Here is a 92695-nt window from a genome sequence, read left to right as displayed (position 1 = left end):
GCAGACTTCCTCCACACCTACAACCACCACCGCTGCCACACCGCACTCGGCGGCCACCCACCGATCACCCGCGTTAACAACGCTTCAGGTCAATAGCTCACAGTGCGATGATCCTGCGCGCCGCCTCCTGCACCGAGGCGCGCAGGCGGGCGCGGTCGGGGCCGTCGGCGCCGACGAGGATGCGGCTCATCTGCGGGACGACGGTGACCCAGTTCGCCAGGGCGATGAGCAGGAACAGCAGGTCCGCGGGCGGGATCGCGTCGCTGATCACGCCGCGTTCCTGACCGTCGCGCATCGCGGCGACCTTGGCGGCGTAGTGGTCCTGGCGCTCGGCCTCGTCGGGCAGCTCGTCGGTGCCGTACTCGATGCCCTCCCAGTAGAGGAGGCGCAGGAGTTCCGGGTGGGCGGCGTGGTAGTCCATGAGGCGGTCCAGCCAGCCCTCGATGTCGTCGGGGTCGACGGGCACCGCGGCGGCGAGGTCGACCATGGAGCGGCCGAGGACCTGGGAGAACAGCTCCGCCTTGTTGCCGAAGTAGGCGTAGATCAGCTGCTTGTTGGCCTTCGCCTCGCTCGCGATGCGGTCGATGCGGGCGCCCGCGATGCCGTGCCGGGCGAACTCGGCGACGGCTGCCTCGAAGATGCGGGCCTTGGTGGCCTCGGGGTCCCTTGCTGCCATGGGCGACAGGGTAGCCGCTCGGGTAACCAACTGTTTGGTTGACAGGGAATCGACCGGACCTCCAGACTGTTCACCCACCATCCAACCAACCAGTTAGTTGTGAGAGCCGGCTCGAAGGAGTCCCTCCCCATGTCCTCGACCCCCATGTCCTCGACCCCCGTGTCCTCGACCCCCGTGCCCTCGGCACCCCTGTCCTCGGCGCCCCACGGCGTCCGCCGCCCCGTGGGGCGCGACGCAGGCCCCTGCACCCCCTCCTCCGCGCTCTTCCTGATCCTCATCGCCGTCTGCACCGCGGTCACGGCCGCCAACATCTACCTCGCCGCGCCGCTGCTCCCGCTGATCGCCCACGACTTCGGCTCCACCCCGCCGGCGATCGCCTGGGTCGCCTCCGTCGCCCAGCTCGGCTACGCCGTCGGCCTGCTGTTCTTCGCCCCGCTCGGCGACACCGCCAACCGGCGCCGGCTGGTCACCACCCTCACCGTCCTCACCGCCCTCGCGCTGGCCGCCGGGGCCGCCGCGCCCGGCATCGGCGCGCTCGCGGGCGCGGTGTTCGTCGCTGCCGCGGCGACCGTCATTCCGCAGCTGCTGGTGCCGCTGGTCGCCGAACGGGCGCCCGCCGACCGCCGCGCTTTCCACGTCGCCGCCGTCATCGCGGGCCTGTTCACGGGCATCGTCGCCGCTCGCGTGGTCGGCGGCCTGGCCGGGCAGGCGTTCGGCTGGCGCTGGGTGTTCGCGGGGTCGGGCGTCCTCACGCTCACGCTGGGCCTGGCGGCCGCGGTCGTCCTGCCGTCGACCCGCAAGGGCGGCGCCGGCTTCCTCGCCGGGATCGCTGCGCTGCCCGCCCTGGTGCGCCGCTCGCCCGACCTGTGGCGGGCGTGCGTGCGGCAGGCGGGGATGTTCGGGGCGTGGAGCGCCCTGTGGACCTCGCTCGCCCTGCTGCTGACCGGTCCGGTCTACGGCCTGTCGACCGCGACGGCCGGGCTGTTCGGCCTCTTCGGGCTCGCGGCCAGCGTGGTCGCGCCGCTGGCCGGTGGCCTGGTCGACCGGTTCGGCGCGGCGAAGGTCGTCCGCACGGCCTATCTGGTCGCCGCGGTCTCGGTGCCGCTGTTCTGGCTCGGCGGCCATGCCATCGCCGCGCTCTTCGCCGCCGCGATCGCGATCCACGCCGCCCTGGTCGCCTCCCACGTCGCCAACCAGACCCTGGCACTGGCCACCACGACCACCCCGGCCGCCGCCAACACCGCCTACGTGGTCAGCGGCTTCGCGGGCGGCGCGCTCGCCTCGGCCCTGGCGGGCCCGGCCTTCGGCCACTTCGGCTGGGGCGGGGTGTGCGTGGTGGCGGCGGCCTGGCTGGCGATCGGCTGGGGCGCCACGGCGGTACGCCGGTGAGTGTCTCGCCGGGGAGCGGGCGGGCGGTGGGCGCGTCGTCGTCGTACGACGGTGACGCGCCCGCCCCCTGGGTAAGCCGTCGGTGTCAGAGCTGGGTGACGTCCAGCTCGCCCGCCGCGTACTTTCTGCGGAGCACCTTCTTGTCGAACTTGCCGACGCTCGTCTTCGGGACCGTCTCGACGATGGTCCAGCGCTCCGGGAGCTGCCACTTGGCGATGTGACCCTCCTCGGCGAGGAAGGCGCGCAGGGACTCGAAGTCGGCGGTCGAGCCCTCCTTGAGGACGACCGTGGCCAGCGGGCGCTCACCCCACTTGTCGTCGGGGACGGCGACGACGGCGGCCTCGGCGACGTCCGGGTGGGACATCAGCGCGTTCTCCAGCTCGACGGAGGAGATCCACTCGCCGCCGGACTTGATGACGTCCTTGGCCCGGTCGGTGAGGGTGAGGAAGCCGTCGGGGGAGATGGTGCCGACGTCACCGGTCTTCAGCCAGCCGTCCTCGCTGAACTTGTCGGCGGGGCGCAGTGCTTCGGCGTCGGGGCCGTTGTAGTACGCGCCGGCGATCCACGGGCCGCGCACCTCCAGCTCGCCCGCCGACTCGCCGTCCCAGGGCAGGCGCTCCCCACCGGGGCCGGTGAGGCGGCCCTCCACGGAGGCGGGGAAGCGGCCCTGGGTGAGGCGGTAGCCGAACTCCTCCTCGGTGCCGACCGCATGGGCCGGCGGGCGGGCCACCGTGCCGAGCGGGGAGGTCTCCGTCATGCCCCAGGCGTGGCAGACCCGCATGCCGAGCTGGTCGAAGGCCTCCATGAGAGAGGGCGGGCAGGCCGAGCCGCCGATGGTGACCTGGTGGAGGGAGGAGACGTCACGCGGCTTGGCGTGCAGCTCGGCGAGCAGGCCCTGCCAGATGGTGGGGACGGCGGCCGCGTGGGTCGGCTTCTCGCTCTCGATCATCTCGGCGAGCGGAGCCGGCTGCAGGAACCGGTCCGGCATCAGCAGGTTGACGCCGGTCATGAAGGTGGCGTGCGGCAGGCCCCAGGCGTTCACATGGAACTGGGGCACCACGACCAGGGAGGTGTCCTGGTCGGTCAGGCCCATCGACTGGGCCATGTTGACCTGCATGGAGTGCAGGTAGATCGAACGGTGGCTGTAGACCACGCCCTTGGGGTCGCCGGTGGTGCCGGAGGTGTAGCACATGGCGGCGGCCTGCCGCTCGTCCAGCTCCGGCCAGTCGTACGCCCTCGGCTTCCCGGCGAGCAGCTCCTCGTACTCGTGGACCTGCGGCGCGGCGTCCGCGAGCAGCGTGCGGTCGCCCGGGCCGGTGACCACGATGTGCTCGACGCTCTTCAGGTGCGGCAGCAGCGGGGCCAGCAGCGGCAGCAGGGAACCGTTGACCACGATGACCTTGTCCGCGGCGTGGCCGACGATCCAGGTCAGCTGCTCGGCAGGCAGACGCAGGTTGAGCGTGTGCAGGACCGCGCCCATCGAGGGGATGGCGAAGTAGGCCTCCACGTGCTCGGCGTTGTTCCACATCAGGGTGGCCACGCGGTCGTCGTCGCGTACGCCCAGGTCCTCGCGCAGGGCATGCGCCAGCTGGGCGGCGCGGGCGCCGATCTCGGCATAGGAGCGGCGCTGCGGTGCCCCCTCACCCGTCCAGGTGGTCACCTGCGAGGTCCCGTGGACCGTCGACCCGTGGGTCAGGATCCTTGAGATCAGCAGCGGTACGTCCTGCATCGTGCTCTGCACGGCGTCCTCCCGGGCGACGTCGCCTACGCGGTGGTAACGGATGCGCTGATTCTGCGCACATACCAAGTGGTATGTCACTAGGCAGCGGTGATCGATCACTGCGCCCTGGGTCACGGAACCGGTGTGAGCGACGACTCGGACCGGCTCAGCGCGCCGGTATCAGCTCCGGGTCCTCGCGCAGCTTGCCCAGCGCGCGCGACACCGCCGACTTCACCGTCCCCACCGACACGCCGAGCACCTCCGCCGTCTGGGCCTCGCTGAGATCTTCGTAGTACCTGAGGACCACCATCGCCCGCTGCCGCGCCGGGAGCTTCATGATCGCCCGCCACATCGCGTCGTGCAGCGCCTGGCGCTCGGCCGGGTCGTCGCCGCCGGGGGCGGGGTCGGGCTCGGGCAGCTCGTCCGTCGCGAACTCGTCGACCTTGCGCTTGCGCCACTGCGAGGTGCGGGTGTTCACCAGCGCCCGGCGCACATAGCCGTCCAGCGCGCGGTGGTCCTCGATGCGCTCCCAGGCGACGTACGTCTTGGTGAGCGCGGTCTGCAGCAGGTCCTCCGCGTCGCTCGGGTTCGCGGTGAGCGAGCGGGCGGTACGCAGCAGCGCCGACTGGCGGGCCCGGACGTACGCCGAGAAGGACGTGTGCGGCGGCGCCCACGTCGCGGCCGTCGAAGCGCTGGTGCAGACGGGTGTGGTCATGACTCCACGCTAGGAGCGCCGACCGTCGTCGCGGATCACCCGCAGGTCCCGAAGCGGAGTCCCCCTCAGGTTGTAGGGGTGGGGTTCGCCCCACCTCCCAGAGGTGGACCCACGGGTGGACGCGCCTGCGGGACGAACCCCGAGGATGCCATGCGTCCACGGCCGGGACCAGCGCCGATGCCGGCCCGACGGTCGCCGCCGTCACCAGGGTCGGCCCGGCGGGCGGTGCGTCCGGGCATGTGCGCCTGCTCGCACGCCCGGGCAGCGGCCCTCGCCGTACCTCCGCACACATGTGGCCTGCTCGCGCGCCGCGCCTGCGGGGAGGCCCCCACACCCCGCACCCGCACCCATGTGGCCCGCGCACACGCCTGCATGGCGGTGCCGGAGCCCCGCCGCGCTGACCTTGTGAACCCCCCACAGAGCACACCTCGAACCCGACGACAGGGCCCCTTCCCATCTTCGAACATACGTACGAAAATGAATCCATGGCCCCCACCGACCGGCAGGCCAGGACGCTGGCCCTCGCCCACGCACTGTCAGCCGCCGAACGCGGTCTGGCCGTCATCCCCCTGTCCCGGACGAAACTCCCGGCCCTGCGCTCCCCCCACCGCGACAACCCCGCAGGCACCCCGCCCTGCCACGGCGAGTGCGGCCGCTTCGGCCACGGCGTGTACGACGCCTCCACCGACCCCGCACGCATCCGCGCACTGTTCGCCGCCGCGCCCAGGGCCACGGGTTACGGCATCGCCTGCGGACTGCCCCCGCACCACCTGGTCGGCATCGACCTCGACACCAAGACCGGCACGGACTCCGCCACCGCCCTGCGCGAGCTGGCCCTGCGCCATCTGTTCACGATCCCGCCCACGGTCGTCGTCCTGACCCCCTCCGGCGGCCGCCACCTCTGGCTCACCGGCCCCCCGGACATCGCCGTCCCCAACTCCGCGAGCCGCCTCGCCCCCGGCATCGACATCCGCGGCGCCGGCGGCTACCTGGTCGGCCCCGGCTCCCGCACCGAGCACGGCGAGTACACCGTCGCCCCCGGCAGCGCCCACCTGACGCCGGCACCCTGCCCGCCCTCGCTGCTGCGTCTGCTGCTGCCGCCCCCGCGCGAGGACCACCCGCCTCATCGGCCGGCGCACCCACACGGCCAGGGCCTGGTCCACTTCGTCCTCGCGGCACACGAGGGCCAGCGCAACACCCGCCTGTTCTGGGCCGCCTGCCGCGCCTACGAGAACGGCTTCGGCCAGGCCCTGCTGGCCCCCCTGCTCGACGCGGCCCTGAACACGGGCCTGACAGAACACGAGGCGCGAGCGACGATCGCGTCGGCGGCACGGCTGACAGGACATCGGCCGTGAACCCTTGTGCAGCCGGTGAGCAGGCTCACGCCCGGTCGGTGACGCGCGAGTAGGTGAGAAACAGCGCTCCGCTCTTCAGGACGGTGTGGTCCGACAGTTCCCAGCGACGCGGGTCGAACGTGGCCTTCCCGGAGAACAGCGGTATCCCGGCGCTGATGGTCAGCGGTGCCACCTTCAGGATCAGCTGATCGATCTCCGAGTACAGGGCATCGGCCAGTTCCCCGCCGCCGATCAGCCAGAGGTCCTTGCCGTCCTCCTGCTTCAGCTCCCGCACCTTCGCCACCGGATCGCCGGCCACCACTTCGACGGCGGGGTCCGGGCTCTCGGAGAGGGTGCGCGAGAAGACGAGATGACGCAGATGAGGGAAGGCATCGGTGATCCCGGCCGCGAGGCCGATCTCGTAGGACCGCCGTCCTTCCAGGACGGTGTCGAAGCGCGTCCCTTCGGCCGTGACGGACAGCGCCGCCCGGGCCGGAGCGGGCAGAGTCTCCGGGTACTCCGTCACGAGATGCTGGAGGTAGTCGTCGGCAATCGGCCAGAAGCCGTTCGGGCCGGAGGGATCGGCGCCGTCCGGCCCGGCGATGAAGCCGTCGAGCGTGGTGGCGATGTAGTAGACGAGCCTGCGCACGGATGGCCTTTCGTCGATCGGCTGCGATGTGCGGCTCGAAGCGACCGCCTTCGTGCACAGTTCGCGGCCCCCCGATCGCACGGCGATCATCGCACGGCCCTGTGACATCACACAGGGGACCGGCGCAGCGCAACGGCCCCTGGCCGTTCAACCGGTCAGGGGCCGTTGTCAGTGCTGCTCGCGCGGAGGCGGTGGGATTTGAACCCACGGTGACATCGCTGCCACGACGGTTCTCAAGACCGTTCCGCTCGGCCGCTCGGCAGTCGGCCTCGGCACGCTCTTACCTGGGGCGGAGCGGCTGAGGCATGTGGGAAGCATCGCGTGCGGTGCAGCCATGGTCCACACGGGGTCCATTGGCCACTCTGCTGCGCCGACTTGCGGGACAGGCCTGCTGCCCTCCGCCTCGTTCATCGTCGGCACCCTGCCGGTGCCCAAGTACGCGAACGCCGAGAAGACGCAGTTCGCCGTGGACCGGGAGACCGGTGCCAAGCTCTGCACCATCACCCTCTTCTTCATGGAGGAGGACCGCGCCGAGGCCATGAAGATCACCGTTCCGGAGACCGGTCTCCCCGACGGCCTCAAGCCCGGTGTTCCGGTGATGCCGGTGGAGCTGTTCGCCACGCCGTGGGCGCGGATCTTCAACGGCCAGCTTTCGGACGGCATCGCCTACCGCACCGAGCGCCTCTACCTGCTCACCCCCGTCCCGGCCGCTGACGCCGCATGAGCGTCACCGACTCCTCCCGCACCGCCGCGACGACACGCTTCGGCACGTCGCGGCAGTGCGGAGAGCTGGGCAATCCGGAAACGAGGGGAGGAAGCGACGTGACCCTGAGTGACGTAAGTGAGGTGATGGGCTAGGCCCCGGTTCTGGTCGGGGCGGGCCTGGCCTCTCTCGCCGTGTGGACGGTGGTGTAGGTGGTCCGCTACCTGCTGGCTGACTCGATGATGCGGGCCAGCATCCGCCAGGCCGTACGGGTGCGCCGGGCGCGGAAGCGGTTCGCTCCCATGGCTGGGCTGTCCGTGACGGACAGGACGCCGACCCGCTGGCGTCGCTGTCGAGCACGGGCGGCAAGCCACCCAAACCCCGGGTCCTCACGCCCACGCTGAAGGTGAAGCCTGACCCGTTCGGCGTCGTCGTGCGGGCCAGCTGCCTGCCGAAGGTGAGCCTGGAGGAGTTTCAGAAGGCCGCGCCGTACATCGCCGACGAGTGGCGGTGCACGCGAGTCTCCGTCTCCCCGGACAAGCCAGGTCACGTCCTCATTCGTGGTGTGCGAGTGGACCCGCTGATCACCAAGACCTCCCACACGCCGACCGGGTGAGGCGGCCGGCCTCCGCGAGGACGACTTCACCCTTCCCGAAGAGGGCTGGGGGGAAGTGCTCCTGTCCACGAGCATGCCCCGCGTCGGCTCCGGCTGGACCGACACGGGCGAGTCGTTCGACACGCGCGGCCTGAAGAAGCGGGCCCGCAAGGCGACCCGTCCTGTACCGATTCCCCCCGTCCTCGTGCGCCTGATCCGAGAGCACATCAAGGAGTTCGGTACCGCCGAAGACGGCCGGCTGTTCCGCGCGGCCCAGGGGGCGGCCACTGGTTGTCCAAGGAGTACGGGGAGGTATGGAAAGCGGCTCGACTCGCCGTGCTGACCGAAGCCGAAGCGGCCTCACCCCTGGCTGACGTGCCGTACTCCCTGCGGCACGTGGGTGTCTCGCTCTGGCTTGAGTCCGGCGTCTCCCCGGCCGAGGTGGCCCGCCGAGCAGGTCACAGCATCGCAGTCCTGTTCCGCTTCAACGCGAAGGCCATTCACCGCACCCAGCAGCGCGCGAACGGGCAGATTCAGCGGGCCCTTGAAGCTGCTGAGGAGTAGCAAGCTGCCCTGTGACTACCTAGGCGTCACCCCACCTGCCAAGGGGGTGACGCCTCCGTCTTTCCCTCGGTGTCTCCGGCTGGGATACCACCAAATACCGGCCAACCAGGAACCCCCGCATCCGCCTCTCCATCCTCCTGGCGGGTTCTCGAATTCCGCCCGCTGCCGTATCTGGCATCACCAACCAAACCGCTGGGATCCAGCCAAAGCCTGAAATTTCATTGCTTTTGCCTCAGCTACCAGCGGGTAACCTCAGCGGGTCCCGGAGCCGCATCGACCGCAACACTGGCGGCCGGGAACCATTCATAGGGGGAAGGAACTCCACTCGTGCGCAAGAAGCTCGGCCGTACGATCACCGGCGCAGCAGTGCTCGCCCTTACCGCCACCTGCGCCATCGCAGGAACAGCGAACGCCTCCACAGTCACCCCCGGCGCCACCGGGGTCATCACCGATCCGGCGAACGCCTCTACGGATGTTGCCGACAACGCCCTTCAGACGTTGCCGACGTCCCCTCGACAGAGGTTGCCGCCGTCGACTCCCCGGTCGTTCCCGAGGCAGTCTGGGCCGCACGTGGTTGGGTCGCCCCTTCAGCCGACCCGCACCTTCCTGACTCGAACGGGAACATCCCCGCCAACCAGGAGGATGTGCCGCAGCCGCTCATCGACGAGCACGTCTACGGTCCTGACGCCGGTGCGCCGTCCCCGTCGGCATAGACGGCTGCGGCAGCCGCAGTGGTTGACGGCCATGGGACGGCCGGCTGGGCGTACAACAACCTGGACACCAAGTGGGAGTACAGCACCGACTGCGCGAACTTCGTCTCGAAGGCTCTGTACTACGGGGGCGGGATGCAGATGCGCCCCGGCGGGCGCAAAGCCGATAACGCCTGGTGGCAGGGCAAGTACGGATTCGGTAAGAGCTGGGCTTGGACGAGCGCGGACTACCTCCGGCGACACGTGACGAAGTGGCGCCACAGCGCGGTCATCCCGCAGGAGTACAACGCGAAGGTCGGAGATCTCGTCTTCTTCAAGTGGAAGAAGGAGCCCATCTACAACCACGTAGCCATCGTGTCGGCCATGGTGCAGGGGCACGCGAGGATCGTGTAGCACGGCCTGAAGAACGAGACCACTCTTGCCGAGGTGATCCAACGGTACAGGCGTACCTCCAACCCGATCGAGAAGGTCACGATCGTCAGGCCCAAGGACCGCAACTAACAAGGACGTGGGATGCCCAGGTTGAAGCGGAGCCAGGCAACGGCCGGATGGGTTGCAGCAGCAGCGCTACTTACCTCCGGATGTGCCGTGTTCGGCAACAGCTCAGCTGACGCCGGCAGACCGGACACGTCCTACGAGCAGGCTTACGCCGACCATGAGCCGTTGCACGTGGTCGGCTACCCCTCTACGGACTCCTTGCTGGCAGTGCAAAAGCTGGTCTGGGACATCGCCGACGGCAAGACGGAAGACCTTCGTTCCCTGGCGACCAGTGACAGCAGCAAGACGGAGGCCCGAAAGACCGCCGAGAACTGGGTCAAGGGCTTCGGCGCCGGCGCCCGTGGAAAAGTGACAGGTGATTTCTATGATGGTGGTTCAGAACGCCAGGTCGTAGTCCTGTACTTCCACGACACGCATCAGGTCAAAGACTTCACCGTTCGACTCGATGGCGACGCGGGCAAGGAGGACTGGCGGATCCTCATGAAGTCGACCGACTTCAAGGATGCCACCCACGCTCCCAGCTGGGTGCCCAAGGAGCCGGGAGCAACCAGCTCCCAGATGAAGAACAACAGCTGATCGCGTGAGCGATAAGCCCCCCGTCCTCCGGAACGAGTCGGAAGGCGGGGGGCTTGTCATCTTCCATGTCATGGCGCCCTCCGCCCGCTGGCCCGCGACAACGCCAATCCGCCGACCTCAGCTGACCTGCTGTTTGTCACCCAATGCTGGTCCACGCCTGGTCCACACGCAGTGATCCACAACGCGACAGGACCGGATCAAGGTGAGACAGGCCCCACGCGGAAGGGGCGCCCCTCATCGAGGGACACCCCTTCTGACCGGCACGTCTCTGACCTGCGGAGGCGGTGGGATTTGAACCCACGGTGACATCGCTGCCACGACGGTTGTCAAGATTGCTCACGTGATTTCGGTCCAAGGGCCCGTGGTCTCGGCTTTCGGAATCCAGAGCAGTGGTTGCCCCGTGCGGCAGCGCTCGTCCGCTCCCTCTTCCCAAGGGAACCGCCCGGCCTTGTCCGGCCAGAAAAGCTGCGTGATTGGCAGTGGCGGGTCTGGTAGAAGTCGATGCCTGCGCCGAAGAAGACGTGATACCAGCTGGGATGCACCGGCCGGACGGCCACGTCGTAGCCGTTGAGGACGTCTCCCCGGTGCTGGCCGGGCTCCAGAGGGTTGCCATCCCGTATCGCTGCCCCAGCAGCGTTCGCCACGCGCATCGCGGTCTGCGATGGCAGGCCGAACACGCTTACCTCGGGACTACGCAGTGTGTGCCAGAGACCGATGGAGTAGCCCCAGTCGCCGGGGGCATCACCGCCGGCCACGCCCATGACGTGCCAGCCGAACTCCGCAACGCTCTTCGCTATGCGGCTGTCGCGTTCCTTCGACACGGGGCCGCCCCATTCCGTCGGGGCGCAGAGGAGGCAGAAGCAAGGGGCGTCGTCCATCCGAGGAGAGTAGGCCTGCTCGCACACGGGGCCGTCTCCCGGGGTAGGCGTACAGCAGCGAAGTACCGCAACCTCAGCAGCCGCCCCCGACCGGTACCGTCCCTCCGGGGCCGTGGAGCGACCGGAATGACTGTCGCTGACCGATCCACATAGAGCTACGGATCAGAAGGCTGCAGGTTCGAATCCGCCGAGTGCACACAGAACAGAGGCCCCGGAGAAATCCGGGGCCTCTGGCGTTTCCGGACGTATGCGGCCCGCCCATCGCGCCCCGACCGTGTGCAGTGATCCGGCTCACCCCGTGTCACAGCCGCGCAGGGCCCGGTGTCTTGGGGGTGAACGGTCACCACCACAGACCAGGAGGGCTCATGTCCGAGACCATCGACGTCGTCGTCATCGGTGGCGGGTACGCCGGTGTCATGGCCGCCAACCGGCTCACGCAGCGCGGCGACGTGTCCGTCATCCTGATCAACCCGCGTCCCTCCTTCGTCGAGCGGATCCGGCTGCACCAGCTGGTGGGCGGCAGCCACAGCGCCGTCGTCGACTACCGCAAGGTGCTGGCCGAGCGTGTGCGGCTGGTCGTCGGCAGTGTGGAGCGGATCGACACCGGCGGGCGCCGGGTCGCGCTGGCCGGCGGCGACGCTCTGCGTTACGACTACCTGGTCTACGCCGTCGGCAGCGGCAGCGCCGATCCCCAGGTGCCTGGGGCCGCCGAGTTCGCCCGCCCGATCGCCTGCCTGGAGGACGCCGAGCGGCTGCGGCCGCTGCTCGACACCGCTCCGGCGAAGGCCGCGGTGACCGTCGTCGGGGCCGGGCCGTCCGGTATCGAGACCGCCGCCGAGCTGGCGGAACAGGGGCGGGCCGTGACCCTGGTGTGCGGCGGGGCGCTCGGGCCGTCGCTGCACGCGCGAGGACGGCGCGACGTCGCCCGGCGGCTGGCCCGGCTCGGCGTGCGGGTGCTCGACGGGCCCGGCACACAGGTGACGGAGGTGACCCGCGACGCCGTCACCCTCCAGAACGGCCGTGTGGTGCCCAGCGACGTCACCGTGTGGACCGCCGGGTTCGGCGTGCCGGACCTCGCCGCGCGCAGCGGGCTGCGGACCGACGCCCTGGGCCGGCTGCTCACCGACGAGACGCTGACGAGCGTGGACGACGCACGGGTCGTGGCGGCCGGGGACGCGGCGGCGCCCTCCGGTCTGCCGTACCGGATGGGCTGCCAGTCGGCGGTGCAGCTCGGCCCGCAGGCCGCCGAGACCGTGCTCAGCCGGATCGCGGGCACCGCGCCCAGGCCCGTCCAGGTCGGCTTCGCCGGCGTGTGCCTGAGCCTCGGGCGTCGCGCGGGTGTCTTCCAGTTCGCGCACCGCAACGACGTCGCCGTCCCGTTCCACCTGGCCGGCCGTCCGGGCGCGAAGCTCAAGGAGGTCATCTGCCGCAGCACCGTCTGGCAGCTGGGCTACGAGGCGCGCCGCCCCGGCGTGCGCACCTGGTGGGCGAAGGACGCCAAGCGCCGGCAGCTGCTGCAGTCCCGGCGCGTCGAGGTGCCCGCGACCGCCGGACCGGCAGCCTAGACAGTCGGGACCGACCGCGGGCAGCCGCGACGGAGAGGGGAACGACAGGTGAGCGACCACGCCACCCATCCGGCGACCGAGAGTTTCGTCGCCCACCGCGACCCTGCTGTTCACGGTCGCCTACGAGATGCTCGGCTCGGCCGCCGACGCCGAGGACGTCCTGCAGGAGACCTGGCTGCGCTGGGACAAGGTGGACCTGACGCAGGTCCGCGACCAGCGCGCCTACCTGGTCCGGATCACCACCCGGCAGGCGCTCAACCGGCTGCGCACGATGAAGCGCCGCAAGGAGGCGTACGTCGGTCCCTGGCTGCCCGAGCCGGTGCTCACCGCACCGGACGTGGCCGAGGACGTGGAGCTGGCCGAGAGCCTGTCGATGGCGCTGATGCTCGTACTGGAGACGCTGTCGCCGACCGAGCGGGCCGTCTTCGTGCTGCGCGAGGTGTTCGACCTCGGTTACGACGAGATCGCCGCCGCCGTCGGCAAGAGCCCCGCGGCCGTGCGCCAGATCGCGCACCGCGCCCGCCGGCACGTCGACGCCCGCCGGCCGCGCGAGGAGGTCTCCACGAGCGCGACCCGCACGGCGCTGGAGTCGTTCCAGCGGGCCGTGGAGACCGGCGACCTGCAGGGGCTGCTCGACGTGCTCGCCCCCGAGGTCGTCCTGCTCAGCGACGGCGGCGGCATCAAGCAGGCCGCGCGGCGACCGGTCCTCGGCGCGGACAAGGTGGCCCGCTTCGCCGTCGGCGCCATGCGCAAGACCGGGGCCGAGATCAGCGCCGAACTCACCCAGGTCAACGGCAGCCCGGCGTTTCTGCTGCGCGTCGACGGCCAGCTCGACGGCGTCATGGCCGTGCGGGTCGGGGACGGCCGTATCACCGGCCTCTACTACGTCCGCAACCCGCACAAGCTGTCGCGCGTCGGGGGCGAGACCGCGTTCACCCGGTGAGCGGCCTGCTCACGACCGACTCGAGCTCCATCGTGCGGTTGACCAGGGCGCTCGCGGTGTCGGCGAGGCTCACCCGGCGGCGGGCGGCATGGTCGCCGAGGTGACGGCCGGCCTCCGCGACCGACATGCCGGCGTAGGCGGCGAGCATGCCCTTGGCGATCTCCAGGGTGGCCTTGGCGCCGAGGGCGCTCTGCACGCGGGTGATGACGTCGTCGCCGCGGGCCGGTTCCATGGACCAGTGCATCAGGGACAGCGCGGCGGAGTCGGCCAGCGCCTGTGCCAGGTGCGCGTCGCCGTCGGGCAGGGCGCCGACACAGTGGCCGAGCAGGGTGAGCGCGCCCAGCTGCCGCTCGTGCAGCCGCACCGGCACCGTGTGCAGGGACCAGTACCCGGCGTCGATCATCGCGTCCACGAGCTGCGGCCAGCGCTCGTACTCCGTGCTGATGTCGGGGATGTCCCGCGACCTGCCGGTACGGAAGCACTCCATGCAGGGGCCGCGGCCGGTCTGCATCTGGAGCACCTCGATGAACGCCGCCTCCTCTTCCGTGGCGGCCATCGTGGTCATGGTGCCCCGGGCGTCGGCCATCATCACCGCAGCCGCGGACACGTCGAGCAGCCCCTGACAGGTGTGCACCAGGCGGTCGAAGAGTCGTAGGGGGTCGAATTCCTCCGCATAGGTGTCCGCCAGGTCGACGAACGCCTGCGCCAGCTCTCGCTCGCGGTTCATGCTCGCCTCCCGGGCGGGTTCGGTCCTGTTGTGCGATGGGTCATGTCGTTCTGTGGGTCAGTCGTTCCGGATGTCCATGGTGCGGGCGATGATCGCCCGTGCGATCTCGGTCGTGGTGCGGCCCTGCGCGAAGGCCCGGGCGCGCAGGAGAAGTACGGCCTCGTCCGCCCCGACGCCCAGCTGGACCATGATCATCCCGGTGGCCTGGTGCACCTCCTCCCGGTCTGCTTGTGCCCCCTCCAGCCACGTTACGACTCCGTTGGTCTCCGCAGAAGCCCGGTCGAGCGCAATCACGGCCAAGGTGACCGCGTCGGCGACCAGCAGCGCCCAGCTCGCCTGGTCCTCGCTCAACGAGCCCGTCACCCGCCGGTACAGATCCAGCGTGCCGAGAGGGGTGTCGGCGACCGTCAGCGGCAGCGAGAAGGCGGCCTGCGCGCCCGCCTTGGCGGCCTGGTCGCTGAACAACGGCCACCGGCGGGCGTCGGGCGCCCGGGTCAGATCCGTCGCGAACACCGGGGCGCGCAGCCGGACGGCCTCCGTACAGGGCCCCTCGCCCAGCGTGTACTGGATCTCGGCGATCCGGGTGGCGACGGCGTCGCTCGCGCACAGCACGACTCCGGTGTCCGTGTCACGTCCGCAGACGGACACCGACACGCCCGAGACCCACGGCAGCAGCGTCATGCAGGCCCGGCACAGCGCGTCGGGGACCTCGGCGGGGGGCAGGCCGCGGACGCCGACGATGAGTTCCCGGGCGACGCGGGCGCGCCGGGCGTCGGTCTGCCGTTCGTAGTCGTCGTCCTCGAACGCGCCGTCACCGGCCACCGCCACCGCCCTCACCTCCCCGCGCCCTTGCCGGCCACTGGTTCCACCGATCTTGCCTCACGGACCGCGATTGTGTGGTGGAAGCGACCGGCACGGCATCGGATGGCGGTCCACTCCGCCCGAGTCTCCTGTGGCGCGGCCCGGAAAACCCGGCGGCCCGTGGTCGCGGCGGGCGTTGTCAGTGGCTCCCCCTACGCTCGGCAGTGATGGCACAGGTGTGGCGATGTGTGGGGATGCGCTGGGCGGACGGCAGCCCGCAGCTGGTGTGGGACGGGGGGCGGCGCAGTGCGCTGACCTGGGGGAAGACGGTGGCCTTCGGCGTGGAGGAAGGGGGTGGGCGGACCTGTGTGGGGGCGCGGGGGAATCCGTGTCCGGGGCGGACACAGGTTCCGGCGCGCGGTACGGGCGCGCGGTGCGAGGAGTGCGCGCGGCTGGAGCGGGCGCACTCCGTGGCCGCGGACACGATGGCCGACGACCCGCGGCCGTACCACGTGTATCTGGCCTGGTTCGGGCCCGGCCTGGTGAAGGTCGGGATCACCGCCGTCGAGCGCGGAGCCGCCCGGCTGCTGGAGCAGGGGGCCGTCTGCTTCAGCCGGCTCGGGACCGGACCGCTGATGGCGGCGCGGCGGACCGAGGAGCTGCTGCGGTCCGCGCTGGGTGTCCCGGACCGGATCGCGTACGCCGAGAAGCGGGCCGTTCGGGCGTGGCTGCCGCGTGACGCGGGCGAGCGGGCCGCCGAGGTCGTGGCCCTGCACGCGCGGGCCGTGGCGCTCGGCGGGTGGCCGGAGTCGCTGGCGCGCGAGCCGTGCCGGGTCGCCGATCACGCGGAGGCGTTCGGGCTGTCCCGGCTGTCCGCGCCCGTCGGGGAGGTGCGCGGGCTGGTCGCGGGAGGCGTGGTGCGGGGAGAGCTGGTCGGGGCGGCCGGGCCGGACCTGCATCTGCGCACGCCGCGCGGCGAGGTCGTCCTCGACACGCGGCTGCTGCCGGGGTGGGGGCTCGTCCCGGCGGCGCAGCGCGAACTGTCGGTGCCGGTCGTGCCGTTGAGGCGGGAGGCGCCAGCCCAGGACGGGTTGTTCTGACGGTGGGGCGAGGGGCCGGCCGACCGTGGGTCAAAGGGTCTGCCTGATCGTGGGCCAAGGGTCTGTCTTCCCCTGGGGCAAGGCCTGTTCGACCGTTGGGCAAAAGGTCTGGTGGACGCCGCCGGGAGCGATCACGCTTGGCCCATGAGCGATCCCCAGTCCCTTCCCGGGGACGGGCCCGTCCCCGTCCCCGCCCACGAACCGCCTTACTACGCCGTCGTCTTCACCTCCGTCCGGACCGCGGAAGAGGAGGGGTACGCCGAGACCGCCGAGCGGATGGAGGAACTCGTCGAAAAGGTGCCGGGATACCTCGGCATGGACCACGCCCGCAGCGCCGGTGGGCTGTCGATCACCGTCGGCTACTTCCAGGACGCCACCGCCCTCGAGGCCTGGCGCAGCGACCTCGAACACCGGCGGGCCCAGCAGCGCGGGCGCGCGCAGTGGTACGACCGGTACACCCTGCACGTCGCCAAGGTGGAACGCAGCCACAGCTACGAACGTCCCGCCACCGGCTGACCGCACACCCGGCCCCGGGCCCGGCAGCGCAGGCAGGGCGCGGCCGAGCCGCTTCCTGTCAGCCCCCTGTGCGTTTCTCAGGAAAATCACAGACGGGGGAAAGCCTCCTCTCAGAGCTCCCGGACAGGGTGGTCACCATGACCACGACCTCGCCCCAGGGGCGCACCGAACTGCTGAGGCCGGACGGGAGCCCCGTCCGGGTGCTGGTGGTGGACGACGAGCTGTCGATCACCGAGCTGCTGTCGATGGCCCTGCGCTACGAGGGCTGGCAGATCCGCAGCGCGGGGGACGGGCACGGCGCGCTGCGGACCGCGCGGGAGTTCCGGCCCGACGCCGTCGTGCTCGACATGATGCTGCCCGACATGGACGGGCTGTCCGTCCTCGGACGGCTGCGCCGCGAGCTGCCGGACGTGCCCGTCCTCTTCCTGACCGCGAAGGACGCCGTCGAGGACCGCATCGCCGGTCTCACCGCGGGCGGCGACGACTACGTCACCAAGCCGTTCAGCCTGGAGGAGGTCGTGGCGCGGCTGCGCGGCCTCATCCGGCGCTCCGGCGCCGCCGACCGGCGCTCGGACTCCGTGCTCGTCGTCGGCGACCTCATGCTCGACGAGGACAGCCACGAGGTGTCCCGGGGCGGCGACCACATCCACCTCACCGCCACCGAGTTCGAGCTGCTGCGCTTCTTGATGCGCAACCCGCGGCGTGTGCTCAGCAAGGCGCAGATCCTGGACCGGGTCTGGTCCTACGACTTCGGCGGCCAGGCCAACGTCGTCGAGCTGTACATCTCCTACCTGCGGCGGAAGATCGACGCCGGGCGCGAGCCGATGATCCACACCCGGCGCGGCGCCGGCTACCTGATCAAGCCCGCGGTGTCATGAGCGTCCGGCGACGGCCGCGCACGCGGTGGCGGGGCCGGCAGCCGCGCACCCTGCGGACGCGGCTCGTCGTCGCGTCGGTGACCCTGGTCGCCGTGGTGAGCACGGTGATCGGCACGGTGACCACCATCGCCCTGCGCCAGCACCTCGTCGACCAGCTGGACAGCAAGGTCAAGGACATCGCCGTGCGGGCGGCGGGCGGCCATCTGCCGGACAACCCGCCGCAGACACCCCTTCCGGCGAGCGAACGGATCGACAGGCTGGTCACGCAGGGGCCGGTCCAGCCGAGGACCATCGCCGCCTACGTCACCGGCTCCACCCTCACCAGCGCCGCCGTCGGCGAGCGCACCGACGACAGCAACGGCGCCTACAAGACCATGAACGCCGTCGCGCTGGACGCGGAGCAGAAGGCGGCCCTCGCCTCCGTCCCGAAGGACGACGGCACGCACTCCGTCGACGTGCCGGGTCTCGGCGAGTACCGCGCGCGGTACATCACCGGCTTCGACGGCGGCGAGTCGTACTACGTCGCCCTGCCCACCGCCGACGTGACCGGCACCGTCGACACCCTGGTCCTCGTCGAGGTCAGCGTCACCGCCGCAGGGCTCGTCGCCGCAGGGATCGCCGGTTTCGTGCTCGTCGGTGTCGCCACCCGCCCGCTGCGCAAGGTCGCCGCGACCGCCACCCGGGTCTCCGAACTCCCCCTGCACTCCGGCGAGGTGAACCTCTCCGAACGCGTCCCGGAGTCCGAGTGCGACCCGCACAGCGAGGTCGGCCGGGTCGGCGCCGCCCTCAACCGCATGCTCGACCATGTGCACGGCGCCCTGCACGCCCGCCAGCAGAGCGAGACCCGGGTACGGCAGTTCGTGGCCGATGCCAGCCACGAGCTGCGCACCCCGCTCGCCTCCATCCGCGGGTACGCCGAGCTGACCCGGCGCGGCCGTGAACAGGTCGGCCCCGACACCCGGCACGCGCTCGGCCGTATCGAGTCCGAGGCCGGCCGGATGACCCTCCTCGTCGAGGACCTGCTGCTGCTCGCCCGCCTGGACGCCGGCCGGCCCCTGCGGTTCGAGCACACCGATCTCGTCCCGCTCGTCGTCGACACCGTCAGCGACGCCCGGGCCACCGGACGCGACCACGTGTGGCGCCTGGACCTGCCCCACGAACCCGTCCTGGTGTCCGCCGATCCCGCCCGGCTCCAGCAGGTGCTGGTCAACCTGCTCGCCAACGCCCGCACCCACACCCCGCCCGGCACGACGGTCACGGCGCGCGTGCGGAGGGCCGGGCCCTTCAGCTGCGTGGACGTGGAGGACGACGGTCCGGGCATCCCACCCGACCTGCTCCCGCACGTCTTCGAACGGTTCGCGCGCGGCGACTCGGCGCGTTCCCGCGCCACCGGCTCCACCGGGCTCGGGCTCGCCATCGTGCAGGCCGTCGCGAGCGCGCACGGCGGGGCCGTGAGTGTCGACAGCGTGCCCGGCCGGACCGTGTTCACCGTGCACCTGCCCGCGCTCACCGGGCGGCCGGCGCAGGACTCACAGGCGCAGCACAGCGCCACCACACGGGTACAACAGGGCGCCTGACCACAGTCGTTCGCATGCGAACCGACTCTTCTCCCGGCACTCTGCCGGCGCGGGAGCACCTCCCGGCCGCGCCGGCCGGAACGCCTGTCCTGGACGTCGTGATCCCCGTCTACAACGAGGAGAAGGACCTCCGGCCGTGCGTCGAGCGACTGCACGAGCACCTCACCCGGACCTTCCCCTACGCGTTCCGCATCACCATCGCGGACAACGCGTCGACCGACACCACCCCGCAGGTGGCGGCCCGGCTGGGGGAGCGCCTGGCACAGGTGCGGGTGGTCCGGCTGGAGCTCAAGGGCCGCGGGCGGGCCCTGCGGACCGTCTGGTCCGCCTCGGACGCCCCCGTCCTCGCCTACATGGACGTCGACCTGTCCACCGACCTCAACGCGCTGCTGCCACTGGTCGCACCGCTCATCTCCGGCCACTCCGACCTCGCGATCGGTTCCCGGCTGAGCCGGAGCGCGCGGGTCGTGCGGGGCGCCAAACGTGAGTTCATCTCCCGCACCTACAACCTCATCCTGCGCGGCTCGCTCCAGGCCCGCTTCTCCGACGCGCAGTGCGGCTTCAAGGCCATCCGGAGGGAGGTCGCCCGGGTGCTGCTGCCGCTCGTCGAGGACAGCGGCTGGTTCTTCGACACCGAGATGCTGGTGCTCGCCGAACGCGCCGGACTGCGCATCCACGAGGTGCCCGTCGACTGGGTCGACGACCCCGACTCGACCGTGCACATCGTCAGAACGGCGACCGACGACCTCAAGGGTGTCTGGCGGGTGGGCCGGGCGCTGGCCACCGGGTCGCTGCCGCTGGACCGGCTCGCCCGGCCCTTCGGCGACGACCCGCGCGACCGCGACATCAAGGACGTCCCCACCGGACTCGCCCGCCAGCTCGTCGGCTTCCTCGTGGTCGGCGGCCTGTCCACCGTCTTCTACCTGCTGCTCTACAGCGGCCTGCGCACCGTCACCGGCTCCCAGCTCGCCAACGCGCTGGCCCTGCTGGTCTCCGCGATCGCCAACACCGCCGCCAACCGCCGGCTCACCTTCGGGGTGCGCGGCCGCGGCGGCGCCGTACGCCATCAGGCGCAGGGACTCGTCGTGTTCGGTATCGGGCTGGTGCTGACCAGCGGTTCGCTGGCCGCGCTCGGCGCGGCCACGGCGCAGCCCGCGCACTCCACCGAGCTGGCCGTGCTGATCGCCGCCAACCTCGCGGCGACCGTGCTGCGCTTCCTGCTCTTCCGCGCGTGGGTCTTCCCGGACCGGGAGCCCACGCCCGTCCGCGCCGCAGACGCCGCGAACCCCGCCATGGGGGTCCCCCCGCTCGAGCGAAGCCGAGAGTGGGAGAAGGACGCCACCGTGCAACTGCAGCCGGTGCACCCGTACGACACCGACCCGAGGGACCGCCGATGACCACCCACCGCGCCGACGACGTGGCCACCTGGGGCCCGCCCCCGACCGCTCCCCCCGGACCCGCCCCTTCCGCCCCTTCCGCCCCGGAAGCCGCGGAGTCCCCAGCGGCCGCGGAGCCCCCGGAGCGGCCGCAGGACCCGCGCTGGGCCCGCCCGGCCTTCCTCGGCCTGCTGATGGCGACGGGTCTGCTCTACCTCTACAACCTGAGCGCCTCCGGCTGGGCCAACTCCTTCTACTCGGCGGCGGTCCAGGCCGGCAGCAAGAGCTGGAAGGCGTTCTTCTTCGGCTCCCTCGACGCCGCGAACGCCATCACCGTCGACAAGCCCCCGGCCTCGCTGTGGCCGATGGAGCTGTCGGTGCGGATCTTCGGCCTGAACGCGTGGGCGATCCTCGTCCCCGAGGTGCTGATGGGCGTGGCCACGGTCGCGGTCGTGTACGCGGCGGTACGGCGCCGGTCCGGCCCGGCGGCCGGCCTGCTCGCGGGCGCGGTGCTCGCGCTCACCCCGGTCGCGGCGCTGATGTTCCGGTTCAACAACCCGGACGCGATGCTGGCGCTGCTCATGGCGATCGCCTGCCACCTCCTCGTCCGCGCGCTGGAGGACGGGCGCACCAAGTGGCTGGTGTGGGCCGGCGTCGCGATCGGTTTCGCGTTCCTCGCCAAGACCCTCCAGGCGTTCCTGATCCTGCCGCCGCTGGCGCTGGCGTACGCGGTGTGCGCGCCGGTGCGTCTCAGCAAGCGCCTCGGCCAACTGGGTCTCGCCACCCTCGCGTTGGTTGTCTCGGGCGGCTGGTGGGTGGCGATCGTGGAGCTGTGGCCGGCGTCGTCCCGCCCGTACATCGGCGGCTCGCAGAACAACAGCTTCCTGGAGCTGACCTTCGGCTACAACGGGCTCGGCCGCATCAGCGGCGACGAGACCGGCAGCGTCGGCGCAGGCGGCGGTCCCGGTGGCGGCAACGGCGGCGGGATGTGGGGCGCGACCGGCTGGAACCGGATGTTCAATTCCGAGGTCGGCGGCCAGATCTCGTGGCTGCTGCCGACGGCGCTGATCCTGCTGGCGGCTGCGCTGTGGGCCACGCGCGGGGCCCGCCGTACGTCGGTGACGCGGGGCGCGTTCCTGGTCTGGGGCGGCTCGCTGCTGACGACGACGGCCGTCTTCAGCTACATGGCGGGCATCTTCCACCAGTACTACACGGTGGCGCTCGCGCCCTACCTGGCGGCGGTCACCGGCATGGGCGCCGCCCTGCTGTGGGAGCGGCGCAGGGAGATCCGGGCCGCACTCGCGCTCGCCGCGTCCGCGGTGGCGGCCGCGGTCTGGGGGTATGTACTGCTCGACCGCACGCCCGACCATCTGCCCTGGCTGAAGTGGCTGGTGCTGGTCGGCGGCCTGACCGGGGCGCTCGGCCTGATCTTCGCGGGCCGTGTGACACGACAGCTCGCGCTCGCCGCGGCGGCCGTGAGCGTGCTGGCCGCGCTGGCCGGTCCGACGGCGTACACGCTGAGCACGGTCGGCTCCGCGCACACCGGCTCCATCCCGACGGCGGGCCCGGCGGGCGCGAGCATGAGGGGCGGCCGGGGCGGCCCCGGCGGCGGCGTGCGCGGCGGCTTCCCCGGTGGCGTGATGCCGGGGCAGCAGGGCCGGCAAGGTCAGCAGGGCCAGGGCAACGGCTTCCCGGGCGGCGGCACGCCGGGCCAGAACCAGGGCCAGAACCAGGGCCGGTTGCCGGGCGGCCAGAACGGCAACGGCTTCCCCGGCGGCCGTACGGGCGGCGAAGGCGGGATGGGTGGCGGCGCGGGCGGCCTGCTCAACGGTGCGAACGTCTCCGCCGCGGCCAAGCAGCTGCTGGAGACGGACGCCGCGAAGTACACCTGGGTCGCCGCGTCGATCGGCTCCCAGAACGCGGCGAGCTACCAGCTCTCCACCGGCGACCCGGTGATGGCGATCGGCGGCTTCAACGGCACCGACCCGTCGCCGACACTCGCCCAGTTCAAGGAGTACGTCCAGGAAGGGAAGATCCACTACTTCATCGCCGGAGGCATGGGAGGCATGGGAGGCATGGGAGGCATGGGCGGCGGCAACGGCACGTCGTCCCGGATCACCTCCTGGGTGCAGAGCACCTTCAAGAAGGTGACGGCCGGCTCGGCCACCTTCTACGACCTCACGCAGAAGCAGACCGGCTGAGGAGGGAACGCCGAGCGACGGACGACAGGCCGTACGCATCCAGGAGCCGCGCCGGGCGACGCGGTGCCCTGGCCGTGAGCGTGACCCGCGACGACGTCCTCGACGGCGGCCCCGGTACGGACAGGTGCGACGGCGACGGTGGCCGCAACATCGTGATCGGCTGCGAGACATGACGGCCTGACAGAAGGGGCCCGGCCGGGCCCCTTCTCCCTGCCCCGGCACCGCGAGGGACACGGGCCGCAAGCGACACGGTCCCACGCCCCTACAGTGGGGCCAGTGGCCGGAGTCTCAGGAGGATGCGCCGATGGTCAGGGCAGCGGATCGGCCGGCGCGGTACAGCGTGTGGCGGCAGGAGAAGCCACGGCGGGGCGGCCGGAGCGGCGGGCAGCTGTCCGGGCTCGACCGGGACCGGATCACCGAGGTCAGCGTGCGGCTGCTGGACGCCGAGGGCCTGGCGAAGTTCTCCATGCGCCGGCTGGCCGCCGAGCTGAACGTCACCGCGATGTCCGTGTACTGGTACGTCGACACCAAGGACGACCTGCTGGAACTCGCCCTCGACGCGGCGTACGGCGAGATGGAGCTGCCCGACCCCACGGCGGCCGACGCCGAATGGCGTGCGCAGCTGCGGGAACTGGCCGAGCAGTACCGCGCGGTGCTGGTGCGCCACCCGTGGGTGTCGCCGCTGGTCGGCCGGTACCTCAACATCGGGCCGAACCACCTGGCCTTCTCCCGGGTGGTGCAGCAGGTCGTGCGCCGCACCGGCCTGCCGGTCCACCGGCTCACCAGCACGATCTCGGCCGTCTTCCAGTTCGTGTACGGCTACGGCACGCTCGAGGGCCACTTCGACACGCGCAGCGCGACCCTCGGCATGTCCCGCGACGAGTACTTCCGGCACGCGGTCGCCGAGGTGAGCGAGACCCCGGCCTGCGCCGAGGTCCTCCAGGAGTCCAAGGAGCTCATGGAGGCCCGCGGCGGCGACACGGTCGAGGAGATGATGGAGCGTGACTTCACCTACGCGCTCGACCTGCTGATCGCGGGTATCGAGGCGCTGGTGGAACGCGGCTGAGGAGTCAGCTGTCCTGCTCCGCCAGCCGGGCCGGGAAACCGCCCGTGGCGATCGGCCCCCACCGCTGCGGCGTGATCCGGATGATCGACTTGCCCTGCTTGACCATGGCCTGCCGGTACTCGTCCCAGTCCGGGTGCTCCCCGGCGATGGTGCGGTAGTACTCCACGAGCGGCTCGACGGAGTCGGGCGCGTCGATCACCTCGGCGGTGCCGTCGATCTGCACCCACGGCCCGTTCCACTCGTCGCTCAGCACGACGACGGCGTCCCGCGCGTCCCGCTTGGCGTTGCGGGTCTTGGCCCGCTCCGGATAGGTGGAGACCACGATCCGACCGGAGTCGTCGACCCCGCAGGTCAGCGGGGACGCCTGGGGGCTGCCGTCACCGCGCCGGGTCAGCAGCAGGGCGCGGTGACGGGGCCGTACGAAGTCCAGCAACTGCTCCAGCGGTACGCGGGTGTTGGTCGCGATGTTCGGTGCCATGCCGCCAGCCTAGGCCGCGGGGGCCCGCATCTGCCTGACCCTGGCGTGCCTACGCCTGCGGCAGGGTGTCGCCCTGGACCGCCTGGATGTCCAGCTCCACCTTCAGGGTGGTGCCGATGGCGGCGATGCCCGCCTGGAGGACCTGGTTGTAGTTCATCGCGAAGTCCTCGCGGTGCAGATCGGTCGTGGCGCGGAACGCGGCCCGGGTCCCGCCCCAGGGGTCGGCGCCGGAGCCGAGGTAGGCGAGGTCCAGGTCGACCGGGCGCAGCACACCGTGCATGCCCAGCTCGCCGTGGACGGTCCAGCGGTCCGGCCCGGCGGCGGTCAGACCCGTCGACCGGAAGGTGATCTCCGGATACGTCCCGACGTCCAGGAAGTCCGGCGAGCGCAGATGGTCGTCGCGCATCTTGTTGCCCGTGTCGATGGACGCGGCCTGGATGACGGCCTCGACCCGCGACTTGGTGACGTCGTCCGGGGCGATCTCGATGCCCCCGGCGAAGTCGGTGAACCGGCCGCGCACGCTGGAGATGCCCAGGTGCTGGGCGACGGCGCCCACGGAGGAGTGGACCGGGTCGATCGTCCACGGTCCGGGCGGCGGCAGTTCGGTGCCGCCCTGCCGGGCCAGCGTCACCGTGCCCACCTCGGCGCGCCCGCTCGCGGTGACGATCGCGCTGGCGGCGGCCGGCGCGTAGCCGACGGCGGTGACGATGACGGTGTACGCCCCGGGGGCCAGGGCCACCTCGTCGCGTACGGCGCCCTCGGGGTCGGCCTCGGCGCGCAGCACCTGTGCGCCGGTCATGTCGGTCACCGTGACGACCGCGTGCGACACGGCCCATCCGTCCCGGGTGCGGATCCTCGCGGTCAGTCCCATCCCGTTTCTTCTCCCTGCGAAGCTGTGCAAATCGGTCGTAAGAGTCCGGCCCGCGGCGGGCGCCGCCTCTGGGTCTCAGGGCGCGCGCCCGCCGCGGGCCGGGGCCGTACTACTCGCCGGGGTGGGCGAGTTCGATGTCGTGGCCGTCCACGCCGCCGTTCACGGTGAGGGCGGTGGCCACCGGCGGGTAGCCGGTCGCGATGACGGTGTACTCGCCGCTGTCCAGGTCGGTGAAGGCGTACGCCCCGTCCGATCCGGTGGTCGCGGTGGAGACGACGTTGCCGGCGGCGTCGACCAGGGTCACCCGGGCGTCGGCCAGCGGGCCGTGCGGCGCCCGGACGACGCCCTGGACCTGGGCGCCGGTCTCCAGGTCGACCTCGATACGGGTCACGCCGGTGCCGCCGACCTCGACGGGCAGCGCGCGCGGCCGGTAGCCGGCGGCGTTGACCGCGATGGTCACCGTGCCGGGCACCAGCTCCGCGAAGGAGAACTCGCCCTGCTCGCCGGTGGTGTCGCTGGCCAGCAGATCACCGCGCACATCGGTGACGATGACCATCGCGTCCTTGACCGGCTGCGCCGACCCGACGGCCCGCACCACACCGGTCAGGCCGCTGGTGCCGCTGAGCAGGATGTCGTAGGCGACGGGCTCGTCGCCCACCACGATGGTGGAGGCCTGCGGCTGGAAGCCGTCGGCGGAGGCGATCAGGACGTAACTCCCGGCGCCGGGCGCGTGGACCGCGTAGGAACCGTCGGCCTGCGCCACCGAGCGGCCGAGCTGCCGGCCGGCCAGCGAGATCAGCGTCACGGCGGCCTGCGGGACGGGCGCGCTCTCGGCGCCCCGCACGAAGCCGCGGACCGGGATGCCGCCCATGGGGGTACCTCCCGCTCGAGTGGATTCGAGAGTGGGGGAGGGCTCGTCCCGCTCGATGGTGGCGACGGCGGCGAGCCTCTGCGTGCCGTCCGTCGCGGCCTCGGTGTCCGAGGCGGCGGACGCCCAGCTCGGGGTCTTCTCCTGGACCGGGGCGGCGGTGGCCTCGGCGACCACCGGGGCGGCAGCGGGGGCCGCGGCCTCGGTGTTCGCCTCGGCGGCCTGGGCCAGGGCACCGGTGGTACGCAGCGGGACCTCCTTGATGAACAGGGTCACGAGGAAGGCGAGGAACGCGATCGGCGCGACGTACAGGAAGATGTCGCCGATGCCGTGTCCGTAGGCGCCCTCCAGCCAGGTGCGGATGTGGGCGGGCAGCGCGTCCATGTCGGGCAGCGTGCTGCCGCCTGCGGCCTTGGCCGCGGCCATCTGCTCCTTGGGGCTGAGCTGGCCGATGGTGTCCTTGGCGTAGTGGCTGATGCGGGTGGTCATCACCGAGCCCAGCACGGAGACGCCGACCGCACCGCCCAGGGAGCGGAAGAAGGTGACCGTGGAGGACGCGGCGCCGAGGTCGCTCGGGGCGACCTGGTTCTGCGTGGACAGCACCAGGTTCTGCATCATCATGCCGACGCCGAGACCCATCAGCGCCATGAAGATCGCCAGGTGCCAGTACGGGGTGTCGTAGCGCATGGTGCCCAGCAGGCCGATGCCCGCCGTCAGCAGCACACCGCCGGCCACCAGCCAGGCCTTCCACTTGCCGGTGCGGGTGATGACCTGACCGGAGACCGTGGACGACACGAACAGGCCGCCGATCATCGGGATGGTCATGACGCCGGACATCGTCGGCGACTTGTCCCGGGCCAGCTGGAAGTACTGGCTGAAGAAGACGGTGCCCGCGAACATCGCGATACCGACGAACAGCGAGGCCAGCGAGGCCAGCGTGATGGTGCGGTTCTTGAACAGGCGCAGCGGGATGATCGGCTCGCTGGCCTTGGTCTCGGTGAAGACGAACAGCAGGGCGAGCAGGATCGAGCCGCCGACCATCACACCCGTCTGCCACGACATCCAGTCGTACTTGTCGTCGGCGAAGGTGACCCAGACCAGCAGCAGGCAGACGGCCGCGGTGATGAAGAAGGCACCGGCCCAGTCGACCTTGACCTTGCGCTTGGTCTCCGGCAGGTGCAGCGTCTTCTGCAGCACGAGCAGGGCGATCAGCGCGAACGGCACACCGACGTACAGGCACCAGCGCCAGCCGAGCCAGTCGGTGTCGGTGATGACACCACCGATGAGCGGACCGCCGACGGTGGCGACGGCGAAGGTCGCGCCCAGGTAACCGGAGTAACGGCCGCGCTCACGCGGGGAGATCATCGCGGCCATGATGATCTGCGCCAGGGCGGACAGACCACCGGCGCCGATGCCCTGCACGGCACGCGCGGTGATCAGCATGCCGGGGTTCTGCGCCAGACCGGCGACGACCGAGCCCGCGATGTAGACCACGAGCGCTATCTGGACGAGTGCCTTCTTGCTGACCAGGTCGGCGAGCTTGCCCCACAGGGGAGTGGTGGCCGTCATCGCCAGCAGCGAGGCGGTGACGACCCAGGTGTACGCGCTCTGACCGCCGCCGAGGTCCGTGATGATCTCGGGCAGGGCGTTGGAGACGATGGTGGAGGACAGGATGGCGGCGAACATGCCGAGCAGCAGCCCGGAGAGCGCCTCCATGATCTGCCGGTGCGACATCGGAGCGTGGTCGCCGGCGGCGCCTCCCCCGTGCTTGGCATGAGCCCGCACACCGGCTGGTGTGGTCGTTGCCATGGGCTTCCTTTACTTACGTGCTTGCGGGTGTACGGGTGGTCGTCTCGAACACGGGCGGCGGTGCGGGCGGCCTGAGGGAAGGGGGTCCCCCCTGCTCGAGCGCAGCCGAGAGCTTGGGGGAGCGGCAGTCGTCGAAGCTGGCCCGCAGCCGTTGCATCAGCCGAGTGAGCTGGGCGACCTCCTCGTCGCTCCAGTCGCCGAGCCGCTCGGCCAGCATCTGAGTGGTGGCCCGGGACATGTCGTCGAGCTTGCGGTTCCCCTCCGGGGTGAGCCGCACGATGCGCGACCGCTTGTCCGCCGGGTCAGGGGAGCGCTCGATCCAGCCCCGCTCGGCCACGTGCGCCACATGGCGGCTGGTGACCGACATGTCCACCGCGAGCAGCTCCGCGAGCTTGCTCATGCGCATGTCGCCGTACCGGCCCAGCAGCGTCAGCACGGCGGCCGAGCCGCTCGGGCAGTCGGACGGCAGGATCCGTCCCAGCTCCCTTTTGACGGCGCCGAAGGCGCTGAACTGACGGATCAGCTCCTCGTACTGCGCCTTTGCGGCCATCACGCCTCCTGTGTTCGTTGCTTAGGGCAACCATAGGCTTGGTTGGTTGCCGCAGGCAAATAAAACGGCGGCGCCCCGCACAAAAACTTGGCAAAGACAAGTATTACGGAAGTAAACGCGCAGCTGAGGTCGGCCGCGAGGGGGCTCCGCCCCGCACTTGGGCCGCACGGCCTCATTCGCTAGTGTCTCGGGCCATGGCTAACACCCAGGGCCCCCAGGGCAATTACGACCCGGCCGGCAGCACCCAGATGTTCCGCGCGTTCGTCGAGGACGAGGCTCCCCAGGGCCGCCAGCAGCAGGCCGCCACGGCGTCCTCCGGCCCCCGCATCGGCCTGATCATCGGCGTGATCGCAGCGGTGGTGATCGTGGCGGCGGTGGCCTGGCTGGCCCTGAAGTAACGGCGTCGGCCGACGGCGCCCGGCGTTTCGTGTTGCCCGGCGCCGGTGCCGGCCGGGGGGTGGGTGCGCTCACCGGCGCTGGCGGGGTGCCGCTGCGCCCGCCCGTGCCGCCCTGGGGGTCCCCCCTGCTCGAAGAGCTTGGGGGAGGCACGACTGCCCGCAGCTACGACTGGAGGCAGTCGCCGACGGCGGGAAGGGGACGGGGTGGGGGGTGTCCGCCCGCAGCGGCCGACGCCGGGACACAGTGAGGCCGTCGGAAACGGGCGGCCGGACCGAGGACGGACACCCCCCACCCCGGCCCCGACCCACAACGCACCACAGGCGCGACACCAGCCCACCACGCACCGCAACGGGCCGCCGCAGGCACAAAAAGGGGCGCGGGGAACTGCGCGACCAGCCCCCACGCACCCGCAGACGAACGACGACCTCAGTCCGAGATGAGCCCTTCCCGCAGCTGCGCCAACGTCCGCGTAAGCAACCGCGACACGTGCATCTGCGAGATACCGACTTCCTCACCGATCTGCGACTGCGTCATGTTCGCGAAGAACCGCAGCATGATGATCCGCCGCTCCCGAGGCGGAAGCTTGGCCAGCAGCGGCTTGAGCGACTCCCGGTACTCGACACCCTCCAGCGCGGTGTCCTCGTAACCGAGCCGATCGGCCAGCGACCCCTCGCCACCGTCGTCCTCGGGCGCGGGCGAGTCCAGCGAGGACGCCGTGTACGCGTTGCCCACCGCCAGCCCGTCGACGACGTCCTCCTCGGACACCCCGAGCACGGCGGCGAGTTCGGCGACGGTCGGAGACCGGTCCAGCTTCTGTGACAGCTCGTCACTGGCCTTGGTCAGCGCCAGCCGCAGCTCCTGCAGCCGCCGCGGCACCCGCACCGACCACGACGTGTCCCGGAAGAACCGCTTGATCTCCCCGACGACCGTCGGCATCGCGAACGTCGGGAATTCCACGCCCCGTTCGCAGTCGAACCGGTCGATCGCCTTGATCAGGCCGATGGTGCCGACCTGGACGATGTCCTCCATCGGCTCGTTGCGGGAGCGGAACCGCGCGGCCGCGTACCGCACCAGCGGCAGGTTGAGCTCGATCAGGGTGTCCCGGACGTACGCCCGCTCGGGGCTGTTCTCGTCGAGGGCGGCGAGCCGCAGGAACAGGGAGCGGGACAGCGTGCGGGTGTCGATGTCCCCGGAGACCGGCGGGGCCGCGGGGGGCTCCGTCGGCAGGGCGGGGGCCGGCACGGCCTCGAGGGCCGAGGCGTCATCGAGAGCGTCGAGCGTCTCCGGAGCTGTCTCGCTCTTCGTGAGCGTGAGCACCTTCGAGCTGCCCTGGTCTGCGGACATGCCACCCCCTTTGGGTCGCGGGACGGTCGCGGCGGACGCTCCCACAGAAGGAACGCAGCCTTCACCTGAATACCGGAGCCGGAGCTTCGGCAAACGCGCTTCCCGCAGAATGTCACATGTCGGCAACGCGCCGTAGTGACATGTCGACATCTGAGATGCGAATCGCCCCTGGAATCAGGGCGTCTGACGGCCTGTCGGCCCGAGAACACGGCCATCCGCGCTGATGAGCGATTCGCTCGCGACGGTGAGGGCTCGCTCCCGCATTCGGTTGTGCGCCGGTAGCGCGAACGGGTGACGAAAACACCCCGAACCCTCACCCCGTCCCCGAACCCTCACCCCGTCCCCGTCCCCGTCCCCGCCCCCGAACCCCGCGGAGCGGCTACGCCTCGATCCGGTTGGCCGACCGCAGCCGCTGAAAGGAACGCGCCAGCAGCCGGGACACATGCATCTGCGAGACCCCGAGCTCGGCGCTGATCTGCGACTGGGTGAGGTTGCTGTAGTACCGCAGCAGCAGAATGCGCTGCTCCCGCTCGGGGAGCTGCACCAGCAGATGCCGTACGAGATCGCGGTGCTCGACGCCGTCCAGCGCCGGGTCCTCGTAGCCGAGCCGGTCGAGCAGCCCGGGCAGCCCGTCGCCCTCCTGCGCGGCCTCCAGCGAGGTGGCGTGGTACGACCGCCCGGCCTCGATGCAGGACAGCACCTCGTCCTCGCTGATGCGCAGCCGCTCGGCGATCTCGGCGGTGGAGGGGGTGCGCCCGAACGCGGTGGTCAGATCCTCGGTGGCGCTGTTGACCTGCACCCACAGCTCGTGCAGCCGGCGCGGTACGTGGACGGTGCGGACGTTGTCGCGGAAGTAGCGCTTGATCTCGCCGATGACCGTGGGCATCGCGAAGGTCGGGAACTGCACGCCCCGGTCCGGGTCGAACCGGTCGATGGCGTTGATCAGCCCGATGGTGCCGACCTGGACGACGTCCTCCATGGGTTCGTTGCGGGAGCGGAAGCGGGCTGCGGCGTAGCGCACGAGCGGGAGGTTGGCCTCGATCAGCGCCCCGCGTACCCGGTTGTGCTCCGGCGTGCCCGGCGTGAGCTCCTTCAGCTGCGCGAAGAGCACCTGGGTCAGTGCCCGGGTGTCGGCCCCCCGGCTGCGCCGCGGGGCGGCCTCCTGGGGCGGTGCTTGAGGCGCAGTACTGGCCGGCACGGTCAACTCCACCTCTTCATCCGTCGCTCATCCGTCAACTCATCCGTCAAAAGCGGTCATAGCATCACAAGACATGTCCACTGTGTGCAAGCACCGCATATCTACGTGTTGAGGTAAGAAGTGGTGCATAAAATGACAAAAACCCCACGCCCGTGACGGGTGCGGGGTTGTCGGCGTGGGGCCGGTCGGCTCAGTACGCGTAGTCGGCGATCACCCACGTGGCGAACTCGCGCCACAGGGCCACGCCCGCCTGGTGCTCGGGGTGCTCGACGTAGCGGCGCAGTGCCTCGGCGTCGTCGAAGCCGGAGTTGATCGCGAAGTCGTAGGCGATGGGGCGGTCGCTGATGTTCCAGCCGAGCTCCCAGAAGCGGATCTCGGGGATCTTGCCGTCGAGCGCCTGGAAGGCCTCGACGCCCTTCACGACCCGCGGGTCGTCGCGCTCGACGCCCTCGTTGAGCTTGAAGAGAACCAGGTGGCGGATCATGGGTACTCCCGGGTGTCAGCCCTTGCCTCCATGGGCGACCCACGTCATGAAGTCACCGATGGCCTTGGCGGCGTCCGATATGCCCTCGAACCCTATCTGGACGTAGTCCGCGGCCTTGGCCGGGTCCGTGATGATCACGTACAGCGCGAAGACCACGAGCGCATAGACGGCGATCTTCTTCGCGTTCACCGCCATCGCGGCCTCCCTGTCACCGACGTGCCCTGAGGGTCCCCTGTTGCCGGCGGTGAGTGTAACTTCACGCGTATGCGGGCGACCGAAGGGGGCGTGGGCATGGCCACCGTCGAGGACGTACGGCGCCTGGCACTGGCGCTGCCGCGCACCGAGGAGCATCTGGTCCGGGACCGGGTGAAGTTCCGCATCGGACGGATCGTCTACCTGGCACTCTCCCGGGACGAGACGGTCCTGGGCTTCGCGTTCCCGAAGGAGGAGCGGGCCGCGCTGGTCGCCTCCGAGCCGGGGAAGTTCTCTCTGCCCCGCGCGTCCGACCTGCGCTACAACTGGGCCGAGGCCCGGCTCGCCTCGCTCGCGCCGGACGAGCTGGCGGAACTGGTCACGGAGGCCTGGCGCATGTGCGTCCCGGCGAGCGTGGCCCGTGCGCACCTGGGCGCTGCCTGAAGCGCGGACATCTGAAGCGCGAAAGCGGAACATCAAACCGGAACACCAAAGCAGCACACGAAAAACAGAGCAGGAAAGCAGAACACCCCCTGTCCGTGATGCCACGGTCAGAGGGTGTTGTCAGCGGTAGCGGAGGGATTTGAACCCTCGGTGACTTGCGCCACACTCGCTTTCGAGGCGAGCTCCTTCGGCCGCTCGGACACGCTACCGAGGGAGACCTTACAGCACGGCGCCCCGGGGATCGAAATCGGTATTCAGCGAGCGCGGAAGAACTCCGTGAGCTGCCGCGCGCACTCGTCCGCCAGCACGCCCTCGATCACCTCGGGCCGGTGGTTGAGCCGCCGGTCCCGGATCACGTCCCACAGGGATCCGGCCGCGCCCGCCTTGTCGTCCCGGGCGCCGTAGACCACTCGGTCCACCCGGGACTGGACGATCGCGCCCGCGCACATCGTGCACGGCTCCAGCGTCACCACGAGCGTGCAGCCGGTCAGCCGCCACTCGCCGAGCCGCTCCGCCGCCCGCCGGATCGCGAGGATCTCGGCGTGCCCGGTCGGGTCGCCGGTGGCCTCGCGCTCGTTGTGCCCCGTGCCGAGCACGCCGGTGCCGTCGGGCGCGAGCACGAGCGCGCCGACGGGCACGTCACCGTCCCGGGCGGCCCGCTCCGCCTCGTCCAGGGCGAGCCGCATCGCGGCCCGCCAGCGGTCGCGCACCGGGTCCGGGGCCGGCGTGGTGTCGTACGGGGCGGTCAGCGAACGGCCTCCAGCATCTCCGAGGCGCCCAGGGCGTCGGCGATCTCCGACAGCGCGTCGCCGTCCAGGGCCAGCAGCTCCTTGCCGCTGACGCCCAGGTCGTCCAGGATCGCGGCGTCGCCCACCGGGCCGCTGGGCACGGAGCCGACGCCGCCGTCCTCGTCACCGGCGACGACGTCCTCGGGCTCACCGTCCTCGGTGCCGTCCAGATCCAGGGAGTCCAGGTCGGTGTCGTCGTCACCACCCGGCTCCCGGCCCAGCAACTCGTCGGTGAGCAGCAGCTCGCCGTAGGAGCTGCGGGCGGCGACGGCGGCGTTCGAGACGAAGACCCGCGGGTCCTCCTCGCCGTCCACCCGGACGACGCCGAACCACGCGTCCTCCTGCTCGATCAGGACGAGCACCGTGTCCTCGTCGGGAGAGGCTTGCCGGGCCAGGTCGGCCAGATCCGACAGGGTCTCCACATCATCGAGCTCTGTGTCGCTCGCTTCCCACCCGTCTTCGGTGCGCGCGAGCAGTGCGGTGAAGTACACCGTGACTCTCCCACTGGTCTTAGGCGTGCCGGTTGGGGGTCCCCCCGGCGGAGGTTACGGACGGGGAGAAGCTCGGGCTCCGAGCCCCACCCACTCGGAATCGTGGCAGAAACAAGGCGTTCAGGGGACGTCTTCGGCTCCCTGTGTCCGGCAGTTTTGCACGCGGGTCCGCGGGCACGTCCGTCCGGACTCACCTGGACACTCGTCGCCGCCATCTGCGGATCGTACGCGGCTTTTCACATCTCCTCCGCATGCCCACCCCGGCAACGCGCGCACGGCCCACGGATCTTCCCGCATGCGGCCCGCATCCGCGCCGCGCGTGCGCGCCCACCGGCGGAACGCGCGGTCCGCTCCCCGCAGTCACCGGAACAGAAGTCACCGGTACGGCGCGTCGCGCGCCCCGCCGGGCTCAGCGGTACGGCGCGTCGTGCGCCCGCGTGGGGCGCCGGCGGAAGCGCGGTGCGCTCGCGCGGCTCACCAGCGGAACGTGCGCATGCGCATCGCGTGGCGCAGCCGGGCCACCTTGGCGCGGCGGGGCTGCACCCGGTCGCGCAGCTCCCGCGCCTCGGCCAGGTCCCGCAGGAACTGGGCGCGGCGGCGGCGCCGCTCCGTGTCCGTCTCGGGCGAGTCCCGCTGCGGGGGCTCCGGTTCGTTTCTGGACGCGCGGTCGGGTACGTCGGGTTCTGACAGGCCAGCCATGAGATCACCACCCCCGGTCCGTCCCCACCACCTTCCCCCCGGTAGGCGGTCCGATGCCAGCAGGCGGAAGAAAACGGTCCGCAAAGGCTCACGCAGCGTGCGGACGCCGGGGCCGGGGCGCCCGGTTACTGTTGTGGACATGCGTCTCCACGTCGTCGACCACCCCCTGGTCGCCCACAAGCTCACCACGCTGCGCGACCAGCGCACCGACTCCGCGACCTTCCGCCGGCTCGCCGACGAACTGGTCACCCTGCTCGCCTACGAGGCGACCCGGGACGTGCGCACCGAGGCGGTCGACATCCAGACCCCCGTGGCCCGGACCACCGGCGTGAAGCTGGCCCGGCCGCGTCCGCTGGTGGTGCCGATCCTGCGGGCCGGCCTCGGCATGCTGGACGGCATGGTCCGGCTGCTGCCGACCGCCGAGGTCGGCTTCCTCGGCATGATCCGCAACGAGGAGACGCTGCAGGCCTCGACCTACGCCACGCGGATGCCGGAAGACCTCTCCGGCCGCCAGGTGTACGTGCTGGACCCGATGCTGGCCACGGGCGGCACCCTCGTCGCCGCGATCCGCGAGCTGATCAAGCGCGGTGCCGACGACGTCACGGCCGTCGTGCTGCTGGCCGCCCCGGAGGGCGTCGAGATCATGGAGCGCGAGCTGGCCGGCACACCGGTCACGGTGGTCACGGCCGCGGTCGACGACCACCTCAACGAACACGGCTACATCATTCCGGGCCTCGGCGACGCGGGCGACCGGCTGTACGGGTCGGCGGAGTAACACCGCCTGCCCCAGCCGCGGAGCGCCGAGTGACACCGGGTGCTCAGTCGCAGGGAGGCTGCTGAACGACGCCGTCCGGCGAAGCGTTCAGCAGCCCTTCTTCGTCCCGGTCGCCGCCGGAGTCCTGAGCTTCGCCAGGGCCTGGTCGGCGGCCGGCTTGGCGTCGAGGGACTTGAAGGTGTTGCCGAGGATGAGGTCGATCGCCGGGCCCTTGCGGGCGGCGTCGGTGCGGCGCTCGGCACCGGCCAGCTGTGTGGCCAGCACCGGGAGCGAGCTGTTCAGGGACGACGCCGGGCCCAGCAGCACCGCGGTGCCGGGGACCTTCTTGTCGTACTGCTTGCTCGCGTTGCCCACCTCGCCGATGCGGAAGCCGCGCTTCTTCAGTTCGTCGGCGGTCTGCTTGGCGAGCCCGCTGCGGGGCGTCGCGTTGAACACGTTGACGGTGATCACACCCGGTGCCGGCAGCGCGGCGGTGGTCCCGGGCGACGCGCTCGCCTTGGCCGCGCAGGCCGCCTTGGTGCCAACCGCCGCGGTCTTCTTGCCGCCGCCGGTGAAGACGTCGATGAGCTGCAGCGTGCCCCAGCCGAGCAGCCCGAGCGCGGCGACACAGGCGACGCCGAGGAACACGAGCCTGCCGCGCCGCCGCGGGGGGCGCATGCGCGGGTACTTGTCTCCCGTGATCCGGTATTTACCGCCCATGCCGGGGGGAGTCAGCATGCTCATGGGCGCAGCGTAGTGCGCCCGGGCGGTGATTCCTACTAGATGATCATTCGATCCGCCCAGGAGAACCCGAAAGGGCCAAACCGTAACCGGACGGAGTTCCTCCGTCGGGTCGGTCACTGCTCCCGGGCGCTCGTCAGTCCAGTTCCAGGACGCGCGCGTGCAGCACCTGGCGCTGCTGGAGCGCGGCGCGGACCGCGCGGTGCAGACCGTCCTCCAGGTACAGGTCGCCCTGCCACTTCACGACGTGCGCGAAGAGGTCGCCGTAGAACGTCGAGTCCTCGGCGAGCAGGGTCTCCAGGTCGAGCTGCTGCTTGGTGGTCACCAGCTGATCGAGGCGGACCGGGCGCGGCGCGACGTCCGCCCACTGCCGGGTGCTTTCCCGGCCGTGGTCGGGGTACGGCCGGCCGTTTCCGATGCGCTTGAAGATCACACGGAAAGCCTACCGGTCCTGGCGTTCCGGGCGCAGCCATGGAGGCGGAGTGCGACGCTGGAAAAGATGTTGCATAACTGGGCGAAACGGAAACGAGGGGTCGGCCGATGAGCACCAGTGACGAGCCCCGCGCGGCAGGCGCGAACACCCGTTCCGGTGACGCCGCTTCCGGTGGCACCCCCTCCTCGCTCCCCGCCCAGGCCGCCGGGATCGCCGCCGGGTACGTCTTCACCGGCCCCGCCCTCGACCTCGGCGCCCTGCTGTGGGACGGCGCCTGCCTGCCCGACGCGCCGGTGCGCATCCCGCTGCCCGTGCTCAACCGGCACGGTCTGGTCGCCGGCGCCACCGGCACCGGCAAGACCAAGACGCTCCAGCTGATCGCCGAGCAGCTGTCCGCGCAGGGTGTGCCCGTCTTCCTCGCCGACATCAAGGGCGACCTGTCCGGCATCGCCGCACCCGGACTCGCGGGCGACAAGGTCCGCTCCCGCGCGGCCGAGGTCCGCCAGGAGTGGACGGCGACCGGCTTCCCGGCGGAGTTCTACGCGCTCGGCGGCCAGGGCCACGGTATTCCCGTACGGGCCACGGTCACCAGCTTCGGTCCTGTGCTGCTGGCGAAGGTGCTGCGGCTCAACCAGACCCAGGAGCAGTCCCTCGGCCTGATCTTCCACTACGCCGACACCAAGGGCCTGGAGCTGATCGACCTCAAGGACCTGCGCGCGGTCGTCGCCTTCCTGACCTCCGACGAGGGCAAGGCGGAGCTGAAGAACATCGGCGGGCTGTCCACCGCCACCGCCGGGGTGATCCTGCGGTCACTGACGGCCTTCGAGGCGCAGGGCATGGCCGACTTCTTCGGTGAGCCGGAGTTCGACACGAGCGAGCTGCTGCGGGCGGCGGACGACGGGCGGGGCGTCGTCTCGGTACTGGAGCTGCCCGCCGTACAGGACAAGCCGCAGCTGTTCTCGACCTTCCTGATGTGGCTGCTCGCCGATCTCTTCCACGATCTGCCGGAGATCGGTGACGCCGACAAGCCGAACCTGGTGTTCTTCTTCGACGAGGCGCATCTGCTGTTCCACGACGCCTCGAAGGCGTTCCTGGAGTCGATCACGCAGACCGTGCGGCTGATTCGCTCGAAAGGGGTCGGCGTCTTCTTCGTCACGCAGACGCCGAAGGACGTACCCGGCGACGTCCTCGCCCAGCTCGGCAACCGTATTCAGCACGCCCTACGGGCCTTCACGCCGGAGGATCAGAAGGCGCTGAAGGCGACCGTGCGGACCTTTCCGGACTCCCCTTACGACCTGGAGGAGCTGCTCACCGGGCTCGGTACCGGGGAGGCGGTCGTGACGGTGCTGAGCGAGAAGGGCGCGCCCACGCCGGTCGCGGCGACGCGGCTGCGGGCGCCGGAGTCCCTGATGGCGCCCTACGAGACGGAAGCGCTCGATCGGGCGGTGACGTCGTCGCCGCTGTACGGGCGTTATGCACAGGCTGTGGATCGCGAGTCGGCGTACGAGAAGCTGGCTGATGCGCGGGAGGCGGGGGGTGCGGCGGCCGGCCGGCCGGGGCACAAGGAGGCGCGGCGTGAGGAGTCGCGGGATGAGCCCTCGGTGATCGAGCAGGTCGTGGGCAGCGGGATGTTCAAGTCTCTGGCGCGGTCCGTGGGTACGCAGGTCGGGCGGGAGATCACCCGGTCCCTCTTCGGTACGGCTCGGCGGAGGCGGTAGTCCCACGCTGCCCCCGCCGGGGGCCGGTGCCGGTCGGGCTACGTCCTCTGCGTCTTCGCTTGCTTCTCCGCCTTCGCCGCGGCCTTCATCTCCTGTTTGTGGACGCGGACCTTCGCCAGGGACTCCGGGCCGGTGATGTCGGCGACGGAACGGAAGGACTTCGGTTGGCCGTAGCTGCCGGCGGCCTCCTGCCAGCCGGTGGGGCGTACGCCGAGCTGCTTGCCCAGGAGGGCGAGGAAGATCTGTGCCTTCTGCTTGCCGAAGCCGGGGAGTTCCTCCAGGCGGCGCAGCAGTTCGCGGCCGTCGTCGACGCCCTTCCAGACGAGTTCGGCGTTGCCGTCGTAGTGGTCGACGAGGTACTGGCACAGCTGCTGGATGCGCTTGGCCATGGAGCCCGGGTAGCGGTGCACGGCCGGCTTCTCGGAGAGCAGGGCGGCGAAGGCCTCCGGGTCGGTGGCGGCGATGTCGTGGGCGTCGAGGTCGTCGGCGCCGAGGCGGTCGGCGATGGTGCGGGGGCCCTTGAACGCCCACTCCATCGGGATCTGCTGGTCCAGCAGCATCCCGGTCAGCGCGGCGAGCGGTGAGCGGCCGAGGAGTGCGTCGGCGTCGGCGTCTTGGGCGAGGTGGAGGGTGACGTCCATGTCTTTGATGATGTCGCGTGGGCGGTGTTTTGGCGCGGGGGGTGTGTTCGGGTGTCGTTCGTCCGCGGGTGGGTGGGGGCTGGTCGCGCAGTTCCCCGCGCCCCTTCGTGCGGTCCCACAGCGCCGGGCATCGGTCGACCCACCGGCGGGTGCCTCCTCGCAGTTCAAGTACGATCCCCGGAAAGATTTAATTAGGTTAGGCTAACCTAAAAATAGAAGGGGCTACAGGGTGAGAACCGCACTGCACCGGGACGCCTGGGGCATCCCCCACCTCCGTGCCCCCGGCGTTCTCGCGCTCGCCCGGGCCCAGGGGCTGGTCACCGCTCGTGACCGGTCCTGGCAGCTGGAGGTCGAGCGGCATCGGGCGCAGGGCACCTCCGCGGCCTTCCTCGGTGCCGGCGCGCTGGACTGGGACCGGTTCGCCCGGCGGGTGCGGCTCGCCGACACCGCCCGCCGGTGCTTCACCGCACTGGAGGAGCGCGATTCCGTGAGTGCGAAGTGGGTGCGCGCCTACGTCGACGGCGTGAACGAGGGGCTGTGGGCCGGTGAGGAGTTCCGGCGGGTCGGGCTCTCGACGGGGCGGTGGGAGCCCTGGACCCCGCTGGCCGTGTGGCTGTCCACTCATATTCTGTTCGCCGGTTTTCCCGCCAAGTTGTGGCGTGAGGAGGCGGTCCGGGTCCTCGGGCCGGAGGCCGTCGGCCTGTTCGCCGGTGAGGGGCCCGCCACCGCCGGCAGCAACGGCTGGCTGGTGAGTGGGGAGCGCAGCGCGAGCGGGCACGCGATCATCGCCGGTGATCCGCACCGGTTCATCGAGGACCCCGGTGTCTATCAGCAGATCCGGCTGGCGTGCGACGAGTTCGACGTCGTGGGGTTCGCCGTGCCGGGTGTGCCGGGCATCGCCCACTTCGGGCACACCGGCACCGTCGCCTGGGCCATCACCAACGCCATGGCCGACTACCAGGACCTGTACCGGGAGCGGCTGCGCCGTACCGGTGCCGGGGTGGAGGCGCTGGGCCCGGACGGTCGCTGGCACCGGGCCGTCCGGCACACCGAACTCGTCCACGTGGCCGGGGAGGGGCCGGTCGAGGTCGAGGTCGTCGAGACCGCGCGCGGGCCCGTCATCGCCGGCGGGCCGGAGGGGCTCGACGACGGCACCCCGGGGGCGGTGAGCCTGCGCCACCCGCCCCGGGTCACCGCTGATCTCGGCTTCAGCGCCCTGCTGCCGTTGCTGCGCGCCCGCCGGGTCGCCGACGTCGACCGGGCCCTGGACGCCTGGGCCGAGCCCGTCAACGTCGTCCACGCCGCCGACACCGAGGGCGGCGTGCTGCACCGGGTCGCCGGGCGCGTGCCGGTGCGAAGCCGCGCCAACCGCGTCCGTCTGGTGCCGGCGTGGGAGCCCGGGCACGAGTGGACCGGCTGGCATGCCATGCCCCGGGCGGGCCTGGAGGACGGCGTCGCCGTCATGGCCAACGCACGCGGTGTCGCCGGTGAGTTGGGCACCGAGTTCGCTCCCTCCCATCGCGCCGACCGCATTCGCGAGCTGCTCGGCGGGCGGCGGGAGTGGTCCGCCGCGGACATGGGCGTCGTACACATGGACGCCTTTCTCGGATCCGCGGGGGCGCTGCTCGATCAGGTGGCCGCGCTCGGCGGGCTCGGGGCCGAGGCCGGTGCGCTGCGGGAGCGGCTGCTCGGGTGGGACCGGCGGATGGACGCGGGAAGCCGGGACGCGGCGCTGTACGCCGCAGTGCGGGGCGCTCTGGTGCGGCGGCTGGCCGCGCAGGAGGCGTTCGCCGGGCTCGCCGTCCCGCCCGCCTGTCCGGAGGTCTTCCAGCCCTGGCTCGCCCTCACCCCGCGCATCGGCTTCGCCCTGGAACACCTGCTGCGCTCCGGCACCCTGTACGGCATCGACCGCCCTGCCGTGGTGCGCGCCGCCCTGGAGGAGGTCGCCGCCGCGCCCCCGGCCGGCACCTGGGGCGACACCCACCGCCTCGCTCCCTGGCGGGCGCTGCCGACGGCGCCGTACGAGGAACCGGCGTTGTCCGGGGACCACGACTGCGTGCTGTGCACCTCCGCCGTGCCCGGTGTCACCGACCGGGCCGCGCGCGGGCCCGCCGCCCGTTACGTCTGGGACCTCGCCCGGCGCGACGACAGCCTCTGGGTGGTGCCCTTCGGCGCCGACGGCACGCCCGGCTCCGCGCACCACCGCGACCAACTCCCCCTGTGGCTCAGGGGAGACCTCGTTCCCGTCGTCACCGACTGGGACCAGCTGACGAAGGAGACCGATGTCTGACCTCCGGTACCGCGAGGCCGTGCACGAGCAACCGATCGACGGCTTCGGCACCGTGCGCATCCTGCCCGTCGACCCGTCCGCCGACGCCGGGATGATCCACCGCTGGGTCAGCGAGGAGCGGGCCGTGTACTGGGGGATGACCGGTGTGTCCGTCGCCGAAGTGGCCGGGATCTACGGCCATATGGGAACGCTGGACAGTCATCACGCCTTTCTCGTCGTGAAGGACGCTCACGCCGCCGCGCTGCTGCAGACCTATGAGCCCGGGGCCGACCGGGTCGGTGAGTGCTACCCCGTGCAGGCCGGGGACATCGGCGTCCACCTGCTGATCGCGCCCGCCGGTGAGGAGGGCGCCCGGCCCGGCTGGACCGCGCGGCTGGCCTCGGCGATCATCTCGTACGCGCTGCTCGGGCTGGACCGGCGCCGGATCGTCGTCGACCCGGACGTGCGGAACGTGAAGGCGATCGCCCGGTTCGAGCGGCTGGGGTTCGAGCAGGGACCGGCGGTCGTCCTGCCCGAGGTGAATCTGCCGGACGTCTACCTGCCCGAGAAACACGCCCAACTGGCCTTCCTGCGCCGGGAGGCCGCCTTTCCGGGGAGTGCGTGAGCGATTTCCGCGCCGGGTGCGTACCTCTGCGCGAGGGTGCCGGCAGGAGGGGAGCGGGCGGCGTGGTCGGTGGCGGACGGTGGTGCGGGCGGGCCGCGCTGCTCGGGCTGATGCTGACGCTGTTCCTGTTCGGCGGCGCCGGGGCCGCCCTGGCGCATGCCAGCCTGCGGGGCACCGAACCCGGTGACGGCTCCGTCCTGAAGACGGCCCCGGACCGGCTCACGCTCACCTTCACCGAATCCGTGGCGCTGCTCGACGGCTCCTTCCGCGTCTTCGACCCCGGCAACCACCGGCTGCGCACCGGCGAGGCCCGGCATGTCCCCGGGCACTCCGACACCGTCCGCGTCGACCTGCCGGGCGGTCTGGGCCGGGGCACGTACACCGTCGCCTGGCGGGTGGTGTCCGCCGACAGCCACCCCGTCTCCGGCGCCTTCACGTTCTCCGTCGGCGCCCCCACCCCCGCGGCGGCCCCCCTCGACACCGGGGCGACCGAGGACCCGGCCACCGCCGGTCTGTACGACCTCGCCCGCTACGTCGCCTGCCTGGGCGTCGCCCTGCTCATCGGCGGAGGCGTCTTCCGCGCGGTGTCGCCGGGGGCGGCGCGCGCTCCGGCGACGGCGGGCGCGTGGACGCTGGCCGGTGCCACCGTCGTCCTGCTGCTCCTGCGCGCTCCCTACGAGGCGGGGACCGGGTTGTCGACGGTCTTCGATCCGTCCGGGACGGCCCGCACCCTGGCCACACGGCCGGGGCTGGCGCTGGCGGCACGGCTGGTGCTGCTGGCGGTGGCCGCGGTGCTGCTGCGCAGGCGGGAGTGGGGGCGTACGGCGCGCGGGGCGGGCGGCGCTGTCGCCGTAGGCCTGGCGCTGACCTGGGCGGTCGCCGAGCACCCCGGTGCCGGGATCCAGGTGCCCGTCGCGGTCGTCAGTGCCGTACTGCATCTGCTGGCGATGTCGGTGTGGCTGGGGGGACTGGCGACGCTGCTGAGCACACGCGAGCTGCCGGTTCCGGCCGTCGACCGGTTCTCGCGGCTCGCCTTCGGGTGCGTGGCCGTGCTGGTGGTCACCGGTGTCTACCAGTCCTGGCGTGGTCTCGGTTCCCTCGGCGCACTCACCGGTACGGCGTACGGCCGGTTGCTGCTGGTCAAGCTGGTCACGGTGACCCTGTTGCTGGCAGGCGCGGCGTGCGCGCGGCACTTCGCCGGGCGGCTGCGGGCCGGGGCCGTGGCGCCCGCCAGGGTGCCGGCCATGGTGGGCGGGGCGCCGAGCGAGGCACCCGTGCCGGAGGTGTCCGCGGAGCCCGTGGCCGGTCGGCGGCGGCTGCGCCGGGCCGTTGTCGCCGAAGCGGGCCTGGGCGTACTGGTTCTGCTGATCTCGACGGTGCTCGCCGGTACGGTCCCGGGGCGGGCCGCCGCCGAGGCCGCCGAGCGGCAGCCGCTCGCCGCGCCCGGGCTGCCCGGTGCCTCCGTCACCGACGTGCCCTTCGACGTCGGCACTCCGGGCGGCCGGGGCAAGGTGCAGGTCACGCTGGAGCCGGGCCGGGTCGGCGACAACTCCGTGCAGGCGGTCGTCTACGGCCCCGACGGCGGTCTGGCCGCCGTCCCCGAACTGCGGGTGTCCTTCTCCCTGCCCGCGCAGCGGATCGGCCCCCTCGACGCCAAGGTCACCGACCGGGGCGGCTACTGGGCGGCCGACCGCGTCACCCTGCCGCTGGCCGGCACCTGGACGATGAAGGTGACGGTGCGGGTGTCGGAGACCGACCAGGTCAGCGAGGTACGGCCGGTCGAGATCGCGCGGTAGCGGCCGCGCCCGGTGTTCCACCCGGTCGGAGCAGGCGCGGGCGCGCCGCGGCCGGGCGCCGGGGACGCTGGGGGCATGCCCCTGCACCAGCGCATCGTCGTCGTCGGAGCCGGACACATGGGGTCCGTGCTCGTCCAAGGGATCCGGGCGACCATGCCTCAGGTGCCGCTGACCGTGGTCGAGGCGGCCGAGGAGCGGACGGCCGCACTGCGGGCGGAAGGGGTCCGGACTGCGCCGCAGTACCGGCCCGAGCCCTCCGACCTGGTCCTTCTCGCCCTGCCGCCGCAGGCCCTGGACTCCTTCGCCGACACGACCGCTCCCGGCACGTTCCGCGAGGTGACCGTCGTGTCGGTGATGGCCGGGGTGCCGATCGCCGTGCTGTCCCGGCGCCTGGGCGCCCCGCGTGTCGTACGGGCCATGCCGAACATGGCCTCGCAGGTGTTCCAGGGCATGACCGTGCTGTGCGCAGGCCCCGGGGTAGCGCCCGCCGAGGCGGCGCGGGCCGAGGGCGTGCTCGGCTCGATCGGCCGGGTGCTGGCCGTGTCCGACGAGGCCCTGCTGGACGACGCGACGGCACTGGCCGGCGGCGGGCCGGCGTTCGTGGCGTACATCGCGAAGGCGTTCCGCGACTTCGCCGAGGCCGCCGGATTCACCGACGAGCAGGCTCTCGACGTCACCTGCCAAGTGCTGCGCGGCACCGCCGACCTGCTGGAACGCACCGGGCAGGACCCCGAGCAGGTCTACCGCAGCGTCATGACGCCGGGCGGTACGACGGAGCAGGGCATCCTCGCCCTGGAGGAGCACGACCTGCACGGCATCCTCGTCACCGCGCTGCGGCGGGCGGCGCGGCGGGCACGGGAACTAGGGGACGACAGTCAGCCGATCGGATGACCCCGAAGGCGCCGAAGCAGGGCGACAATGAAGGTGTTTGCCCAGTTCAACGGCGTATCGGGGAGGTGAGAGCGGGTCATGGACACGACGGCGGCGGCCGCGCCCGGGCAGGGGGGCGACGCCGACACCCGCCCGGCCGCCTCCGGACGGGAGGGCGACGCCGACACCCGCACCCTCGCCGTGATCATGCACACGGCGTTCTTCGTGCTGCTCGGCGCCTCGCTGGCCCGCTTCCTGCTGCGCCACCCCGGCGAGCCCCGCACCCCCTGGGTGCTGGCCCTCTCCCTCTTCCTGGCAGTGCTCTACGTCCTCGGGCCCGCCCTCGGCGCCCGCCTCACCGCACGCCGGCTGGCCTGGCTGACGGCGGTGGTCGCGGCCTGGGCGGTGCTGGTGACGCTCGCCCCGAGCTTCGCCTGGTGCGCGGTCCCCCTCTTCTACACCGGGCTGCGCACCCTGCCACCGCGCGCCGCGATCACCCTCGTCACCGGGCTCACCGCGCTCGCCGTCGCCGCCCAGCTGCGACTGGCGGGCTGGGCCGACCCGAACGTGCTGCTCGCGCCCCCGGCCGTGGCCGCGATCGCCACGGCCGTGTTCGTCGTCATGGAGCGCCAGGCGCGTCGCCAGCGCGCGCTGATCGGCGACCTGATCCGCACCCGCCGCGAACTGGCCGCCACGGAACGCCGCGAGGGCACCCTCGCCGAACGCGAGCGGCTCGCCCGGGAGATCCACGACACCCTCGCACAGGGCCTGTCCAGCCAGCGCATGCTGCTCCAGGCCGCCGACCGGCTGTGGGACACGGACCCCGCCACCGCCCGCACGCACGTCCGCACCGCCGCCTCCGTCGCCGAACGCGACCTCGCCGAGGCCCGCCGCTTCGTGCACGACCTGGCCCCGGCGGACCTCGCGGAGGGCGGCGGACTGGTCAAGGCCCTGCGGGCGGTCGCCGAACGCACGAGCACGGGGAAGCTGACGGTCCGCGTGCACACCGAGGGCACCCCGGCGCACCCGCTGCCTGCCCTGGTCGAGCCGGCGCTGTTGCGCATCGCCCAGGGCGCGCTCGCCAACGTCCGCGAGCACGCGGGCGCGACGACGGCCACACTCACCCTGACCTGCCTGGACGACCAGATCGTCCTGGACGTCGCCGACGACGGCCGCGGCTTCGACACCTCCGTGAGCGGCGAACGGCCGGCCGGCTCCGTCCGCGGCCACGGTCTGCCCGCGATCCGCGCCCGGCTGCGCCAGCTGGGCGGGACCCTCACCATCGAGTCGGCGCCGGGCGAGGGCACGGTGCTGTCGGCCGCGATCCCCCTGGAGCCGCCCGTATGAGCACCGCCGTCCGTGTCCTGGTCTGCGACGACCACGCCGTGGTCCGGGCGGGACTGCTGGCCCTGCTGGGCAGCGCCCCCGACATCGAGGTGACCGGCGAGGCCGGCAGCGGCGAGGAGGCGATCGCCCTGGCCCGCAAACTGCGCCCGGACGTCGTCCTGATGGACCTCCAGCTCGGCGAGGGCATCGACGGCGTGGAGACCACCCGCCGCCTGGCCGCGGAGCCGGCCGCCCCGCACGTGCTGGTCCTCACCACCTACGACACGGACGCCGACATCACCCGCGCGATCGAGGCCGGGGCCACCGGCTACCTGCTCAAGGCCGAACGCCCCGAGGAGTTGTTCGCCGCGATCCACTCCGCCGCGCAGGGCCGCACCACCCTGTCCGCCCCCGTCGCCGGCCGCGTCATGGCCCACCTGCGCAACCCGGCCCCCGCGCTCACTCCCCGCGAGCGGGACATCCTCACCCACCTCTCCCGGGGCCTGGGCAACCGCGACATCGCCCGCGCCCTCCACATCAGCGAGGCCACGGTCAAGACGCACCTGCGCCGTATCTACGACAAGCTCGGCGTCGACACCCGCTCGGGCGCGGTGGCGGTGGCGAAGGAACGCAGGCTGGTGACCTGAGCCGGACCCGCCGCGCGGCCCGGGCGCCGGTGTCTACGGCAGCGGCTCGGGCGCCGGTGCCTATGGCCGCGGTGAGCCGGCCGGACCGGCGGCGAACACCTGGCGCACGAAACGCCGCTGCCAGGGAACCTCCACCGCACGGGGGTGGTAGTTCTGCCGCACCCACGTGACCGCCTCCCGGGGATTCATCCCCTCGAAGACGCACATCGCGGAAAGCGCCGTCCCGGTCCGCCCGACGCCGCCCCCGCAACAGACCTCCACGCGTTCACCGGCGGCGCGGTCGTGAGCGACGCGGAGTGTGCGAATCGCCTCCGCGGGACAGTCATGACGCATCCCGTCCGATCGCTCTCCCGAGACGGACAACGTCGAAGGGCCCCACCGCGAACGGTGGGGCCCTTCGACATCGTGCCCGGTGAGGCACTGGCGGAGGATACGAGATTCGAACTCGTGAGGGGTTGCCCCCAACACGCTTTCCAAGCGTGCGCCCTAGGCCTCTAGGCGAATCCTCCGCCGCAAACATTACATGACCGATGAGAGTGCTCGCGAACTCGTTCCCCCTGGCTCGGATCGGGTACGCTGTGCGCAGCCCCTCACGCGGCGCTATCTGACTGAACTCCCCCAGGGCCGGAAGGCAGCAAGGGTAGGTCGGCTCTGGCGGGTGCGTGGGGGGCGCTTGCGTTCTCCGGGGCCCGCGGTGCGGGACGCCTTCCGGCCCAGCGGGACCGGCGGTCGGGGACGCCTTCCGCTTCTGCGGGCGGAGCCCGATGTCACTGGGCGCCTATAACCTCGTAAGCGTGTCGTCTCTCGCGCTGTACCGCCGCTATCGCCCGGAGACCTTTGCGGAGGTCATCGGGCAGGAGCATGTGACCGACCCGCTGCAGCAGGCGCTGCGGAACAACCGGGTCAATCACGCGTACCTGTTCAGCGGTCCCCGCGGCTGCGGCAAGACCACCAGCGCCCGGATCCTGGCCCGCTGTCTCAACTGTGAGCAAGGTCCCACCCCGACCCCGTGCGGGGAGTGCCAGTCCTGCCAGGACCTCGCGCGCAACGGCCCCGGGTCCATCGACGTCATCGAGATCGACGCCGCGTCCCACGGTGGCGTAGACGACGCCCGTGACCTGCGGGAGAAGGCGTTCTTCGGCCCCGCCCGCAGCCGGTACAAGATCTACATCATCGACGAGGCCCACATGGTCACGTCGGCCGGCTTCAACGCGCTGCTGAAGGTCGTCGAGGAGCCCCCGGAGCATCTGAAGTTCATCTTCGCGACCACCGAGCCCGAGAAGGTCATCGGCACCATCCGGTCGCGGACCCACCACTACCCCTTCCGCCTGGTCCCCCCGGGCACGCTGCGCGAGTACCTCGGCGAGGTGTGCCAGAAGGAGGACATTCCCGTCGAGGACGGTGTCCTGCCGCTCGTGGTGCGGGCCGGTGGCGGCTCCGTGCGTGACTCCATGTCCGTCATGGACCAGCTCCTCGCCGGCGCCGGGGCGGACGGTGTGACGTATGCCATGGCCACCTCCCTGCTCGGCTACACCGACGGCTCACTGCTCGACTCCGTCGTCGAGTCCTTCGCCTCCGGGGACGGCTCCGCCGCCTTCGAGGTCGTGGACCGGGTCATCGAGGGCGGCAACGACCCGCGCCGCTTCGTCGCCGACCTGCTGGAGCGGCTGCGTGACCTGGTCATCCTCGCCGCCGTGCCGGACGCCGCCGAGAAGGGGCTCATCGACGCCCCGGCCGACGTCATCGAGCGGATGCAGGCCCAGGCGCGGTCCTTCGGCGCCGCCGAACTCAGCCGCGCCGCCGACCTGGTCAACGAGGGGCTGACCGAGATGCGCGGCGCCACCTCGCCGCGCCTCCAGCTCGAGCTGATCTGCGCCCGTGTGCTGCTTCCGGCCGCCTACGGCGACGAGCGCTCCGTCATGGCCCGCCTCGACCGCATCGAGCGCGGCGTGAACTTCTCCACGGGCGCCGGTATGCCGGCCATGGGATACGTCCCGGGGCCCGAGGCCCACGGGGGCGGTTTCGCCGGGGGCCCGGCAGGCGCCGGTGCGCCCGTCCCGGCCGTCCCGCCCGGCGGCGGTCCGGCGGCGGCCCGCGCGGCAGTGCGCGGTGCGGGTGGTGGTTCCGGCGGCGGTACGGGGCCGGGTGCGGTCCCTGGTCCGGGACCCGGCGCGGGCGTCCCGGCTCCCGCTCCTGCTCCGGCCCAGGCTGCCGGTGCGCCCGGGCAGCAGGGTGGCGCGCAGCCCGATGCCGGTGGCGTCCCCGCCGGTGGCCCCGCTGCGCACGGTCCGACCCCGGCACCGGCCCCTACCGGTGCCGCTGCCCAGGTTCCTCCCGCCGCTCCCGCGGCCCCTGCGGCGGCCCCCGCTCCCGACGCGGCCACGCCTCCCGCCGCCTCCGCCCCTGCCCCGTCCTCCGCTCCGGGTGCCTGGCCCACCGCCGCCTCGGCCGGTGGCGGGCGCCGTCCCGGCGGCTGGCCCACGGCCGCCCCGGCGGGCGGCGGCGCCCGACCCGCCGCGACTGCCCCGGGCTCCGGCGGTTCAGGTCCGGGTCGTTCAGGTCCCGCGGGCGGCGGTCCCGGTCACGCCGCTCCCGCCCCGGCCGCTCCCGCTGCCCCGGCCGCACCCTCCGCCGCGCCCCCGGCGCCCGCCGCCGGTGGGATGGACCCGCGGGTGCTGTGGCCGAACATCCTGGAGGCCGTGAAGAACCGCCGCCGCTTCACCTGGATCCTGCTCAGCCAGAACGCCCAGGTCACCGGCTTCGACGGCACCACGCTCCAGCTCGGCTTCGTCAACGCCGGCGCCCGGGACAATTTCGCCGGCAGCGGCAGCGAGGACGTGCTGCGGCAGGCGCTGGTCGAGCAGTTCAACGTCCACTGGAAGATCGAGGCCGTCGTCGACCCCTCCGGCGGCTCGGCCCCGCCGCAGTCCGGCGGACCGTCCGGCTTCGGCGGCGGCTCCTCCGGTCAGGGTGGTGGCGGCTACGGCGGTGGCGGCGGCGCCACGGCCGTACAGCGCCCGGCGACCGCGCAGTCCGCCGCCCCGGCGTCCGGACCGGGATCGGCCCCGCAGGCGTCCGCGTCGGTGCCGGCCCCCGCGCCGGTCCGGCAGCCCCCGGCGCCGGAACCGCCCCCGGTGTCCCTCGAGGACGACATCCCCGAGGACGACGACCCGGACCTGAACGAGTCGGCGCTGTCCGGCTACGAACTGATCGTCAAGGAGCTGGGAGCGACGGTCGTGGAGGAGTTCACCAACGAGTGACCGGCCGGGTGCCGGCCCGAGCGCCCAGCTCAGGGCCGTTCGTTCGGAGAAAACCACGAAGCCCGACGCCGTGGTCTCTCGGAAGCCCGCACAAGGTCAGCGCGCCGTCTGCCGTTAGGCTGACCCCGTGAAGGTCCTCGTCATCGGCAGCGGCGCCCGCGAACACGCCCTGTGCCGCTCCCTGTCCCTCGACCCCGCCGTGACCGCGCTGCACTGCGCTCCCGGCAACGCCGGCATCGCCGAGGTCGCCGAGCTGCACCCGGTGGACGCCCTGGACGGCGCCGCCGTCAGCGCGCTGGCCGGTGAGCTGGGCGCCGACCTGGTGGTCGTCGGCCCGGAGGCCCCGCTCGTCGCGGGCGTCGCCGACGCCGTGCGCGCGGCCGGCATCCCGGTCTTCGGCCCCTCCAAGGAGGCCGCGCAGCTCGAGGGCTCCAAGGCCTTCGCCAAGGACGTGATGGCGCGAGCCGGCGTCCCCACCGCGCGGTCGTACGTCTGCACGACCCCGGAGGAGGTCGCCGAGGCGCTCGACGCCTTCGGTGCCCCCTACGTCGTCAAGGACGACGGGCTCGCCGCCGGCAAGGGCGTCGTCGTCACCGACGACCTCCAGACCGCCGTCCAGCACGCCGCGGCCTGCGACCGCGTCGTCATCGAGGAGTACCTGGACGGCCCCGAGGTCTCCCTCTTCGCCATCACCGACGGCCGGACCGTCGTCCCGCTCCAGCCCGCCCAGGACTTCAAGCGCGCGCTGGACGGCGACGAGGGCCCGAACACCGGTGGCATGGGCGCGTACTCCCCGCTGCCGTGGGCCGACCCCAAGCTCGTGGACGAGGTCATGCAGACGGTCCTGCAGCCCACCGTCGAGGAGATGCGCCGCCGCGGCACCCCGTTCTCGGGGCTGCTGTACGCGGGTCTGGCCATCACCGGCCGCGGGGTGCGGGTCATCGAGTTCAACGCCCGGTTCGGCGACCCCGAGACCCAGGTGGTCCTGGCCCGGCTGCGGACGCCGCTCGCCGGGATCCTTATGGCCGCCGCCGCCGGCACGCTCGCCGACCTGGCGCCGCTGCGCTGGAGCGACGACGCCGCGGTGACCGTGGTCGTCGCCTCGCACAACTACCCCGGCACCCCGCGCACCGGTGACCCGATCACCGGCCTCGACGAGGTGGCCGCGCAGGACGCCCCGGACGCCTACGTCCTGCACGCCGGCACCAGGCGGGACGGCGAGAGCGTGGTCAGTGCCGGCGGCCGGGTGCTGTCGGTCACCGCCACCGGCAAGGACCTGACCGAGGCCCGCGAGCGGGCGTACGCCGCCGTCGGACGGATCGGTCTCGACGGCTCCCAGCACCGCACGGACATCGCGGCGAAGGCGGCGGCGGGGGCATAAGCCCCTCTCACCAGGCGTGTTCAGGCCCCGGACTCCCTCGTGGAATCCGGGGCCTGATCTTTGCTGTCCGTCACCCAGCTCTGACCAAAGCCATTCCATCGAGTGACCGATGGGCTTATCTGCTGACGTGGAGCGGGCCCCCAACTAGGGTGCGGCGCAATGGTTCCGGCACTTGGCCCACCGGCATTGCGATGTCAGTGGCGGGTGCCACAGTGGGGGAGTGAGCAAGTCCAGGAAGCCACGGCGAGAGGCAGGGGGTGAGGTCCGGTCATGACCGGTACGGGTGTGGAGGCGGGAGCACGGGCGGCCAGGGCCCGGGCCCTGGCCGTGCTGCGGATCCGCAGCCGGGCGACCGCGGTGGCACTGCTGCCCGCGGCCGTGGCGGTGATCCTCCTGGCCGGCGGTGCCACCGGGCATCTGGTGGGGCCCGGCTGGGACGTCGCCCGCTGGGTGGTCTCGGTGCCGGCGCTGCTCGTACTGCTCGCCGCCGCCGGTATCGCGCTGGTGGTCACCCGCGCCCACCCCGCCGTCAGCCCGACGGTCCCGATCGCCGAGGATTCCGCGCCGGACCTGTACCGGCTGGTGCGCGACCTGGCCGACCGCCTGGACGTCCCGGCCCCGACGGCCATAGCGCTCACTCCGGACTGCGACAGCTGGCTCGAGGAGCGCACCCATCCGCCCCACGGCCCGCCCGCACCCGCCGAGGGCCCGGCGTACCGCGACGACCTCACCGGGGCGGACAAGCCCCACCGGCGCGCTCCCGCCACCGTGCTCGTCATCGGGTCGCCGTTCCTGTGGTGGATGCGGGTCGGAGAGCTGCGCGCCCTGCTCGCCCCGGTCGTCGCCGGTACGGGACCCGCGGCGCACCCGGACATAGCCGCAGCCCGGCGCTTCGTGCGCGGACTGGACGCGGCGGTGGCCGTCGCCGCCACGCAGGGCCGCTGCCGGTTCCTGAAGGCGGCGTGCGCGCTCGTCGGCTGGGTGTCCCGCCTGCTGCTGCGCAGCTGCCGCGGGCACGCGGCGGAGATGGAGCGCGGAGTCGCCGCGGCGGCCGCCGAGCGGGCCCAGGCCGTGGACTACGGCCTCAGGATCGTCGCCCAGGAACAGGTCGGCCTCGCCTACGCGGGCTGGGACCGTCTGCTCACCCGGGTGGCGCTGCCCGCCTGGCGGATGGGCCGCTGGCCCGCGCGGCTGGACGTCGGTGTGGTGGCCGCGCTCACCGAGCTGTCCCGGCGCGACCGGCTCGCGGAGGGTTTCACCTCCCGGCTCGGCGAGCGTCCCGCCTGCGATCTGCTGGAGGAGCCCGGCCTGGTGGACGAGGCCGCCTCGCTGCTGGCCGCCCGTCTCTTCCACGGCGGCCCCGCCGCGTCCGGCCCGGACTGGTCGCCGGTGGACTGGCAGGCGTATCCGGAGGAGGTCGTCGACCGCAAGTGGCGCACCGACGCCGCCCGCCTGCACCGGGTCCTGGACATCCTGGGCGTGCGCCGCCCCGCCGACGCCTCCACCCCGGACCCGGCAGGCCCCACACTCGCCCGCGTCCTCGACCACCTGTCCGCTCCGCGGCCCTCCGACGGCGCCCGGCGGCCCTCCGGCGGCGGTCAGTGGCCCTCCGACGGCACCGCACCGCTGTCTTCGGCCCCGTCGAAGCCACCGGTCCCGGACCACGGCGCACCGCTGCCGCCGTACACCGACCCGGCGGACCCCGCCGATCCGGCCGCCCCCACGGACCTCACCGACCAGGCCGACTTCGCGGCCCCGTCCGACCCGGTCGATCTCCCCGACCCGGCCGACCGGATCGCCCCCGACGGTGACGACCTGGCGCACCCCCGCAGCGCTGCGCTCGCCGCGAGCCTGAGTGCGGAGCTGGCCGACGAGGAGACGGCCGCCCCCGGTACGCCCGCCGGCTCCGCCGAGCACGCACCGGCCGCCCTGTGGGCCGACGCGGCGCTCCCCCTCTTCCCGCTCCAGCCGCCGCGCACCCCGCGGGAGATCCTCACCGACCACGTCACGGCCACGGTGTGCTGCGCGGCCATCGACACCGCCGGCGCCGTGCCGGGCCTGGACTGGCTCGACGGCCCCGCCCTTCTGATCAACGGCGAACGCGCCACCGACCTCGCGCCGAGGGTGCTGAGCCTCATAGAGGACGGCGACCCCTCCCCGCTGCGCGAGTGGCTCACCGCCACCGGCATACGCCCCGAGAAGCCCCTGCGGCTCGTCTGACCGCCGGGCGGGCGCCGAGTCACCGGCTTCGGCCGGAGGATCGGATTCCACTTTCGGCCAATTCGCAACGAATAGTGACAGCATGCGTGCGGAATGTGATGTGCTGGGACCGGTCACGCCCATGGCAAGCGCGTGCGACATAAGACAGGCGGACGAACACGACGTCAGGCGCGTACGGGGGCGTGAGGGAGGGGAGCGATCATGGGGTCGGAGCAGATCCGCCGCTGGGAGTCGGGAGCACTGGCGCACGCCGTGACGGACCCCTTCGGCCAGGGCCCCGTTCCCTGGCTGCGCGGCAGCGAGACGTACTTCGACGACACCGGACACGTCGTCCCCTGGTACGTCGACCCGGTCCCCCCGCAGAGCGCCCGTCAGGGGACCGCCCGCGTCCCCGCCCCCCGCACCGAGCGGCACGACCTGCGCTCCGCCGACGACGTGCACCGCCAGATCAAGGGCTTCGTCTCCACCGGCGCCGTCGCCCCGGGCGAGGCGGTCGACTTCCACGTCACAGTCGACCCGCCCCAGGAGTTCTTCGTCGACGTCTACCGCATCGGCCACTACGGCGGTGACGGCGCCGCCAAGATCACCACCAGCCCCCGGCTGTCCGGCATCGTCCAGCCGCCCCCGCTCGCCGCGGACCGCACGGTCTCCTGCCACCACTGGTGGCTGTCCTGGCGGCTGCAGATCCCGTCGTTCTGGAGCGTCGGCGCGTATGTGGCGGTCCTCACCACCGGCGACGGCCGCTACCGCTCGCACATCCCTTTCACCGTGCGCGACGACCGGTCCGCCGACCTGCTGCTGCTCCTGCCGGACGTGACATGGCAGGCGTACAACCTCTACCCGGAAGACGGGCGCACCGGCGCCAGCCTGTACCACGCGTGGGACGAGGAGGGCCGGCTGCTCGGCGAGGCGGACGCGGCCACGACCGTCTCCTTCGACCGCCCCTACGCCGGCGCGGGCCTGCCGCTGCACGTCGGGCACGCCTACGACTTCATCCGCTGGGCCGAGCGCTACGGCTACGACCTCGCCTACGCCGACGCCCGCGACCTGCACGCCGGCCGCATCGACCCGGCGCGCTACCGCGGCCTGGTCTTCCCCGGGCACGACGAGTACTGGTCCGTCCCGATGCGCCGGGCCGTCGAGCAGGCCCGCGACCACGGCACGTCCCTGGTGTTCCTGTCCGCCAACACCATGTACTGGCAGGTCGAGCTCGGCCCGTCCCCGTCCGGCGTCCCCGACCGCCTGCTGACCTGCCGCAAGCGCAAGCGCAAGGGCCCGGGCAAGTCCCTGCTGTGGCGGGAGATCGACCGCCCCGAGCAGCAGCTGATCGGCATCCAGTACGCCGGACGGGTCCCGGAACCCCACCCGCTGATCGTCCGCAACGCCGACCACTGGCTGTGGGAGGCGACCGGGGCGCACGACGGCCAGGCGCTGGACGGACTGGTCGCCGGCGAGGCCGACCGCTACTTCCCGCGCACCGCGCTGCCCGAGCACGAGGAGCGCATCCTGCTGGCCCACTCCCCGTACGCCGACAGCGAGGGCGTCCTGCGCCATCAGGAGACGTCCCTCTACCGGGCCCCCTCCGGCGCCTGGGTGTTCGCTGCCGGCACCTTCGCCTGGCCCCCGGCCCTGGACCGCCCCGGCCATGTGGACCCGCGCATCCAGCGCGCCACGGCCAACCTCCTCGACCGCATCTGCAAACGGGACTGAACGGCCCGCGGGGGTTTGCCGGGGCCGCTCCCGCCGACCCGGCGTCCAGGGCACGTCCCCCATACGGGACAATCAAGCCATTGGACAGACCCACGGGGAGGAACCGTGTCCGGATTCGTAGAAAAGCCCGAGCCCCTTCAGGTGCCGGGCCTGGTGCATCTGCACACCGGAAAGGTGCGCGAGCTGTACCAGAACGAGGCGGGCGACCTCGTGATGGTCGCCAGCGACCGCATGTCCGCCTACGACTGGGTGCTGCCCACGGAGATCCCCGACAAGGGCCGCATCCTCACCCAGCTCTCCCTGTGGTGGTTCGACCAGCTCGTCGACCTGGTCCCCAACCATGTGCTGAGCACCGAGCTGCCCGAGGGCGCCCCCGACGACTGGCGCGGCCGCACCCTGGTGTGCAAGTCGCTGAAGATGGTCCCGGTGGAGTGCGTGGCCCGGGGTTACCTCACCGGCTCGGGCCTCGTCGAGTACAACGCCTCGCGCACGGTGTGCGGGCTCGCCCTGCCCGAGGGCCTGGTCGACGGCTCGGAGCTGCCCGGCCCGATCTTCACCCCGGCCACCAAGGCCGAGGTCGGCGAGCACGACGAGAACGTCTCCTACGAGGAGGTCGCCCGCCAGATCGGCGCCGAGACCGCCGCCCAGCTGCGCCAGGCCACCCTCGCCGTGTACGCCCGGGCCCGGGACATCGCCCGTGAGCGCGGGATCATCCTCGCCGACACCAAGTTCGAGTTCGGCTTCGAGGGCGAGCAGCTGGTCATCGCCGACGAGGTGCTCACCCCGGACTCCTCCCGCTTCTGGCCGGCCGACCAGTGGCAGCCCGGCCGTACCCAGCCGTCGTACGACAAGCAGTTCGTGCGCAACTGGCTCACCTCGGCCGAGTCCGGCTGGGACCGCACGAGCGAGCAGCCTCCGCCGGAGCTGCCCGAGCAGGTGGTCGAGGCCACCCGCGCCAAGTACGTCGAGGCGTACGAGCGCCTGACCGGCGTGCGCTGGAGCTGACGCGCCCCGCCCCCGGTGAGAGCCGGGGGCACCTCCCTGGGGCCGGAGCGGCGCACACCGCGGAAACGCAAGAAGCCCCCGGCCGGAACCGGGGGCTTCTTCCACAGAGCGGACGACGAGGCTCGAACTCGCGACCTCAACCTTGGCAAGGTTGCGCTCTACCAACTGAGCTACGTCCGCATTGCGCCGTGGCGCGAGAGCAACTATACCCAACCTCGCTCGCGTGCGAGACGCACTGCCGCATGCCGGTTCCCCGCACCGAGCTTCGTCACGGCGGAGGAGAGGTAGTTCCGCACCGTTCCGGGCGACAGCGCGGCCCGCTCGGCGATCTCCGTGACGGGTGCCCCGTCGGCGGCGAGTTCGAGCACCTCGGCCTCCCGCGCGGTCAGCGGCGAGTCCCCGGAGGAGATCGCGTCCGCGGCCAATTCCGGGTCCACATAGCGGTTTCCGGCGTGCACGGTGCGGATGATCTCGGCGAGCCGCTGCGCGCTCACCGTCTTCGGCACGAAGCCGCGCACCCCGGCCGCCAGGGCCCGCTTGAGATGCCCGGGCCGGCCGTGACTGGTGACGATCAGTACCCGGCAGCCCGGCAGTTCGGTGCGCAGGGATGTGGCGACCTTCACACCGTCGGCCCCCGGCATCTGCAGATCCAGAACCGCCACATCGGGCTCGTGGGCCCGCGCCATCGCCAGCGCCTCCGGCCCGCTCGCCGCCTCCGCGACCACCACCAGGTCGTCCTCCAGCGCGAGCAGCGCGGCCAGCGCACCCCGGATGAGGTGCTCGTCGTCCGCGAGCAGCACCCGCACGCTCACGCCACGCCCCCCTCGACCGGGGCCGGCGCCGAGGACCGGGGCGGCGGCGCGGACGCCAGCGGCACCTCGGCCACCACCCGGAACAGGCATTCCTCGGCCGGTCCCGCCGCCAGCGTCCCGTCGACCTGCGCGAGCCGTTCCCGCAGCCCGACGAGCCCCGAACCGCCCGCTCCGCCGCGCACGGCGCCCGCGCCGTCGTTCTCCACCGTCAGCACCACACGCCCCTCCGCCACCTCCACGGCCACCGAGCACCGGGCGGCGTCCCCGTGCCGCAGCACGTTCGTCGTCGCCTCGCGCACCACCCAGGCCAGCGCCGACTGCACGCCGGCCGGCAGCCCGCGGACCTCGCCGGACACCTGGCACGCGATCCCGGCGGCCGTCAGCACACCCTGCGCCCCGGCCAGTTCCACCCCCAGATCGGCCTCCCGGTAGCCCCGCACGACCTCCCGCACCTCCCGCTGCGACTCCTGCGCGATCCGCTGGACCTCGATCATCTGCTCCACGGCCTCCGGCCGGCCCCGCCGCGCCAGCTGCACCGCCAGCTCGCTCTTCAGCGCGATCACCGCGAGGTTGCGCCCCATCACGTCGTGCAGGTCCCGCCCGAACCGCAGCCGTTCCTCGGCGACGGCGAGCCGTGCCTCGATGTCCCGGGACCGTTCGGCCTCCCACAGCACGGACAGGGTCCAGGCACCGCAGCGGCAGGCGGCCAGGGAGAACAGGAGACTGAAGGCGACCAGACATCCGTCCATCAGGATGTCGGCACCGGTGCCTCCGGTGAGGGCGGACGCGATCAGGCAGACCGCGCCGAGTGCGGCGCCGTGCAGCAGAAACGTCCTTGGTGGCACCCAGAGGGCGTACACGACCCCGAACGCCGTCAGGACGGCGCCCAGCAGCAGCCGGCCGGCGAACGACGGGACGGAGCCGGTGCCGCGAAGGATCCCGATGAGCACCACGCCCAGCGCCAGCAGCACGGCCGGGCCGGCCAGCCGCCGCCCGGGCAGGGCACGACGCCCCAGGTAGTGGTCGAGAGCGGGGCGGGTGAGCAGGTTGCCCCACAGGCACTGCGCCACACCGACCAGGCCCAGCAGTCCGCCCAGGACCAGCGACACGGTGTCGTGGCGCAGGTCTCCGGAGAGGGGCAGCAGCATCCAGGTCCCGGTGAACGCCCAGATGCTGATGTACCAGCTCACCAGGGACTGCAGCTCGACCCGTTCCGCCTTGCTCCGCTCCCGCCAGTGGCGCCGCTGCCACCCCCGTATCCGGCCCAGCACCGCTTCCTCCCCTGTTCCTCGCCCGGCGTGGTCAGCGCCGCGGCTCCCACCGGAACCACCGGCGTACAGCAAACACCGCGACGACGATCCAGACCAGTGCGGTCGCGACGGCGCCCAGCGTCTCGTGAGCCGAGAGTGTGCCGGTCCAGCCGCCGCGGACCAGGGTCATCACCGGGCTCAGCGGCAGCAGTTCGCACACCGAGGCCACCCGGTCCGGGAACAGCTCCAGCGGCACCATCATCCCGGAGCCGGCCATCGACGCGAGGATCAGCGGCAGCGAAGTGACCTGCGCGCTCTCCACGGACCGGGAGAAGCTCGCGGTGAGCGCGGCCAGCGCGGCGCACAGCACCAGCCCCGCCAGCAGCCCCAGGACGGCCAGAAGCGGCGCCTTGGGGGCGTCCACGTGGAGTACTGCCGTGCAGGCCACCACCAGCACCAGCGACTGCACCAGCCCCGTCAGCACGGCCGGCAGCGAGGCTCCGGCGAGGATCTCCGCGTCCCGCAGCTCACCGGTGCGCAGCCGCTTGAGCACCAGTTCCTCGCGCCGGGAGGCGAAGACGCCGACCAGCCCGGCGTAGACGGCGAACAGCAACGAGAAGCCGATCGCGGCGGGCAGTACCGCGAGTCCGACGGTCAGGCCGGCGCCGGCGAGGTCCATGTCCTTGACCGCCGACCGGACGATGACCGGCATGACAAGCGGCACGAACACGGCCGTGACGATCACGCCCTTGCTCCGGCCGAGCAGCGTCAGCTCGGCCCGCGCCAGTGCCGCCATCCGCCCCGCGGCGGACGTCGTCGTCATGATGCTCATGCCGCGTACTCCTCGGTCCTCGATCCGGCTGCCTCCCGTGCGATCCCCAGGAACGCCTCTTCCAGCGACGCCGACCGCACATCCAGCCGGCGCAGCTCCATCCCCACCCGCTGGGCCCACACCAGCAGTTCGGTGGCCGTGCGCTGCAGTTCCCGCGTGCGCAGCCGGACGATCCGGCCGTCCACCTCGTGCCCGCACACCCCGAGACCGGGCAGCGCCGGCAGATCGCCGAGGAGGTATCCCTCGGGCAGTTCGAAGGTGATCCGCGACGGCTCGGCCGCGGTCACCTCGGCCGGGGTGCCGGCGGCCGCGATGCGCCCCTCGTGCAGGATCGCCAGCCGGTCGGCGAGATCTTCGGCCTCCTCCAGGTAGTGCGTGGTCAGCAGGACCGTCGTACCGGTGTCGCGCAGTGCCCGGACCAGATCCCAGGTCTCCCGCCGGCCCTCGGCGTCCAGACCGGTCGTCGGCTCGTCGAGGAACAGCACCTCGGGATTGCCGAGAAGCGCGAGCGCCAGATCGAGCCGGCGCCGCTCGCCGCCGGAGAGCTGCTTCACCCGCACCCCGGCCCGGGCGGTCAGTCCGACCAGCGTCAGCGCCTCGTCCACGGGCCGGGCCCCGCTCACACATCCCGCCCACATCCGTGCCGTCTCGGCGACGGTCAACTCGGAGGGGAAGCCGCTTTCCTGAAGCATCACGCCGGTGCGCGGCCGTACGGCGGCGCGCTCGCTGTACGGATCGTGGCCGAGGATGCGTACCCGGCCGCTGGAGGGCCGGGCGAGCCCCTCCAGCAGTTCGACGGTGGACGTCTTACCGGCGCCGTTGGTGCCGAGCAGCGCGAAGGCCTCCCCGCGTTTCACGTGAAACGTGATGCCGCGCACCGCCTGGAAGCCGCCCCCGTACACACGCCGGAGGTCGGTGACCTCAATCACGTGTTCGTTCGTGTCCATGACTTCAGCGTCCCGGCACATCGAAGCGCCCGGCAGTGCGCGCCGTCATCACTGCTCATGACAAATGTCAGATCGGAAAGGGCGGGAAACATGAAGAAGACCCCGGTCCCAAGAGGACCGGGGTCTCATTCCCGAGCGGACGACGAGGCTCGAACTCGCGACCTCAACCTTGGCAAGGTTGCGCTCTACCAACTGAGCTACGTCCGCATTGCGGCCGACCGGCTCCCACCGATCGGTGCGTGCACCAGCCTACCCGATCCACATGTGTGGTCATGACGGCGGTACAGAGCGGGTGACAGGAATCGCACACTGCGTCTTCCCCCTGGAAGAGGGATGTTCTACTACTGAACTACACCCGCACAACCGCTATGAGCTGGGCCTTTCGGCTTTCGCCCCGCGGCGTGCTCAGACTTTAGCCGACCGGGAGGGGTGCAGCGCAAGTCGGCTTCCCGCGAGCGGGGCTGACCGGGCGTCGGAGTGCGGTGCGGGGCGGCACGCGCCTCGCCGGGCCCGCACCACCGGCTCGGCGCCGGGCGGGGTGAACCAGCCCCACCGCCCGGTGCCGGGTGGTCCCTCAGCGGGCCGCGGCGAATGCCTCGTAGACCTTCTTGGGGATCCTGCCGCGGGCCGGGACGTCCATCTTGTTGGCCTGGGCCCAGGCCCGCACGGCCGCCGGGTCGGGGGCGACCTCGGTCTGCTGGTACGCCTTGCCGGACCGCGAGCGCTTGCGGCCGGCCTCCACGTAGGGCGCGAGCGCCTTGCGCAGTTTCTTGGCGTTGGTTTCGTTCAGGTCGATCTCGTACGACTTGCCGTCGAGTCCGAAGGCGACCGTTTCCGCCGCTTCCGAGCCGTCCATGTCGTCAAAGAGCGTGACCACGACCTTCTGCGCCACGAATATCGGTCCCTTCTGCGGCACCTTGTTACAGCTCATCTGCGATGACGTGCCGAGTATCGGTTATCGGCATTTCATTTGTACAGGGCGTGCCATTGGAAAGTGAAGCCCGACTAAATCGCCCCGCGTGTCCCGGTGCAATAGGTATCGCGAGTCCATCGGGGATCTTTCCCAGAACTTTTCGCGAGCGTACCCGCCCGATGCCGGATCGTGATGACGGTCACGTAGTTTCCTACAACTCTACTCGCGTAGAAATTTTGTGCGGGTAGTCTGAAGGAACCTGCTCAGCACCACACACCGGGAGTGCCAGTGGCACGCGTCGTAGTCGACGTCATGCTCAAGCCGGAGATCCTCGACCCCCAGGGCCAGGCGGTCCAGCGTGCGCTGCCGCGCCTGGGATTCGAAGGGATCTCGGACGTCCGTCAGGGAAAGCGATTCGAACTGGAAGTTGAGGGCCCGGTCGACGACGCCGCCCTCGCCCGCATTCACGATCTTGCGGAGTCCTTCCTCGCCAACACCGTGATCGAGGACTTCACCGTCAAGGTCGAGGAAGTCGCGGAGGCGGCGAAGTGACCGCTCGTATCGGCGTCGTCACTTTCCCGGGATCTCTCGACGACCGGGACACGCAGCGCGCGATCCGCCTCGCGGGCGCCGAACCCGTCGCCCTGTGGCACAAGGACAAGGACCTCCACCAGGTCGACGCCGTGGTGCTGTGCGGTGGTTTCTCCTACGGCGATTACCTGCGCGCCGGCGCCATCGCCCGCTTCTCGCCGGTGATGGACACCGTCATCGAGCAGGCAAAGGCCGGCCTGCCGGTCCTCGGCATCTGCAACGGCTTCCAGATCCTCACCGAGGCCCACCTCCTCCCGGGCGCGATGCTCGGCAACGACCACCTCCACTTCATCTGCCGCGACCAGAAGCTGCGGGTGGAGAACGCGGAGACCTCCTGGACCAGCGACTACAGCGCCGGTCAGGAGATCCACATCCCGCTGAAGAACATGGACGGCCGGTACGTCGCCGACGAGTACACGCTCGACAAGCTGGAGGCGGAGGGCCGCGTCGCCTTCCGGTACGTGGACTTCAACCCCAACGGCTCCCTGCGGGACATCGCCGGCATCACCAACGAGGCCGGCAACGTCGTCGGTCTGATGCCGCACCCGGAGCATGCCGTCGAGCCGCTGATCGGCACCGGCCGCACCGACGGTCTCCCGTTCTTCACCTCGATCCTCAAGAAGCTGGTCAACGCATGAGCCGGACGCCTCTGGACACGGTCGAGCACGCGGCCGCGACCCCCGACGTCGAGCTGCCCTGGGCCGAACTCGGCCTGAAGAAGGACGAGTACGAGCGCGTGGTCGAGATTCTCGGCCGCCGGCCCACCGGAGCCGAGCTCGCCATGTACTCGGTCATGTGGTCCGAGCACTGCTCGTACAAGTCCTCCAAGGTCCACCTCCGCCAGTTCGGCGAGAAGGCCCCCGAGAACGACGCCCTGCTGGTCGGCATCGGTGAGAACGCCGGTGTCGTCGACGTCGGCCAGGGCTACGCGGTCACCTTCAAGGTCGAGTCGCACAACCACCCGTCGTACGTGGAGCCCTACCAGGGCGCCGCGACCGGCGTCGGCGGCATCGTCCGCGACATCATCGCGATGGGCGCCCGCCCGGTCGCGGTCGTGGACCCGCTGCGCTTCGGCGCGGCCGACCACCCCGACACCAAGCGCGTCCTGCCAGGCGTGGTCGCCGGCATCGGCGGCTACGGCAACTGCCTCGGCCTGCCCAACATCGGCGGCGAGGTCGTCTTCGACGCCTGCTACCAGGGCAACCCGCTGGTCAACGCCGGTGCCATCGGCGTGATGCGGCACGAGGACATCCACCTCGCGAAGGCGTCCGGCGCGGGCAACATGGTCATCCTGTACGGCGCCCGCACCGGCGGCGACGGCATCGGCGGCGCGTCGATCCTCGCCTCGGAGACCTTCGACGACGCCAAGCCGTCGAAGCGCCCCGCGGTGCAGGTCGGCGACCCCTTCCAGGAGAAGCTCCTCATCGAGTGCACCCTGGAGGCGTTCAAGGAGAAGCTGGTCGTCGGCATCCAGGACCTCGGCGCGGCGGGCCTGTCCTGCGCCACGTCCGAGCTGGCGTCCAACGGCTCCGGCGGCATGCGCGTCACCCTCGACGACGTACCCCTGCGCGACTCGACGCTCTCGCCCGAGGAAATCCTCATGAGCGAGTCGCAGGAGCGCATGTGCGCGGTCGTCGAGCCGGAGAAGGTCGACCGCTTCCTCGAGATCTGCGAGAAGTGGGACGTCATCGCCACGGTCATCGGTGAGGTGACCGACGGCGACCGTCTGGAGATCTTCTGGCACGGCGAGAAGATCGTCGACGTCGACCCGCGCACGGTCGCCCACGAGGGCCCGACCTACGAGCGCCCGTACGCCCGCCCGCCCTGGCAGGACGAGCTGCAGGCCGACGACGCGAACAAGCTGCCGCGTCCGGCGACTTCGCAGGAACTGCGCGAGCAGGTCCTGAAGCTGGTCGCCTCCCCGAACCAGGCCTCCAAGAAGTGGATCACGTCCCAGTACGACCACTTCGTGCAGGGCAACACCGTCCTCGCCCAGCCCGAGGACTCCGGCATGATCCGCATCGACGAGGAGACCGGTCTCGGCGTGGCCATCGCCACCGACGGCAACGGCCGGTACGCCAAGCTCGACCCGTACACGGGCGCGCAGCTGGCCCTCGCCGAGGCCTACCGCAACGTCGCCACGACCGGCGCGAAGCCGCTCGCCGTGTCGGACTGCCTGAACTTCGGCTCGCCCGAGGACCCGGCGGTCATGTGGCAGTTCGCGGAGGCCGTGCGCGGTCTGGCGGACGGCTGCCGGCAGCTCGGCACCCCGGTGACCGGCGGCAACGTCTCGCTGTACAACCAGACCGGCGAGGCCGCCATCCACCCGACCCCGGTCGTGGCGGTCCTCGGCGTGATCGACGACGTCGCCCGCCGTACGCCCGTCGCCTTCCAGGAGGAGGGCCAGCTGCTGTACCTCCTCGGCGACACGCGTGATGAGTTCGGCGGTTCGGCCTGGTCGCAGGTGATCCACGACCACCTGGGCGGCCTGCCCCCCAAGGTGGACCTGGAGCGCGAGCGCCTGCTCGCCGAGATCCTGATCTCCGCCTCCCGCGACGGCATGATCGACTCCGCGCACGACCTGTCCGACGGCGGCCTGATCCAGGCCGTGGTCGAGTCGGCGCTGCTCGGGGAGAAGGGCGCCCGTCTGATCGTCCCGGACGGTCTGGACGCGTTCACCTTCCTCTTCTCCGAGTCGGCGGGCCGCGCGATCGTCGCGGTGCCGCGTTCGGAGGAGGTCCGCTTCAACGACATGTGCGGTGCCCGCGGCCTGCCGGCCACCCGCGTCGGCGTCGTGGACGGCGGCACCATCGAGCTCCAGGGCGAGTTCGAGCTGTCCCTGGAGGACCTGCGCACGGCCCACGAGGAGACGATCCCGGCGCTGCTGGCGTAACCACCGGCCGGTCCGTACGACACCGAAGGCCCCGCCCCGCACGGGCGGGGCCTTCGCTCTCCCGCCAGCCGGCGACGAGCCGAGCCAAATCGGCCTGAGCCGACACGGCGTCAAGGCATAGGCTCGCCGCCATGCCCCCGGCGAAGAAACGCACCCGGACCTACGACCCGGTCAAGATCCGCACCGCCGTCCACGCCCAGTTCGGGCACGTGCGCGAGGCGGTGCGCACCCTCACCCCCGAGCAACTCGCGCTGCCCACCCGGCTCGGCGAGTGGACCGTGCGGGACCTGGTCGCCCACCTCGGCATGACCCTGCGCGCGTTCTCCCGGCTGGTGAGCCTGCCCGAGCCCGCCCGGCCGGGCGGGGCGCTGCTCGACTGGCCCTTCGCGATCGCCGCCGAGGCGCCCGACATCGCCGGGCACGCCCGCAAGCTCGCCGACGAGCACCCCGACCTCGATGCCTACCTCGCCGCCGCCGAGGAGCGCTTCACCGCCGACCTCGCCGCCCACCCCGGCACCCGGCTGCTGGCCGCGAGCGGGGGCGCGCTGACGGTGGACGACTACCTGGTCACCCGCACCGTCGAGCTGATCGTCCACACCGACGACCTGAACGCGGCCGTACCGGGCCTCGACGTGCCCTTCGACCGGCAGGCGCTCGCCGCGTGCACCCGGCTGCTCGCCGACGCCCTCGCCGTCAAGGCGCCCGGGGGCGCCACCGAGGTGCGGATCCCGCCGTACGCCGTCGTGCAGTGCGTCGAGGGGCCCCGGCACACCCGTGGCACCCCGCCCAACGTGGTCGAGACCGACCCGCTCACCTGGATCCGGCTCGCCACCGGGCGGCTGGAGTGGAAGGACGCCGTCGATGCGGCCAAGGTCGGCGCGAGCGGGGAGCGGGCCGATCTGAGCGGCCTGCTGCCGTTGCTGGCCTGACCACACGCAGTGCGGAACCAGCCCCTCGACGGCCCCGTCCAACCGGCATGGACAGGCACACGCAGCGCATGACCCTGATGGCCGCCGCCCTGCTCGTCCCCCTGGCCACGGCGGCCTGCGGCAGCGAACACGCGGGGCAGGCCGGCAGTGGCACCGTCAGCCCCGAACCCTCCGTGACCGGCACCGACTGGCGCATTCAAAGCATCACCACGCACGCGGGCACCGATCACCCCAGGAGCACCGCGCACCTCAGCCTCGACGCGAAGACCGGCAAGGCCGGCGGCCGCCTCGGCTGCAACCATTTCAGCGCCACCGCCACCGTGCGCGACGGGCATATCACCCTGGGGTCCCCGACCACGACCCGAATGATGTGCGACGCCTCACTCATGCGCACCGAGCGGACCCTGCTCGGCGTCTTCAACAGCACGCTCAAGTACCGCATCGAGCACCGCACCCTCACGCTGACCTGCGCAAACGGAACGATCATCCAAGCCGTGGCACGGAAGTGATCCGTAGGGTCCGCACATCCCCAATTCGGACCAGTGGTCGATCTCGCCTACACTCGAGAACGTGCCACGTGGTGACGGTCGACTCAATCACGATCTGCTTCCCGGCGAAAAAGGCCCCCAGGACGCTTGCGGCGTCTTCGGTGTCTGGGCTCCGGGTGAAGAGGTCGCAAAGCTCACGTACTTCGGGCTCTACGCCCTCCAGCACCGGGGTCAGGAATCCGCGGGAATCGCGGTCAGCAACGGCTCCCAGATCCTCGTCTTCAAGGACATGGGCCTGGTTTCCCAGGTCTTCGACGAAACCTCGCTCGGTTCGCTCCAGGGTCACATCGCGGTCGGACACGCCCGCTACTCGACCACCGGCGCCTCCGTGTGGGAGAACGCCCAGCCGACGTTCCGTGCCACCGCGCACGGCTCGATCGCGCTCGGCCACAACGGCAACCTGGTCAACACCGCGCAGCTCGCGGAGATGGTCGCCGACCTGCCGAGCGACACCAACAGCCGCTCCACCCGGGTGGCGGCCACCAACGACACCGACCTGCTGACGGCCCTGCTGGCCGCCCAGGTCGACGAGGACGGCAAGCCGCTGACCATCGAGGAGGCGGCGCACGTCGTCCTCCCGAAGGTGCGGGGAGCCTTCTCGCTCGTCTTCATGGACGAGCACACCCTCTACGCCGGCCGTGACCCGCAGGGCATCCGCCCGCTGGTCCTGGGCCGCCTGGAGCGCGGCTGGGTGGTGGCCTCCGAGTCCGCCGCCCTGGACATCTGCGGCGCCAGCTACGTCCGCGAGATCGAGCCGGGCGAGTTCGTCGCCATCGACGAGAACGGCCTGCGCACCTCCCGATTCGCGGAAGCAAAGCCCAAGGGCTGTGTCTTCGAGTACGTGTACCTGGCCCGCCCGGACACCGACATCGCCGGCCGGAACGTGTACCTCTCCCGCGTGGAGATGGGCCGCCGCCTCGCCAAGGAGGCGCCCGTCGAGGCCGACCTGGTGATAGCGACGCCGGAGTCCGGCACCCCGGCCGCCATCGGCTACGCGGAGGCCTCCGGCATCCCGTTCGGCGCCGGCCTGGTGAAGAACGCCTACGTGGGCCGGACCTTCATCCAGCCCTCGCAGACCATCCGCCAGCTCGGCATCCGCCTGAAGCTGAACCCGCTCAAGGAAGTCATCAAGGGCAAGCGCCTGGTCGTCGTCGACGACTCGATCGTCCGCGGCAACACCCAGCGCGCCCTGGTGCGCATGCTGCGCGAGGCGGGCGCCGCCGAGGTCCACATCCGGATCTCCTCGCCGCCCGTGAAGTGGCCCTGCTTCTTCGGCATCGACTTCGCCACGCGCGCGGAGCTCATCGCCAACGGCATGACCATCGACGAGATCGGCACCAGCCTGGGCGCCGACTCGCTGGCGTACATCTCCATCGACGGCATGATCGAGGCGACCACCATCGCCAAGCCGAACCTGTGCCGCGCCTGCTTCGACGGCGAGTACCCGATGGAGCTGCCCGACCCCGAGCTGCTCGGCAAGCAGCTGCTGGAGACCGAGCTGGCCGCGGGTCCCGCCGCCACGGCCGCCGCCGACGCCATTCGCCGCCCGTAGGGCGCCGCATCACCTGCCGTACGACACGAAAGTTCTCCTCACCATGTCTGAGACAACTGGTGCCTCCTACGCGGCTGCCGGCGTCGACATCGAAGCGGGCGACCGCGCCGTCGAGCTGATGAAGGAGTGGGTGAAGAAGACGCAGCGCCCCGAGGTCCTCGGCGGACTCGGCGGCTTCGCCGGCCTCTTCGACGCCTCCGCCCTCAAGCGCTACGAGCGGCCGCTGCTCGCCTCCGCCACCGACGGCGTGGGCACGAAGGTCGACATCGCCCGCCAGATGGGTGTCTACGACACCATCGGCCACGACCTGGTCGCGATGGTCATGGACGACATCGTGGTGTGCGGCGCCGAGCCGCTGTTCATGACCGACTACATCTGCGTCGGCAAGGTCCACCCCGAGCGGGTCGCCGCGATCGTCAAGGGCATCGCGGAGGGCTGCGTGCTGGCCGGCTGCGCCCTGGTGGGTGGCGAGACGGCCGAACACCCCGGTCTGCTGGGCGCGGACGACTTCGATGTCGCGGGCGCCGGTACGGGCGTCGTGGAGGCCGACCGGCTGCTCGGCCCGGATCGCATCCGCACGGGTGACGCCGTCATCGCCATGGCGTCCTCCGGGCTTCACTCGAACGGGTACTCGCTGGTGCGGCACGTCCTGCTGAACCAGTCCGGTCTGTCCCTGGACGCCCGGATCGAGGAGCTCGGCCGCACCCTCGGCGAGGAGCTGCTGGAGCCCACCAAGATCTACTCGCTGGACTGCCTGGCGCTCACCCGGACGGCCGAGGTGCACGCCTACAGCCACATCACCGGCGGCGGCCTCGCCGCGAACCTCGCCCGGGTGATCCCGGACACGCTGCACGCCGTGGTCGACCGCTCCACCTGGACGCCGGACCCGATCTTCGACCTCGTCGGCCGCACCGGAAAGGTCGAGCGGCTGGAGCTGGAGAAGACGCTGAACATGGGCGTCGGCATGATGGCGATCGTCCCGCAGCAGTCGGTGGACGTGGCCCTGGCCACGCTGGCCGACCGCGACGTGGAGGCCTGGGTCGCCGGTGAGATCACCGACCGGGGCGAGCACACCACCGGCGCGGAACTGGTCGGCGACTACGCGTGACGTACCGGCCCCCGGGGCCCCGCCGCTCGCAGAGCGTGGGGTCCCTCAAGGGGCGGAGCCCGCGGCACGGCAGCACGAAACCCGGTCCGGAGGTGAACCCCGGACCGGGTGAAACGGCGGATGCCGTGCAGTCTTACGCGCCGCGACGGTGTTGCGAGGACTGGTCGTCCTCGTCCTCCTCGTCGTCGTCCCCATAGAGGTCGGCGTACCGGGAGTACAGGTCGTCGTCGTCGTGCTCATCGTCCTCGAACCGGTCGCCGTTCGGCGACTGGTTCGACGTCGATGCGCCCAGCTCCTCGGCCAGGCGTGTGAGGTCCGTCCCACCGCTGTTGTACTTCAGCTGGCGGGCGACCTTCGTCTGCTTGGCCTTGGCCCGGCCGCGCCCCATGGCTCGACCCCCTCAACGACGGGGCTCGACGGCCCCAGAGTCTGACACGCGTTCATGTTCCGGCACGGACTCTCCGCAGAGAGGCCGGTCCGTAGGGCTTCCACGGTACCTGAGCCCGCGCCCATACGGTACGTCGCCCGCAGCACGCGCGTGTGCACAGGACCACCGAGGCGCCCCGTCCTCGCTGGTCAATGGCGATTTTAACCACTTATCCGAGGACGACCCGCCGGTGGAAGTGAGAGTTCTCTCGAAGTCCCCACCGGCAGGTACCGCACGAACCCGTGCGCTCGCCGTACGGCGAGCGGTACGGAACGTCAGCGTCCGCGCTTGGCGGCGGCGGCCTCGGCCATCCGCTGCTCGGCGATCCGGTCGGCCGCCGCGGCCGGCGGAATGCCGTCTTCCTTCGCACGCGCGAATATGGCCAGCGTGGTGTCGAAGATCTTCGCGGCCTTCGCCTTGCACCGGTCGAAGTCGAAGCCGTGCAGCTCGTCGGCGACCTGGATGACCCCGCCCGCGTTCACCACGTAGTCCGGCGCGTAGAGGATCCCGCGGTCGGCGACGTCCTTCTCCACCCCCGGGTGGGCGAGCTGGTTGTTCGCCGCGCCGCAGACGACCTTCGCGGTCAGCACCGGCACGGTGTCGTCGTTCAGCGCGCCGCCGAGCGCGCAGGGGGCGTAGACGTCCAGGCCCTCGGTCCGGATCAGCGCCTCGGTGTCGGCGACGGCGCGGACACCCTCGGGGTGCCGGTCGAGGATGCGGCGTACGGCGTCCTCGCGCACATCGGTGACGACGACCTCGGCGCCCTCCGCACGCAGGTGCTCGACCAGGTGGTGGCCGACCTTGCCGACACCGGCGATGCCGACCTTGCGGCCGCGCAGCGACGGGTCGCCCCACAGGTGCTGCGCGGAGGCGCGCATGCCCTGGTAGACGCCGAAGGCGGTGAGCACGGAGGAGTCGCCGGCGCCGCCGTTCTCCGGGGAGCGGCCGGTGGTCCAGCGGCACTCGCGGGCCACGACGTCCATGTCGGCGACGTAGGTGCCGACGTCGCACGCGGTGACGTACCGGCCGCCGAGCGAGGCGACCATGCGACCGTAGGCGAGCAGCAGCTCCTCGGTCTTGTCCCGCTCCGGATCGCCGATGATCACGGCCTTGCCGCCGCCGTGGTCGAGACCGGCCATGGCGTTCTTGTACGACATGCCGCGCGCGAGGTTGAGGGCGTCGGCGACGGCCTCCTCCTCGGTGGCGTACGGGTAGAAGCGCGTGCCGCCGAGCGCGGGGCCCAGCGCGGTGGAGTGAAGGGCGATGACGGCTTTCAGGCCGCTCGCGCGGTCCTGGCAGAGCACGACCTGCTCATGGCCGCCCTGGTCCGAGTGGAACAGGGTGCGCAGTACACCAACAGGTGCGCCGGTTACGTCGGTCACGGTGGTGACTCCTGAGTAAATTGCGGCGAGTGACGCGGAGCTCCGTGGGGGTGGACGGGGCCCCGTGGCATGAGGGTAGAGCCTGTCACCGGCCATGCGCCGCGCAGTGCCGCAGATCACCTTCTCAGGGAGTACGGCCACGTACGCGCGTGCGCGACCGTGCGACGATTTGCATGGATTTCCCGCAGGGTGTGGGTGCGGGCCGGAAGGTTTCCGCAGCGTCCCGCGGGGGAGGGAGCAGGGGTGCCCAAGGTGTCCTCGGTGATCGTCCCGTATGCGGCATATCTGCGGGTGTACGAGCCGCTGGCCGCCTTCCCGGAGCCGGAGCGCGGCCACTGGGCGCGCTACGCCCGCCGCCCCGAGCGCCCCTCCTACCAGGAGGAACTCCGCCGCTCGCTGGCCGACCTGCTGCCCGTCCCGCCCGTCGCGGTGCCGGTGCACGAGAGCGACGACGCCTTCGTGCTGGAGGTGGACGGCGTGGTGTGTGTCTGCCCGTGGCGGACCCGGCTGCGCGGCTGGCAGGCGCTGGCCGGCCTGGGCGAGGAGCTGCCGAAGCCGGTGCTGGAGGCCGTCCTGCCCGAGGTGGTGCGCCGCCAGGCGGCCCAGGACTACGAGCGCTGGCGGGAGCGCAACCCCGACGCGAGGCCGTGGATCCACACGGCCACCTGGCAGGTGCCGCTGAACTGGTTCGTGCTGGTCTCCGACGAGGAGCGGGAGTACGACAAGGGCTCCGCGGCCCTGGCCCCGGTGCTGCGCTACCGCACTCCGATGGTGCAGGCCCGGCGCCGGGTCGCCCGGGCGCTGCGCACGCTGAAGGACACCATGGACGAGGGGCCGCTGGTGGAGGGCGTCATGGACGTGGGGCGCTGGCTGGAGGAGTTCCACCCGCGCTCCCTGGTGGAGCTGGACTACGGCGGCCTGGTCCACGCGCTGCCCGCGGGGGCGCTGGAGGACGACCACTCGGCCGCCGATGTGGCCGAGGGGATCGCGGCGCTGCGGCGCGGGGACGGGGTGGCGGCCGGCGCGGCCTACGGGCGGCTGGTGGAGCGCTGGCGGTCGGTGCGCGACCTGCGCTCGGCGAACTGACGTACCGCCAGGCCGTGTGCCGGAGGATCCAGAGGATCCGACAGAGGTTCGAGTGAAGTGAGGTGCGTCACGGCCGTGACGCACCTCACCGCGTACGGTCTACGCACCGGACGGACTCCGCACTACGCGAGTTGACGGGACGTAGGCCCCGATCCGGGCGTTTGCGTCAAGCGTGACAGACGGCACGTACATGCCCCTTGCGCCCGTTACCCGCCCTCGTGCCAAAATAGGACAAGGAGTCCGGGGAGGGCTCCTGCCGCCCAACTATGCTCCACTGTGGGCGGAATCTCAGCATTGCACGCTTTGGGGGGTCTGGTATCTCCTGACGCCACTGTGACTGATCGTCACAGTGGCGTGACTGTCCGCTATGGCATGGTCCATCGGCTTCCGTCGCTGATGAACACCTGGGAGGGCAATTCCATCGGTTTGGCCGACGCGGCTGGACAGATGGTGTAGTTGTAGTGCCGAGGACAAGCCGTTCGTCCTATAACCGACTCGACTCGCGTCCGCTCATTTCGGGCAACGCGGGTCAAGGTGCAGAATTTAGAGGAAAGAACCGAGAAGGTTCGGTTCTCCCGAGGAGGCCGCTCATGACCGCTCGCACCCCTGATGCCGAGCCGCTGCTGACCCCGGCTGAGGTCGCCACCATGTTCCGCGTCGACCCGAAGACGGTCACGCGCTGGGCGAAGGCCGGCAAGCTCACGTCGATCCGCACGCTCGGCGGGCACCGCCGCTACCGCGAGGCCGAGGTCCGCGCTCTGCTCGCGGGCATCCCGCAGCAGCGCAGCGAGGCCTGAACAACTGAATAACGGGCGAAACGCCAGGTCCCCCAACCTGTCGGACCGCCCGGAACCACAGCTCCAAGCGACGCGGGGACTGCCCCAACAGGCCCCACGCCCACACGGTACGAACGGGTGCGTCGTCGATCGCGCTGGACTCCGCCGGGTCCAGCGCGATCTTTTTTGTGCGCGTGGTGCGCACGGTGCGCGTCCCGGCGGGGGTCTGTGAGCGCCCTTGTCGGACTCTGGTGGGACTCTGCGGGGATGCCCTGACGAGGGTGCAATTGCACATATTAAATTGACGGGTTGTAGGAGTGGGGTAAGAACGGGCACTCCGGAAACTCGTGCGGTGACTCCCGTCACATGCCACTGTCCTTGTTGCCCGACGCCGCCGTGCGCTAATGGAGGCGCGGATTTCCAGCGTCCCACGCGGACAAGGGCGTTGGGCCCGGGTGCGCTCACGCCTCGCCGGGAGATTCGTCCTCTCCCGTCTCCAGGGTCTCGCCGGCCGGCTGCGGGCTCGCCGGCGCCGTGGCCAGCGCCAGCCGCTGCAGACGATGGCAGACCGGACAGCGGCGGGTCAGATGCCCGTACGACGACGCGGCCGACAGATGCGCCCGGAGCAGCGCTCGCGTCTCGTGCTTCACCGATGCCGCCATACGCCACCTCCGTCAGCCCCGCGCGGAACGGGTCCGTGCTTCTGGGGTACTGGCGGAATGTGACGCCGTCAAGGCCACGGGTCCCTGCCGGGCCGCGCCGGGCACAAGAGGAGCCGCAAGCTCCACGACCGCGACCCGGGGCCGCGGGGGCGTTTCTCGGCCGTTTGTATCGGCGGGTGCGGTGTGTGGAGGCACGCAAAAAGCCCGCCCCTTGCGGGACGGGCATCGCCGTGTCGGCGCAACGACTGAGGGCCCGTCCGATGGACGGGCCCTCGTACTGCGGTCCTGACGGGATTTGCTCTGCCGGATTGCGGCTGCGCCGCGGGCGCGGCCTCCACCTTGGCCGGGTGGCGGGGCGGTGCCTTCCCCTTGTGGGGCGGAACGACTGAGGGCCCGTCCGATGGACGGGCCCTCATGCTGCGGTCCTGACGGGATTTGAACCCGCGGCCTCCACCTTGACAGGGTGGCGAGCACTCCAAACTGCTCCACAGGACCAGGTGTTGCGGCGCTTGTCACTCCTGCGCTGCGAGAAGGACTCTACAGGAGGGTGAGCCCCTGGTCGAACTCACCCTCCGCACGCGCCCGGCTACGGTACGGCCGCGTCGATCGCCTTCACGATCCGCTTGTCGGAGACCGGGTAGGCGGTGCCCAGCGCGTGGGCGAAGTAGCTGACCCGGAGCTCCTCGATCATCCAGCGGATGTCCAGCACCGCCTGCGGCACCGGCCGCCCCTGCGGCATCTGCTCCCGCAGCCACGCGTACTCGTCCTGCATCTCGTGGACCTTCTCCATGCGCGTGGTGTCCCGCTGCACGTTCGTCGGCATCTGCTGCAGCCGCCGGTCCGCCGCGATCAGATACCGCATCAGGTCCGGCAGCCGCCGCAGCCCCGTCGCCGTCACGAAGCCCGGCTTCACCAGGGCGTCCAGCTGCTTGCGTACGTCCTGCAGGTTCGCCAGCAGCGCCGGGCTGCGCAGGCCCTTCAGGCGGCGCTCGCAGGCCTGCCAGGCGGCCAGCACCTGCTGGACCTGGCCGACCGTGCGCACGGTCGTGTCCACGATCTCCGCGCGCACCTTGTCGTACAGCTTGCGGTAGGACTCCTCGTCCCACACCGGCCCGCCGAAGTCCGCGATCAGCTTGTCCGCCGCCGCCATCGCGCAGTCGTCGAACAGCGCCTGGATCGAACCGTGCGGATTCGCCGACAGCGCGAGCTTCTGGGCGTTCGTCAGACGATCGCTCGCGAATTTCGCCGGGTTGACCGGGATGTTGCGCAGGATCAGCCGGCGCATGCCCTTCCACATCGCCTCCGCCTGCTCCGCCTCCGTGTCGAAGAGGCGCACGGAGACCGTGTCACCGTCGTCCACCAGAGCCGGGTAGGCCTTCACCGGCTGCCCGGCGCGGCGGGTCTCGAAGACGCGGGTGAGCGAGCCGATCGTCCAGTCCGTCAGCCCCTTGCGCTCCAGCGACTCGCCGCCCTGCCGGGAGGCGGTCGCCGCCGCGGCCTGGGAGAGGGCCTTGCGTGCTTTCGGCTTCAGCTGGAGCTTCAGCGCCTGAAGGTCCTTGTCCTCGGCCAGCTTGCGGCGCCGTTCGTCGACGATCCGGAAGGTGATCTGCAAATGGTCGGGGACCCTCGCCCAGTCGAAGTCCTCCGCCTCGAAGGGAACGCCGACCATGCGCTTCAGCTCACGGGCCATCGTCGTGGTCAGCGGCTCCTGAAGAGGCGTCGCCCTCTCGAGGAACGCCTTCGCATAGTTCGGCGCGGGCACGTAGTGACGGCGGATCGGCTTGGGCAGGGAGCGGATCAGCTCGGTGACCAGCTCCTCCCTGAGGCCCGGGATCTGCCAGTCGAAGCCCTCGTCGGTGACCTGGTTGAGGACCTGGAGCGGGATATGGACCGTCACACCGTCCGCGTCCGCGCCCGGCTCGAACTGGTACGTCACCCGGAACTTCAGCTCGCCCTGCCGCCAGGAGTCGGGGTAGTCGGCCTTGGTGACCGCCTCCGCCGACTCCCGGATGAGCATCTCCCGCTCGAAGTCCAGGAAGTCCGGCTGCTCCTGCCGTTTGCGCTTCCACCAGGAGTCGAAGTGCGCACCGGAGACGACGTGTTCGGGCACCCGCTGGTCGTAGAAGTCGAACAGCGTCTCGTCGTCCACGACGATGTCACGGCGGCGGGCCCGGTGCTCCAGCTCCTCGACCTCGCTCAGGAGCCTGCGGTTGTCCGAGAAGAACTTGTGGTGCGTGCGCCAGTCGCCCTCCACCAGGGCGTTGCGGATGAACAGCTCGCGGCTGGCCTCGGGGTCGATCCGGCCGTAGTTCACCTTGCGCTGGGCGACGATCGGCACGCCGTACAGCGTGACCTTCTCGTACGCCATCACCGCGGCCTGGTCCTTCTCCCAGTGCGGTTCGCTGTACGTCCGCTTGATCAGATGGCCGGCGAGCGGCTCCACCCACTCCGGTTCGATCTTCGCGTTGACCCGCGCCCACAGGCGGGACGTCTCGACGAGCTCCGCGGACATCAGGAAGCGCGGCTGCTTCTTGAACAGCGCCGAACCCGGGAAGATCGCGAACTTGGCGTTGCGGGCGCCCAGGTACTCGTTCTTGTTGCCGTCCTTGACGTCCTTCATCCCGACGTGGGACAGCAGACCGGCCAGCAGCGAGACGTGGACGCGGTCGGCGGGGGCATCGTCCTCGTTGACGTGGATGCCCATCTGCTTGGCGACCGTGCGCAGCTGCGTGTAGATGTCCTGCCACTCGCGAATGCGGAGGAAGTTGAGGTACTCCTGCTTGCACATCCGGCGGAAGGAGCTGGAGCCGCGCTCCTTCTGCTGCTCGCGGATGTACCGCCACAGGTTGAGGTAGGCGAGGAAGTCGCTGGTCTCGTCCTTGAAGCGGGCGTGCTGCTGGTCGGCCTGGGCCTGCTTGTCGGCGGGGCGCTCACGCGGGTCCTGGATGGACAGGGCCGCCGCTATGACCATGACCTCGCGGACGCAGCCGTTCTTGTCGGCCTCCAGGACCATCCGGGCCAGACGCGGGTCGACGGGCAGCTGGGCGAGCTTGCGGCCGGTGTCGGTCAGGCGCTTGCGCGGGTCCTTCTGCGCCGGGTCCAGGGCGTGCAGCTCCTGGAGCAGCTGGACGCCGTCGCGGATGTTGCGGTGGTCCGGCGGATCGATGAAGGGGAACTTCTCGATGTCGCCGAGGCCGGCGGCGGTCATCTGCAGGATGACGGAGGCCAGGTTCGTTCGGAGGATCTCGGCGTCCGTGAACTCCGGGCGGGCCTCGAAGTCCTCCTCGCTGTACAGGCGGATGCAGATGCCGTCGGAGGTACGGCCGCAGCGGCCCTTGCGCTGGTTGGCGCTGGCCTGGGAGATCGGCTCGATCGGCAGCCGCTGCACCTTGGTGCGGTGGCTGTAACGGCTGATCCGGGCGAAGCCGGGGTCGATGACGTACTTGATGCCGGGGACGGTCAGCGAGGTCTCGGCGACGTTGGTCGCCAGAACGATCCTGCGCCCGGTGTGCGGCTGGAAGACGCGGTGCTGCTCGGCGTGCGAGAGCCGCGCGTACAGCGGGAGGACCTCCGTGAACCTGTACTGCTTCTTCGTCAGCGCGTCCGCCGTGTCCCGGATCTCGCGCTCACCGGAGAGGAAGACCAGGATGTCACCCTTGCCCTCCGCCATCAGCTCCTCGACGGCGTCCGTGATCGCGGTGATCTGGTCGCGGTCGGCGTCGTCCCTGTCCTCCTCCAGCAGCGGCCGATAGCGCACCTCGACCGGGTACGTCCGCCCGCTGACCTCGATGATCGGGGCGTCACCGAAGTGCCGCGAGAAACGCTCGGGGTCGATGGTGGCCGAGGTGATGACGACCTTGAGGTCGGGACGCTGCGGCAGGAGCTGGGCGAGGTAGCCGAGCAGGAAGTCGATGTTCAGGGACCGCTCGTGGGCCTCGTCGATGATGATCGTGTCGTAGGCGCGCAGCTCGCGGTCGGTCTGGATCTCGGCGAGCAGGATGCCGTCCGTCATCAGCTTGATGAAGGTGGCGTCCGGGTTCACCTGGTCGGTGAAGCGGACCTTCCAGCCGACGGCCTCACCGAGGGGGGTCTTCAGCTCGTCCGCGACGCGCTCGGCGACGGTGCGGGCGGCGATCCGGCGCGGCTGGGTGTGGCCGATCATGCCGCGCACGCCCCGGCCCAGCTCCAGGCAGATCTTCGGGATCTGAGTGGTCTTGCCGGAGCCCGTCTCACCGGCGACGATGACGACCTGGTGGTCGCGGATGGCCGCCGCGATGTCGTCCTTCTTCTGGCTGACGGGCAGTTGCTCGGGATAGGTGATCGCGGGCACGCGCTCGCGGCGGGCGCTCATCCGCTCCTCGGCCTTGCCGACCTCGGCCTCGATCTCGGCGAGGACGGCGGCGCGGGCCTCCGGCTTGCGGATCTTGCGCGCGCCTTCGAGCCTGCGGCCGAGCCGGTGCGCGTCACGCAGGGACAGCTCGGTCAGTCGGGGCGCGAGAGCGCCGAGGGCGGGGGCAGGGTGCGTAGACATACGCGATCCAGGATCTCACCTCGCCCAAAAGACTGGCGAACGATTTGCTCCGGACGCCGAGCGGGGGACGCCGGCGGGTGTGGACAGGGTCACGTGGCCGGAAGTTGATCATTCGGTGACCGGACCTTTATGTTGATCGCGACCGCTCCACGGGGGATGCGGGATCCGCCATCGACGCAGGCCACAGGCCGTGCAGGGCTCCCTCGCACGCTCACCCCAGGGGCTTCGACCATCCATCACCCAACGGGGACCGCTCTCACCTGCCCGGACACCGCGCAGGTCGGCTGAGCGGCTGAATCGGGGAGTTTCCATGACCACGTTCACCCAGTGGAAGCGCGCTGCCGCCCTGGCCGTGCTGCCGGCCGTCGGCGCGCTGGCGTTCACGGGCGTCAGTGCGGGCCAGGCCCAGGCCGCCACCGCCCACTTCTACAAGTGCGACAAGACGGCGACGTCCATCCCGCGCAAGAAGGTGACGTCGCACTGCTACGTCATCACGAGCGTCGGCACGAAGAAGGCCGGCCAGCACCGCGCCAAGGCGGTCTGCGACCAGGACCACGGCACCGGCCCCTTCATCCACTCCCGCCTGGTCACCGTCCACGGCCCGTGGGTCGCCCTGGGCAAGAAGTCCTCGGTCACCTGCCCCCTGCGCTCCACGCTGGTCGCGGGCTACACCGAGACCAGGTAACGCACACGAGAACACCCCCTCCGGAATCCCGGAGGGGGTGTTTGCCCCGATAGGGCTGTTGTGGCTGGGGCCGGGGTCGAACCGGCGACCTATCGCTTTTCAGGCGATCGCTCGTACCAACTGAGCTACCCAGCCACGAGGTTTCACGTGAAACCTCAGCGGTCCTGACGGGATTTGAACCCGCGGCCTCCACCTTGACAGGGTGGCGAGCACTCCAAACTGCTCCACAGGACCAAGTGGTGTCTGCGCTTGCCTTCGGCTGACGCCTAGGACAGTGTCGCACACGATACTGCGTGCCCCCAACGGGATTCGAACCCGTGCTACCGCCTTGAAAGGGCGGCGTCCTAGGCCGCTAGACGATGAGGGCTATCGGCCCGCCTGGGCGCTTCTCAGCGCGTCGGGGACGTGAGAAGCATATGGGATGGCGGGGGGTATCGCCAAAACGGTTTCAGGGGCGGCTGGGCGACGGTGATGACGGGGCGGGGGCCGACGGCGACGACGGGGACGGTGAGCCGCCGGGCTGGTTCTCCTTCGGCAGGTGGCGGCTGACCTCGGCCGTCGTCAGGCCCAGCCCGCCCAGTTCGATCTCGTCCCAGGCCTGCAGGCGGTGGGTGCCACGGTCCAGGTAGAGGATCGACGCCTCGATCGGGTCCGGATGCTTGCCCTCCACCGCGCGCAGACCACTGCCGCCCGTGGAGCCCTCGACGCGCAGACGCGTGCCGTACGGCAGCAGTTCGGTCGCCTCGTGGTGGATGTGGCCGGCCAGGACCAGCGGCACCTCGCCGTCCGTCTGGCGGGCCGCGACCGGTTCATGGGCGATCGCGATGTCCACCGGCGTGCCCTTGGCCTTCTGGTCGCGCAGGGCGGTGGCGAGGCGGGCGCCGGCCAGCTCCTCCGCCGCGTCGCCGCCCGGCTCGACCGCGCGGTCGGGGGTGTACTGCGGATCGCCGGTGCCGGCGAAGCGCAGGCCGGCGACGGACACGGCCCGGCCGGCGTCCAGGACGTGGACGTTCTTCATGTGCTCCAGGTAGTCCTGCGTCGTCGTCGAGTCGTGGTTGCCCCGGACCCAGACGTAAGGCGCGCCGAGGTCCGGGATCGGGTCCAGGAAGCCGTTCTCCGCCGCCGTGCCGTGGTCCATGGTGTCGCCGGAGTCGACGATCACATCGACCTTGTACTGCTGCACCAGCGAGCCGATGATCTTCCAGCTGGCCGGGTTGAGGTGGATGTCGGAGACGTGCAGGACGCGGATCGTCGTCGGGTCGGGCTGGTAGGCGGGGAGCGTGGAGGTGACGTCGTACAGCTTGGTCACGTTGGTCACCAGGCGGGCCAGTTCCTTCTGGTAGACGTCGAATTCCGTGACGATGTTGCGCGCGTTGCCCACCAGCGAGGGCGCCGAGGAGAGCAGGCCCGAGAACTTCGGTTCCAGGACGGACTTGGGGTTCCAGGTCGCGTACGCCGTCACTCCGCAGGCGGTCAGGAGGGCGAGCGCGAGGCCGCCGGCGGCCAGGGCGCGGCGGGGGCGGCGGTAGACGGCCAGGCCCAGGGCCGTCGCGCCGATGACGACGGCCACGCAGGAGCGCAGGGCCAGGTCGAGGGTGCCGTGCTCGACGTCCCGGGCGACCTCGTCCTGGAGCCCGGAGATGCGTTCGGGGTGGTCGACCAGGGCCTGGGCACGGTCGGGGTCGAGCTGGTCGACGTTCACGTCCAGCCGTACCGGGGCGATGTGGCTGTCCAGGTGCAGCGCACCGAGCGGCGAGACGTTGATCTTCGTGCCGCCGGTCAGGGAGGGACGCAGCGTCATGGTCGTGTCCATGGGGCCGACGGGCGCCCGGACGTCACCGACGACCAGCAGGCCCAGCCAGGCGCCGAGCAGTACGACCGCGATCAGGCCGCAGGCGCGGAGCCAGGGGGAGGGCTGGTCGTCGAGGGTGAGTGGGGCCGGGCGGGGTCGCTTCGTACGGTGACGGGCTGCGGGCAGGACGCGGACCATTGGTGCCGTATGCCCAAGTGCGGGTGCGGGTATGCGGCGCCGTACGACGGCCGGGTGGGGGCGTCGTACCGGACAATGGCGGTGTGCTGGAGATGACGCGCGAGGAGTTCGAGGAACTGGTCGCCGAGGCGCTCGACCGGATTCCGCCGGAGCTGACGCGGCTGATGGACAACGTGGCGGTGTTCGTCGAGGACGAACCGCCGGCGGATGATCCCGAGCTGCTCGGGCTGTACGAGGGCACCCCGCTGACCGATCGCGGGGAGTGGTACGCCGGGGTGCTGCCGGACCGCATCACCGTCTACCGGGGGCCGACTCTGCGGTTCTGCGAGAGCCGCGCGGAGGTCGTGAAGGAGGTCGAGATCACCGTGGTGCACGAGATCGCGCACCACTTCGGGATCGACGACGCGCGGCTGCACAGCCTGGGCTACGGGTAGGCCTTACGGCCCCTGCGTGCGCCCGGACGGCGGGGCCCCGGGCGTGTCCTCTTGCGGGCGGCGGGAGTTGGGCACATCGACTCTCCCTCATCCCGGAGGTGGCTGCCCGTGCGCCCCTTGTACGTACCCGTCCGCCTGGCCGCCACGGTCATCGCCGTGGCCGCGGCCGCCGGCTGCATGAGCGTGGGGGACCAGGACGGAGGCCAGGCCAGGCCGTCGCACTCGGCGGGGGCGCGGGGCGGTGAAGGTCCCGACGGTGGCGTGGCGGTGTCCGGGGGCGGTGCCGGTGGAGCCGGGTCCGGTCGTGACGCCCACGGGCACGGGCACGGTGACGCCAAGGACGGCGGGGGCGCGTCCGGCGACCCCGCAACGGCGTCGGCCGTGCCCACGGGCACGCCGTCGCAGGCGGTCGGCGGCCGGCCCTCGGCGGCGCCGCAGCCCCCGCGCCCGCCCGAGCCGTCGCCCACCGCAGCGCAGCCGACCCCCACGCACACCACGCCCGCGCCGGAGCCCACGCCGGAGCCGTCCCAGCCGCCGGCCACCTCCGAGCCGCCGGCCCCGCAGCCCTCCTCGTCCGCGCACGAGGGGACCGGGCCGCAGCTGACGCAGCGCGAGCCGGCACCGCTGGCCGGGGCTCCGGTGTGAGCCGGGGCCGGAGGTCCGCGCCCGGTGTCCCTGCCCTCGGTGTGAGCAGCGGCTCATCCACGCGGTTTGCCTTGGGTGGCCCGAGGTGCGTATGGTGGTAGATCGTTTGATCCCATTTGCCCGGCGCCAACGCAGAAGCGCGCCGTGTGGCGCGTACTCTCCCTTGCCGTGGCGGACCGCATCGAGGCGGTCGTGTGCGAATCACGGAGTTGACGGGCGCGTGCCGACGAGACTCCGGAAGGTTTCGCATTCGCATGTCCATCGCCAGTACTGATCACGCCGTCGTGTCCGAGGACAACGGTTCCCAGGACATCCCTCAGGACACCACCCCCGAGCTCACCTTCGCCGACCTCGGCCTCCCCGAGGGCGTCGTGCGCAAGCTCGCGCAGAACGGCGTGACCACCCCCTTCCCGATCCAGGCCGCGACCATCCCGGACGCCCTGGCCGGCAAGGACATCCTCGGCCGGGGCCGCACCGGCTCCGGCAAGACCCTCTCCTTCGGTCTGCCGACCCTGGCCCGCCTGGCCGGCAGCCGCACCGAGAAGCACAAGCCGCGCGCGGTCATCCTCACCCCGACCCGTGAGCTCGCGATGCAGGTCGCGGACGCCCTCCAGCCGTACGGTGACGTCCTCGGCCTCAAGATGAAGGTCGTCTGCGGCGGTACGTCGATGGGCAACCAGATCTACGCCCTGGAGCGCGGCGTCGACGTCCTCGTCGCCACCCCGGGCCGCCTGCGCGACATCATCAACCGCGGCGCCTGCTCCCTGGAGAACGTCGAGGTCGCCGTCCTCGACGAGGCCGACCAGATGTCCGACCTGGGCTTCCTGCCCGAGGTCACCGAGCTGCTCGACCAGATCCCGGCCGGCGGCCAGAGGATGCTGTTCTCGGCCACGATGGAGAACGAGATCTCCACGCTGGTCAAGCGCTACCTGAGCGACCCGGTCACGCACGAGGTCGACAGCGCCCAGGGCAATGTCACGACGATGTCGCACCACATCCTGATCGTGAAGCCCAAGGACAAGGCGCCGGTCACCGCCGCGATCGCCTCCCGCAAGGGCCGCACCATCATCTTCGTGCGCACCCAGCTCGGCGCCGACCGCATTGCCGAGCAGCTGCGGGACGCCGGTGTGAAGGCCGACGCGCTGCACGGCGGCATGACGCAGGGCGCCCGCACCCGGACCCTGGCCGACTTCAAGGACGGGTACGTCAACTGCCTCGTCGCCACCGACGTCGCCGCGCGCGGCATCCACGTCGACGGCATCGACCTGGTGCTCAACGTCGACCCGGCCGGCGACCACAAGGACTACCTGCACCGTGCGGGCCGTACCGCGCGTGCGGGCCGTACCGGCACGGTCGTCTCCCTCTCCCTGCCGCACCAGCGCCGCCAGATCTTCCGCCTGATGGAGGACGCCGGCGTGGACGCCGCGCGCCACATCATCCAGAGCGCCGGTGCCTTCGAGCCGGAGGTCGCCGAGATCACCGGCGCCCGTTCGATGACCGAGGTCCAGGCCGAGTCCGCGGGCAACGCCGCGACCCAGGCCGAGCGCGAGGTCGCCCAGCTCACCAAGGAGCTCGAGCGCGCCCAGCGGCGTGCGACGGAGCTGCGCGAGGAGGCCGACCGGCTGGTCGCCCGGGCGGCGCGCGAGCGGGGCGAGGACCCGGCCGCGGCCGTCGAGGCCGCCGCGGCGCAGGTCGTGGCCGAGGTGTCGGTGCCGGAGCAGCCGGGTGCCGAGGACGTGGACCGCGCCGAGCGCGCCGAGCGTCCGGCGGCGGCGCCGTACGAGCGCCGTGAGCGCCGGGACGGCGACCGTGGCGGTGACCGCGGTGGCTTCCGCCGGGACGACCGCCGCGACGACCGCCGTTCGTACGACCGTGACGACCGTCGTCCGCAGGACCGCGACGACCGTCGTTCCTTCGACCGCCGGGACCGTGAGCGCGGTTTCGACCGCCGGGAAGGCGAGCGGGGCGACCGTGGCGGTGACCGCGGTGGTTTCCGCCGTGAGGAGCGTCGTCCGTTCGACCGCGACCGTGGTGGCCGTACCTTCGAGCGCCGCGACGGCGAGCGCAACGACCGTGGCGACCGCGGTGACCGCAACGACCGTGGCGGTGACCGCGGCGGCTTCCGCCGTGACGACGAGCGTGGCGGCTTCCGCCGTGACGAGCGTCGTCCGGTCGACCGCGACCGTGGCGGCCGTACCTTCGAGCGCCGCGACGACCGCGGTGGCTTCCGTCGCGACGAGCGTGGTGGCCACCGTGGCAACGACCGCCCGTTCAACCGCGACCGCCGCGACGACCGCCCGGGCTTCCGCACCGGCGGCCACGAGCGTCCCTACGGCCGCCGTGACGAGCACCGTGGCGGCTCCTCCTCCCCCTCCTCCTCCTTCGGCCGCCGCGACGACAAGCCGCGCTGGAAGCGCAACGGCTGACGCACGCAACGGCTGACGCACGCAACGGCTGACGCACGCAACGGCTGACGCACGCAACGGCTGACGCCGGCGCACCGGCTGACGGTGTCGCAGCACTGAGGTGAAGGCCCGTACGACTTCGGTCGTGCGGGCCTTTCCGCATCCCTCCCGAGGGTCGCGAACCGGTCCACAGCCGACACTTCCGGCCCCGGCCGGCCGTCCGACGCGGCCGCGTCAGCGATACCCGATCGGCGACGCGGGCTCGTCCCGCTATGCTCGGGGAGGCAACATCGCCCGGGCCCTTAGCTCAATTGGCAGAGCAGTGGACTTTTAATCCATTGGTTGTGGGTTCGAGTCCCACAGGGCCTACGCATGCGGGGGAGGGGTTCATCCCCTCCCGCCCGCCCCCAGCGCCCGGACCGGTCCGACCGGCCCGGGCGCTGTCGCGTCAGCTCAGCAGATGACGGTTCGGCTCGCGTGCCGCCGCTTCGAACTCCGGCAGTACCACCACGTCCACGCCCGCGGCCGTCAGTGCGCCGCTGCCGTCGGCGCCGGGGACGAAGGTGTCCGGCTCGCGCCAGGCCGTCACCACCCGGCGCACCCCTGCCCGCAGGATCAGCTCCGCGCAGGGATGGGGGCGGGAGGCGCGGTGGGTGCAGGGTTCCAGGCTGGTGTACACCGTGGCGGTGGGCAGGCGGGGGTCGTCCGCCGGGATCTTGGCGAGGGCCGCTTCCTCGGCGTGGACCGTGGGGTCGCCGGCCTCGCGGGAGTGGCCGCGGGCCAGTTCGGTGCCGTCGGCCGCGACGATCACCGCGCCGACGCTGAACGCCGTGCCGGAGGGCGGGCACCGGTCCGCCAGCTCGCAGGCCAGGCGCAGCCAGTGGCGGTCGGCGGGGGCGGCGCCGGTGCCCGTGCCGGGGGCGGTGGGCGCGTAGCGCATGAGGACGACGTCCTCGATCTGCCGCGTCTGCAGCAGGCGCAGGCGGCCCCTCTGGTAGGCGCCGGGGCCGAAGAGGCGGGGGGCGCCGGGGTCGCCGACGAGGAGCGGGGACAGCACCAGCTGGAGTTCGTCGGCCAGCTGCTGCTGGAGCAGTTGGGTGTGGATCGTGCCGCCGCCCTCGACCATCAGGCGCCGCACGCCCCGGGCGTCGTGCAGATGGTCGAGGAGGCGGGGCCAGTCCAGGTCGTGGCCGAGGGGGACGATGTCCGCGCGGATGCCGGCCCGGCTCGCCCGCTCGGCGCCTTCCAGCGTCGTGTAGAGCACCTTCTCGCCGCCCGTGTGCCAGAAGTTCGCCGCCGGGTCCAGGTCGCCGGAGGCGGAGACGGTGACCTTCAGGGGGTACTCGGGGAGGCCGGCCGCCACGCGGGCCGCCCGCCGCTCGGGCGAGTTGACCAGCAGCCGCGGGTTGTCGGCGCGCAGGGTGCCGGCGCCGATGAGGATCGCGTCGACGGACGCGCGGACCTCGTCGACACGGTCGAAGTCGGCCGGGCCGGACAGCAGCAGACGGTCGGGGCCGGTGTCGTCCAGGCAGCCGTCGAGGGAGACGGCCGCGGACAGCAGGACGTACGGGTGGGGCATCGCGCTCCCCGGCGGGTGAGGTGACGGACACGGCTTGGTTCAAGTTTGAAACAAACCTACACTGGCGGCATGACGACCCGCTGGCTCACCCCCGACGAGCAGCGTGCCTGGCGCGCCTACCTCGCGGCCACGCACCTTCTGGAGGACGCGCTGGACCGGCAGCTCCAGCAGGACGCCGGCATGCCGCATCTGTACTACTCCATCCTGGCCACCCTGTCCGAGGCGCCCGAGCGGCGGCTGCGGATGACCGACCTCGCCGAGGCGCTGAAGATCACCCGCAGCCGGCTGACGTACGCGGTGACCCGGCTGGAGAAGGACGGGCTGGTGGCGCGCGAGAGCTGCCCGTCGGACAAGCGGGGCAGCATCGCCGTCCTGACCGGTGAGGGGCTGGCCCACGTCGAGCGCGCGGCCCCCGGCCATGTGGAGACGGTCCGGGCCGCGCTGTTCGACCATCTCGGCGCGGAGCAGGTCGGGCAGCTGGAGGAGATCTGCGCGGGGATCACACGGGCGCTGCAGGGGGCGGACGCAGAGGACGTCCCCTGGCGCCGGCGGTCCGCGCCACCGTGCGGGTGAGTCACGTCATACCCGGCAGCTCTGCGGCGCCGCGTATTGCTTCAAGTTTCAAGCAGAGGTAAGGTCCCGTTCTGAGATTCTGCTTCAAATCTGAAGCAGCCGGACGGAACCCGGAGCACCCGCATGGCCGACGCCCCCGCTGTCCCCGCCGCCACCCCGCGCGCCCGCGTCCGGGTCCCGCTGCACTTCGCCGACGGCTACCGCGCCGACGCCGAACTGGTCACCTTCCACGGCCTCGTCGACGGCCGCGAACACGTGGCCGTCGTCCTCGGCGAACCGGGCGCGGTCCCGCTCGTCCGGCTGCACTCCGAGTGCCTGACCGGCGACGTCTTCGGCTCCGCCCGCTGCGACTGCGGCCCCCAGCTGCGCGAGGCCGTCGAACGCATCGCCGACCGCGGAGGTGTCCTGCTCTACCTGCGCCAGGAGGGACGCGGCATCGGCCTCTACAACAAGCTCGACGCCTACGCCCTCCAGGACCAGGGCCTGGACACCTACACCGCCAACGCCGCCCTCGGCCTGCCCGAGGACGCCCGCGACTACACCGCCGCCGCACAGATGCTCACCGCCCTCGGGATCGGGTCGCTGGATCTGCTGTCCAACAACCCCGACAAGGCCGGCCAGCTGCGCACCCTCGGTCTCGACGTCCGCGACCGGGTGCCGACCGGTGTCTTCTCCACCCCGCACAACGTGCGCTACCTGCGCGCCAAGGTCCTGCAGACCCAGCACACGCTGCCCCTCGCCGAGCTGGCGGACCGCGGCGTGAGCTGAGCGCGGAGGGTCCGGCGGGACGCCGGGTGACCCCCTGGAGGAACGTGGTCGTCGGGTGCCCCGCGGATGACGTACACTGGAGTCACAACGACGCGGGGTGGAGCAGCTCGGTAGCTCGCTGGGCTCATAACCCAGAGGTCGCAGGTTCAAATCCTGTCCCCGCTACTGAAGGCCGAGGGCCGGAAGCCGAAAGGTTTCCGGCCCTCGGTTTTTCTGTCGGCCGGCTCCTGCGCGCCTGCCGCCCGGCGTCATCCGGTCGGCCCTCACCGCTCGCCGCCCGCGCCCGCACCGGAAAACCTGGACGGGCGGGACGACGACCGGCAGGGACGGTGGGAGACGAGCGGTGCGGCTTGGTGACGCGACGGACGACGGGCCGTACCCCCGAACCGACGGGCGCGTTCCCGAGGCCGGGAGGGACTCCCTGGCCGACGAGTGGGTTCCCGACGCCGGGACCGGCTCCGCGGCCCGCGGCTGCGCCACCGGTCCCCAGGCCGACGGACGCGCCCCCGCCCTCGATCTCGGCCCCGGCGTACGCGCCCCCGGTGCCCCCGTGCGGCTGCCAGGTGCCCCTGTGCCCGACGCAGGCCCCTGGGGCGGTGCGGAGCCGCGGCCCGAGGAGGGCCGGAGGATCTCCGTCGCGCGGGCCTTCGTCCGCATCCTGCCGGCGCTGCTGATCGCCGCCGGCGCGGTCTACGACTACTGCACCCCGTCCGACTTCACCGCGGCCCCCTTCTTCACCGCCGCGCCCCTGGTCGCCGCCCCGCTCTACAGCCGCCGCGGCACCGCGCTCACCGGGCTCGCCGCCGTCGCCGTCGTGCTCGGCCTGCACCTGACGATCGGCATCGTCTGGCACACCGACGCCGTCACCGAGCTGGTGACGGTCGCCACGGTCGCCGTCCTGGCCGTCCTGATCAACGCCCTCGCGCGCCGCAGCAGCGAGCAGCTCGCCTCCGCGCGCGAGGTCGCCGAGGCCGCCCAGCGCGCCGTACTGCCCGAACCCGCCGAGCGGATCGGCGGGTTCCAGATCGCCGCCTGCTACGAGGCCGCCCGCGCCGACGCCTTCATCGGCGGCGATCTGTACGCCGTGCAGGACAGCCCGTTCGGCGTCCGGCTGATCGTCGGGGACGTGCGCGGCAAGGGGATGGGCGCGGTCGCCGCCGTGGCCGTGGTCATCGGGGCGTTCCGGGAGGCCGCCGAGCAGGAGGCCACCTTGGAGGCGGTCGCCCAGCGGCTGGAGCAGGCGCTGGCCCGGGAGGGCGCCCGGCGCGACGGGCTGGACGCGTTCGAGGGGTTCACCACCGCCGTCCTCGCCGAACTCCCGCACGGCGACTGGGTGGTCCGCGTCCTCAACCGCGGCCATCCGCCGCCGGTGCTGCTGTACGCCGACGGCCCCCTGCGCACGCTGCTGCCCGCCGAACCCGCGTTGCCGCTCGGCATGGGCGAGCTGGGTCCCTGGCCCGACCGCACGGAACTGGCCGCCCTTCCCGGCGGCGCCACGCTGCTGCTGTACACCGACGGCCTCTCCGAGAGCCGCGACCGCCACGGCCGCTTCTACGACGTCGAGGCGCGGCTCACCGGACGTGTCGTCACCGAGCCCGGCGCCCTGCTCGCCGCCGTCGCGAAGGATGTCCGGCGGCACTCCGGCGGCGGCATGGCGGACGACATGGCGCTGCTCGCCGTACGCCGACCGTGAAGGTCACCATGCGTGAGCGGATGAGCGCCCTCTGCATAACAATTGATGCACCATCACCGAAACAAGGTTTTGGACGTGACGCCTGAGGGGCGGTCAAGTCGCCCCTTTTGCGCCGGTCATGGCGTGAAAGTCCAAGCCAAGAATGTTAATGATCAAGACGAACGGCTTGGAATCCGGCTGCCGGGTCATTAACGTTCGATAACGCAGCGCGGTCGTCCCAGCCGTCACAAGAGACGGCTCCGTGCTCACGCGCCGAATCCCGTAGGGAACCGGGGAACCACCACTTTGGGGTGAATCTCGCGTCAGCCGCCGTCGATCGACGGCCGGTATACGCGCGTAGGAGACCTTCCTGCTCCGAACCCGTCAGCTAACCCGGTAGGCGAGACGGAAGGAAAGGAGTACGCCCGCGTGGCGTCCAACCGGCCTGCCCCGACAGCCCCGTCCGTGCCGAACCAGCAGGGCCCCGAGACCTTGGTCTACGGCGGCCACCGCACCGACGAGGGCCCTTGGGAGGAGTGGAATCCCACCGAGGAGTCCGTCCGTTCCGTCCGTGGCCGGCACCGCGTCGCCAAGCAGCGCGGCGGACTCGCCCGCAGCTCCACCGTGCTCGGCGTCGGCGTCATCGCCGCCGTCGGCGCGGGCGGCATGGCCAGCGCGCAGACCGGCAAGCCGCCGGTCTCCATCTCCATGCCCGACCTCCCCTCGGTCGGCTCGCTCATCTCCGACCACGAGGACGACCGGCCCCAGGGCTCCGCCACCCCGCTCACCGACATCGGCGTCACCTCCGACGACGACGGGCAGCAGGCCGCCGGCGCCGGTGAGGCGCTGCGCAACCGGATCATGGCGCAGGCCGAGTCGCAGCAGGTCCAGGTCGACGTCAAGGCGCAGGCCGCCGCCGAGGCCGCTGTCGTCAAGCAGGCCGCCGAGGCCGCAGCGCAGGCCGAGAAGGAGGCCGCCGCCAAGGCCGCCGCCGCGAAGGAGAAGGCGGAGGAGGAGGCGAAGAAGAAGGCCGAGGCCGAGCGCCTCGCCGAGCTCGCCAAGCAGTACGCGCTGCCGACCTCCTCGTACACCCTCACCTCGCGCTTCGGGCAGGCCGGCTCCATGTGGTCCTCCGGCTACCACACCGGCCTGGACTTCGCCGCTCCCACCGGCACGCTGATCAAGGCCATCCACAGCGGCACCATCACCGAGGCGGGCTGGGCCGGTTCCTACGGCTACCGCACGATCCTCACCCTCGACGACGGCACCGAGCTGTGGTTCTGCCACCAGTCGTCGATCAGCGTCAGCGTCGGGCAGAAGGTCGCCACCGGGGACGTCATCGGCCGCGTGGGCGCCACCGGCAACGTCACCGGCCCGCACCTGCACCTGGAGGTGCACCCCGACGGGCAGGCCTCCGGCATCGATCCCATGGCGTGGCTGCAGGACAAGGGCCTCAACCCCTGACACCTCGCCCGGCTCCCGATCCCCGGCGGTCCTGACGGCACACCCCCCGACGTCAGGGCTGCCGGTTCGTGTGCGCCGACTTGTTGGCACGTTGTTGGTTTCCGTGCGGAATGGGTCGATGACGCCGGGGTGTTGAAACGGAGCATGACTGCTCTTCGCAAGCTCGGTGCGTCCCACCTCGAGGTCTTCCCGCTCGCCCTCGGCGGCAACGTCTTCGGCTGGACCGCCGACGAGACGACCTCCTTCGCCGTCCTCGACGCCTACACCGCCGCCGGCGGCAACTTCATCGACACCGCCGACGCCTACTCCGCCTGGGTCGAGGGCAACCAGGGCGGGGAGTCCGAGACGATCATCGGCAGCTGGATCAAGGCCCGCGGCAACCGCGACGACGTCGTCATCGCCACCAAGGTCAGCCAGCACCCCGAGTACCGGGGACTGAGCGCGGCGAACATCGAGGCCGCCGCCGACGCCTCCCTGCGCCGCCTCGGCACCGACCACATCGACCTCTACTACACCCACTACGACCAGCCCGACGTGCCGGTCGAGGAGATCATCGGCGCCCTGGACGAGCTGGTGAAGGCCGGCAAGGTCCGCCATATCGCCGCCTCCAACATCTCCGCCGAGCGCCTGCGGGCCTCCCTGGAGTTCTCCGACCGCGAGGGCCTCGCCCGGTACGTGGCGCTCCAGCCGCACTACAACCTCGTCTCGCGCGACACCTACGAGGGCGACCTCCAGGACGTCGCCGCCGGCGCCGGCCTCGCCGCCGTCCCGTACTACGCGCTGGCCTCCGGCTTCCTCACCGGCAAGTACCGGCCCGGGGCGAGCGTGGACAGCCCGCGGGCGGGCGGCGCCGCGCAGCACCTGAACTCCGAGCGCGGCCGCGCGGTCCTCACCGCTCTGGACGAGGTCGCCCAGGCTCATGACGTCCCCGTGGCCACGGCCGCCCTCGCCTGGCTCGCCGCGCAGCCGACGGTCGCCGCCCCCATCGCCTCGGCCCGCACCACGGACCAGCTCCCGGCGCTGCTGGGCGTGGCGGAGCTGACCCTGACGGACGTGGAGCTGGCACGGCTGACGCGGGCGTCGGCCTGACCGACGCTCTCCGGCGTCCGCGGCGCGTTGACGGTTGCGGTTGCTATGACCGGTAGGGGTTGTATGCCGGATGCGCCGGATGGGCTCCGTAACCGGCGTGTCCCGCGTACCCCGCCTGTCCGGCGTACGGCGGATGCGGCCGGGCCGCCCCGGGACCGGGCCACGGCTGCGCGGGCCAGGGCTGCATCACCGGTACCGGGGGCGCGGCAGCCCGGGCCGCGTACTCCAGCGCCGGCCGGGCGAGCGCCCGCAGCCGCCACACCTCGTTCAGCAGCTCCCTCTCCCGTACGACGAAGTCGGCGCCGGCGCGGCCGAGGCGGCCCCGGTGCCGCAGGAACGCCAGAGACGTCGCGTAGGCCTCGTAGCGTGCGACCTCCTTGGCGGCCGGCTTGCCCAGGTGGTGGGCGGCGTACTCGCGGGCCATGCGGCGCGCCCGCATCGAGCCCAGCGCGAACGGCTCGGCGGGCGCGAGCCAGCCCGCGGCGACGTAGGCGGGCAGCTCCTCGCGCACGGTGCGCAGCTCGCGCTGCCGGGTCCAGATCACCAGCCAGGTCAGCAGCCCGAACGCGGGCATCATGAAACCGCCGTACACGGCGAAGAAGCCGAACGGGCCGAAGGACGCCGAGCCGTTCCACAGGGCGTGCATGCCCATGGCGAGCAGCAGCCCGCCCAGCGGGAGCAGGACGCGGAGCAGGCGCCGGCCCTCGCCGGACAGCGCGGCGATGCCGAAGCCGATGCCGGTCATGGTGGTGAACAGCGGGTGCGCGAACGGCGACATGATCACGCGGACGAAGAAGGTCGCCGCGGTGACCGAGGCGATGCCCCGGCCGCCGGTGAGCTGGTCGGTGCCGAAGGCGGTGCCGAGGTAGAGGATGTTCTCGGTGAACGCGAAGCCGGTCGCGGTGACACCGGCTATCACCACGCCGTCGACGATCCCGGTGAAGTCGCGTCTGCGGAAGAGGAAGACGAGCAGGACGGCGGCGGCCTTCGCCGACTCCTCCACGATCGGCGCTATCACCGTCGCGCCGAGGGTGTCCGCGCCGGAGGGGTCCGCGGTTGCCGTCGCTATCCACTTCGTCGCGAAGCTGTTGGCGACGATCGCTATCAGGGCCGCCGCGCAGGCGCCCCAGGCGAACGAGAACAGCAGGTTCCGCCAGGGGCCGGGCTCCACCCGGTCCAGCCAGCGGAAGGCGGTCAGCAGCAGCGGTACGGGGAAGACGGCGAGCCCCAGCCCGACCAGGAAGCCCTCGGTGCCGGTCTGCTCGCGCACCAGCGCGAGGATGACCAGACCGGACAGGGCGAGCAGCGTGATGAGCGCGCCGTACCGCACCCCTCTGCGCTGCCACCAGTGCGGGTGATGGAGCGCACCGTCGCCGGGGCCGCTGGGGTATGTCGGATACGGGGGACTCGTGGCCACGGCAATGACCCTAACGAGGGAGAGCGTCGCTCGCGACGTTGACGGTGGCGTCAGTCCGGATCTTGGTCGTCCCGCGGATGCGGTACGCGGCGGAAGAGCAGGTCGTTCACGACGTGGCCCTTGTCCAGGCCCTGGCCCTCGAAACGGGTCACCGGCCGGAAGGCGGGGCGCGGCGCGAAGCCGCCGTCCGGCTGGGTGTTCTCGAAGTCGGGGTGCGCGGTGAGCACCTCGAGCATCTGCTCGGCGTAGGGCTCCCAGTCCGTGGCGCAGTGCAGGATCGCCCCCGGCTTCAGCCGGGTCGCGGAGAGGGTGAGGAACTCCGGCTGGATCAGGCGGCGCTTGTGGTGCCGCTTCTTGGGCCACGGGTCCGGGAAGAAGACGCGCAGGCCGTCCAGCGCGTCGGGGGTGAGCATCTCGCGCAGCAGGATGATCGCGTCGCCGTTGCCGACGCGGATGTTGGACAGGCCGTGGTGGTCGGCGAGGTTCAGCAGATTGCCCTGGCCGGGGGTGTGCACGTCCACGGCGAGGATGTTGGTGCCGGGGTCGGCTGCGGCCATCTGCGCGGTGGCCTCGCCCATGCCGAAGCCGATCTCCAGCACGACAGGGTTGTCGTTGCCGAACAGCTCGGTCAGGTCGAGGGTGCGCTGCCCGTCGATGTCCAGCCCCCACTTGGGCCACAGCCGCTGCAGGGCGTCCGCCTGCCCGGCGGTGACCCGGCTGCGGCGCGGCTGGAAGCTGCGGATGCGCCGCTCGAAGTGCGAACCGGCGGGGTCGGCCTTCGGCCCGTCCGGGAACCGCGGCTCACCCGTGGCCCGGGTGTGCCGCACGGAGACGCCGGGCTCCGCTGCGGGGGTGGGCCGGTGGGTTTCGGGAGCGTTGAGGGAGTCAGACACAGTGGGATCGATTGTACGGAGGCGCGTTGCGGTGTGCGGGGCGCGGCTTGTGGGGGGGGGGGGGGGGCGCGGTT

At 71.7% G+C, this 92695-nt stretch carries 82 protein-coding genes, 12 tRNA genes, 1 other RNA gene, 2 pseudogenes and 1 riboswitch; of the genes and pseudogenes, 52 read left to right on the top strand and 45 right to left on the bottom strand.

Annotated features, from left to right (window positions below):
* Nucleotides 1-97: 97 nt before the first annotated feature.
* Nucleotides 98-676, bottom strand: coding sequence for a TetR family transcriptional regulator (locus tag AB0J12_RS33155; protein ID WP_363268306.1), 579 nt, complete (start codon nucleotides 674-676; stop codon nucleotides 98-100).
* A gap of 129 nt (nucleotides 677-805) precedes the next feature.
* Here AB0J12_RS33155 and AB0J12_RS33150 point away from each other — a divergent pair, with 129 nt between their 5' ends.
* A complete protein-coding gene (locus AB0J12_RS33150) occupies nucleotides 806-2065 on the top strand; it encodes an MFS transporter (protein ID WP_363268305.1) in 1260 nt (419 codons plus the stop codon).
* An 85-nt stretch (nucleotides 2066-2150) separates the two neighbouring features.
* Here the strand turns inward: AB0J12_RS33150 and AB0J12_RS33145 are convergent, their stop codons facing one another.
* Both AB0J12_RS33145 and AB0J12_RS33140 read right to left on the bottom strand, forming a co-directional pair.
* Entirely contained in the window at nucleotides 2151-3806 is a 1656-nt protein-coding gene (locus tag AB0J12_RS33145) for a long-chain fatty acid--CoA ligase (protein WP_363268304.1), read from the bottom strand.
* A gap of 145 nt (nucleotides 3807-3951) precedes the next feature.
* A complete protein-coding gene (locus AB0J12_RS33140; protein WP_363268303.1) occupies nucleotides 3952-4500 on the bottom strand; it encodes a SigE family RNA polymerase sigma factor in 549 nt (182 codons plus the stop codon).
* A 485-nt stretch (nucleotides 4501-4985) separates the two neighbouring features.
* Here AB0J12_RS33140 and AB0J12_RS33135 point away from each other — a divergent pair, with 485 nt between their 5' ends.
* Nucleotides 4986-5855: a bifunctional DNA primase/polymerase gene (locus AB0J12_RS33135; RefSeq protein WP_363268302.1), complete on the top strand. Its 870-nt coding sequence runs from the start codon at nucleotides 4986-4988 to the stop codon at nucleotides 5853-5855.
* A 25-nt stretch (nucleotides 5856-5880) separates the two neighbouring features.
* Here AB0J12_RS33135 and AB0J12_RS33130 read toward each other — a convergent pair whose 3' ends face one another.
* Together AB0J12_RS33130 and AB0J12_RS33125 are read right to left on the bottom strand one after the other, a co-directional pair.
* Nucleotides 5881-6483 carry a dihydrofolate reductase family protein gene (locus AB0J12_RS33130; protein WP_363268301.1) on the bottom strand — a complete coding sequence of 201 codons (603 nt, stop codon included), beginning with the start codon at nucleotides 6481-6483 and terminating at the stop codon, nucleotides 5881-5883.
* Nucleotides 6484-6666: 183 nt separating this feature from the next.
* Nucleotides 6667-6754, bottom strand: a tRNA-Ser gene (locus tag AB0J12_RS33125).
* Between the two features lie 63 nt (nucleotides 6755-6817).
* Here AB0J12_RS33125 and AB0J12_RS33120 point away from each other — a divergent pair.
* The 5 genes from AB0J12_RS33120 to AB0J12_RS33100 all read left to right on the top strand — a co-directional run bounded on the left by AB0J12_RS33120 (nucleotide 6818) and on the right by AB0J12_RS33100 (nucleotide 10129).
* Nucleotides 6818-7207 carry a hypothetical protein gene (locus AB0J12_RS33120; RefSeq protein WP_363268300.1) on the top strand — a complete coding sequence of 130 codons (390 nt, stop codon included), beginning with the start codon at nucleotides 6818-6820 and terminating at the stop codon, nucleotides 7205-7207.
* A 385-nt stretch (nucleotides 7208-7592) separates the two neighbouring features.
* Entirely contained in the window at nucleotides 7593-7802 is a 210-nt protein-coding gene (locus tag AB0J12_RS33115) for a hypothetical protein (RefSeq protein WP_363268299.1), read from the top strand.
* Between the two features lie 270 nt (nucleotides 7803-8072).
* Nucleotides 8073-8345, top strand: a complete 273-nt coding sequence (locus tag AB0J12_RS33110) for a hypothetical protein (protein ID WP_363268298.1) — start codon at nucleotides 8073-8075, stop codon at nucleotides 8343-8345.
* A gap of 731 nt (nucleotides 8346-9076) precedes the next feature.
* Nucleotides 9077-9448, top strand: a complete 372-nt coding sequence (locus tag AB0J12_RS33105) for an amidase domain-containing protein (RefSeq protein WP_363268297.1) — start codon at nucleotides 9077-9079, stop codon at nucleotides 9446-9448.
* 195 nt (nucleotides 9449-9643) lie between these two features.
* On the top strand, nucleotides 9644-10129 hold the full coding sequence (locus AB0J12_RS33100) for a hypothetical protein (RefSeq protein WP_363268296.1): 486 nt from the start codon (nucleotides 9644-9646) through the stop codon (nucleotides 10127-10129).
* A gap of 326 nt (nucleotides 10130-10455) precedes the next feature.
* Here the strand turns inward: AB0J12_RS33100 and AB0J12_RS33095 are convergent, their stop codons facing one another.
* A complete protein-coding gene (locus AB0J12_RS33095; protein ID WP_363268295.1) occupies nucleotides 10456-11007 on the bottom strand; it encodes a DUF4262 domain-containing protein in 552 nt (183 codons plus the stop codon).
* Nucleotides 11008-11372: 365 nt separating this feature from the next.
* On the opposite strand from AB0J12_RS33095, the gene AB0J12_RS33090 reads away from it, so the two are divergent.
* Both AB0J12_RS33090 and AB0J12_RS33085 read left to right on the top strand, forming a co-directional pair.
* Complete coding sequence (locus AB0J12_RS33090; protein WP_363268293.1) at nucleotides 11373-12572, top strand: FAD-dependent oxidoreductase; 1200 nt, start codon at nucleotides 11373-11375, stop codon at nucleotides 12570-12572.
* Between the two features lie 48 nt (nucleotides 12573-12620).
* Nucleotides 12621-13515 (top strand): annotated as a pseudogene (locus AB0J12_RS33085) (RNA polymerase sigma-70 factor).
* Here AB0J12_RS33085 and AB0J12_RS33080 read toward each other — a convergent pair.
* Together AB0J12_RS33080 and AB0J12_RS33075 are read right to left on the bottom strand one after the other, a co-directional pair.
* On the bottom strand, nucleotides 13505-14242 hold the full coding sequence (locus AB0J12_RS33080; RefSeq protein ID WP_363268292.1) for a GAF and ANTAR domain-containing protein: 738 nt from the start codon (nucleotides 14240-14242) through the stop codon (nucleotides 13505-13507). The pseudogene AB0J12_RS33085 and the gene AB0J12_RS33080 sit on opposite strands and share 11 nt — an antisense overlap.
* A gap of 57 nt (nucleotides 14243-14299) precedes the next feature.
* Nucleotides 14300-15070, bottom strand: a complete 771-nt coding sequence (locus tag AB0J12_RS33075) for a GAF and ANTAR domain-containing protein (RefSeq protein ID WP_363268291.1) — start codon at nucleotides 15068-15070, stop codon at nucleotides 14300-14302.
* 200 nt (nucleotides 15071-15270) lie between these two features.
* Between AB0J12_RS33075 and AB0J12_RS33070 the strand changes: the two genes are divergently transcribed.
* The 7 genes from AB0J12_RS33070 (at nucleotide 15271) to AB0J12_RS33040 (ending at nucleotide 23757) form a co-directional block, all read left to right on the top strand.
* Nucleotides 15271-16143 carry a DUF2797 domain-containing protein gene (locus AB0J12_RS33070; protein ID WP_363268289.1) on the top strand — a complete coding sequence of 291 codons (873 nt, stop codon included), beginning with the start codon at nucleotides 15271-15273 and terminating at the stop codon, nucleotides 16141-16143.
* 144 nt (nucleotides 16144-16287) lie between these two features.
* Nucleotides 16288-16659 (top strand): antibiotic biosynthesis monooxygenase, encoded by a 372-nt coding sequence (locus tag AB0J12_RS33065; protein WP_363268288.1) that lies wholly within the window; start codon nucleotides 16288-16290, stop codon nucleotides 16657-16659.
* Nucleotides 16660-16796: 137 nt separating this feature from the next.
* The gene (locus AB0J12_RS33060) at nucleotides 16797-17537 is read left to right on the top strand and encodes a response regulator transcription factor (protein ID WP_363268287.1); all 741 of its coding nucleotides are present in this window, start codon (nucleotides 16797-16799) and stop codon (nucleotides 17535-17537) included.
* Nucleotides 17534-19114 (top strand): HAMP domain-containing sensor histidine kinase, encoded by a 1581-nt coding sequence (locus AB0J12_RS33055; protein WP_363268286.1) that lies wholly within the window; start codon nucleotides 17534-17536, stop codon nucleotides 19112-19114. Before AB0J12_RS33060 ends, AB0J12_RS33055 begins: the two co-directional genes overlap by 4 nt.
* A 14-nt stretch (nucleotides 19115-19128) precedes the next feature.
* On the top strand, nucleotides 19129-20511 hold the full coding sequence (locus AB0J12_RS33050; protein ID WP_363268284.1) for a bifunctional glycosyltransferase family 2/GtrA family protein: 1383 nt from the start codon (nucleotides 19129-19131) through the stop codon (nucleotides 20509-20511).
* A complete protein-coding gene (locus tag AB0J12_RS33045) occupies nucleotides 20508-22691 on the top strand; it encodes a glycosyltransferase family 39 protein (protein ID WP_363268283.1) in 2184 nt (727 codons plus the stop codon). Before AB0J12_RS33050 ends, AB0J12_RS33045 begins: the two co-directional genes overlap by 4 nt.
* A gap of 304 nt (nucleotides 22692-22995) precedes the next feature.
* Complete coding sequence (locus AB0J12_RS33040; RefSeq protein ID WP_363268282.1) at nucleotides 22996-23757, top strand: TetR/AcrR family transcriptional regulator; 762 nt, start codon at nucleotides 22996-22998, stop codon at nucleotides 23755-23757.
* Nucleotides 23758-23761: 4 nt separating this feature from the next.
* Here AB0J12_RS33040 and AB0J12_RS33035 read toward each other — a convergent pair whose 3' ends face one another.
* The 4 genes from AB0J12_RS33035 to AB0J12_RS33020 form a co-directional block, all read right to left on the bottom strand.
* Nucleotides 23762-24235 carry a PPOX class F420-dependent oxidoreductase gene (locus AB0J12_RS33035; protein ID WP_363268281.1) on the bottom strand — a complete coding sequence of 158 codons (474 nt, stop codon included), beginning with the start codon at nucleotides 24233-24235 and terminating at the stop codon, nucleotides 23762-23764.
* 49 nt (nucleotides 24236-24284) lie between these two features.
* Nucleotides 24285-25106 (bottom strand): YceI family protein, encoded by an 822-nt coding sequence (locus AB0J12_RS33030; RefSeq protein ID WP_363268280.1) that lies wholly within the window; start codon nucleotides 25104-25106, stop codon nucleotides 24285-24287.
* Nucleotides 25107-25215: 109 nt separating this feature from the next.
* Nucleotides 25216-27783: an MFS transporter gene (locus AB0J12_RS33025; RefSeq protein WP_363268279.1), complete on the bottom strand. Its 2568-nt coding sequence runs from the start codon at nucleotides 27781-27783 to the stop codon at nucleotides 25216-25218.
* A 13-nt stretch (nucleotides 27784-27796) separates the two neighbouring features.
* Nucleotides 27797-28333: a MarR family transcriptional regulator gene (locus AB0J12_RS33020; protein WP_363268277.1), complete on the bottom strand. Its 537-nt coding sequence runs from the start codon at nucleotides 28331-28333 to the stop codon at nucleotides 27797-27799.
* A gap of 194 nt (nucleotides 28334-28527) precedes the next feature.
* Here AB0J12_RS33020 and AB0J12_RS33015 point away from each other — a divergent pair, with 194 nt between their 5' ends.
* Nucleotides 28528-28731, top strand: a complete 204-nt coding sequence (locus AB0J12_RS33015) for a hypothetical protein (protein WP_363268276.1) — start codon at nucleotides 28528-28530, stop codon at nucleotides 28729-28731.
* A 427-nt stretch (nucleotides 28732-29158) separates the two neighbouring features.
* Here the strand turns inward: AB0J12_RS33015 and AB0J12_RS33010 are convergent, their stop codons facing one another.
* From AB0J12_RS33010 to AB0J12_RS32995, 4 genes are all read right to left on the bottom strand, one after another.
* Complete coding sequence (locus tag AB0J12_RS33010; protein WP_363268275.1) at nucleotides 29159-30076, bottom strand: RNA polymerase sigma factor SigF; 918 nt, start codon at nucleotides 30074-30076, stop codon at nucleotides 29159-29161.
* A 379-nt stretch (nucleotides 30077-30455) separates the two neighbouring features.
* Complete coding sequence (locus tag AB0J12_RS33005; RefSeq protein WP_363268274.1) at nucleotides 30456-31274, bottom strand: RNA polymerase sigma factor SigF; 819 nt, start codon at nucleotides 31272-31274, stop codon at nucleotides 30456-30458.
* A 190-nt stretch (nucleotides 31275-31464) separates the two neighbouring features.
* Nucleotides 31465-31758, bottom strand: coding sequence for a Dabb family protein (locus AB0J12_RS33000; RefSeq protein WP_363268273.1), 294 nt, complete (start codon nucleotides 31756-31758; stop codon nucleotides 31465-31467).
* A 15-nt stretch (nucleotides 31759-31773) separates the two neighbouring features.
* Nucleotides 31774-31953, bottom strand: a complete 180-nt coding sequence (locus AB0J12_RS32995) for a hypothetical protein (RefSeq protein ID WP_361636187.1) — start codon at nucleotides 31951-31953, stop codon at nucleotides 31774-31776.
* A 69-nt stretch (nucleotides 31954-32022) separates the two neighbouring features.
* Here AB0J12_RS32995 and AB0J12_RS32990 point away from each other — a divergent pair, with 69 nt between their 5' ends.
* Nucleotides 32023-32394, top strand: a complete 372-nt coding sequence (locus tag AB0J12_RS32990) for an MmcQ/YjbR family DNA-binding protein (protein WP_363268272.1) — start codon at nucleotides 32023-32025, stop codon at nucleotides 32392-32394.
* A 124-nt stretch (nucleotides 32395-32518) separates the two neighbouring features.
* Here the strand turns inward: AB0J12_RS32990 and AB0J12_RS32985 are convergent.
* The 4 genes from AB0J12_RS32985 to AB0J12_RS32970 all read right to left on the bottom strand — a co-directional run bounded on the left by AB0J12_RS32985 (nucleotide 32519) and on the right by AB0J12_RS32970 (nucleotide 34372).
* Nucleotides 32519-32603, bottom strand: a tRNA-Ser gene (locus tag AB0J12_RS32985).
* Nucleotides 32604-32648: 45 nt separating this feature from the next.
* The gene (gene tadA / locus AB0J12_RS32980; RefSeq protein ID WP_363268311.1) at nucleotides 32649-33080 is read right to left on the bottom strand and encodes a tRNA adenosine(34) deaminase TadA; all 432 of its coding nucleotides are present in this window, start codon (nucleotides 33078-33080) and stop codon (nucleotides 32649-32651) included.
* Between the two features lie 59 nt (nucleotides 33081-33139).
* On the bottom strand, nucleotides 33140-33673 hold the full coding sequence (locus tag AB0J12_RS32975; protein WP_363268270.1) for a hypothetical protein: 534 nt from the start codon (nucleotides 33671-33673) through the stop codon (nucleotides 33140-33142).
* A gap of 474 nt (nucleotides 33674-34147) precedes the next feature.
* Nucleotides 34148-34372 (bottom strand): hypothetical protein, encoded by a 225-nt coding sequence (locus AB0J12_RS32970; RefSeq protein ID WP_363268269.1) that lies wholly within the window; start codon nucleotides 34370-34372, stop codon nucleotides 34148-34150.
* 139 nt (nucleotides 34373-34511) lie between these two features.
* Between AB0J12_RS32970 and upp the strand changes: the two genes are divergently transcribed.
* A complete protein-coding gene (gene upp / locus AB0J12_RS32965; protein ID WP_361636194.1) occupies nucleotides 34512-35147 on the top strand; it encodes a uracil phosphoribosyltransferase in 636 nt (211 codons plus the stop codon).
* Between the two features lie 87 nt (nucleotides 35148-35234).
* Here upp and AB0J12_RS32960 read toward each other — a convergent pair whose 3' ends face one another.
* Together AB0J12_RS32960 and AB0J12_RS32955 are read right to left on the bottom strand one after the other, a co-directional pair.
* Nucleotides 35235-35870, bottom strand: coding sequence for a LytR C-terminal domain-containing protein (locus AB0J12_RS32960; RefSeq protein ID WP_363268267.1), 636 nt, complete (start codon nucleotides 35868-35870; stop codon nucleotides 35235-35237).
* Between the two features lie 133 nt (nucleotides 35871-36003).
* Nucleotides 36004-36300 (bottom strand): type II toxin-antitoxin system VapB family antitoxin, encoded by a 297-nt coding sequence (locus tag AB0J12_RS32955; RefSeq protein ID WP_004943146.1) that lies wholly within the window; start codon nucleotides 36298-36300, stop codon nucleotides 36004-36006.
* A gap of 107 nt (nucleotides 36301-36407) precedes the next feature.
* On the opposite strand from AB0J12_RS32955, the gene AB0J12_RS32950 reads away from it, so the two are divergent.
* The gene (locus AB0J12_RS32950; protein WP_363268266.1) at nucleotides 36408-38018 is read left to right on the top strand and encodes a helicase HerA-like domain-containing protein; all 1611 of its coding nucleotides are present in this window, start codon (nucleotides 36408-36410) and stop codon (nucleotides 38016-38018) included.
* Nucleotides 38019-38056: 38 nt separating this feature from the next.
* Here AB0J12_RS32950 and AB0J12_RS32945 read toward each other — a convergent pair whose 3' ends face one another.
* Nucleotides 38057-38659 (bottom strand): HhH-GPD-type base excision DNA repair protein, encoded by a 603-nt coding sequence (locus AB0J12_RS32945; protein WP_363268265.1) that lies wholly within the window; start codon nucleotides 38657-38659, stop codon nucleotides 38057-38059.
* A 229-nt stretch (nucleotides 38660-38888) separates the two neighbouring features.
* On the opposite strand from AB0J12_RS32945, the gene AB0J12_RS32940 reads away from it, so the two are divergent.
* From AB0J12_RS32940 to AB0J12_RS32915, 6 genes are all read left to right on the top strand, one after another.
* Nucleotides 38889-40949, top strand: coding sequence for a penicillin acylase family protein (locus AB0J12_RS32940; protein WP_363268263.1), 2061 nt, complete (start codon nucleotides 38889-38891; stop codon nucleotides 40947-40949).
* Nucleotides 40942-41553: a GNAT family N-acetyltransferase gene (locus AB0J12_RS32935; RefSeq protein ID WP_363268262.1), complete on the top strand. Its 612-nt coding sequence runs from the start codon at nucleotides 40942-40944 to the stop codon at nucleotides 41551-41553. The genes AB0J12_RS32940 and AB0J12_RS32935 overlap by 8 nt, the downstream gene beginning before the upstream one ends.
* Nucleotides 41554-41663: 110 nt before the next feature.
* Nucleotides 41664-43349 (top strand): copper resistance protein CopC, encoded by a 1686-nt coding sequence (locus AB0J12_RS32930; protein WP_363268310.1) that lies wholly within the window; start codon nucleotides 41664-41666, stop codon nucleotides 43347-43349.
* Nucleotides 43350-43424: 75 nt separating this feature from the next.
* On the top strand, nucleotides 43425-44240 hold the full coding sequence (proC, locus tag AB0J12_RS32925; protein WP_363268261.1) for a pyrroline-5-carboxylate reductase: 816 nt from the start codon (nucleotides 43425-43427) through the stop codon (nucleotides 44238-44240).
* Nucleotides 44241-44426: 186 nt separating this feature from the next.
* Nucleotides 44427-45566, top strand: coding sequence for a sensor histidine kinase (locus AB0J12_RS32920; protein ID WP_363268309.1), 1140 nt, complete (start codon nucleotides 44427-44429; stop codon nucleotides 45564-45566).
* A complete protein-coding gene (locus tag AB0J12_RS32915; RefSeq protein ID WP_363268260.1) occupies nucleotides 45563-46192 on the top strand; it encodes a response regulator transcription factor in 630 nt (209 codons plus the stop codon). Before AB0J12_RS32920 ends, AB0J12_RS32915 begins: the two co-directional genes overlap by 4 nt.
* Nucleotides 46193-46252: 60 nt before the next feature.
* Here AB0J12_RS32915 and AB0J12_RS32910 read toward each other — a convergent pair.
* Nucleotides 46253-46501, bottom strand: a pseudogene (locus AB0J12_RS32910) (protein phosphatase); the annotation flags it as partial.
* A gap of 112 nt (nucleotides 46502-46613) precedes the next feature.
* Nucleotides 46614-46701: transfer RNA gene (locus AB0J12_RS32905), tRNA-Ser, on the bottom strand.
* A gap of 72 nt (nucleotides 46702-46773) precedes the next feature.
* Between AB0J12_RS32905 and ffs the strand changes: the two genes are divergently transcribed.
* From ffs to AB0J12_RS32875, 6 genes are all read left to right on the top strand, one after another.
* Nucleotides 46774-46872: signal recognition particle sRNA small type (ffs, locus tag AB0J12_RS32900), an RNA gene on the top strand.
* Nucleotides 46873-46986: 114 nt separating this feature from the next.
* Entirely contained in the window at nucleotides 46987-49452 is a 2466-nt protein-coding gene (locus AB0J12_RS32895) for a DNA polymerase III subunit gamma and tau (protein ID WP_363268259.1), read from the top strand.
* Between the two features lie 127 nt (nucleotides 49453-49579).
* Nucleotides 49580-50833, top strand: coding sequence for a phosphoribosylamine--glycine ligase (gene purD / locus AB0J12_RS32890; protein WP_363268258.1), 1254 nt, complete (start codon nucleotides 49580-49582; stop codon nucleotides 50831-50833).
* A gap of 270 nt (nucleotides 50834-51103) precedes the next feature.
* Nucleotides 51104-53053: a hypothetical protein gene (locus tag AB0J12_RS32885; RefSeq protein ID WP_363268257.1), complete on the top strand. Its 1950-nt coding sequence runs from the start codon at nucleotides 51104-51106 to the stop codon at nucleotides 53051-53053.
* Nucleotides 53054-53254: 201 nt separating this feature from the next.
* On the top strand, nucleotides 53255-54763 hold the full coding sequence (locus tag AB0J12_RS32880) for a N,N-dimethylformamidase beta subunit family domain-containing protein (protein ID WP_363268256.1): 1509 nt from the start codon (nucleotides 53255-53257) through the stop codon (nucleotides 54761-54763).
* Nucleotides 54764-54868: 105 nt separating this feature from the next.
* Nucleotides 54869-55768, top strand: a complete 900-nt coding sequence (locus AB0J12_RS32875; RefSeq protein WP_363268255.1) for a phosphoribosylaminoimidazolesuccinocarboxamide synthase — start codon at nucleotides 54869-54871, stop codon at nucleotides 55766-55768.
* Between the two features lie 107 nt (nucleotides 55769-55875).
* On the opposite strand, the gene AB0J12_RS32870 is transcribed toward AB0J12_RS32875, so the two are convergent.
* The 8 genes from AB0J12_RS32870 to AB0J12_RS32835 form a co-directional block, all read right to left on the bottom strand.
* A tRNA-Gly gene (locus AB0J12_RS32870) sits at nucleotides 55876-55948 on the bottom strand.
* Nucleotides 55949-55971: 23 nt separating this feature from the next.
* Complete coding sequence (locus AB0J12_RS32865) at nucleotides 55972-56574, bottom strand: response regulator transcription factor (protein ID WP_363268308.1); 603 nt, start codon at nucleotides 56572-56574, stop codon at nucleotides 55972-55974.
* A gap of 2 nt (nucleotides 56575-56576) precedes the next feature.
* Nucleotides 56577-57851 (bottom strand): histidine kinase, encoded by a 1275-nt coding sequence (locus AB0J12_RS32860; RefSeq protein WP_363268254.1) that lies wholly within the window; start codon nucleotides 57849-57851, stop codon nucleotides 56577-56579.
* A 31-nt stretch (nucleotides 57852-57882) separates the two neighbouring features.
* Nucleotides 57883-58662, bottom strand: a complete 780-nt coding sequence (locus AB0J12_RS32855) for an ABC transporter permease (protein ID WP_363268253.1) — start codon at nucleotides 58660-58662, stop codon at nucleotides 57883-57885.
* A complete protein-coding gene (locus AB0J12_RS32850) occupies nucleotides 58659-59609 on the bottom strand; it encodes an ABC transporter ATP-binding protein (protein ID WP_363268252.1) in 951 nt (316 codons plus the stop codon). The genes AB0J12_RS32855 and AB0J12_RS32850 overlap by 4 nt, the downstream gene beginning before the upstream one ends.
* Nucleotides 59610-59743: 134 nt before the next feature.
* Nucleotides 59744-59816: transfer RNA gene (locus AB0J12_RS32845), tRNA-Gly, on the bottom strand.
* Nucleotides 59817-59896: 80 nt separating this feature from the next.
* Nucleotides 59897-59968 (bottom strand) — tRNA-Gly (locus tag AB0J12_RS32840).
* A gap of 215 nt (nucleotides 59969-60183) precedes the next feature.
* Nucleotides 60184-60501 (bottom strand): Lsr2 family protein, encoded by a 318-nt coding sequence (locus AB0J12_RS32835; protein ID WP_361636330.1) that lies wholly within the window; start codon nucleotides 60499-60501, stop codon nucleotides 60184-60186.
* Between the two features lie 309 nt (nucleotides 60502-60810).
* On the opposite strand from AB0J12_RS32835, the gene purS reads away from it, so the two are divergent.
* The 7 genes from purS to purM all read left to right on the top strand — a co-directional run bounded on the left by purS (nucleotide 60811) and on the right by purM (nucleotide 68143).
* Nucleotides 60811-61074, top strand: coding sequence for a phosphoribosylformylglycinamidine synthase subunit PurS (purS, locus tag AB0J12_RS32830; protein WP_361665493.1), 264 nt, complete (start codon nucleotides 60811-60813; stop codon nucleotides 61072-61074).
* On the top strand, nucleotides 61071-61751 hold the full coding sequence (gene purQ / locus AB0J12_RS32825) for a phosphoribosylformylglycinamidine synthase subunit PurQ (protein ID WP_363268251.1): 681 nt from the start codon (nucleotides 61071-61073) through the stop codon (nucleotides 61749-61751). The genes purS and purQ overlap by 4 nt, the downstream gene beginning before the upstream one ends.
* A complete protein-coding gene (gene purL / locus AB0J12_RS32820) occupies nucleotides 61748-64006 on the top strand; it encodes a phosphoribosylformylglycinamidine synthase subunit PurL (RefSeq protein ID WP_363268250.1) in 2259 nt (752 codons plus the stop codon). The genes purQ and purL overlap by 4 nt, the downstream gene beginning before the upstream one ends.
* A 131-nt stretch (nucleotides 64007-64137) precedes the next feature.
* Nucleotides 64138-64935, top strand: a complete 798-nt coding sequence (locus AB0J12_RS32815) for a sterol carrier family protein (protein WP_363268249.1) — start codon at nucleotides 64138-64140, stop codon at nucleotides 64933-64935.
* 47 nt (nucleotides 64936-64982) lie between these two features.
* Nucleotides 64983-65444, top strand: a complete 462-nt coding sequence (locus AB0J12_RS32810; RefSeq protein WP_363268248.1) for an META domain-containing protein — start codon at nucleotides 64983-64985, stop codon at nucleotides 65442-65444.
* A 61-nt stretch (nucleotides 65445-65505) separates the two neighbouring features.
* Nucleotides 65506-67035, top strand: coding sequence for an amidophosphoribosyltransferase (gene purF / locus AB0J12_RS32805; RefSeq protein WP_363268247.1), 1530 nt, complete (start codon nucleotides 65506-65508; stop codon nucleotides 67033-67035).
* A gap of 43 nt (nucleotides 67036-67078) precedes the next feature.
* Entirely contained in the window at nucleotides 67079-68143 is a 1065-nt protein-coding gene (gene purM, locus AB0J12_RS32800) for a phosphoribosylformylglycinamidine cyclo-ligase (protein WP_363268246.1), read from the top strand.
* Between the two features lie 133 nt (nucleotides 68144-68276).
* Here the strand turns inward: purM and AB0J12_RS32795 are convergent, their stop codons facing one another.
* Together AB0J12_RS32795 and AB0J12_RS32790 are read right to left on the bottom strand one after the other, a co-directional pair.
* Nucleotides 68277-68531, bottom strand: a complete 255-nt coding sequence (locus AB0J12_RS32795; protein ID WP_363268245.1) for a DUF3073 domain-containing protein — start codon at nucleotides 68529-68531, stop codon at nucleotides 68277-68279.
* 314 nt (nucleotides 68532-68845) lie between these two features.
* Nucleotides 68846-69952, bottom strand: a complete 1107-nt coding sequence (locus AB0J12_RS32790; RefSeq protein ID WP_363268244.1) for a Glu/Leu/Phe/Val dehydrogenase dimerization domain-containing protein — start codon at nucleotides 69950-69952, stop codon at nucleotides 68846-68848.
* A gap of 243 nt (nucleotides 69953-70195) precedes the next feature.
* On the opposite strand from AB0J12_RS32790, the gene AB0J12_RS32785 reads away from it, so the two are divergent.
* Together AB0J12_RS32785 and bldC are read left to right on the top strand one after the other, a co-directional pair.
* Nucleotides 70196-71038 carry a hypothetical protein gene (locus AB0J12_RS32785; protein ID WP_363268243.1) on the top strand — a complete coding sequence of 281 codons (843 nt, stop codon included), beginning with the start codon at nucleotides 70196-70198 and terminating at the stop codon, nucleotides 71036-71038.
* Nucleotides 71039-71628: 590 nt separating this feature from the next.
* A complete protein-coding gene (bldC, locus tag AB0J12_RS32780; protein WP_003949541.1) occupies nucleotides 71629-71835 on the top strand; it encodes a developmental transcriptional regulator BldC in 207 nt (68 codons plus the stop codon).
* 440 nt (nucleotides 71836-72275) lie between these two features.
* On the opposite strand, the gene AB0J12_RS32775 is transcribed toward bldC, so the two are convergent.
* The 3 genes from AB0J12_RS32775 to hrpA form a co-directional block, all read right to left on the bottom strand.
* Nucleotides 72276-72476 carry a DUF6274 family protein gene (locus tag AB0J12_RS32775; protein ID WP_363268242.1) on the bottom strand — a complete coding sequence of 67 codons (201 nt, stop codon included), beginning with the start codon at nucleotides 72474-72476 and terminating at the stop codon, nucleotides 72276-72278.
* A 420-nt stretch (nucleotides 72477-72896) separates the two neighbouring features.
* Nucleotides 72897-72971 (bottom strand) — tRNA-Asp (locus tag AB0J12_RS32770).
* 91 nt (nucleotides 72972-73062) lie between these two features.
* Nucleotides 73063-77007 (bottom strand): ATP-dependent RNA helicase HrpA, encoded by a 3945-nt coding sequence (gene hrpA / locus AB0J12_RS32765; protein ID WP_363268241.1) that lies wholly within the window; start codon nucleotides 77005-77007, stop codon nucleotides 73063-73065.
* A gap of 310 nt (nucleotides 77008-77317) precedes the next feature.
* On the opposite strand from hrpA, the gene AB0J12_RS32760 reads away from it, so the two are divergent.
* Nucleotides 77318-77692: a hypothetical protein gene (locus AB0J12_RS32760; RefSeq protein WP_363268240.1), complete on the top strand. Its 375-nt coding sequence runs from the start codon at nucleotides 77318-77320 to the stop codon at nucleotides 77690-77692.
* Between the two features lie 61 nt (nucleotides 77693-77753).
* On the opposite strand, the gene AB0J12_RS32755 is transcribed toward AB0J12_RS32760, so the two are convergent.
* The 4 genes from AB0J12_RS32755 to AB0J12_RS32740 all read right to left on the bottom strand — a co-directional run bounded on the left by AB0J12_RS32755 (nucleotide 77754) and on the right by AB0J12_RS32740 (nucleotide 79682).
* A tRNA-Phe gene (locus tag AB0J12_RS32755) sits at nucleotides 77754-77827 on the bottom strand.
* Between the two features lie 24 nt (nucleotides 77828-77851).
* A tRNA-Asp gene (locus AB0J12_RS32750) sits at nucleotides 77852-77926 on the bottom strand.
* Nucleotides 77927-77986: 60 nt separating this feature from the next.
* Nucleotides 77987-78059 (bottom strand) — tRNA-Glu (locus AB0J12_RS32745).
* A gap of 81 nt (nucleotides 78060-78140) precedes the next feature.
* A complete protein-coding gene (locus AB0J12_RS32740) occupies nucleotides 78141-79682 on the bottom strand; it encodes a metallophosphoesterase (RefSeq protein ID WP_363268239.1) in 1542 nt (513 codons plus the stop codon).
* A gap of 83 nt (nucleotides 79683-79765) precedes the next feature.
* On the opposite strand from AB0J12_RS32740, the gene AB0J12_RS32735 reads away from it, so the two are divergent.
* The 4 genes from AB0J12_RS32735 to AB0J12_RS32720 all read left to right on the top strand — a co-directional run bounded on the left by AB0J12_RS32735 (nucleotide 79766) and on the right by AB0J12_RS32720 (nucleotide 83535).
* Nucleotides 79766-80116: a metallopeptidase family protein gene (locus AB0J12_RS32735; RefSeq protein ID WP_363268238.1), complete on the top strand. Its 351-nt coding sequence runs from the start codon at nucleotides 79766-79768 to the stop codon at nucleotides 80114-80116.
* Nucleotides 80117-80224: 108 nt separating this feature from the next.
* Complete coding sequence (locus AB0J12_RS32730; RefSeq protein ID WP_363268237.1) at nucleotides 80225-80761, top strand: hypothetical protein; 537 nt, start codon at nucleotides 80225-80227, stop codon at nucleotides 80759-80761.
* 254 nt (nucleotides 80762-81015) lie between these two features.
* Complete coding sequence (locus tag AB0J12_RS32725; RefSeq protein WP_363268236.1) at nucleotides 81016-83187, top strand: DEAD/DEAH box helicase; 2172 nt, start codon at nucleotides 81016-81018, stop codon at nucleotides 83185-83187.
* A gap of 275 nt (nucleotides 83188-83462) precedes the next feature.
* A tRNA-Lys gene (locus AB0J12_RS32720) sits at nucleotides 83463-83535 on the top strand.
* A 79-nt stretch (nucleotides 83536-83614) separates the two neighbouring features.
* Here the strand turns inward: AB0J12_RS32720 and AB0J12_RS32715 are convergent.
* Nucleotides 83615-84745, bottom strand: coding sequence for a dihydrofolate reductase family protein (locus AB0J12_RS32715; protein ID WP_363268235.1), 1131 nt, complete (start codon nucleotides 84743-84745; stop codon nucleotides 83615-83617).
* Between the two features lie 69 nt (nucleotides 84746-84814).
* Between AB0J12_RS32715 and AB0J12_RS32710 the strand changes: the two genes are divergently transcribed.
* From AB0J12_RS32710 to AB0J12_RS32685, 6 genes are all read left to right on the top strand, one after another.
* Complete coding sequence (locus AB0J12_RS32710; protein WP_363268234.1) at nucleotides 84815-85318, top strand: MarR family transcriptional regulator; 504 nt, start codon at nucleotides 84815-84817, stop codon at nucleotides 85316-85318.
* Between the two features lie 123 nt (nucleotides 85319-85441).
* A complete protein-coding gene (ribA, locus tag AB0J12_RS32705) occupies nucleotides 85442-86086 on the top strand; it encodes a GTP cyclohydrolase II (RefSeq protein ID WP_363268233.1) in 645 nt (214 codons plus the stop codon).
* Between the two features lie 91 nt (nucleotides 86087-86177).
* A tRNA-Met gene (locus AB0J12_RS32700) sits at nucleotides 86178-86251 on the top strand.
* 463 nt (nucleotides 86252-86714) lie between these two features.
* On the top strand, nucleotides 86715-87779 hold the full coding sequence (locus AB0J12_RS32695; protein ID WP_363268307.1) for a PP2C family protein-serine/threonine phosphatase: 1065 nt from the start codon (nucleotides 86715-86717) through the stop codon (nucleotides 87777-87779).
* Between the two features lie 240 nt (nucleotides 87780-88019).
* A riboswitch (cyclic di-AMP (ydaO/yuaA leader) is annotated at nucleotides 88020-88176 on the top strand.
* A gap of 11 nt (nucleotides 88177-88187) precedes the next feature.
* Nucleotides 88188-89222 carry a M23 family metallopeptidase gene (locus AB0J12_RS32690; protein ID WP_363268232.1) on the top strand — a complete coding sequence of 345 codons (1035 nt, stop codon included), beginning with the start codon at nucleotides 88188-88190 and terminating at the stop codon, nucleotides 89220-89222.
* Between the two features lie 144 nt (nucleotides 89223-89366).
* The gene (locus tag AB0J12_RS32685; RefSeq protein WP_363268231.1) at nucleotides 89367-90311 is read left to right on the top strand and encodes an aldo/keto reductase; all 945 of its coding nucleotides are present in this window, start codon (nucleotides 89367-89369) and stop codon (nucleotides 90309-90311) included.
* A 43-nt stretch (nucleotides 90312-90354) separates the two neighbouring features.
* Here the strand turns inward: AB0J12_RS32685 and AB0J12_RS32680 are convergent, their stop codons facing one another.
* Both AB0J12_RS32680 and trmB read right to left on the bottom strand, forming a co-directional pair.
* Nucleotides 90355-91728, bottom strand: a complete 1374-nt coding sequence (locus AB0J12_RS32680) for a PrsW family intramembrane metalloprotease (RefSeq protein ID WP_363268230.1) — start codon at nucleotides 91726-91728, stop codon at nucleotides 90355-90357.
* Nucleotides 91729-91778: 50 nt separating this feature from the next.
* The gene (gene trmB, locus AB0J12_RS32675) at nucleotides 91779-92621 is read right to left on the bottom strand and encodes a tRNA (guanosine(46)-N7)-methyltransferase TrmB (protein ID WP_363268229.1); all 843 of its coding nucleotides are present in this window, start codon (nucleotides 92619-92621) and stop codon (nucleotides 91779-91781) included.
* Nucleotides 92622-92695 lie beyond the last annotated feature (74 nt).

The organism is Streptomyces sp. NPDC049915 (genome assembly GCF_040656475.1).
GTDB lineage: Bacteria > Actinomycetota > Actinomycetes > Streptomycetales > Streptomycetaceae > Streptomyces.
The sequence above is the reverse complement of the archived record's forward strand: the minus strand, read 5'-3'. Positions and strand labels throughout refer to the sequence as shown.

What these genes read in the sequence shown, in the direction of transcription:
- AB0J12_RS33155 (WP_363268306.1), bottom strand. Translation starts at nt 676, where the DNA reads ATGGCAGCAAGGGACCCCGAGGCCACCAAGGCCCGCATCTTCGAGGCA.
- AB0J12_RS33150 (WP_363268305.1), top strand. Translation starts at nt 806, where the DNA reads ATGTCCTCGACCCCCATGTCCTCGACCCCCGTGTCCTCGACCCCCGTG.
- AB0J12_RS33140 (WP_363268303.1), bottom strand. Translation starts at nt 4,500, where the DNA reads ATGACCACACCCGTCTGCACCAGCGCTTCGACGGCCGCGACGTGGGCG.
- AB0J12_RS33135 (WP_363268302.1), top strand. Translation starts at nt 4,986, where the DNA reads ATGGCCCCCACCGACCGGCAGGCCAGGACGCTGGCCCTCGCCCACGCA.
- AB0J12_RS33120 (WP_363268300.1), top strand. Translation starts at nt 6,818, where the DNA reads ATGGTCCACACGGGGTCCATTGGCCACTCTGCTGCGCCGACTTGCGGG.
- AB0J12_RS33095 (WP_363268295.1), bottom strand. Translation starts at nt 11,007, where the DNA reads ATGGACGACGCCCCTTGCTTCTGCCTCCTCTGCGCCCCGACGGAATGG.
- AB0J12_RS33090 (WP_363268293.1), top strand. Translation starts at nt 11,373, where the DNA reads ATGTCCGAGACCATCGACGTCGTCGTCATCGGTGGCGGGTACGCCGGT.
- AB0J12_RS33080 (WP_363268292.1), bottom strand. Translation starts at nt 14,242, where the DNA reads ATGAACCGCGAGCGAGAGCTGGCGCAGGCGTTCGTCGACCTGGCGGAC.
- AB0J12_RS33070 (WP_363268289.1), top strand. Translation starts at nt 15,271, where the DNA reads ATGGCACAGGTGTGGCGATGTGTGGGGATGCGCTGGGCGGACGGCAGC.
- AB0J12_RS33065 (WP_363268288.1), top strand. Translation starts at nt 16,288, where the DNA reads ATGAGCGATCCCCAGTCCCTTCCCGGGGACGGGCCCGTCCCCGTCCCC.
- AB0J12_RS33060 (WP_363268287.1), top strand. Translation starts at nt 16,797, where the DNA reads ATGACCACGACCTCGCCCCAGGGGCGCACCGAACTGCTGAGGCCGGAC.
- AB0J12_RS33055 (WP_363268286.1), top strand. Translation starts at nt 17,534, where the DNA reads ATGAGCGTCCGGCGACGGCCGCGCACGCGGTGGCGGGGCCGGCAGCCG.
- AB0J12_RS33050 (WP_363268284.1), top strand. Translation starts at nt 19,129, where the DNA reads ATGCGAACCGACTCTTCTCCCGGCACTCTGCCGGCGCGGGAGCACCTC.
- AB0J12_RS33045 (WP_363268283.1), top strand. Translation starts at nt 20,508, where the DNA reads ATGACCACCCACCGCGCCGACGACGTGGCCACCTGGGGCCCGCCCCCG.
- AB0J12_RS33040 (WP_363268282.1), top strand. Translation starts at nt 22,996, where the DNA reads ATGGTCAGGGCAGCGGATCGGCCGGCGCGGTACAGCGTGTGGCGGCAG.
- AB0J12_RS33035 (WP_363268281.1), bottom strand. Translation starts at nt 24,235, where the DNA reads ATGGCACCGAACATCGCGACCAACACCCGCGTACCGCTGGAGCAGTTG.
- AB0J12_RS33030 (WP_363268280.1), bottom strand. Translation starts at nt 25,106, where the DNA reads ATGGGACTGACCGCGAGGATCCGCACCCGGGACGGATGGGCCGTGTCG.
- AB0J12_RS33025 (WP_363268279.1), bottom strand. Translation starts at nt 27,783, where the DNA reads ATGGCAACGACCACACCAGCCGGTGTGCGGGCTCATGCCAAGCACGGG.
- AB0J12_RS33020 (WP_363268277.1), bottom strand. Translation starts at nt 28,333, where the DNA reads ATGGCCGCAAAGGCGCAGTACGAGGAGCTGATCCGTCAGTTCAGCGCC.
- AB0J12_RS33015 (WP_363268276.1), top strand. Translation starts at nt 28,528, where the DNA reads ATGGCTAACACCCAGGGCCCCCAGGGCAATTACGACCCGGCCGGCAGC.
- AB0J12_RS33010 (WP_363268275.1), bottom strand. Translation starts at nt 30,076, where the DNA reads ATGTCCGCAGACCAGGGCAGCTCGAAGGTGCTCACGCTCACGAAGAGC.
- AB0J12_RS33000 (WP_363268273.1), bottom strand. Translation starts at nt 31,758, where the DNA reads ATGATCCGCCACCTGGTTCTCTTCAAGCTCAACGAGGGCGTCGAGCGC.
- AB0J12_RS32995 (WP_361636187.1), bottom strand. Translation starts at nt 31,953, where the DNA reads ATGGCGGTGAACGCGAAGAAGATCGCCGTCTATGCGCTCGTGGTCTTC.
- AB0J12_RS32990 (WP_363268272.1), top strand. Translation starts at nt 32,023, where the DNA reads ATGCGGGCGACCGAAGGGGGCGTGGGCATGGCCACCGTCGAGGACGTA.
- tadA (WP_363268311.1), bottom strand. Translation starts at nt 33,080, where the DNA reads ATGCGGCTCGCCCTGGACGAGGCGGAGCGGGCCGCCCGGGACGGTGAC.
- AB0J12_RS32970 (WP_363268269.1), bottom strand. Translation starts at nt 34,372, where the DNA reads ATGGCTGGCCTGTCAGAACCCGACGTACCCGACCGCGCGTCCAGAAAC.
- upp (WP_361636194.1), top strand. Translation starts at nt 34,512, where the DNA reads ATGCGTCTCCACGTCGTCGACCACCCCCTGGTCGCCCACAAGCTCACC.
- AB0J12_RS32960 (WP_363268267.1), bottom strand. Translation starts at nt 35,870, where the DNA reads ATGAGCATGCTGACTCCCCCCGGCATGGGCGGTAAATACCGGATCACG.
- AB0J12_RS32950 (WP_363268266.1), top strand. Translation starts at nt 36,408, where the DNA reads ATGAGCACCAGTGACGAGCCCCGCGCGGCAGGCGCGAACACCCGTTCC.
- AB0J12_RS32945 (WP_363268265.1), bottom strand. Translation starts at nt 38,659, where the DNA reads ATGGACGTCACCCTCCACCTCGCCCAAGACGCCGACGCCGACGCACTC.
- AB0J12_RS32935 (WP_363268262.1), top strand. Translation starts at nt 40,942, where the DNA reads ATGTCTGACCTCCGGTACCGCGAGGCCGTGCACGAGCAACCGATCGAC.
- AB0J12_RS32930 (WP_363268310.1), top strand. Translation starts at nt 41,664, where the DNA reads ATGCTGACGCTGTTCCTGTTCGGCGGCGCCGGGGCCGCCCTGGCGCAT.
- proC (WP_363268261.1), top strand. Translation starts at nt 43,425, where the DNA reads ATGCCCCTGCACCAGCGCATCGTCGTCGTCGGAGCCGGACACATGGGG.
- AB0J12_RS32920 (WP_363268309.1), top strand. Translation starts at nt 44,427, where the DNA reads ATGCACACGGCGTTCTTCGTGCTGCTCGGCGCCTCGCTGGCCCGCTTC.
- AB0J12_RS32915 (WP_363268260.1), top strand. Translation starts at nt 45,563, where the DNA reads ATGAGCACCGCCGTCCGTGTCCTGGTCTGCGACGACCACGCCGTGGTC.
- AB0J12_RS32885 (WP_363268257.1), top strand. Translation starts at nt 51,104, where the DNA reads ATGACCGGTACGGGTGTGGAGGCGGGAGCACGGGCGGCCAGGGCCCGG.
- AB0J12_RS32880 (WP_363268256.1), top strand. Translation starts at nt 53,255, where the DNA reads ATGGGGTCGGAGCAGATCCGCCGCTGGGAGTCGGGAGCACTGGCGCAC.
- AB0J12_RS32855 (WP_363268253.1), bottom strand. Translation starts at nt 58,662, where the DNA reads ATGAGCATCATGACGACGACGTCCGCCGCGGGGCGGATGGCGGCACTG.
- AB0J12_RS32850 (WP_363268252.1), bottom strand. Translation starts at nt 59,609, where the DNA reads ATGGACACGAACGAACACGTGATTGAGGTCACCGACCTCCGGCGTGTG.
- purL (WP_363268250.1), top strand. Translation starts at nt 61,748, where the DNA reads ATGAGCCGGACGCCTCTGGACACGGTCGAGCACGCGGCCGCGACCCCC.
- AB0J12_RS32815 (WP_363268249.1), top strand. Translation starts at nt 64,138, where the DNA reads ATGCCCCCGGCGAAGAAACGCACCCGGACCTACGACCCGGTCAAGATC.
- AB0J12_RS32810 (WP_363268248.1), top strand. Translation starts at nt 64,983, where the DNA reads ATGGACAGGCACACGCAGCGCATGACCCTGATGGCCGCCGCCCTGCTC.
- purM (WP_363268246.1), top strand. Translation starts at nt 67,079, where the DNA reads ATGTCTGAGACAACTGGTGCCTCCTACGCGGCTGCCGGCGTCGACATC.
- AB0J12_RS32795 (WP_363268245.1), bottom strand. Translation starts at nt 68,531, where the DNA reads ATGGGGCGCGGCCGGGCCAAGGCCAAGCAGACGAAGGTCGCCCGCCAG.
- bldC (WP_003949541.1), top strand. Translation starts at nt 71,629, where the DNA reads ATGACCGCTCGCACCCCTGATGCCGAGCCGCTGCTGACCCCGGCTGAG.
- AB0J12_RS32775 (WP_363268242.1), bottom strand. Translation starts at nt 72,476, where the DNA reads ATGGCGGCATCGGTGAAGCACGAGACGCGAGCGCTGCTCCGGGCGCAT.
- hrpA (WP_363268241.1), bottom strand. Translation starts at nt 77,007, where the DNA reads ATGTCTACGCACCCTGCCCCCGCCCTCGGCGCTCTCGCGCCCCGACTG.
- AB0J12_RS32760 (WP_363268240.1), top strand. Translation starts at nt 77,318, where the DNA reads ATGACCACGTTCACCCAGTGGAAGCGCGCTGCCGCCCTGGCCGTGCTG.
- AB0J12_RS32740 (WP_363268239.1), bottom strand. Translation starts at nt 79,682, where the DNA reads ATGGTCCGCGTCCTGCCCGCAGCCCGTCACCGTACGAAGCGACCCCGC.
- AB0J12_RS32725 (WP_363268236.1), top strand. Translation starts at nt 81,016, where the DNA reads ATGTCCATCGCCAGTACTGATCACGCCGTCGTGTCCGAGGACAACGGT.
- AB0J12_RS32715 (WP_363268235.1), bottom strand. Translation starts at nt 84,745, where the DNA reads ATGCCCCACCCGTACGTCCTGCTGTCCGCGGCCGTCTCCCTCGACGGC.
- AB0J12_RS32710 (WP_363268234.1), top strand. Translation starts at nt 84,815, where the DNA reads ATGACGACCCGCTGGCTCACCCCCGACGAGCAGCGTGCCTGGCGCGCC.
- ribA (WP_363268233.1), top strand. Translation starts at nt 85,442, where the DNA reads ATGGCCGACGCCCCCGCTGTCCCCGCCGCCACCCCGCGCGCCCGCGTC.
- AB0J12_RS32685 (WP_363268231.1), top strand. Translation starts at nt 89,367, where the DNA reads ATGACTGCTCTTCGCAAGCTCGGTGCGTCCCACCTCGAGGTCTTCCCG.